Origin of the sequence: Microcoleus sp. AT9b-C3 (assembly GCF_036705485.1) — a bacterium.
Taxonomy (GTDB): Bacteria; Cyanobacteriota; Cyanobacteriia; order Cyanobacteriales; family Microcoleaceae; genus Microcoleus.
Window position 1 is genome coordinate 1 of record NZ_JAUBUR010000025.1, and the last position, 107807, is coordinate 107807.

At 45.9% G+C, this 107807-nt stretch carries 87 protein-coding genes, 1 pseudogene and 1 CRISPR repeat array; of the genes and pseudogenes, 52 read left to right on the top strand and 36 right to left on the bottom strand.

The features are described from left to right. Positions 1-310 precede the first annotated feature (310 nt). Complete coding sequence (locus tag QUB77_RS20910; protein ID WP_333177253.1) at positions 311-718, top strand: hypothetical protein; 408 nt, start codon at positions 311-313, stop codon at positions 716-718. Further along, entirely contained in the window at positions 712-3255 is a 2544-nt protein-coding gene (locus tag QUB77_RS20915; RefSeq protein WP_333177250.1) for a protein kinase domain-containing protein, read from the top strand. Before QUB77_RS20910 ends, QUB77_RS20915 begins: the two co-directional genes overlap by 7 nt. Before the next feature lie 334 nt (positions 3256-3589). Here QUB77_RS20915 and QUB77_RS20920 read toward each other — a convergent pair whose 3' ends face one another. Further along, on the bottom strand, positions 3590-5002 hold the full coding sequence (locus tag QUB77_RS20920; protein WP_333177248.1) for a hypothetical protein: 1413 nt from the start codon (positions 5000-5002) through the stop codon (positions 3590-3592). A 77-nt stretch (positions 5003-5079) separates the two neighbouring features. Here QUB77_RS20920 and QUB77_RS20925 point away from each other — a divergent pair, with 77 nt between their 5' ends. Next, positions 5080-6105: a hypothetical protein gene (locus QUB77_RS20925; protein ID WP_333177247.1), complete on the top strand. Its 1026-nt coding sequence runs from the start codon at positions 5080-5082 to the stop codon at positions 6103-6105. Positions 6106-6230: 125 nt separating this feature from the next. On the opposite strand, the gene QUB77_RS20930 is transcribed toward QUB77_RS20925, so the two are convergent. Next, positions 6231-6554, bottom strand: coding sequence for a TMEM14 family protein (locus QUB77_RS20930; protein WP_333068784.1), 324 nt, complete (start codon positions 6552-6554; stop codon positions 6231-6233). 126 nt (positions 6555-6680) lie between these two features. Between QUB77_RS20930 and QUB77_RS20935 the strand changes: the two genes are divergently transcribed. The 4 genes from QUB77_RS20935 (at position 6681) to QUB77_RS20950 (ending at position 10434) form a co-directional block, all read left to right on the top strand. After that, positions 6681-7985 (top strand): ATP-binding protein, encoded by a 1305-nt coding sequence (locus QUB77_RS20935; protein WP_333177246.1) that lies wholly within the window; start codon positions 6681-6683, stop codon positions 7983-7985. A 237-nt stretch (positions 7986-8222) separates the two neighbouring features. Next, a complete protein-coding gene (locus QUB77_RS20940; RefSeq protein WP_190739853.1) occupies positions 8223-8669 on the top strand; it encodes a tellurite resistance TerB family protein in 447 nt (148 codons plus the stop codon). 153 nt (positions 8670-8822) lie between these two features. Continuing rightward, positions 8823-9248: a thioesterase family protein gene (locus QUB77_RS20945; RefSeq protein WP_333177243.1), complete on the top strand. Its 426-nt coding sequence runs from the start codon at positions 8823-8825 to the stop codon at positions 9246-9248. A 214-nt stretch (positions 9249-9462) separates the two neighbouring features. Further along, entirely contained in the window at positions 9463-10434 is a 972-nt protein-coding gene (locus QUB77_RS20950; protein WP_333177241.1) for a putative 2-dehydropantoate 2-reductase, read from the top strand. A gap of 216 nt (positions 10435-10650) precedes the next feature. Here the strand turns inward: QUB77_RS20950 and QUB77_RS20955 are convergent, their stop codons facing one another. The 4 genes from QUB77_RS20955 to menA all read right to left on the bottom strand — a co-directional run bounded on the left by QUB77_RS20955 (position 10651) and on the right by menA (position 15265). Continuing rightward, positions 10651-12075, bottom strand: a complete 1425-nt coding sequence (locus QUB77_RS20955; protein WP_333177238.1) for a 2-succinylbenzoate--CoA ligase — start codon at positions 12073-12075, stop codon at positions 10651-10653. 76 nt (positions 12076-12151) lie between these two features. Beyond that, positions 12152-13267: an o-succinylbenzoate synthase gene (locus tag QUB77_RS20960; RefSeq protein WP_333177237.1), complete on the bottom strand. Its 1116-nt coding sequence runs from the start codon at positions 13265-13267 to the stop codon at positions 12152-12154. 155 nt (positions 13268-13422) lie between these two features. After that, a complete protein-coding gene (gene menH, locus QUB77_RS20965) occupies positions 13423-14226 on the bottom strand; it encodes a 2-succinyl-6-hydroxy-2,4-cyclohexadiene-1-carboxylate synthase (protein WP_333177234.1) in 804 nt (267 codons plus the stop codon). A 142-nt stretch (positions 14227-14368) separates the two neighbouring features. After that, positions 14369-15265 carry a 2-carboxy-1,4-naphthoquinone phytyltransferase gene (gene menA / locus QUB77_RS20970; protein WP_333177231.1) on the bottom strand — a complete coding sequence of 299 codons (897 nt, stop codon included), beginning with the start codon at positions 15263-15265 and terminating at the stop codon, positions 14369-14371. A gap of 382 nt (positions 15266-15647) precedes the next feature. On the opposite strand from menA, the gene QUB77_RS20975 reads away from it, so the two are divergent. Then, positions 15648-17081 (top strand): isochorismate synthase, encoded by a 1434-nt coding sequence (locus QUB77_RS20975; protein WP_333177228.1) that lies wholly within the window; start codon positions 15648-15650, stop codon positions 17079-17081. A gap of 111 nt (positions 17082-17192) precedes the next feature. On the opposite strand, the gene QUB77_RS20980 is transcribed toward QUB77_RS20975, so the two are convergent. Continuing rightward, a complete protein-coding gene (locus tag QUB77_RS20980) occupies positions 17193-17489 on the bottom strand; it encodes an antibiotic biosynthesis monooxygenase (RefSeq protein ID WP_333177225.1) in 297 nt (98 codons plus the stop codon). Positions 17490-17562: 73 nt separating this feature from the next. Between QUB77_RS20980 and menD the strand changes: the two genes are divergently transcribed. Beyond that, the gene (gene menD, locus QUB77_RS20985) at positions 17563-19479 is read left to right on the top strand and encodes a 2-succinyl-5-enolpyruvyl-6-hydroxy-3-cyclohexene-1-carboxylic-acid synthase (RefSeq protein ID WP_333177223.1); all 1917 of its coding nucleotides are present in this window, start codon (positions 17563-17565) and stop codon (positions 19477-19479) included. Between the two features lie 44 nt (positions 19480-19523). Here the strand turns inward: menD and grxC are convergent, their stop codons facing one another. After that, positions 19524-19838 carry a glutaredoxin 3 gene (gene grxC, locus QUB77_RS20990; protein WP_333075604.1) on the bottom strand — a complete coding sequence of 105 codons (315 nt, stop codon included), beginning with the start codon at positions 19836-19838 and terminating at the stop codon, positions 19524-19526. 264 nt (positions 19839-20102) lie between these two features. On the opposite strand from grxC, the gene QUB77_RS20995 reads away from it, so the two are divergent. Next, on the top strand, positions 20103-20318 hold the full coding sequence (locus tag QUB77_RS20995) for a hypothetical protein (protein ID WP_333177220.1): 216 nt from the start codon (positions 20103-20105) through the stop codon (positions 20316-20318). Positions 20319-20493: 175 nt separating this feature from the next. On the opposite strand, the gene QUB77_RS21000 is transcribed toward QUB77_RS20995, so the two are convergent. Further along, positions 20494-21369: a WYL domain-containing protein gene (locus QUB77_RS21000; RefSeq protein ID WP_333177217.1), complete on the bottom strand. Its 876-nt coding sequence runs from the start codon at positions 21367-21369 to the stop codon at positions 20494-20496. 753 nt (positions 21370-22122) lie between these two features. Here QUB77_RS21000 and mntA point away from each other — a divergent pair. The 12 genes from mntA (at position 22123) to QUB77_RS21060 (ending at position 39743) form a co-directional block, all read left to right on the top strand. Then, positions 22123-22578, top strand: coding sequence for a type VII toxin-antitoxin system MntA family adenylyltransferase antitoxin (gene mntA / locus QUB77_RS21005; RefSeq protein ID WP_333177211.1), 456 nt, complete (start codon positions 22123-22125; stop codon positions 22576-22578). Then, positions 22575-23003, top strand: a complete 429-nt coding sequence (hepT, locus tag QUB77_RS21010) for a type VII toxin-antitoxin system HepT family RNase toxin (protein WP_333177209.1) — start codon at positions 22575-22577, stop codon at positions 23001-23003. The genes mntA and hepT overlap by 4 nt, the downstream gene beginning before the upstream one ends. Positions 23004-23063: 60 nt before the next feature. Next, the gene (locus tag QUB77_RS21015) at positions 23064-25799 is read left to right on the top strand and encodes a CRISPR-associated protein Csc3 (protein ID WP_333177204.1); all 2736 of its coding nucleotides are present in this window, start codon (positions 23064-23066) and stop codon (positions 25797-25799) included. An 11-nt stretch (positions 25800-25810) separates the two neighbouring features. Then, the gene (gene cas7d / locus QUB77_RS21020; RefSeq protein WP_333177201.1) at positions 25811-26815 is read left to right on the top strand and encodes a type I-D CRISPR-associated protein Cas7/Csc2; all 1005 of its coding nucleotides are present in this window, start codon (positions 25811-25813) and stop codon (positions 26813-26815) included. A gap of 246 nt (positions 26816-27061) precedes the next feature. After that, a complete protein-coding gene (cas5d, locus tag QUB77_RS21025; protein ID WP_333177197.1) occupies positions 27062-27853 on the top strand; it encodes a type I-D CRISPR-associated protein Cas5/Csc1 in 792 nt (263 codons plus the stop codon). Further along, positions 27846-30119 (top strand): type I-D CRISPR-associated helicase Cas3', encoded by a 2274-nt coding sequence (gene cas3 / locus QUB77_RS21030; protein WP_333177194.1) that lies wholly within the window; start codon positions 27846-27848, stop codon positions 30117-30119. Before cas5d ends, cas3 begins: the two co-directional genes overlap by 8 nt. 3 nt (positions 30120-30122) lie before the next feature. Next, a complete protein-coding gene (gene cas6 / locus QUB77_RS21035; RefSeq protein WP_333177191.1) occupies positions 30123-30959 on the top strand; it encodes a CRISPR-associated endoribonuclease Cas6 in 837 nt (278 codons plus the stop codon). A gap of 379 nt (positions 30960-31338) precedes the next feature. Further along, positions 31339-31932 (top strand): CRISPR-associated protein Cas4, encoded by a 594-nt coding sequence (gene cas4, locus QUB77_RS21040; protein WP_333177189.1) that lies wholly within the window; start codon positions 31339-31341, stop codon positions 31930-31932. A gap of 22 nt (positions 31933-31954) precedes the next feature. Beyond that, positions 31955-32959, top strand: a complete 1005-nt coding sequence (cas1d, locus tag QUB77_RS21045) for a type I-D CRISPR-associated endonuclease Cas1d (RefSeq protein ID WP_333177188.1) — start codon at positions 31955-31957, stop codon at positions 32957-32959. A 16-nt stretch (positions 32960-32975) separates the two neighbouring features. Beyond that, complete coding sequence (gene cas2 / locus QUB77_RS21050; protein WP_333177185.1) at positions 32976-33248, top strand: CRISPR-associated endonuclease Cas2; 273 nt, start codon at positions 32976-32978, stop codon at positions 33246-33248. A gap of 254 nt (positions 33249-33502) precedes the next feature. Next, positions 33503-38222: direct repeats of the CRISPR family, unit length 37 nt; unit sequence GCCGGAAACAACCTAAAACCCTATCAGGGATTGAAAC. 128 nt (positions 38223-38350) lie between these two features. Next, a complete protein-coding gene (locus QUB77_RS21055) occupies positions 38351-38500 on the top strand; it encodes a transposase (RefSeq protein WP_445251726.1) in 150 nt (49 codons plus the stop codon). Positions 38501-38624: 124 nt separating this feature from the next. Beyond that, complete coding sequence (locus tag QUB77_RS21060) at positions 38625-39743, top strand: alkene reductase (RefSeq protein WP_333177182.1); 1119 nt, start codon at positions 38625-38627, stop codon at positions 39741-39743. A 23-nt stretch (positions 39744-39766) separates the two neighbouring features. Here QUB77_RS21060 and QUB77_RS21065 read toward each other — a convergent pair whose 3' ends face one another. After that, positions 39767-40039: a hypothetical protein gene (locus tag QUB77_RS21065; RefSeq protein WP_333177179.1), complete on the bottom strand. Its 273-nt coding sequence runs from the start codon at positions 40037-40039 to the stop codon at positions 39767-39769. A gap of 95 nt (positions 40040-40134) precedes the next feature. Between QUB77_RS21065 and QUB77_RS21070 the strand changes: the two genes are divergently transcribed. After that, entirely contained in the window at positions 40135-41142 is a 1008-nt protein-coding gene (locus QUB77_RS21070) for a protochlorophyllide reductase (protein WP_333177176.1), read from the top strand. A 425-nt stretch (positions 41143-41567) separates the two neighbouring features. Here the strand turns inward: QUB77_RS21070 and QUB77_RS21075 are convergent, their stop codons facing one another. Next, positions 41568-41747 carry a hypothetical protein gene (locus QUB77_RS21075; protein WP_333177174.1) on the bottom strand — a complete coding sequence of 60 codons (180 nt, stop codon included), beginning with the start codon at positions 41745-41747 and terminating at the stop codon, positions 41568-41570. 26 nt (positions 41748-41773) lie between these two features. On the opposite strand from QUB77_RS21075, the gene QUB77_RS21080 reads away from it, so the two are divergent. Further along, a complete protein-coding gene (locus QUB77_RS21080; RefSeq protein WP_333177172.1) occupies positions 41774-43936 on the top strand; it encodes a ShlB/FhaC/HecB family hemolysin secretion/activation protein in 2163 nt (720 codons plus the stop codon). 58 nt (positions 43937-43994) lie between these two features. On the opposite strand, the gene QUB77_RS21085 is transcribed toward QUB77_RS21080, so the two are convergent. Both QUB77_RS21085 and QUB77_RS21090 read right to left on the bottom strand, forming a co-directional pair. After that, positions 43995-44987 carry an alpha/beta hydrolase gene (locus QUB77_RS21085; RefSeq protein ID WP_333177169.1) on the bottom strand — a complete coding sequence of 331 codons (993 nt, stop codon included), beginning with the start codon at positions 44985-44987 and terminating at the stop codon, positions 43995-43997. 139 nt (positions 44988-45126) lie between these two features. Next, positions 45127-45342, bottom strand: coding sequence for a hypothetical protein (locus QUB77_RS21090; protein ID WP_333177166.1), 216 nt, complete (start codon positions 45340-45342; stop codon positions 45127-45129). Between the two features lie 319 nt (positions 45343-45661). On the opposite strand from QUB77_RS21090, the gene QUB77_RS21095 reads away from it, so the two are divergent. From QUB77_RS21095 to cruG, 7 genes are all read left to right on the top strand, one after another. After that, positions 45662-46279 carry a Uma2 family endonuclease gene (locus QUB77_RS21095; RefSeq protein WP_333177163.1) on the top strand — a complete coding sequence of 206 codons (618 nt, stop codon included), beginning with the start codon at positions 45662-45664 and terminating at the stop codon, positions 46277-46279. 52 nt (positions 46280-46331) lie between these two features. Continuing rightward, a complete protein-coding gene (locus tag QUB77_RS21100) occupies positions 46332-49331 on the top strand; it encodes an S-layer family protein (RefSeq protein WP_333177160.1) in 3000 nt (999 codons plus the stop codon). 65 nt (positions 49332-49396) lie between these two features. Continuing rightward, positions 49397-52288, top strand: coding sequence for a two-partner secretion domain-containing protein (locus QUB77_RS21105; RefSeq protein WP_333177157.1), 2892 nt, complete (start codon positions 49397-49399; stop codon positions 52286-52288). 65 nt (positions 52289-52353) lie between these two features. Next, complete coding sequence (locus tag QUB77_RS21110; protein ID WP_333177155.1) at positions 52354-55272, top strand: S-layer family protein; 2919 nt, start codon at positions 52354-52356, stop codon at positions 55270-55272. 119 nt (positions 55273-55391) lie between these two features. Next, positions 55392-58013 (top strand): CHAT domain-containing protein, encoded by a 2622-nt coding sequence (locus QUB77_RS21115; RefSeq protein ID WP_333177152.1) that lies wholly within the window; start codon positions 55392-55394, stop codon positions 58011-58013. Between the two features lie 221 nt (positions 58014-58234). Further along, complete coding sequence (cruF, locus tag QUB77_RS21120) at positions 58235-59176, top strand: gamma-carotene 1'-hydroxylase CruF (RefSeq protein WP_333177149.1); 942 nt, start codon at positions 58235-58237, stop codon at positions 59174-59176. A gap of 233 nt (positions 59177-59409) precedes the next feature. After that, a complete protein-coding gene (gene cruG / locus QUB77_RS21125) occupies positions 59410-60612 on the top strand; it encodes a 2'-O-glycosyltransferase CruG (RefSeq protein ID WP_333177146.1) in 1203 nt (400 codons plus the stop codon). A gap of 568 nt (positions 60613-61180) precedes the next feature. On the opposite strand, the gene QUB77_RS21130 is transcribed toward cruG, so the two are convergent. Then, entirely contained in the window at positions 61181-66280 is a 5100-nt protein-coding gene (locus QUB77_RS21130; RefSeq protein WP_333323346.1) for an FG-GAP-like repeat-containing protein, read from the bottom strand. A 3-nt stretch (positions 66281-66283) separates the two neighbouring features. Next, on the bottom strand, positions 66284-66457 hold the full coding sequence (locus QUB77_RS21135) for a hypothetical protein (RefSeq protein WP_333177143.1): 174 nt from the start codon (positions 66455-66457) through the stop codon (positions 66284-66286). 591 nt (positions 66458-67048) lie between these two features. Between QUB77_RS21135 and QUB77_RS21140 the strand changes: the two genes are divergently transcribed. Next, positions 67049-68113, top strand: coding sequence for a TIGR03032 family protein (locus QUB77_RS21140; protein ID WP_333177140.1), 1065 nt, complete (start codon positions 67049-67051; stop codon positions 68111-68113). Between the two features lie 97 nt (positions 68114-68210). On the opposite strand, the gene QUB77_RS21145 is transcribed toward QUB77_RS21140, so the two are convergent. Further along, positions 68211-68849, bottom strand: a complete 639-nt coding sequence (locus tag QUB77_RS21145) for a pentapeptide repeat-containing protein (RefSeq protein WP_333177136.1) — start codon at positions 68847-68849, stop codon at positions 68211-68213. A gap of 57 nt (positions 68850-68906) precedes the next feature. Between QUB77_RS21145 and QUB77_RS21150 the strand changes: the two genes are divergently transcribed. Beyond that, the gene (locus tag QUB77_RS21150) at positions 68907-69452 is read left to right on the top strand and encodes a dual specificity protein phosphatase family protein (RefSeq protein ID WP_333177134.1); all 546 of its coding nucleotides are present in this window, start codon (positions 68907-68909) and stop codon (positions 69450-69452) included. 164 nt (positions 69453-69616) lie between these two features. On the opposite strand, the pseudogene QUB77_RS21155 reads toward QUB77_RS21150, so the two are convergent. The 9 genes and pseudogenes from QUB77_RS21155 to QUB77_RS21195 all read right to left on the bottom strand — a co-directional run. After that, positions 69617-69895: pseudogene (locus QUB77_RS21155) on the bottom strand (penicillin-binding transpeptidase domain-containing protein); the annotation flags it as partial. Positions 69896-69962: 67 nt separating this feature from the next. After that, on the bottom strand, positions 69963-70091 hold the full coding sequence (locus tag QUB77_RS21160; protein WP_333177132.1) for a hypothetical protein: 129 nt from the start codon (positions 70089-70091) through the stop codon (positions 69963-69965). Between the two features lie 308 nt (positions 70092-70399). After that, positions 70400-72652: a PBP1A family penicillin-binding protein gene (locus QUB77_RS21165; protein WP_333177128.1), complete on the bottom strand. Its 2253-nt coding sequence runs from the start codon at positions 72650-72652 to the stop codon at positions 70400-70402. A 338-nt stretch (positions 72653-72990) separates the two neighbouring features. Beyond that, positions 72991-73113 (bottom strand): photosystem II reaction center protein J, encoded by a 123-nt coding sequence (locus tag QUB77_RS21170; protein ID WP_333109398.1) that lies wholly within the window; start codon positions 73111-73113, stop codon positions 72991-72993. A gap of 69 nt (positions 73114-73182) precedes the next feature. Then, positions 73183-73305, bottom strand: coding sequence for a photosystem II reaction center protein L (locus QUB77_RS21175; RefSeq protein WP_172190234.1), 123 nt, complete (start codon positions 73303-73305; stop codon positions 73183-73185). Positions 73306-73314: 9 nt separating this feature from the next. Continuing rightward, positions 73315-73452, bottom strand: coding sequence for a cytochrome b559 subunit beta (psbF, locus tag QUB77_RS21180; protein WP_006635504.1), 138 nt, complete (start codon positions 73450-73452; stop codon positions 73315-73317). Positions 73453-73472: 20 nt separating this feature from the next. Then, positions 73473-73721: a cytochrome b559 subunit alpha gene (gene psbE, locus QUB77_RS21185; RefSeq protein ID WP_006635503.1), complete on the bottom strand. Its 249-nt coding sequence runs from the start codon at positions 73719-73721 to the stop codon at positions 73473-73475. A gap of 56 nt (positions 73722-73777) precedes the next feature. Further along, complete coding sequence (locus QUB77_RS21190; RefSeq protein ID WP_333177125.1) at positions 73778-74791, bottom strand: photosynthesis system II assembly factor Ycf48; 1014 nt, start codon at positions 74789-74791, stop codon at positions 73778-73780. Further along, on the bottom strand, positions 74778-75113 hold the full coding sequence (locus QUB77_RS21195) for a rubredoxin (RefSeq protein WP_333177122.1): 336 nt from the start codon (positions 75111-75113) through the stop codon (positions 74778-74780). The genes QUB77_RS21190 and QUB77_RS21195 overlap by 14 nt, the downstream gene beginning before the upstream one ends. 366 nt (positions 75114-75479) lie before the next feature. Here QUB77_RS21195 and ndhC point away from each other — a divergent pair, with 366 nt between their 5' ends. The 6 genes from ndhC (at position 75480) to QUB77_RS21225 (ending at position 81407) form a co-directional block, all read left to right on the top strand. Further along, positions 75480-75842: a photosynthetic/respiratory NAD(P)H-quinone oxidoreductase subunit C gene (gene ndhC, locus QUB77_RS21200; RefSeq protein ID WP_006635500.1), complete on the top strand. Its 363-nt coding sequence runs from the start codon at positions 75480-75482 to the stop codon at positions 75840-75842. Beyond that, positions 75833-76558 carry a photosynthetic/respiratory NAD(P)H-quinone oxidoreductase subunit K gene (ndhK, locus tag QUB77_RS21205; RefSeq protein ID WP_333177119.1) on the top strand — a complete coding sequence of 242 codons (726 nt, stop codon included), beginning with the start codon at positions 75833-75835 and terminating at the stop codon, positions 76556-76558. Before ndhC ends, ndhK begins: the two co-directional genes overlap by 10 nt. Then, positions 76551-77054, top strand: a complete 504-nt coding sequence (locus QUB77_RS21210) for an NAD(P)H-quinone oxidoreductase subunit J (protein ID WP_333177116.1) — start codon at positions 76551-76553, stop codon at positions 77052-77054. Before ndhK ends, QUB77_RS21210 begins: the two co-directional genes overlap by 8 nt. 472 nt (positions 77055-77526) lie before the next feature. Then, positions 77527-78171, top strand: a complete 645-nt coding sequence (locus tag QUB77_RS21215) for a DUF4760 domain-containing protein (protein ID WP_333177113.1) — start codon at positions 77527-77529, stop codon at positions 78169-78171. A gap of 1518 nt (positions 78172-79689) precedes the next feature. Next, positions 79690-81153 (top strand): class I SAM-dependent methyltransferase, encoded by a 1464-nt coding sequence (locus QUB77_RS21220; protein ID WP_333177111.1) that lies wholly within the window; start codon positions 79690-79692, stop codon positions 81151-81153. A 50-nt stretch (positions 81154-81203) separates the two neighbouring features. Next, positions 81204-81407 (top strand): Uma2 family endonuclease, encoded by a 204-nt coding sequence (locus tag QUB77_RS21225; RefSeq protein ID WP_333177108.1) that lies wholly within the window; start codon positions 81204-81206, stop codon positions 81405-81407. A gap of 34 nt (positions 81408-81441) precedes the next feature. Here the strand turns inward: QUB77_RS21225 and QUB77_RS21230 are convergent, their stop codons facing one another. From QUB77_RS21230 to folD, 4 genes are all read right to left on the bottom strand, one after another. Next, complete coding sequence (locus QUB77_RS21230; RefSeq protein WP_333177103.1) at positions 81442-82242, bottom strand: calcium-binding protein; 801 nt, start codon at positions 82240-82242, stop codon at positions 81442-81444. Positions 82243-82315: 73 nt separating this feature from the next. Further along, on the bottom strand, positions 82316-82528 hold the full coding sequence (locus QUB77_RS21235) for a hypothetical protein (protein ID WP_445251727.1): 213 nt from the start codon (positions 82526-82528) through the stop codon (positions 82316-82318). Positions 82529-82652: 124 nt separating this feature from the next. Further along, positions 82653-83414 (bottom strand): calcium-binding protein, encoded by a 762-nt coding sequence (locus QUB77_RS21240; RefSeq protein WP_333177099.1) that lies wholly within the window; start codon positions 83412-83414, stop codon positions 82653-82655. A 73-nt stretch (positions 83415-83487) separates the two neighbouring features. Then, on the bottom strand, positions 83488-84366 hold the full coding sequence (folD, locus tag QUB77_RS21245; protein ID WP_333177096.1) for a bifunctional methylenetetrahydrofolate dehydrogenase/methenyltetrahydrofolate cyclohydrolase FolD: 879 nt from the start codon (positions 84364-84366) through the stop codon (positions 83488-83490). 144 nt (positions 84367-84510) lie between these two features. Between folD and QUB77_RS21250 the strand changes: the two genes are divergently transcribed. Next, the gene (locus QUB77_RS21250; RefSeq protein WP_333177094.1) at positions 84511-84936 is read left to right on the top strand and encodes a DNA-binding protein; all 426 of its coding nucleotides are present in this window, start codon (positions 84511-84513) and stop codon (positions 84934-84936) included. Positions 84937-85245: 309 nt separating this feature from the next. Continuing rightward, positions 85246-85668, top strand: a complete 423-nt coding sequence (locus tag QUB77_RS21255) for an NUDIX hydrolase (RefSeq protein WP_333177091.1) — start codon at positions 85246-85248, stop codon at positions 85666-85668. A gap of 230 nt (positions 85669-85898) precedes the next feature. Here QUB77_RS21255 and QUB77_RS21260 read toward each other — a convergent pair whose 3' ends face one another. Continuing rightward, a complete protein-coding gene (locus tag QUB77_RS21260; RefSeq protein ID WP_333177088.1) occupies positions 85899-86519 on the bottom strand; it encodes a LeuD/DmdB family oxidoreductase small subunit in 621 nt (206 codons plus the stop codon). Positions 86520-86625: 106 nt separating this feature from the next. Here QUB77_RS21260 and QUB77_RS21265 point away from each other — a divergent pair, with 106 nt between their 5' ends. The 5 genes from QUB77_RS21265 (at position 86626) to QUB77_RS21285 (ending at position 94655) form a co-directional block, all read left to right on the top strand. Next, positions 86626-87501 carry a hypothetical protein gene (locus QUB77_RS21265; protein WP_333177085.1) on the top strand — a complete coding sequence of 292 codons (876 nt, stop codon included), beginning with the start codon at positions 86626-86628 and terminating at the stop codon, positions 87499-87501. Positions 87502-88030: 529 nt separating this feature from the next. Beyond that, positions 88031-90256, top strand: a complete 2226-nt coding sequence (locus tag QUB77_RS21270; RefSeq protein WP_333177082.1) for an ATP-binding protein — start codon at positions 88031-88033, stop codon at positions 90254-90256. Positions 90257-90417: 161 nt separating this feature from the next. Next, positions 90418-92097 carry an AarF/ABC1/UbiB kinase family protein gene (locus QUB77_RS21275; protein ID WP_333177079.1) on the top strand — a complete coding sequence of 560 codons (1680 nt, stop codon included), beginning with the start codon at positions 90418-90420 and terminating at the stop codon, positions 92095-92097. A gap of 224 nt (positions 92098-92321) precedes the next feature. Next, positions 92322-93407 (top strand): galactose-1-phosphate uridylyltransferase, encoded by a 1086-nt coding sequence (galT, locus tag QUB77_RS21280; protein ID WP_333177076.1) that lies wholly within the window; start codon positions 92322-92324, stop codon positions 93405-93407. A 135-nt stretch (positions 93408-93542) separates the two neighbouring features. Then, positions 93543-94655: a M24 family metallopeptidase gene (locus QUB77_RS21285; protein ID WP_333177073.1), complete on the top strand. Its 1113-nt coding sequence runs from the start codon at positions 93543-93545 to the stop codon at positions 94653-94655. A gap of 475 nt (positions 94656-95130) precedes the next feature. Here QUB77_RS21285 and QUB77_RS21290 read toward each other — a convergent pair whose 3' ends face one another. The 4 genes from QUB77_RS21290 to QUB77_RS21305 all read right to left on the bottom strand — a co-directional run bounded on the left by QUB77_RS21290 (position 95131) and on the right by QUB77_RS21305 (position 99698). Continuing rightward, complete coding sequence (locus QUB77_RS21290; protein WP_333177071.1) at positions 95131-95382, bottom strand: TIGR02450 family Trp-rich protein; 252 nt, start codon at positions 95380-95382, stop codon at positions 95131-95133. A gap of 764 nt (positions 95383-96146) precedes the next feature. Next, complete coding sequence (locus tag QUB77_RS21295; RefSeq protein ID WP_006635912.1) at positions 96147-96371, bottom strand: hypothetical protein; 225 nt, start codon at positions 96369-96371, stop codon at positions 96147-96149. Positions 96372-96936: 565 nt separating this feature from the next. Then, positions 96937-97092 (bottom strand): hypothetical protein, encoded by a 156-nt coding sequence (locus QUB77_RS21300; RefSeq protein WP_333177068.1) that lies wholly within the window; start codon positions 97090-97092, stop codon positions 96937-96939. Positions 97093-97862: 770 nt separating this feature from the next. Continuing rightward, complete coding sequence (locus tag QUB77_RS21305; protein ID WP_333177066.1) at positions 97863-99698, bottom strand: caspase family protein; 1836 nt, start codon at positions 99696-99698, stop codon at positions 97863-97865. A 282-nt stretch (positions 99699-99980) separates the two neighbouring features. Between QUB77_RS21305 and QUB77_RS21310 the strand changes: the two genes are divergently transcribed. The 5 genes from QUB77_RS21310 to QUB77_RS21330 all read left to right on the top strand — a co-directional run bounded on the left by QUB77_RS21310 (position 99981) and on the right by QUB77_RS21330 (position 103820). After that, entirely contained in the window at positions 99981-100682 is a 702-nt protein-coding gene (locus tag QUB77_RS21310; RefSeq protein ID WP_333177063.1) for a V4R domain-containing protein, read from the top strand. Positions 100683-100777: 95 nt separating this feature from the next. Beyond that, entirely contained in the window at positions 100778-101044 is a 267-nt protein-coding gene (locus QUB77_RS21315) for a hypothetical protein (RefSeq protein WP_333042386.1), read from the top strand. A gap of 169 nt (positions 101045-101213) precedes the next feature. Then, positions 101214-101684, top strand: coding sequence for a phycobilisome protein (locus QUB77_RS21320; protein WP_333177060.1), 471 nt, complete (start codon positions 101214-101216; stop codon positions 101682-101684). 64 nt (positions 101685-101748) lie between these two features. Then, positions 101749-102411, top strand: a complete 663-nt coding sequence (locus tag QUB77_RS21325) for a V4R domain-containing protein (RefSeq protein WP_333177057.1) — start codon at positions 101749-101751, stop codon at positions 102409-102411. 242 nt (positions 102412-102653) lie between these two features. Then, positions 102654-103820: a pentapeptide repeat-containing protein gene (locus QUB77_RS21330; RefSeq protein WP_333177054.1), complete on the top strand. Its 1167-nt coding sequence runs from the start codon at positions 102654-102656 to the stop codon at positions 103818-103820. Positions 103821-103837: 17 nt separating this feature from the next. Here the strand turns inward: QUB77_RS21330 and QUB77_RS21335 are convergent, their stop codons facing one another. Together QUB77_RS21335 and QUB77_RS21340 are read right to left on the bottom strand one after the other, a co-directional pair. After that, the gene (locus QUB77_RS21335; protein ID WP_333177051.1) at positions 103838-104308 is read right to left on the bottom strand and encodes a phycobilisome protein; all 471 of its coding nucleotides are present in this window, start codon (positions 104306-104308) and stop codon (positions 103838-103840) included. 38 nt (positions 104309-104346) lie between these two features. Further along, positions 104347-104829, bottom strand: coding sequence for a 2Fe-2S iron-sulfur cluster-binding protein (locus QUB77_RS21340; RefSeq protein WP_006635922.1), 483 nt, complete (start codon positions 104827-104829; stop codon positions 104347-104349). Positions 104830-105331: 502 nt separating this feature from the next. Here QUB77_RS21340 and QUB77_RS21345 point away from each other — a divergent pair. Then, complete coding sequence (locus QUB77_RS21345; RefSeq protein ID WP_333177048.1) at positions 105332-107269, top strand: serine/threonine-protein kinase; 1938 nt, start codon at positions 105332-105334, stop codon at positions 107267-107269. The last annotated feature ends 538 nt before the right edge of the window (positions 107270-107807 follow it).

Below are 107807 nucleotides of genomic sequence, written 5' to 3' on the forward strand. Positions count from 1 at the left end.
GGATACAAGCCCCCGGATTCATCCGTGGGGTCAATGCTTCAATCTAAAATCTAAAATCTAAAATCTAAAATCGATTGTCCGCCTCTTTTGCTATAATTTGTGAGCATCTTTCGGCTCGCCCGCACCGAGGGGCAAAACCCCTCACCCTGACCGCGACCGAAAAGCCGAGGATAGATATCAGTTGTCAGAGGAGATTGCAATGGGCGAATTTTTTACAGTCGATGTGTTTGCGAACACGATAGCGGTACTCGGCGCTTTGGGTTTTTTCTTTTTGGGATATCAAGCTTTGCAGATGTTGAAAAAATAAAGTATGTCAGAACTGAGATGTTGCACCATTGTCAAGAACGGGCAAGATGCCCGTTCCACAAAGAATGATTTTTCTTGTGGAATAGGCATCTTGCCTGTTCCTAAACAAGTAATTGAGAATGGTGCAATATCTCAGTCAGAAGTCAGAAGTCAGAAGTCAGAAGGAAAGAAATCAGAAGTAAAGAAGGAAGAGGGAATAAGTCCGATGGAAGTCGGAAGAAGGAAAGAAAGAAGAAGGGAAGAAACAACTATTCCGAATACCCAATGCCCTGTTTTGCCAATGCCCCATGCCCTGTTTTGCCAAGGCTTGGGAACACCTAATTTACCTGAAAAAGGCTATACAACTGACTCAACAGTGCAACTGTTTCTTGCGAAAATCAACCAAAAAAAGGCTGCGTTATTATCATGGTGAGCCAACTTTTAGATGGACGCTATCAAATCATTGAAGTCATAGAAACAGGAGAATTTGGACAAACCTATCTTGCCAAAGATATTCGCCGTCCGGGAGAACCGCAGTGCTTTGTCAAGCACCTGCGTCCCGGTACCACCGAACCGAAATTAATTAATACTACGCGCCGTCTTTTTCAAAAAGAAGCCGAAGTTCTAGAAAAGCTCGGTCAACACGACCAAATTCCTCAGCTATTCGCTTATTTTGAAGAAAATGAAGAATTTTTCTTAGTTGAATCCTTTGTTGCCGGTCACTCGCTATCAACTGAGATTGTACCGGGCAAACCTCTAAGCGAAGAAAAAATGATTGCTTTGCTGAAGGAACTGTTAGAAATTTTAGTGTTTGTACACGGACAGGGAGTAATCCACCGAGATATTAAACCTGCAAATTTAATCCGCCGCTATTCAGACAATAAGTTAGTTTTAATTGACTTTGGCTCGGTGAAAGAAATTCACATCGCTCAAAGACAAGCGCCGGTAACTGTGCGGATTGGCACTCTGGAATATATGCCGATCGAACAATTTCAATATAACCCGCAACTCAACAGCGATATCTACGCTTTGGGAATGATTGGCATCCAAGCAATGACGGGTTTGCCGGCTTACGATTTGCCGAAACTGCGGGATTTGAAAAATTCCAATAAAGGTGAAATTGTTTGGCGGCATTTAGCCACGTGTTCCCAAGCGCTGGCGGATGTTTTGGATAATATGGTGCGCTACGATTTTCGGGAGAGATACCAGTCGGCGGCGGAAGCTTTAGCCGATTTGAGGAAAATTGGCGATCGCTCGCGGGCGCGGATTCCTAAGCTAACAATATATCGCGAAGAAGTCGATCGGCGCAGCAGCAGTCGGGGTGATATTACAGTCGTCGGTCGTAGAATATTAGATGAACTGCGCGTCAGTTTGGAATTGCTGCCAGAAGAAGCAGAGGCGATCGAAGATGAGGTATTGAACCCTTACCGCAAATACAGGCAAAAAGGCGAACGCTACGAACAATCACTGCAAGAAGCAATGCAGCAAGAATATCCCTTTTCTGTGGAAACTCGCGACGAGTTAAAACGCTTGCAGCAAGTTTTAGGGCTTACCGACGAAGATGCCGCGAAAATCGAAGAATTAGTCGTTCCTAAATCTTTATTCGCTAAATTGTACAAGGCGATCTCCACAGTTTTGGAGGGACACCGCAACCCCAGTGGGCCACCAGCCAGCAGCGCCCCTCAACTCGAATTGCAGGCAAGTCCGGCGGTATCCTCCCAGGTAAATCTGAACGGAAAAACCGATTTCTCGTTAGCGCAGCCCGCCCCTACGGGGGCTACGCCAACGGAGAGGATCGCCAGCCCAGCAGCACTTGTCCCCAAAGAAACTCGCAAATTCAATCCTTATCTTGCCGGGGCAACAATTGCGGCTATCTTAGCTGCGATCGGCGGAATTTATGGATATCTCAAGTGGCAAGAATGGGAGCAGCGAGCCCAGAAAGAATCCCAACAGCTCAATCAAATTGCCGCTCTCTATAAAGCCAGCAATTATGAAGACTGCATCAGCCAAATACCAACAATTGCCAACACTTCCAGCACCTATGCGTCCGCTCAGGAGTTACAGGAACAGTGCCAAGCAGGTCTGCAGTGGAAGAACGCCAAAGTCAAAAATTTCGCTCAGCATTCAGATGCAGTTGGGTCGGTTGCTTTCAGTCCAGACGGCTTAATGTTAGCCAGCGGTTCTAAAGACAAAACCATCCAAATTTGGGATTTAGCTACAGGCAAGTCGATCCGCACTTTTCCAGGAGATTCCTCGACTATTTGGTCGGTTGCTTTTGACTCAAACGGTACGAAACTGGCGACTGGAACCGGTTTTTGGCGAGTCATGCTGTGGGATTTGAAAACAGGGCAAGTGATTCGCAGTCTCGACCACACTGCTTCTGTATGGTCTGTCGCTCTCAGCCCCGACGGACAGCTTGTTGCTAGCGGTAGCGGAGACAAAACCACAAAGATTTCAGATGCAGAAACTGGTCGTTTGATTCAGAGTTTTCCAGACCATACAGATTTTGTTTATTCTGTTGCTTTTACTCCAGATGGAAAAAGTTTGGTTAGCGCTTCTAAGGATACAAAAATTACAATTGTGGATGTGGCAACAGGGGCGTTGGTCAAAACTATTGAGGGACACGGCGACGCGGTGAGGTCGGTTGCTGTTAGCCCCGACGGCAAGACAATTGTTAGCGGTTCCTACGATGAAAGTATTAAAATCTGGAATATCGAAACAGGAGATTTAATTCGCTCTATAAAGGGACATTCTGACGATATTGTCTCGGTTGCGATTAGCCCGGACGGGAAGTTTATTGCGAGCGGGAGCAAGGATAAAACTATTAAAGTTTGGGATTTTGCTACGGGAGAGTTGCTGAATACTTTGGCGGGACATACGGATGAGGTTTATGTGGTGACTTTTAGTCCTGATGGGAAAACTATTGCTAGCGGTTCTAAAGACAATACTATTAAGTTGTGGTTGAGGTAATCTGAAGGAAGAAGGAAGAAGGAAGAACGAAGAAGGAAAAAGGAAGAAGGAAGAAGGAAGAAGGAAGAACGAAGAAGGAAAAATAGTCCTTGACGCACAGACTATACTTGTAGGGTGCGCAGTGCGCACCTTACTACAGATAGTGTAACAATTGAAAAGTCGTGTTCAGGACTGAAGAAGTCAATACTTGTAGGGTGCGCAGTGCGCACCTTACTACAGATAGTGTAACAATTGAAAAGTTGTGTCCAGGACTGAAGAAGTCAGTCAACAGTCAACAGTCAACAGTCAACAGTCAACAGTCAACAGTCAACAGTATCCATTAGTCATTGGTCATTTAATTGCTATAATTCAGCTCATTTTTTAAGGTTTTGGGAAAGTGCCAATAAGGCGTTTCTAATTCGTCCTCAGTTGGATACTTTTCAGTTGATTTTTCTCGGATTTGAAAAAAGTGGTAGAGGTTAGCCACAGTTAAATCGGATATTTCTTGCCAATTCGATGCAGCTAAAGCTTGATAGCCAGTAGCGATCGCCTGTTGGCTGACATAAACTTCGTATCTCCGGCGGATTTCCGGCGACACAGCGAAGGTTAGCTGGTCGCGCAAGGATAGAAAGTGAGACTTTTGCTTTAAAGTTTCATAAAGTGAAGGTTCCGCAGCTAATACCGCGAATGTAGTGTACACGCTGCTTTTTAAACTCTCGCCGGTGAGTTTATCTAAACTAGCTAACTGGTGCTGCTCTTTTGGAGACAAAGTTTCCATCCAATCAACCTCATTTTGCCAAAATTCTATTACACTTAAATCATGACCGAGAATCCTAGTAACTTCGGGAAATAAAAAATCTAGTTCGGGTTCCGATTGACATCCTTTAACAACAGTTAGAATATTTTGACGAATTTTTGATTGGAGTTCCAGCAGGCGATCGCTCACCATATCGTAAGCCCGCTGCAAGTGAAACGTGACCCCGATCGCCTGCTCGATCGCCCAAACACATTCCATTTGCCTGAGCTGTCCGGCCGAACACACCCCCTCCAACAAACTAGGATTATCATAAATTTTTAAAGCCTCAAATAGCATATCCCGCCCGCTATTAATTTCGGAATTCCGAAGTTTAAGATCGGGCACGGTTAGGGCTGACTGACAGCGTTTGATAGCTTTAGAAAAAATCTCATAACCGTTAACCAGTTTCTGGCGGTGCATTTCAAAACTAGAGTCGTGAGCCACCTTAAAAATCTGCTGGATTACCTCTACTCCCCTATCTTTGAGGATGTGTCTGAGATCGATAAACCCGTCTTTAATTTTTAGCTTCTGGTGCTTGGCCTCTTCTCGGATTTTTAATACTTGGTTGAGGTTTATTGCTGACAAAACTGTGCTCGATACAGTGCCAATACCAATGACAGCAGCAGTCGCTTGCATAACTGCCAAATTAATTTTCAGACAGTTAAGCATTCTGTATGTTTTTTGAAACCCCTGATGAGTTTGAGCCACCTGCAGCGGCGCCAGTGTCACGTAGACGGGAGCTACCAGTGGCTGTATGGGGCCACCTCCGGCTAACTGTGCGAGCAATCCTATAACTCCGCGCGAGGATAGAGTTTCACTTCTTGATTGATAAAAGATTTTTGCGAGCTCCACAAACTCCCCTGTCACCGGATCTCTAGCAGCCGGGAGCAATTTTCCTGTTTTGGCAGCAGGCTGTACAAGGTTGCCACTATTGAGTCGCGCCTGAGTTGCAGGGGTGAATATATAATCCATGTGGTGACTCAGTTTCCATTCAAAAAGGCAGATGTTTTGTATTGTATGCTGTTTATGGAAACGAGGCATCAAAGGAAATGAATGAGTATCTCAAGGCATTCCAGGCTATTACCCTGTTTAGCGATCGATTGTTGGCAGACGAATATCAATCCGTGGAGATTAAACAGTCAGCTACCCAACTCAGTTTAGATGTGGAACCTTGTATTGACGAAATTAAGCAATCTGCCATCAGACTCAAGGGGTTACTTCAGGTATGTTTCAAAGATGTATCTCAGGCTGAGGATGTTTGGAATAGCAAGCCGAGAATTGCTGGATCTTCTCCTGTTGATGTCTGGGAGCAAATTGGCGAACTAAGCGGCTGCGATGTGAGAATTCGCAGTTTAGGAAAACGGGGCAAATATGATGCTGTTGTTAAAGTTCGCCAATCTTGGAGCGACAAGGCGACCAAGTTAAAAAATCAGTGGTTTTTGTGGGATAAAAACCCTCAAGTCTTTCAAAGAGATACTATTGGTTTTTTTGAAAAAGATAATTTGCACAAAGAGTTGCGGAATGAAGTTGATGCCCAAGCCGAGCGAGTGATTTTAATTATGGAGAATGAACTGAGTTTAATTTTTAAAGAATTACAATCTATTGATATAGAAAAAATTGAACTTTGTATTGAATGCTTCGACCTAAACAGTCAGTCGAAATTTAGAGAGCGACTACAATCAATAGGCGGGGAGATTGTATCGAAGTTTACGGAGCCACTGAAATATTTGCCTGATTCTTATATGAAAACTTTTAAAGAAACGCTGAAAGAACCTGTAGAAACTCTGGTTCATAAAAGCAAGATGGGAATCAGTTTGATCGATTTTGAAGAGTCCTGTAAAGTGATTGGGTTAATCCTGGATAATGTGATTATAGCAGTCTTTGAGGAGCGCATGAAACTAGCCATTCAAACAGTTGAAAAAGCGATTAAATTCTACAATAATTTTTTAGAGAAGCAGGCGCGGTATCAGAAAGAGACGCCGGAACAGCGATCGGCGGAAAAAGATTGGATCGAATGCCAGCGGCAGCAACTCAGGGAAGTTCAGCAGTATATTGATGCAGTCATTAGTCATTAGTTATTGGTCACTGGTCACTGGTTATTGGTTAGTAGTTATTGGTTATTGGTTATTAGAACGAACAACTAACAATTAACAAATAACCACTGACCACTAAAAACAGTTAATAGTCAACAGTCAACTGATTATTGATATTGACCGCTGAGTTCGTAAACGATCGCGCCCAAAGACGCTAAGCTAGCTAAAATTAGCATTCCTGCAGGCATGAATTTTTGAGTTTTAACCAGGCGCACAATAAAGACTATTACTAAAACAGCGGAGATGGCTGCTGCTAATGTTAAACCCCAACTTTGTCCCATAAGCTGGGCGGTGCCGGCAAAAATTAGCAGCGAACCGCTAATCAAGCCGGAAATGAGCGAGGCTTGGCTTTTGGCCTTGATATAACCCATGATGCCGCCAACCAGTGTTAAAATGCCGTAGCCGATCGCGGCTGCTGTACCTAAATTCATTTTTAATCCTCCAGATTTGACTGTTTGCATCTAAATTTATACAGCGCGGCCTGCAATTAGTGTCACGAATTGTTAGAAAATTTATTAAAGCCAGTCAGGATATGTAACTGTTATACAATTGCCATTATGTCAGCCCTAACTTCTGCTGCGATCGCCCAAATCCGTTACCTCCAGCGCCAAGCAGCATCCCTGCTGCTGTATCAATCAGTTCTCAAAAGCCCCGCAGGTCAAGCTTTTCTCGATTTGCTGCAAGCCCTCCACCACAGCGAAGTCAGCGGTTTGGAATGTCAGGTAGCTTACGGGAACTGGTTCAAACTTCAGGCTGCTAAAAATTTAAGCTGGAAAGATTCTCTGATTTGGGAAATTCTCAAAGACGAAAACCCCTTTTCTTGCCGAGCACAGCAAACAGATTTTGCAAGTTTGCCCCCCGCTTTGGTGGAGGCCGCCCGACATGATTTACAAGTGCTGCAAAATATTTACGAATGCAGCAGCGAACAATTGAGCAAGTGGGTGCGGGTAGCGGGTCAACTTGACGCAGTACCTCCGATTTGGCATTCAGAAACTGTAGCAGAACAGGGAGATTTGCCGCTGCACGGGAAACTAGAAAAATGGTCGAGCGCGGCGGAATCTTTGGCAGTTTATTACCGACAGTTTGGCACGGGTTTGTTTGCAGAATATCGCGCTTTTGCGTGGCGGAGAGGGCAGTTTGCGAGTATTTCACATCCCGATGGCATAACTTTAAAAGAGTTGGTTTGCTGCGATTGGCAGCGGGATGCTCTGGTGAAAAATACGGAGTTTTTGTTGGCAGGTTATCCGGCTTTGCACGTCTTGCTGTACGGGAGCCGCGGTTCGGGTAAGTCTTCTTTGGTGAAGTCGCTATTAAATGAGTTTGGATCTCGCAATCTGCGCTTGATTGAAGTATCTAAATCTGATTTGCAAGATTTGCCACTAATTGTCGAGCAGTTGCGGGGAGTTCCTCAAAAGTTTATTGTTTTTGTGGATGACCTTTCCTTTGAGGAAGATGACGATGCTTTTAAAGCTCTGAAAGTTGTTTTGGAAGGAAATGTCACTGCTCGCTCTCAAAATGTGGTAGTTTACGCAACATCTAACCGCAGGCATTTAATTCGAGAGTTTTTTGACGACAGGCCTCGCCCTCGCGATGGAGAGGAAGTTCACGCTTGGGATACTGTGCAGGAAAAACTTTCATTTAGCGATCGATTTGGCTTGACTTTAACTTTTGAACCGGCCGATCAAAACACTTATTTAACAATTGTCCGACATCTGGCAGAACTTGCTGGAATCAAACTCGCTGCTGAGGATTTGGAACACCGCGCTAAAGAATGGGCAACTCGTCGCAATGGGCGATCGGGGAGGACTGCGCGGCAGTTTGTTGATTTCCTGAAAGCAGATTTAGCCCTTTTTGACAAATAGATAGTCGGCGCTGGGAAGGCGGGTTTTAGTCGATATATGGCCAGGCAATTCAGGATAGGAATTAACCCGCCCTTACAGCACACAAGGGCGAAATAAAAATCTTAATTTTTTCATAACTTTATTGATAACAACTAACTAACAAGATTTGATATAATTGTCGAAATCTCCCAAGAAACTTCTCGAGCCAGAGCACATCCTGACTCCATGAATCGACTACTAAATAATGAGGAAAATATCATGGGTTTATTTGATAAAGTATCGCAGACTCGTCAAGAAACAGACGTAACGTTAGGGCCTGCAGAAGCATTTGCGGCGATCGCACTAATTGCCGTAGCAGCCGACGGTTACATCAATGACAGCGAAAGTAAAGCGATTAGCATGACGCTATCTCGGATGCAACTGTTCCGCAGCTATCCCGATGATGTGATGAGAAAAATGCTCGATCGCCTGCTGATGATTCTGCAACGGCAAGGAGTTGAGGTACTGTTTAATGCGGCTTTAGCAACGCTTCCCGACGAACTTAAAGAAACTGTTTTTGCGGTCACAACTGATATCGCGTTAGCAGATGGCGAGGTTTCAGAAGAAGAAGAACAACTTTTGAACGATCTTTACAGTGCCTTGGGGCTTTCCGAAGATATTGCCCTCAAGATTATAGACGTGATGTTGATTAAGAACAAAGGTTAAGAAATCAGGGGAAGCAGTGAGGATGGCGAGTTTTACCAGATAAAAAATTAGCGCCTACTTACTTAGCTGATAACTTCTCCCAAAGTGCGGGTTTACCGATATGATGGTTGGTAAAATTGCGATCGAATTTGCGATCGCCCCTTACTACCTCAAATGCCTTTCACTTACACCCGCACTGTTCGCTTTCAAGATACCGATGCTGCTGGAGTCGTTTACTTTGCTAACGTTTTGGCGATGTGCCACGAAGCTTACGAGGCATCTCTAGCAGCATCGGGAATCAATCTCAAAGCATTTTTTAGCAATCCCGAAGTTGCCTTTCCCATAATTCATGCTAGTGTAGATTTTTATCGCCCAATGTTTGCGGGCGATCTGCTGACGATTCAATTGACGCCCAAACAAGTTGCTGGCGATGAATTGGAAATTGTCTATCAAGTATTTTCTGGGGAAGTTGCAGGAAGAAGCGCAGCAAAAGCTCTTACTAAGCACGTCTGCATCAATGCAGTTAGCCGAACTAGAAAACATCTATCTGAAGACTTGATGCAGTGGATGAGGAAATTAGAGATTGAGATTTCCGATTAGTTCTATCTTTAAATAATAGCAGGGTATGACAGTCAGTCGATTTTAGATTTTAGATTTTAGATTTTAGATTTACTTGCAGCGCAGTGAATCTGGGAGTTTCAACAAAAGTCTAAAATTTTGGACTGATCGCGACAGGAGTACGTGGCACTGTATCCGTTTTAGAGCGGGGTCTAATTTCTTTTTGGTTGAGAATTTTTTCGGAGTTTTTGATATTATGTCAAATCGCAATTATGCCATTGTGGGCACGGGAGCTTTAGGCGGATTCTACGGTGCTAGACTGCAACAAGCAGGTTTAGAAGTCAATTTTTTGCTACGCAGCGATTACGAACAGGTCAGAAAACACGGTTTGATTGTGGAGTCTCCCGAAGGTGACTTCACCCTCCCCCACGTCCGCGCCTACCACGACGCGCACAAAATGCCTCAGTGCGACGTAGTAATTGTAGGGCTGAAAACCACTCAAAATCACTTGTTGCCCAAAATATTGCCTCCTTTATTAAAGGATAACGGCGCGGTTTTAGTATTGCAAAACGGATTGAATGTCGAACCGGAAGTAGCTAAAATTGTCGGTGCAGAACGAGTGCTAGGCGGGCTGTGTTTTCTCTGTTCTTATAAAGTTGGGCCCGGTCATATCTGCCACCTCGATTACGGCACTATCACGCTGGGAGAATATGCCCAAGACTACAAAGCAATCGGTATTACTGATAGATTGCACAAAATTGCTGCGGACTTTAAACGTGCTCATATTCCTATTAAAATGAGCGAAGATTTGCTATTATCAAGGTGGAAAAAGCTAGTTTGGAATATTCCTTATAACGGGCTGTCTGTAGTGTTGGATGCCAGAACAGATGAACTGATGGCTAATCCCGATACTCTGATTTTAGTCAAGGAAATCATGGGGGAAGTGATAGCAGCCGCCAAAAGTTGCGATCGCATTATTCCCGATGACTTTATCCCACATATGCTCGAATACACTGAGAAAATGAAGCCTTACCGCACCAGCATGAAAATCGATTATGATGAATCGCGGCCCCTGGAAGTTGAGGCGATTTTTGGTAATCCGATACGGGTGGCGCAGCAAGCAGGTATTAAGTTGCGCCAAATAGAGGTACTTTACCGAATGTTGAAGTTTGTGGATTTTCAAAGACAAGAAGCAGAGAGGACGAGAAGGCTGTTAGGTTTGTCGTAATTTAGGTCAAATAGCGGTAAGGTGCGCATTGCGCACCCTACATAAATTGATATTCGATGGCACTCAAATAGCGGTAAGGTGCGCATTGCGCACCCTACATAAGCCGTAAGGTGCGCATTGCGCACCCTACATAAATTGATATTTGAGCGCAAGCGGTAAGGTGCGCAATGCGCACCCTACATAAGTAAAATAGCGGTAAGGTGCGCAATGCGCACCCTACATAAATTGATATTCTATCGCAATTTCTTGCAATTGTTCTCGATTAACTTTGCCTTGAGAATTGCGCGGCAATTGTTCGACAATTACCCAATATTTCGGCCGCTTAAACTTGCTCAACTTATCTTCTATCGCTGCTTGCAGATTTTTCACAGTAACTTCGGAATTAGCGGGAACGTAGATAGCCGTAACGACTTGACCCCAATCTTGGTCTGGCAAGCCAATTACAGCAATATCCGCAACTAAATTAGTCGATCGCACAACGGCTTCAACTTCCGCCGGAAATACATTTTCTCCGCCTGTGATAATTTTGTCGCTGCTGCGTCCGACGATATTTAAGTAGTTATTTTTATCAAAAAATCCCAAATCATCTAATTGGAAATATTCACTGTCGCCAAATTTTTTAGGATAATAACCCAAGGCTAAAGATTTAGCATTGACCACAATATTTCCAATTTGATTTTCGCACAAAATATCGCCATTGGCACTGCGAATAGTTATTTTAGCGTGCGGTAAAGTTTGACCGGAACTGCTATTGCCCGCGAGAAAATCTTCGGGTTTTAGTGTAGCAATTTGCGATGCAGTTTCGGTCATGCCATAACTTGGCGCTAATTTGATTTGATAGTTCCTAGCTGTTTCTAAAAGTTCCGGCCAAGCGGGAGCACCGCCCAAAAGTACAGCACGAAACCGTCTCAGCCAATTAGCTGTGTCTGCGTTTTGCAGCAGCCGTTGCAGTTGAGTTGGAACTAAAGAAATGAAAAATTCTCCTGGTTCGATGTCGCTTTTTTTAACACTTTCTAATTCTTTAAATGGCTGAATTGCCAGTTTCCCTCCGGTAGTAAAGGAACGCATAAACTGCATTAAACCGCTGACGTGGTATAATGGCAAAACGCAGAACGAGTTGATTTTGTCTACTTGAAAATATTGTTGAAAACCTTGTACTGATGCCGTTAGCGTTTCCCAAGTGTGGATGGCAAAACGGATTTTTCCTGAAGAACCGCCTGTGGGAATCATGATCGTACCAAAACCGCTTTTACCGGGCGAATGGAATTCGCGGCTAGACAAACGAAGTTCGCCTTCGCTGACTGGGATATGGGGATTTTTGGGAAGCGGGTATTGTCCTAAAAATATGTCTGGTTGGACTAAATCAAAGACTTGTTCCCATTCGGGTTTTACCCAATTGGGATTGCAGAGAAAAATCGGGCATTTGGCGGCGCGGGCGGCGGTGAAACTGGCAAGAAATTGCACTGGTTCTGGTTCGGCGAGGCAAATTTTTGGGGGTGTTTTTTGTGCGGGATTTTGGGTGATTTCTTGAAATAGCCGATCGACAATTCGGGCAAATTCGCGACTGTCACAACCAATCAGCCAATTATCTGGCAAGCTAGGCGCGAGATCCCGAATATTTACTGTGAGATTTGTTGCCATAGATGCTTTCACCAAGTTTCTCGATTAAAAACAATTACTTAACCCGCCTGATTTAGTCGTGAGACTAATCTAAAATCTAAAATCTAAAATCTAAAATCGAATGATTGTCATCGAACCAGCAATCGGTGCCGAAGCCGAGTGCTCTTTTATTTAAAGATAATTCTGTTGCTAAATTTAATGCTGCTTGTCTGCCGATTTGGGTTTCAAATACTGATGAGAAAACAGCGTCTATATTGTGAGTTTGACAAAATTTTCCCAGTTGAGATGGGGAACCAGCAATCGCAGGTTTAATGACGAAAATGCCCCGCCAGCCTTGGGTGTAGCACTCTTGAATGCGATCGAGGTTGGCTGCAGATTCATCAAGGGCGATCGCAGTTGCATAAATAGCATTCAATTCTACCATTTCCTGAAACTGTGTTACGGGCAGCGGCTGTTCCAAAAATTCAATGTCTGCAGAAAAATCGGGAGTTGCTTTTACCTCGTCGCAAGCTTCCAGCCATGTTTTAGCCTGCGAGTAACTGAGTCCCCCGTTGGCATCTAACCGCAAAAATGCTTTTTCGCGATCGCACAAATTGTGCATTGTTTGGATTAGCTGCTGAAAAATCTTTAATTCTTGTTCAATTGCAGCAACACCAATCTTCCATTTAAACGTGCGATATCCCTCTAACCAAAGCACTTGCAAAGCCTGCAAAGCTGTTTCACCTGCTGGCAATAAACCGCTGAACCGATTTTTTTCTTCTTCATCCCCAACCTCTCTCCATTGGTGACTGCTTAAGACTGAACCCGCAATCAATGTCGATTTTAGGCGAAGTCTAGATCCCCCTAAATCCCCCTTCATAAGGGGGACTTTGAGAATATTTCTTGTCCCCCCCTTATTAAGGGGGGTTAGGGGGGATCTAGAGTTTGATAGTGCTGACTCAAAGCCAAATTGACAAGCAGGCAATTCAGCAGAAATAGAGAAAATCGCCTCTTCTGAAATATTACCTAGCAACGATTTACAAAAATCTAAAGCTTGCTCAAAACTTTCGGAACCAAACCAACTCAAAGGGGCAATTTCTCCCCAACCAATTTGACCATTCTCGTCAGTAATTCGCAGGATAATTCCTTCGCGAATATCCCAAATTCCGTGACTTGTTTGCAGTGGACGCTTAAATTTTCGCTGATAAGTGCGAAACTCCAATTGATAAAGCATTGGTTTTTTGGTTAATCATAAAAGTCTCTCATTTTATCAATTGTAAGGTGCGCACTGCGCACCCGATCATTACAGAATGTGCGCGTTGTTGTTACATAGGATTAAAGAATGTGCGCAGTGCGCACCCTACAACATTGATATTTGTGTCGCAAGTCTTATTGATCATAAAATTGTCTCACAACTGCTCCAAACTTATCAATATTTTCAAAATGAATATTGTGACCCGCTTTTGGTACAATTTCCAGACGGGCGGCTGGACACAAGCTGGCAATTTCGGTATTTATAGTTGTAAATTTATCATCATATTCTCCCGCTAGCAAGAGGATGGGGATGTGATTTTGTGGCAGTTTTTCCCAGAGAGAGGGCTGGTTGCCTGTTCCCATGTGGCGGAGTGATTTGGCTAATTCTAAGGGATTGTTTGCTAAGCGGGTTTCTATGAGTTTGTCGAAGTGGGGAGAGTTTTTTAAAGATTTGAATAAAGGGATCTCGTACCAGTTGAATAAAAAATCTTTAATGTTGCTATTTTCCAGCTTTTGTGCTAGCTGTAAATCGGCTTGCAGGCGGTGCGATCGCTCTTTTTCTGTTTTCAATCCTGGCGAAGCTGACTCTAATACTACTTTCTCGAATCTTTCTGGGAAATGTAATGTCATGTAAAGTGCCAATCGCCCGCCCATAGAATAGCCCAATAACAAACATTTGTCTATTTGTAAATCATTTAATAACTCGATCAATGCTTGGGCTGTATTTGGCATATTGTAGCAACTTTCGTCGCCGTTGACTTGGGTTTTTCCGTGGCCGGGAAGGTCAACTACTAAGCAGCAATAACTGTTAGAAAGTAAGGGAATGACCCTGCTAAAGTCTTGACTGCTGCCCGTGAATCCATGCAAAAATAAAAGTGTCGGCTGATTATTGTTGCCAGTTAAGGAATAGTGAAAGTTATAATTATTAAATTTGTCCATATACAATTATACGATTCAATGTGAGGTACGGATTGCTGAATTAAAGAAGATTTTGAGAAGTCGCCAAACTCTGGCAACTCCACGAACTCCCTCAACTTAGCAAACCATACCTCCAATTTACCGGGATTCTCGATCGCCCGATCTACAAAGCAAACCCCAACGCCAGCAGCAATCCGCTCGAAAAATGCAGGGTAACTGCGATAAACTTAGAGTTGCTGACCTTTACCGGTTGGTCGTGATAGTCTGTGACATGGCGGCAAAGGTCGATCGCAAATGGCAAACTACCAAAAATCAACAGCGTCCAAATTGAGAACATTCCCAAAGCCACAAATAGCACAGTCAAAGCATAAATGCTGCCGCACAACCACTGCAACAACTGGGCACCTTTTTTCGTACCGAGTCGAACAATTGGCGATTTTTTACCCGCCGCCAAATCGTCCTCAACTTGGTGAAAGTGGGAACAAAATAAGATGATACTCGTTGTAATTCCCACGATTGCTGAAGCCGCAAAATTAGTTGCAGACCAAGTTTGAGTTTGACTGTAATAAGCTGCGGCTAAGGCTAGCGGCCCGAAGGTGAAAAAGCAAATAATTTCTCCCAAACCTTGATAGCCAAGACGAAACGGAGGCCCTTGATAAGTGTAGCCGAGAGCACAGCACAAAACTACTAGCAAAATTACTGTTGCGTCTTTTTGCCACCAGCTTATGGCGCAGATTCCCGACACTCCAACTGCTAAAAACAGATTGGCTAGCCCGAAAATTAAAGTTTTATTGCCGGTTAAGTTAACTAGAGAATGCGCTTTGTTTTTATCGATGCCTGTTTCTGAGTCAAATACATCATTGCTGAGATTCAGCCATGCTATAATCAAAATGGCTGACATTAAAAATGTCGAAAAAATTGACGAATTAATCGTTTGAGTTTCGGCAAAAGCAATTGCAGTTCCTACTGAAATAGGAATCACCGCAACGCTGTACATGGGCGGCTTGATTGCCGCCAGCCACAATTTACTATTTGAACGTTCAATTAACTTTGTTGTCATTACACAAACTTGATGCAATTGATAGCAGCGTAGTAATTTTACAATTTTATTGGTGAACAAAGTCTACTCTCGATCGGGTTGAGTGTACGGGGGGCATCCACACAGAGGCTGTGGCGGTACTCAAACAGCGCAAGTAGCCCGTCTGTAAACCTCTGCAGGGGTCGATCGACTTTTGCGAAATTTAGCCGATCGATCTTAAAGTTTTGTGTCTAAATGTTTCGATCGATCGCCCGACGGGGGTTTTTTTCCCCAACAGAGCCCAAACTTTCCGGGAAACTCGAAAGGTCATGTTTTGCGATCGCCCTCCCGTGCTTAGATCGAAATAGGGGTTTTAGCCGGACAAACCCACACTCTATCTGACAAATCTGCTATTCTCGCTTTCATGACAGTAATACCGCACCGCGCTAATCTCTTGCAAAACCGCAATCAACTGCATCAGTTTCTGTTAAATTGCCAGCAGTCTTTAACCGAAAAAGATCGCACAAAAATAGTTAGTATTTCTCAGGAAATTTACCCCGTCGATCCGCTAGCTGTACTGCAAGAGATTTCCGAACCTTGTCAGCGGCACTTTTACTTTGAAAAAAGAAACCCAATTGTCGGCAAAAGTTTTGCGATCGCAGCCCTCGATTCGGCAATCCATCTCACAGTAGCAGGAACCGATCGATTTGCCTTAGCTCAAAATTTTATTCGTTCAACACTTGCCAATACAATTACCATTGGTGCGGAACGCTTGCCATTTAGCGGGCCTCACTTTTTTTGCAGTTTTACTTTTTTTGATGAGAACATTGCGGCTAATTCTTACTTTCCGCCCGCTACCATATTTTTACCAAAATGGCAAATTGCCCGACAGAAAGATAGCTGCATTATCGTCGCCAATGCCGTCATAGAAAAAGATATAAACATTAAAAGCATCGCCGAAAATATCTGGCAAACATTTGATAAAATTGCCTCTCGAAAATACCCTAAATTAACTACAGCGCTCGACAGTTCGATATCTTTGAAACAAATTCCCGTGAATGATGCCAGTCAATTTAAAACATCAGTCAAGTCGGCTTTAGAATTGATAAAATCTCAATATTTTAGTAAAATTGTTTTATACCAAGCCATAAATGTAATTTCTAAAACCCCTGTCAGTTTAATAGATTCCTTAAATAACTTGCGCCTCAGTTATCCAGATTGCTATGTATTTTCAACCAGTAACGGCAAAGGTCAAAATTTCATCGGTGCCAGTCCAGAACGCTTAATTAGCATTCACAACAATCAGTTATCAACAGATGCTTTAGCCGGTTCAGCACCGAGGGGAAAAACTGAAGCAGAAGATGCGAAACTAGCCCAGGGATTGCTAGAGAGTGAGAAGGATATTCGAGAACATCAAGTTGTGATTGATTTTATAGTCCATCACCTTTCTAAACTAGGCATAACCCCCAATTGTCCCCCAACTCCCAGACTGCTGCAACTATCAAACATTCAGCATTTGTGGACACCAATCACAGCTCAAATTCCCGCCGATATTCATTTATTAAAGATTTTAGCTCAACTGCATCCAACCCCAGCGGTAGCGGGCGTTCCGAGAGACATCGCCCTCGAACAAATTCGTCGCTGCGAAACCTGCGATCGCTCCCTCTACGCAGCACCCATCGGCTGGATCGATGCCCGTGGCAATGGGGAATTTGCGGTCGGCATTCGATCGGCATTAATCGACGGCGATCGGGCTATACTCTATGCTGGTAATGGTATTGTGGCAGGTTCCGAACCGGAAAAAGAACTAGCCGAAATTCAGCTCAAATTACAACCACTTTTAAATGCTTTGGTCTAATTCAACTAATTTTAATCCGATCCCAGGAACCGGGTTTTTTACGAAAAGACGCGTTCGAGCCAGTAGATTCCGTAAAAACCCGGTTTCTTTGGTTGGAGTGCGTAAGTCATGTTAATTAATTTTCACCTCCTCAAAATGTTCTACTATGGGAAAAGGATCGTAAAAATGGTGAAGCATTCTTTTCCACTCTTGATATTCAGCGGAATTCCTAAATCTAATTGTATGAGCTTCTAAATTTTCCCATCTCACCAATAATAGATATTTTCCTTGAACTTCTGTGCAGCGATGAAGTTCGTGAAATAAATATCCATCTATAGACGCTATCAAACTGGAGGCTTCTCTAAAAGCTATCTCAAAATCACCCTCACAGCCAGATTTGACATTAAGCACAACCGCCTCAAGAATCATAAAAATGTATCCTGACAATTATTTGAGTATAATATCCTAGCACAATACAGAGTTGAGCTACTCAGGTTTAGCAATGCCAATAGATTTTCGCAACACAAATACCGTCTGGGCTTCCGTATTAGCAGAAACTTTGCAGCGGTTGGGATTAACTACCGCCGTCATTTGTCCCGGTTCGCGATCGGCACCGCTAACAATAGCCTTTGCTCAAAACAAAAAACTAGAAACTATTCCCATACTCGACGAACGTTCAGCGAGTTTTTTTGCATTAGGAATTGCCAAAAAATCCTATTTGCCAACCGCACTAATTTGCACATCGGGAACCGCCGCAGCAAACTTTTATCCGGCGATAATTGAAGCCAGAGAAAGTCGAATTCCGCTGCTAATATTCACCGCCGATCGACCTCCAGAACTGCGGGACTGTCACGCCGGACAAGCGATCGACCAAGTGAAACTATACGGCAATTATCCGAACTGGCAAGCCGAATTAGCGATACCTTCTGCGTCCACAGGAATGCTAGACTATCTGCGGCAGACGATCGTGTATGCTTGGGAGCGATCGCAATTCCCAACACCAGGCCCCGTCCACCTCAACATCCCCTTTCGCGACCCGCTTGTACCCGTTCCAGACATAGCCGTAGAAGCTTTAGAAACAGAATTTAATCCCGAAGATTTCTTTGCAGGATTAGAACCAATTTTCACGGGAGAAAGCTCTACCCCCCCCAGCTCCCCCTTGTTAAGGGGGGGAGAAGAAAGTACCATGCAACAGTGGCAAAAGTGCAGCAAAGGGATTATTATTGCAGGCGTTGCACAGCCTGAATTTGCCGAAAAATACTGTAGTGCGATCGCCCAAATTTCCAAATCCTTAAACTGGCCAGTTTTAGCAGAAGGACTATCCCCAGTCAGAAACTACGCCCAACTCAATCATTATCTAATTTCCACCTACGATTTAATCCTGCGAAACCGCGAACTAGCAGATAAATTAACCCCAGAAATCGCCATTCAAATCGGAGACTTACCCACAAGCAAAGAACTGCGAAACTGGCTAGACAAAACCCAACCAAAACGCTACATAATCGACCCCAGCCACCACAACTTCGATCCCCTACACGGCCAAACAATTCACCTGCGAACCTCGGTAGAAAATCTCGCAACTAATCTCGCAACTATATTAACTCTTGTCCCCCCCCTTATTAAGGGGGGGTTAGGGGGGGATCGAGCCCCTGCTACCACTAAGATCTCCCATCAAATCCCCCCCCTGACCAATGGGGAATCAAGTCTTGTCCCCCCCCTTATTAAGGGGGGGTTAGGGGGGGTTCTAACCTCTCCCTCATACGAATACCTCCAACTTTGGCGCAACACCGAAATCCAAGTCAGACAAACAATAGACCAAAAAATATCAACAATTAACCACATAATCGAGCCCAAAGTTTCCTGGCTGCTTTCCCAAATTTTGCCGCCTGGAACACCGATATTTATTGCCAACAGTATGCCCGTCAGAGATCTCGAGTTTTTCTGGAAGCCAAACCACTTAGAAATAAAACCTTTTGTCAATCGCGGCGCTAACGGCATAGACGGCACATTATCAACAGCTTTGGGAGTTGCTCACCGCAATCAAAGCAGCATCATGCTAACAGGCGATTTAACACTTTTGCACGATACGAACGGTTTTTTAATTAAAAATAAATTTGTCGGTCATCTGACAATCATATTAATTAATAATAACGGTGGCGGAATTTTTGAAATGTTGCCAGTTGCGAAATTTGACCCGCCCTTTGAAGAGTTTTTTGCCACGCCGCAGCAGATTAACTTTGCTCAGTTGTGTGCAACTTATGGCGTGGAACACGAGATAATAGACGATTGGGAACAGTTCAAACAAAAATTAAGTTTTTTGCCAAGTAGCGGGATTCGTGTCTTAGAATTGCAAACAGACAGGCGCGCCGATGCTAAATGGCGGCAAGATAATCTAAGTAAATTTGCCAAAGATTTGTAAATTTGTAGGTTGAGCAGGTGGAACGAAACCCAACCTACACTAATTTAAACTGCTGGTTGAGCTAGCAGCGCATCTAACTCTCCATCTGCATCGAGTTTGTGAATGTCATCGCAGCCGCCTACGTGTTGCTTATTAATGAAAATTTGGGGCACGCTGCGGCGTCCGTTAGCGCGATCGGCCATTGCTTTTCTAGCCGCTTCGTCGCCATCAATTTTGTATTCCGTGAAATTTACGCCTTTCCACCACAGCAAAGTTTTGGCGCGGATGCAGTAGGGACAGGTTTGCCAAGTATAGATTTCCACATTGGCTTTGATGCGATCGGGCTTGCGGCCCAAGATGGGATTGAGAAAATCAAGCATTTTCGGTACAGGGGTAAAAATTAAACTGGTTGGGGGATTAACGATCATTTTAGCGAAATGCCGTCAGCCCCACGTCCTACCCAAAAATCGGCGCGGGATGGAATTGCCTGCAGCAACCTGTGACCCTGTGACCCAAGTCACAACTTTACTCTACTCGGATCACTTGCTTTCACCCTAGAGAATCACATTTGCGACCTTATTAATATCACCGATATTTAGAGGAAACCAGAAGATGATAGATATATCGAATTCAACCGCACTGCCATGCACCCCGTACAACTCCTCCCCGGCGCTATCTCTGAAATCCTCGCTTCTGTAACCGATACAGGCGTTTTGACTCTGGCGGATCGCTACGGTTTGATGGCCGCCACCTTCGACGACTCTCTGAATGACGAAGACAGAGGCTGTGTCAACCGCTTGCTGCGGGCGGTGCTCAGAGGCCGAGTGAAAATGGTTAACGAACTTTCAGCAGCATTCTAATCGGGATTTGAAGTTTTGTTCTGAAGGCAAGGTGAGTCAGCGGTAGATGGAAATAGTGGAAACTCAGGCAGGAGTGGAAACAGCGGTAATTTGAATTCGATTTAAAAGTTTTCTCCTCTAACTCAACAACGGTTTTTTTGTCAAAGCAGCCTTTACCGGCTGCTTTTTTTTTGATTTAATCGCGGATTTCCAGGTTGTACTGGCGGCAGAGGTCGATCAGTTCTTGTTGGAAGCGATCGCGCACATTCTGGGGCGAGACTATTACGCAGTCTTTGCCGTACCGAAACACCTCTCGAATCAACCAAAACGGATTAGAGACGCGCCGCACAACTTGTCGCACCTTGGTTTTTCCCTCTCCTAAGACTTCATCCTGAATATCCTTGTCCACTCTGCGTTCATAGGCTTTGATCAGTCCGCCCCGAAAGTGTAAGTACACTGCTAGATAGTCTAAGCCTTCGCACCGCCAGTGTCCACTTATAGGGACGATCGCTTTGATGTTGTCGAAGCGCAGACAGCGGTTGTGGATGAGTTCGGCAAAGTCGGGATTTTTGATGTCATCAGTCTCTTCGCACCAGATGTTGAGGTAAAAGCGTTTTTCTTCAAAAGACACCTCGGCGTATCGCACTGTGTACTCTAAGTCCTCTCCTTGGTTATTACGGTAGAGGAGGTGAAATGGCTGTTGAGCCTTCCTGAGCTGATCCACGCGGGGACGCCATCCCTCGCTGGGTTGACTAACCAGTTGCAGAATTGATTGACGCAGGGGAGCATCAAGGTTGCCCCGATCTAACATTAATGCTGCCAGAACTTCCGCGTCTCGAAGATGGCCTGAATCAACAAGGAGTTTAGCAGCTTGTTGTAAGGCTGCGACTTCGGTGGAGCTGAGGGTAAAGGGCTCACCAACTTCTAACTTGTGCTGGGCGATCGCGACCAATAACCCAGATACACTGGGACTTTTGCCCCATTTGATACCGAGGCGAAGGGCGATCGCCTCTAGCTGTTCCTTGGTTCCGGTCGGAATTGAAAGTGTAATTGTCTCTTTTTTGCGGGGCATTCACTAAAAGTGTAAATACATACTTGACAGATTTGGTTTTCAATGCAAATATAATTTTAGTGCAAGTACAAATCTCATGGGTCACAAATGTTGCTGTGCAAATTCTAGAGTCAACAAAAAAAGCCAGAGGCTAGCTCCGGCTTTCAAGCCCTAATAGGTATTTGTGTGAAAGACAAGGTTATTGTCTCGATCGCGGTACTCTTTCAATTCCTGAAAGGCATTTGTGTATCTATCTTAGCGTGAAAGCGCTCAATCGGTTCAAAAATTTTACTTTATCGCTGTACTAACCTAAAATATATGGTAGAGTAAAAAGCAAGCCAGACATAAAGCCAGCTCGCCCGTGTTTAAATTACTTAACTCTTAGAATAGAGCATGGCTGGTCTGGTTGTAAACCTACGCAAATACAACCATGACAGATAATCTTCCGAATCAAATGCTTCGGCTGATGTCCGATGGGCAATGGCATAGCGCCAATGAGCTAATCGAGAGTGTTAGCCATCGGTTTTCAGCAACCATGCACATTCTGCGAAAGCAAGGCTATGAGTTTGAGAAACGTCGCCTAAGCGGACAACAGCACGAATACCGACTGTTGCTGAACGTCAATAATAGGATGTAATGCTATTTTGTCAGGGGGTTTGAAGGAATTTTTCTCTTTCTACCCCTCTAAAGATAGAGTGCTAGAGACAAACTATTCTGACAACAGAAAATTTGCTGTCCTCGCCCTCGAATTTGTTTACCCTACAAAAGTTAACCATGCTCCAAATTTCCCCAACACTCACTGAACTTCACGAAAGTGCTTTACAACTTCCCGAACAAATTCCTTACCTCAAAATGCTAATTCTCTTTGGTTCTCGTGCCAGAGGCGATACTCATGCCAAAAGTGACTGGGATTTTGCCGCACTTTACGATGAAAAGCTTAGGGAAGAATCTTGCAATAATCGAGGCTTTGCATGGTTTGAAGTTCCTGGAATTTTGGGTGAAGCTTTTAGCATTAACAGCGATGAAATTGATGTGGTTGAATTGAATCGCTGTTCCCCTCTGATTGCCAATTTTATTGCTCATGATGGCAAACTTCTTTATGAACAAGAATCCGGTCAGTTCGAGCAATTTGTCAAAACTCATCTGATGAACGAGCTGGAATTGCAAGAACTGGAATGTCAACTTTATCAGAGTATTGATGATTTTCTCAAAAATTGGAGGTCGGTATGAGTATTCAGAAAACAGTAGTTTTAACGCGACTCAAATTTATTGGAGAGTATCTGCTCGAATTGAGACGTTTTGAATCGATGAGCCTGGAAAATTATCTAGCTAGCTTCGATTCAAAAATAATCTCAGAAAGAATAATGGAGTTGATCGTTCAGGCAGCAGTTGATATTAACGAGCATATTCTGACCCGTGAAATGAAGGTTAACTCGGATAGTAATCGAGAATCTTTTGTTAAGCTTGGAAGCTATGGAATTATTACACCTGAAGTTAGTGAAGAATTAGTAAAATCAGCAGGTCTGCGTAACATTTTGGCTCATCGGTACTTAGAGATAGATTATGTAATGTTATTTAATTCGGTTCAAGTTGCTTTAATTTATTATCCGATTTACATCGAGCAAGTTGCTGAATACATTTCTAGAAAGGACTGAAAAATAGCCAGTAAAACTCAAGCAAATAAATCCTAAAAATCAACAGATTAGGGCCAAAATATGTCAAATAAAAGCCTGCTTGTTGATGATGAATCAACAACTTTAGACCACCGCTACTTTAGGGAAGTCCGTCCTCAACTTTACCAACTGCATACCAATCACGGACAGTATGGCACTCGCCAAGGACGCACCCTTGCCGAACACCTCGATTCGGCTTGTCAGTTCGTTTTAACGGTTAGCAAAATTGCCGGAGTTCCCGATGACAAACGCGCTTGCATTCTGGCCGCAACCGCCGTTCACGATTTGAATAAGTTGGCAGACGACGGACGCAATGTTAAGACGTTGGCACGCGATCGCCCTTTTTTGCTACAACAACTCGATCGCGCCTGCGTTGCCCAATTCGCCCAAACCGAGTCCGAACTCGAACTCGTCCGCCGCCTGATAGAACGCCATTCCGGCCACAGCGCCAGCGATGGAATGCGTTTTTTGCCTGAAGACCCCAATATCAAACGTTGGGCCGCGATGTTGATTGGGGGTGACTTATTCGACTTGGGAATTGAGGAAGAAACACGCATTCGCAAAGTTGAAACCGAGTTAACCGTGGCATTGCAGCGTGACAGTAAGTTGTTTCATGTCAGTCTTTCCGAAGACCGAGGTTATCTGACTTCGCTGTTGCTGTCAGCTTGCGAAGAGGTTTTGCACGATCGCAATTTGCATACTCTCGCCATTGACCCCAACGGTCAAATTTTTGTCGGCTCAGCCTTTCCCGACGGCGATTTAAGCCTAATCATTGCTCAAAAATGGCAGCAAAAGATCGATCGCGTCTTTAGCAGCAACGTCGAACAACTCGTGAACGCCACCAAAGACGGCATCAAAATCGATCCGCAAGCCATCCAACAAAATCCCGAAGCAACTTTAGACGAAGTAGATAAGTTACTGGTAAAAAAAGCCAGCGGTTACAAAGTCGAAAAAGTCGGCAAGGATATTGACAAATATGGCGGAGATGCTGGAGAAAATGCCGTTACCGCAGCCGCTGCTGTCGGCTTGCATCCAGTTTCCAATGCCGATGAATTTGCCATTTCTGAAGGACTAAAAACCGCTTACCTCAGCTATCGGGCCGCCGAACTCAGCCCCAAGGAGGTTTGGGATCGAATTGCCACGCAAGTCGGATTATCCCCAGAACAGCGATCGGCATTAGAACCGTTTAACGCGCAGTACGGACGCTGTTTGTTTGCGGCTAAATCCATCGAGGGCGATCGCGAACAGAAGTTAAAAAAGGTATTTGCCGCCTTAGAAGACTCATTTCAACTGCGCGCTAAAGCCGAAGAGATAGACGTATCTGAAGAATTAGTAAATGCCGTTCGGCAACTGCTCAACTTTTCTACACCTGCGAACTGGCAAGGCTTTAACGAACTCACAGCCTACATTGAAGCCAACCCGCGCCAGCGCTGTTCCTTGGGGACGACATCGCTACAAATCGGCGAATTGAGTTCCCCAAAAATGCCACCGGGAACCAAAGTCCAAGCTTTTTCCAATCGTCTTCCCGGCGGCATGATTGCTGAACCCAAACGGCGGGCAGATAACTTATCGGCATTGGGTTATCAGTTGATGGCGGTTGGTGCAAATTTCCCTAATTCTGTCAAACAAGACCCGCTATATCTTCACTTTGCGCTGCCAAAAGGATCGAGTGTTGAACTCAGAACAATTTGGCAAAATTTTCTGAAAAATACCGCCGCCCAGAATGAAGATGGGACAGTAACAGTTGACGAAATTAAACTTTACCGCGAAAACGAGATAGTTTTTCAATCCAACAAAATGGTTGGGTTTGCACTGCCAAAACGTCCTGAATTTATCAACTCAACGGTGACAATTCCCGTGCTGTGGGGAGAAGTTAATAACTCCGTGGCGTTGCTGAAATCGCTCAGGTTGGCTTTGGAAATGAGTTTGGCATTTGATTTTGGTTTTCCCTTTGTTTTGGGTGCCAATTTGGAAGTCGAACCAACTTGGGTTTTTTTCGGAAAGGTTGAGGGAATCCCCTCATCTTTGCAGCCACTATTAGGCAGCGGCCAGTATAGGCGAAACGGTCATTTATCCAAGGAAGAACGGCGCACGGCAGTCACAGCAGAGCAAGTTTTAGAACGGCTGCGCTGTATTGGAAAGCTAGCTATTTCGGTAGCAAGTATTCAGAAAAAAGATGACTGTTTGTATGACTTGGCGCGGGCGGCAACTCGTCCGTTAAGTTTCTATTACGTCCTGCTGCGCTGGCTGCTGCGGGAACAAGATGACCCCAATTTGGAGGCAATTTGGTCGCGCATAAAAGAACCTTTGAATACTTTACTGAGGAGTCTAATGTCAGAAGAACACGATCGCGTTTCTAGCTATCTCAAGCAAGCCGCACACATTGCCGAATTTGCCAAGTTGCGGGGCAGTTCCTTCCGGCGCACTGCCCAAACTGAGCCGTTTTCGGAATTTATCAAAGCTGTGCGATCTCGCAAATCTCACATGGATTGGGAGACGGTATTTGCCGCCCTAGTGCAGCAATATCACAACCGCCTCGATCGCATTCGAGAACATCACGTGGGTGGGACAAAATACGAACAAATTAAGCAGTTTTATCAAATTCTGAAACAACTGTTTGAGGAGGTTTATCACTCGCGTCCAGAAAGGTTATTGACTGATAGCAAAACTCTTGAAGCTGCCTACTTTTTCTTTTTACAAGAAGCCCGTCAAGAATTGAAAGCTGAAACCGACAAAAAGTCTGAAACCACATCTACAACCACATCTGAAAACAACTAGGAGAATACAAAATGTCGATCGCAAAATTGCAACCATTCCTCGCCCCCAGCTACGAAAACTTCCCCAAAGGCCGCACCATTGGTATGGTTGTCCTCCGCACCACGCAATCGGAAACCATTTTCCGCACGGAAGGAACGGGCGAACCGATGTGTAGTGAATACGTGCAAGCTGGCATTGAAGATACCGAATCAATTCCTCGGTTGGTGATGACAAAACGCAAACAAGTTGCACCAGAACGACGGAAAGGACGAGAGTTTTTGCGATCGCACAATCTTCTCTACACTGCACCAAAAACTGATGCAATTTGTGCTCTCAATACCAATGCGCCTTGTGAAATGTGCGTTGATTGCTTCCTCTACGGCTTCGCAGCGGGGGGAGAAGGGGCGCAAAAAAGTCGGGTGTGGACAGAGGATGCGTTTAGCGTGTTGCACTCGACGGAACTAATTGCCGATCGCACCATCAATGCTATCTTTGAAACCGGAACGATGCGCGATGAAAAGGGTAACGCTTCGACGGCCCTCAACACCAGCGAATACATCAAGCCTGGGGTTCATTTCCTCGATATTGTCACCCTCAAAGATGTCACCGCCGACGAACTGCGCTACACCCTCGGCAACATTTTATTAACCACTCGTTACGGTGCAGTTTCCAGCCGCGTCGGACGCATGGACAATCAAATTCTCGGTGTATTTGGCGGTATTGCTGAACTGCCGAGTTCCCTAGAATTGGTACAAGGAGTTTACGAGAAGCTGAAAGCTGAAAATACCGCCATCGAACATCCTTTAAAAACTCAATCTTTAGTGGATGCAACTCAGGAAATTATCAGCACTTGGACAAACAAACGAGGTATTTCTATGCAGTTGTCCGCCGCCGAACGTGACGCACTGATTGCGGATGTCGATCGCCATTGGTCACTACCGGAACAAGAAACCTTCCTTAAACGCCTCGATGAATCCTATGCCCCGTGGCGCAAGGTGAAGAGTGAAAACAAGAAAAAGGGAAAAAATAAGGATTAAAGAAGAGTAATTCCTATAGTCCTGGACGCAAGGGTGGCCAGAAACCGGGTTTTTTCACGAAAATTATTCGCTGTAGCTACAAGATTAGGTAAAAAACCCGGTTTCTTTGGTATTTACGCATCTAGGAATGTTGAAATCATCTGCGTTCATCTGTGTTCATCTGCGGTTTCCCTTTTCTATCAAAGATTTATGCAATTCAAGTCTACTCTTCAATCCGCAAGCTACGTTCCTCAATGAATCTCAACCATGACGCAATTAGAACTTGCTTTAAATTTTTCCACTGACAAGATTTCCTATTCCACTGCACGCTTAATCGAACTTTGGTGCGCCGAACCCGTGTTTTTTGCATCGCGGGAATTGTCCGATACTTACTATACCGAAGGGGCGATCGGCAATTATGCACTAGCCTATGCTTTAGGTTGGGCGCGCTCGCCCTATCGCCTCACCGGAGAAGATACCAGCAGACCTCGGTATATAGAAGATTTAACGCCCCTTTCCGGTAATAGCTACATCCTCCCCGCATGGCCGCATGACCGCACTTTATCCTTCCGATTTGAGAGGTTTAACGCCCTTTCTGACTCCTATTGGTATGCCATGACCAACAACCGAGTGGCAACAGCGCGGGAAGATTTACCCCTCAGTAGAACCGGGAAAAAACCCAATAGTTATCGCCCTAGCAACTTCCCCCAAACCGGGCGATTGCGAGTAATTGAACGGGGAAATCGGTTTCAGACATTGGTATTTGGCGATCGCGAATTGCCCGAATACATTCGCGTCGGCAAATTTACCAGCAAAGTCCGCGTTGAAATCGTGAAAAAACTCGATGTTGTGCAACTTCCGAGGGGCGATTATCGCTGCAATACTTATCTCAGCGCCGCCGACTTACCTGCAAATATTGAACTCCTCGCTTTCGACTTAATTTCGATGCCGCCCGCATCGTTATTGAAAAATCTTTCGTTTCGCGGTGAGGCGCTGCAAGCCGGCAATTTCATTCTCCCAGCTAACATTGAATTTTGTGGTGGAAATAACAATGGATAATCTGAAAATTAAACTCGAACCAGCAAGCATTTCTGCCTGTCCCCAATTGCCTCAACCATTGCAATTTATGGGACAAGCGTTGCAGCATCAAGTCGATGTTTGGGAAGCTGCAAAAAATAATGATATTATTCTCGACTTAGCACCGACGGGAACGGGAAAAACGAAAGCTGGATTGAGTGTTTTGCTGCACAACTCTCAGCGCAATGCTATCTATATTGCGCCAACAAATGCCTTAATTGACCAACAAACTGAAGCCGCCGAAAAATTTGTTCGAGAGGCGAGTTTACCTCATATCGTAAAAGCTGCTTCTGCTAGACAAGTCCATTCCTGGTCAGACGATCGCGTTGGAAAACGTTCAGGCGAGAAAATCTATAATGTTTTGCGAGAACCTGCCACAATTTTTCCGGAATGCGGGGGCGGGAGACCAATTTTGCTGGTGACAAACCCGGATATTTTCTACTATGCCACGTTCTTTGCTTACAACAAGCTCGATCGCGGAAATATTGCCAGTGAATTTTACAGCAGTTTCTCTACTGTAATTTTCGATGAATTTCACCTATATGATGCCAAACAATTAGTTAGCTTGTTTTTCTATCTCGCTTTATCTAAAGAGTTTGGCTACTTTCAGTACAAGCGAAAAATTGTTCTCTTGACGGCAACGCCAGAACCTGCTTGTGAAGAAGCCTTAAATGTCCTGGGAAAAAATGGTGTCAGAATTTATCGAAGTGACAGCAAAAATCAAATAGATCGTCTGCTTCCTTCTCAAACTGAAGTCAATCTAGAAATTCGCAAGCAGCCAGAAAAAGACAATCTGATTGCAGAAATTGTTGAAGAAGTTGTGCGGCGGCTTCGCGAATTTCCTGACGAAAACGGGGCGATGATTCTGGATGCCAAGGATACATTAGGGCGCATTTCCGATCGATTGCGCGATCGCGGATTTGCCGATTTCTGCGGGCGGATTACGGGGGATACACCGAAGGAAGAACGCCCCCTGGCTGCCCAAAAACAAGTGATTCTAGCTACCAGTACCGTCGATGTGGGCTTCAACTTTGAACGGGAGAAAGAAACACCCCGGCAAAATCTCGATTGGTTGATTTTTTCCACGCGCGATCGCTTTTCATTTTGGCAGCGCATCGGGCGTGTGGGACGGGTGTTAGGGAAAACGCAAACCGAAATTCCTTCAGAGGCGATCGCCTATTTACCCGATCGCGCGTGGGAACAAGGTATCGAACAACTTGACTGTAGCGGTGGACGCAAAACCCTGACGGAAATGTTAGAAAGTCTAGACTGCATGAAGCGTCCCTTTCTCGACATTTACTGGCGTTCCGAAGCCTTTCTAGAAATTGCCAAACCCTTACTAGAACTAGAAACATTGCTGGAAAAATTGCCCGAAGCAAGTTTAATTACACAGCTTTATCAAACCCTGCAAATCGTGTTGGGAGGCAAGCGAGATTGGAGTTCTTACCGCCAGCGGATGAAGGTATTGCAAGGTGCAGAAAATGTAGCCAAGTCTACTATCAAACAAATTCAAAAGGAGTGGCAGTACATTAAAGGCGGTCAAAACTGCGTCAAGAGTTTTATGCAAGCAAACTATCCCGAAGATTGGGAAGAAATTCGTGCGGGGAGGAGTGCGATCGAACTAATTGAGGAAAAAATCCGCAAAAACCAAAAAGTCGCCGAAGAGTTGAAAGAATACGCGACAATTCTCAAAGCCAGTTATGCGCCACTTTTCAAATTTCGAGAAAGCTTGTTTGAAAATGTCAAAATTTATGACCCCCACAATTTCTTACTCGATGAAGTCGGCGAAACCAATCTCGATCCGATTCATTTGCTGAGATTTTTTGAATTCGCCTCCGATGAAAATGGGATTGTGCTTACCCATCGCGCGACCCAAACCTACGGACTCAAATTCGCCTTGCAAGTTGCAGATTTAGAAGATTTTGCGAACAACTATCTCTGCAAACTGTATGCCTTCAAAAATTGTACGATCGAACGCACCATCGGCGACATCGTTCGTCCCACAGCGCTAATTTCCCAGCTTTCACCGCCGTTAATGCCCGGTGTTATTGTCCAAGAACACCGCAAAAATCGCTGGGCGATTATCAAACTAAAAAAACAAGGAATTGAATGCTATTCGATTACGGTCAAAGATAGCTTTGCTGCCAAGGAGTATACATTCTTTCCGAGTTTATCGGGAATTTTGGCGATCGCCTCCGCTGGCATTACCTTAAGATGTCCTGACAATCAAGAATTCTGGGTAGTTTAAATTATGCCGCACAGCCTAGTCCTCAACATCCTTCCCCTGGCCCCAATTCCCCCCGGATACCTCACCGGAAGACACCTGCACGCCCTCTTCCTCACCCTCGTGAGCTCCGTTGACAAAAAACTCGGCGATCGCCTCCACGATGCCACGGCCCAAAAATCCTTCACCCTCAGCCCTTTGCAAACTAAAAAATGTCCTTTCAAAAAACACCATTTCCTGCAATGGGAACACACAGAAGCGATTCCAGAACATACCCTCTGTTGGTGGCGGATTACTCTGCTTGATGACACTTTATTCGGCAAATTAACTAATCTTTGGCTGAATCTCAATCCCTCGAAGCCGTGGCATCTGGGGCCCGCCGATTTGATGATTACTAAGATTCTCGGAACGCCCCAAGTAGATCAGCCTTGGGCTAATGCTTGCGATTACTCTCAATTGTACGATCGCGCTTCGGAAACTAATCGCTTAATTGCCTTCAGTTTTGCGACTCCTACTACCTTTCGACAGGGAAAATTTGATTCGGTGATTCCTACTAGAGACTGCGTTTTTAACAGTCTCCTCAGTCGGTGGAATAAGTACAGCCCGATCGCACTTCCCGATCAGTCATTCGATGCACTATTTTCGACTTTTGTCAATATCAAAAGTGAAAGACTGACCAACTATCAAAGCGATTTTGTCGGCATGGTTGGGGAGGTCAGTTATCGGATTTTGGGAGATGTGGAGCCTTTAGTGATTAAGCAAATTAATGCTTTGGCTGATTTTGCTGTTTACTGCGGGGTGGGGAGGAAAACTCCGATGGGGATGGGAATGACTCGGCGGATTGTTGTTAATAAGAGTTCTTGATAACTGAACGTAACACCCATAGTCCGGCAAGGGTTGAAACCCCTGCCTCAAAGCTAAAGTCCTCTTAAGAGGACTGCAAGAATGAAGGATTAAATTACTTCTTCAGTCGGTTTCAACCTTTGCGCTTACTGTTACCGAGAAGCTCCAAATATCATCAATGATTAAATTACTTCTTCAGTCGGTTTCAACCGACTTTAGCTATGAGACAGGGGTTTCAACCCCTGGCGGACTGGCGGACTGGCGGATAACTGGCGGATAACTGGCAGATCGCTAATTCGTCAAATTCTTTCGCCCCACGGCAAAATTAAATGTTTCAGCCCCTAGCGGACTGCCGGCTAACTAATCCCCAATTACTAATCTCCTACAAACCCTCAAAATTATGAACGATTTTGATTACATTTCGATCGCAACTCTCAACCAGTATTCTTACTGTCCTCACCGCTGTTGGCGGATGTCTTGCGCGGGAGAATTCACCGATAATCAGTATACCATTGAAGGAACAAGTTTGCACGATCGCGTTCACACGATGGGCGAGATTAATCGCGATGAAACTTGGCAGGTTCGGGCGATTTGGCTGAAATCTGAGCGCTACAAACTGATTGGAAAATCGGATTTGATTGAGTCGGCGGAGGGTGAGATTTATCCGGTGGAATACAAGCGCGGCCGGAAGGGGGAATGGGATAATGATGAGTTGCAAGTTTGCGCCCAAGCGCTTTGTTTAGAGGAGATGACGGGGAAAACTATTGCGACTGGATATGTGTATTACGCGCAGTCGCATCAGCGGCAATTAGTCGAGATTTCAGAGGGTTTGAGACAGGATGCGATCGCAACTATTGAAAAAGTCGGTGCTCTTTGGCGATCGGGAAATATCCCTTTACCAGTTTACACCGCTCGGTGTAAGGGATGCAGTCTTTTTTCCCAATGTCTGCCCCAAGCTGCCGCCAAAGTCAACCGCTATCAAGAAGCAAGTTAATCTGCAAATAGGAGAATTCACAATGGGAACAGTTTACATTACTCAAGAAGATGCTTTTATTGGCAAAGTGGATGAACGTCTGACGGTTAAAGCTGATAAAAAAAATCTCTTGGACGTGCCATTAATTAAGATTGATGGGGTTGTTGCATTGGGACGGGCTACAGTTTCGCCGGCTGTAGTTGTGGAACTGTTGGAACGTCACATTCCTTTGAGTTTTTTGACGGTAAACGGACGTTATTTGGGGAGGTTGGAACCGGAAATGACGAAAAATATCTTTGTGCGAAAAGCTCAGTGGCAAGCCGCTGGGGAATCGGAACAGGCGGTGCATTTAGTTAGAGGGTTTGTACGGGGAAAGCTCAAGAATTACCGCAATACTTTGTTAGAGTGTCAGCGCAAATATTCTCCCCAAGATTTTGAAAAGCCCATCGCCCAATTGAAACAAGTCATCGCCTCTATTGAGAAAACTTCCAGTATTAATTCTCTGCGAGGATTAGAGGGGGCGGGTAGTGCGACTTATTTTGGCTGCTTCAATCGGCTGATTCGCGTGCCGGAATTTAGCTTTGAAGTTCGCCGCCGCCGTCCGCCTACTGATCCGGTAAACTCTCTGTTAAGTTTGGGATATTCTCTGCTGCGGCACGATGTTCAAAGTGCAGTGAATATTGTGGGATTCGATCCGTATTTGGGATATTTGCATTTTGAGCGTTATGGGCGTCCTTCCTTAGCGCTGGATTTGATGGAAGAATTTCGGCCTTTGGTAGTTGATGCTGTAGTGTTGACGGCGATCAATTTGCAGAAAGTTTCCCCTAGCGATTTTACGGCAGAACCGTTGAGTGGCGCGGTTTCTTTGACAAAAGAAGCGCTGCACAATTTTTTGCGACTTTACGAACAAAAGAAACAGTCAAAGTTCAAGCATCCAGTGATGGAAAAGTTGTGTACTTATCAAGAAGCTTTTGAAATTCAAGGGCGGTTGATGGCTAAGTATTTGATGGGTGAAGTTGATAAGTATCCGCCTTTGGTTCTGAAATAGGGAGGGCAATAAAGTTATGTTTGTTTTGGTTTGCTACGATATATCAGAGGACAAGCGCCGCACTAAGATTCACCAGATTCTCAAGTCTTATGGGGAATGGAAGCAGTATTCGGTGTTTCATTGCGAGGTGACGGATACTCAGTATGCCCGGATGCGCCAACGTCTGAATAGGGTGATTAAGTCAGAAGAAGATAGTATTCTGTTTCATTTTTTGTGTGCTTGCTGTCAGGGCAAGATCGAGCGGATTGGCGGCCGGGCACCGATCGATACTACGATTTTTATGGTGTGATTTTGCGTCTGGCTGTAGGTGTTGAACGGAAGGGGTAAATTTTAATGGCTAAGAGCTTTACCAGGACTGGGTTTGCGGTGGTTTGTACCTCATGCGGGTCAGACGCAAATGCTGAAAGCTTTACTGGGAGAGAGTTTGAGGTCGATTTGAATTTTACCCTCTTGACAGGGCGATCGCTGAAACGGTATATTGATTGCAATCAGACGCAACTGAACCTTGAAAACCTTATATTTCAAGCCTCCCAGACCCCGGCGGCCGGAAACAACCTAAAACCCTATCAGGGATTGAAACCTCTGGGCTTGAGTTTGTGGCGATATCTTCTATCGCGAGCCGGAAACAACCTAAAACCCTATCAGGGATTGAAACGATCGCCCAACAAATACAAACTAGGATCGATTCGCCGGAAACAACCTAAAACCCTATCAGGGATTGAAACATCGCGTCAAGAATTAATCGATCGGCTGCATTTACGCCGGAAACAACCTAAAACCCTATCAGGGATTGAAACTGATGTTTTTGAGATATCCGCAGCAGTCGGAACGTTAGAGCCGGAAACAACCTAAAACCCTATCAGGGATTGAAACTCAGGGTGAGGCTTTAAACCGCAAGAATAAAGCGCGCCGGAAACAACCTAAAACCCTATCAGGGATTGAAACTCGACTATTTCTTAGTAAAGCATAGCACGGGGAAATAGCCGGAAACAACCTAAAACCCTATCAGGGATTGAAACTCAAATCCCGGTTGAAACTCTCACCTTTCCTCATTTCGCCGGAAACAACCTAAAACCCTATCAGGGATTGAAACTGGACCTTGCCCCTCTGGCTTGGCTCCTTCGGCCTCGGCCGGAAACAACCTAAAACCCTATCAGGGATTGAAACAAGGCGGCTGCATAATAATGCCACCAATCCAACTGCCGGAAACAACCTAAAACCCTATCAGGGATTGAAACTTTAGTGCTGGTCTGGCACCCTGGGCTGCGCGGACAACGCCGGAAACAACCTAAAACCCTATCAGGGATTGAAACGCATAGTAATTTCAAGAGAGCGTAAATAGCCAAGAATGCCGGAAACAACCTAAAACCCTATCAGGGATTGAAACGCTACTTTATCAGTCCGAAATGCTGCGAGAATTTTTGCCGGAAACAACCTAAAACCCTATCAGGGATTGAAACTAATACATTTTGCTCCTCAAAGAATAATCCTTAGCCGGAAACAACCTAAAACCCTATCAGGGATTGAAACCGCGAGTAGTTATCCGGCCACCCCGTTCCCGGGCCGGAAACAACCTAAAACCCTATCAGGGATTGAAACTAGAGAAAATAATGGAAACTAACAAACATTGGGATTGCCGGAAACAACCTAAAACCCTATCAGGGATTGAAACGCAGCAATTACAAAAGAGACTATTTCTGGTGAGTGCCGGAAACAACCTAAAACCCTATCAGGGATTGAAACGTTGCTGTTGGTTCTGTATTTATTCCGCCCCCATGCCGGAAACAACCTAAAACCCTATCAGGGATTGAAACACGTACTTTGACGACAGCTTGGGTGCTGTTTCCGAGCCGGAAACAACCTAAAACCCTATCAGGGATTGAAACGCAGAATTATTATTGACATTGGCACACAGCCACACAAGCCGGAAACAACCTAAAACCCTATCAGGGATTGAAACCGGTGGCGGTCAGACCGCTGCGGGTAAGCTTGCGCCGGAAACAACCTAAAACCCTATCAGGGATTGAAACGCTGCTGAAGTGCTATCAACTGAGCATCCGCAGCGCCGGAAACAACCTAAAACCCTATCAGGGATTGAAACAAATTGTAATAACTCTTCTGGTAGCACATCAGTGCGCCGGAAACAACCTAAAACCCTATCAGGGATTGAAACGTGCAAATAAGCCCCGCTAACGCTGTTGTCATACCGCCGGAAACAACCTAAAACCCTATCAGGGATTGAAACTGCTTTAACCACATCCAGCATCCTTTCTAGCTTGGGCCGGAAACAACCTAAAACCCTATCAGGGATTGAAACTAGGTAGTACCATTCAAAACATCTTTACCATAGGCCGGAAACAACCTAAAACCCTATCAGGGATTGAAACCTTCCACCAGTAAAACGAATTGACGACTATATAATGCCGGAAACAACCTAAAACCCTATCAGGGATTGAAACGTATCCATACGGAACATCAGCCCAAACCATCCCTAGCCGGAAACAACCTAAAACCCTATCAGGGATTGAAACCTTCGCAAAGTTCTGCCAGGAGCAGCCCGCGAATGCCGGAAACAACCTAAAACCCTATCAGGGATTGAAACCGTAAAACAAAGTACAGAAGGCAAGCAGTTTCTGCACGCCGGAAACAACCTAAAACCCTATCAGGGATTGAAACACATACTGATAGCATCCGCCCCGCCCTTGTTCATCCTGCCGGAAACAACCTAAAACCCTATCAGGGATTGAAACGTATTGAATCGGACGACATTTATGTCGCTATGAAGCCGGAAACAACCTAAAACCCTATCAGGGATTGAAACAAGATGCTAAGCCTTTATCTCAGACGGGTAGATACAGCCGGAAACAACCTAAAACCCTATCAGGGATTGAAACAACCAATGTAACAGCACTTAATAATGTAATGCTACGCGCCGGAAACAACCTAAAACCCTATCAGGGATTGAAACTTGTATTAGTATTCAACCTGACGAAGACGATAGAGCCGGAAACAACCTAAAACCCTATCAGGGATTGAAACAACTTGATTTAGGCATCACAAAAACTGCTGATGGGCCGGAAACAACCTAAAACCCTATCAGGGATTGAAACTAACCCGTGGTCAATCATATATTGGTAAATTTCGCCGGAAACAACCTAAAACCCTATCAGGGATTGAAACGCTGTAAGGTTGATAGCTGCATCTAGCATTTGCTCGGGCCGGAAACAACCTAAAACCCTATCAGGGATTGAAACAAAGGCAGCGAGATGTTTTGGCTTAAATACCCCGCGCGCCGGAAACAACCTAAAACCCTATCAGGGATTGAAACAACCAGATTTCGCCGATCGCCATCATCGCCATTATTGCCGGAAACAACCTAAAACCCTATCAGGGATTGAAACGTCGTCGCTTCATTTTCGATCGCTACGAGTTTGCCGGAAACAACCTAAAACCCTATCAGGGATTGAAACCTATTTTGGCAGCAGATGCAAATAATATTGTTGGCCGGAAACAACCTAAAACCCTATCAGGGATTGAAACGACGTGTACACATTGCTGTGTCACTATTTGATTAGCCGGAAACAACCTAAAACCCTATCAGGGATTGAAACCAGTTCTTCGGCGACGTGACCGCGCAAGAGGTTTGCCGGAAACAACCTAAAACCCTATCAGGGATTGAAACGCGCTCTAGCCAGTCCGTGCGATCGAGACCTCGATCCGGCCGGAAACAACCTAAAACCCTATCAGGGATTGAAACAGGGCCTTACCGCCGTATCTATTGGATCGAAAGCCGGAAACAACCTAAAACCCTATCAGGGATTGAAACGCTGATTGGTGCCGCCGACGTGCCGATCGCTGCTGGGCGCCGGAAACAACCTAAAACCCTATCAGGGATTGAAACCGCTTGCCATATACTCGAACACGAAGTCTTGCAGCGCCGGAAACAACCTAAAACCCTATCAGGGATTGAAACATTACTGCAAGGGCTTGAAGTCTGAGGTTTTTCCAGCCGGAAACAACCTAAAACCCTATCAGGGATTGAAACAAAAGGGATAAGCGCAGAATTGACAAAACCCAAGCCGGAAACAACCTAAAACCCTATCAGGGATTGAAACACTTGTCGGCGTAGTTTTGCCGTAAATCAAAAGCGCCGGAAACAACCTAAAACCCTATCAGGGATTGAAACTAGATCGGCTATCAGGAAATACTTAAATACTACTGCCGGAAACAACCTAAAACCCTATCAGGGATTGAAACACTTCGATCGCAATGTGTGTAGCAGCGCTAGGAATGCCGGAAACAACCTAAAACCCTATCAGGGATTGAAACTGATACGGCGCCCAAACTATCATCGAAATAAGTGCCGCCGGAAACAACCTAAAACCCTATCAGGGATTGAAACTTTCCATATTTTGCTTATCATTGGTGGTGGCTAGCCGGAAACAACCTAAAACCCTATCAGGGATTGAAACATCCAAGAAATTTTAGATCAGGTTGCTATTGACGCCGGAAACAACCTAAAACCCTATCAGGGATTGAAACAAGCCTATAGAGCATTTTGTCGATTTAAATGGTAAGCCGGAAACAACCTAAAACCCTATCAGGGATTGAAACAATCAGCAGAAAGCGATTCAAACAGTCGAAGCTATGGCCGGAAACAACCTAAAACCCTATCAGGGATTGAAACTAGCTTTTTACGCAAGACCGACATTAGTACCAGCGCCGGAAACAACCTAAAACCCTATCAGGGATTGAAACAGGTGTGTAACGCTTAGTACATAGTGTTACAGTCTGTGCCGGAAACAACCTAAAACCCTATCAGGGATTGAAACGGGAAGTGCGATCGCACAAACAGCCCCGCACCGCCCCGCCGGAAACAACCTAAAACCCTATCAGGGATTGAAACGAATGAAAGCGATGCCTACCTCGAAAACCAGCTCGCCGGAAACAACCTAAAACCCTATCAGGGATTGAAACTATTGCCAGCAGTTCTTCTTCTATTGCGGTGTAGGATGCCGGAAACAACCTAAAACCCTATCAGGGATTGAAACACAACCAGTAATAAAGGAGATATAAATGGAAAGCCGGAAACAACCTAAAACCCTATCAGGGATTGAAACGGGCAACAGTTAATTACCAATATGATGCCTGCGATCGCCGGAAACAACCTAAAACCCTATCAGGGATTGAAACTCGATAATTTTTGGCTCATAAGACACCAATTGTGCCGGAAACAACCTAAAACCCTATCAGGGATTGAAACTTTCGGAAGTATTCAGCAGAGGAGGAGACAGGAGGAAAGAGGGTATTCTTATCCTGACTCCTGACTCCTGACTCCTTTGCTCGCCGGAAACAAGTTTACTTCCAACACTTGTCACAGCACAGGTAGTGGTGATAGATAATCTCACATTTGATAAAAGTGGTCGGATTCAGGAATGGATTCAAACAGCAGGGTGTACACTATTATATTTACCCCCATACTCTCCAGAGTTTAACAAAATTGAACAAAGAAGAGTCTTGGCTAAAAAGTCAAATTCGTAAACAGTTTGATGAGTTTGATTGCTTACGTTTTGGCGATTCTTGGATGTCTTGCGCCTTGCATCCTAACACGGGCAGTTGCTATATGTGATTTCCCAGATCATTCAGTTGAAAAAATACCAAAATTATGACCAATCAAACAACTTCTCCACTCCTACTCAGTCCCTTCAAAATCGGAGATTTACCCTTAAAAAATCGGGTAGTCATGGCACCCCTAACGAGAGCTAGAGCCGGTGAAACGCGGATGCCCAACGCCTTGATGGCCGAGTATTACACTCAGCGAGCCTCCGCTGGTTTAATCATTACAGAAGCCACAGTTGTTTCTACTCAAGCTAATGGTTGGCTCAATACGCCCGGTATTTATTCAGACGAGCAAGGTGAAGCTTGGAAACAAATTGTGACTGCGGTTCATGCCCGCGAAACACCGATTTTTATGCAGCTTTGGCACTGCGGACGAGCTTCCCACAGCAGTTTTCATGACAACAATCAATTGCCAGTTGCAGCCTCTGCCATCAAAATAAACGGAGAAGGCATTCATACCCCTGTGGGCAAACAACCCTACGAAACCCCCCGCGCTCTAGAAACCGATGAAATCTCCCTGGTTGTAGAAGATTATCGCAAGGCGGCCGAACGAGCCAAAATGGCAGGTTTTGACGGTGTAGAAATTCACGCGGCCAACGGCTATCTCATTGACACATTCCTGCAAACCAAAACCAATCACCGCACAGATTCCTATGGCGGCACAGTTGAAAACCGCTACCGTTTTCTTAAGGAAATTGTAGAGGCGATTATCACAGTATTCCCGGCAAACAGAGTGGGAGTTAGACTTTCTCCCAACGGTGTTTACAATGATATGGGTTCTCCCAGTTATCGCGAAGATTTTCTGTATTTCGCGGGCCAGTTAAATGCCTATGATTTAGCTTACCTTCACTTGGTGGACGGTTTAGCATTTGGCTTTCATGAATTGGGAACGCCGATGATGATAGCAGAGTTTCGCGATGTGTTTGCAGGGCCGCTCGTCGGCAACTGCGGATATACTCAAGAACAGGCTGAAACGGCCCTGAGTAGCAAAGTTGCTGATTTAATAGCTTTTGGTCGGGATTTTATCAGCAATCCCGATTTGGTAGAGCGTTTTACTAATGGTTGGCCGCTCAATCCGCCTGCTGAAGTCGGCGTCTGGTATTCTTTTGGACCTGAAGGTTATATCGATTTCCCTAGATATCAGGAATCGGCCGCTATTTCTTAGTTGAGTTGGTTGGGGCGGGTTTATCAATAAATACCGAGTATGTGCATCATAGATAATGGTGAACCCGCCCCTAAAAGATTTATGGTTAATTTCTCAAAATAGGAGTCGGAGTTGGAGCTATATTTAATTTTCATCGCCCGTTGAGAACGAGCATCTCCTATTTGTAAAAACACTTCTTCTGCCTCGTGCCTCCTGGCTTCTGCCTCGTGCCTCCTGGCTTCTGTCTCCTGCCTCCAATTTCTAGCTTGGCTGCAAAAGTCAGAGGCTCCCAGTTGAGATCGAGAACGTTTCCCCATATCCTAATAACCATAGGGTACTTCAAAACATCCAAGCTGCTAGCTCAGCGTTTGAGTGCCTGAAAAAAATCAATAGCGGAAGCGCTTTTAACAAGATGGCACAAAATCACAAATCAACGGTTATCATTACCGGCGCTTCCTCCGGCGTCGGTTTGTACGGCGCGAAAGCTCTCGCAGACAAAGGATGGCACGTAGTCATGGCCTGTCGGGACGTGCGGAAAGCCGGAGACGCCGCCCGAGAGTTGGGCATACCTGAAGGCAGTTTCTCCATCATGGAGATTGACTTGGGCGATTTGGAGAGCGTGCGCCGGTTTGCTCGCGCATTTAAGGCCAGCGGCAGGCCTCTGGACGCTTTGGTGTGCAACGCCGCCATTTATATGCCTTTGATTAAAGAACCGCTGCGGAGCCCGGAGGGTTACGAGTTGACGATGACTACCAATCACCTGGGTCATTTCCTGCTGTGCAACCTGATGATGGAAAATATGAAGCCTTCCTATTATTCCGATGCGAGAATCGTGATTTTGGGAACCGTGACTCACAATCCAGACGAGTTGGGCGGGAAGATTCCGCCGCGCCCCGATTTAGGCAAGTTTGAGGGTTTTGAAGCGGGTTTCAAAGACCCGATTTCGATGGCTGACGGCAAGAAGTTTGAACCGGTCAAGGCTTACAAAGATAGCAAAGTTTGCAACGTGCTGACGATGCGGGAATTGCATCGCCGCTTTCACGAATCCACGGGGATTACTTTCACTTCGCTGTATCCGGGATGCGTCGCGGATACGCCGCTGTTCCGCAACCACTATCCTTTGTTTCAGAAGCTGTTCCCGCTGTTTCAGAAGAATATCACGGGCGGTTACGTGTCGCAGGAGTTGGCGGGGGAAAGGCTGGCGATGGTGGTTGCCGATCCCGAATACAAGCAATCTGGGGCTTATTGGAGTTGGGGGAACCGCCAGAAAAAAGATGGTAAGTCTTTTGTGCAAAAGGTTTCTCCCCAAGCCCGCGATGATGAAAAAGGCGAGCGGATGTGGGAGTTGAGCGCTAAGTTGGTGGGATTGAGTGACGGGGCTCAAATGGGTGCTGCGGCTAGTGCGGGCCGCTCTGCATAATTCAAAGTTACAAATCCCCTTTATCAGGCTTGGCGGTTAGAAACGGCGTCTACGCACAGGATGTGGGTAGACGCGGACTCAATAATAAAGGGGGTTTTAAAGTCGGATTTGATATGATGCACCAAAATCAAAGAAACTGGGTTTTTTAGTGGCTCTGCGGGTTGTAACTCACATCTTGCACTATTATTAAGAACAGGCAAGATGCCTGTTCCACAAGAAAATTTATCTCTTGTGGAACAGGCATCTTGCCTGTTGATAAAAAGATTATTGAGAAGGGTGCCATATCTCAGTTGTAGCGTGTCTTTTGGGACACAACCCGGTTTCTGGTTTACCCTGGCGTGCAAGACTGTTCTGGTTGCGGCACGAGCATGAAAGCGTAGGTTTTACAACCCAAAATATCGGCTTTTTTACCGTTTACGATCGACTTACACGATATTTTTTCGGATAATAACCCGGTTGGTGCGTAAGTCTTGGGAAATGAACAGCCGTCGATCGACCTTTTGGTTTGTAGCGTCGCCGAAACTGTTGGCTGCGTCGGCTGTTTCCTTTTTGCTGTTAAGATTGATTTTTACTTGAGGGTGCTCTATTGCGGAAAATATTTTCACCCAATTATTCGAGATAATTAGATTCTATGGCTTGTCGATCGCAAAAACTATTTTTATTCGCTGGCATTTTTGGGTTAGTTTTGTTGGCCAAACCAGCGAAAACATCCGCTAGCACCGTTGAAATTTTGACCTCAAATGTTGAGGATTTGGCAGCAGTTAGCAGCGGAGGCGATCGAGCTTTAGCCCCTAACGAAACCACTTTTGACAAACGCCAAGACTTGCCGGTAAAAGACGAGGAAACGCAGTTACCCACAGAGTCAGAACACTCAGTGGCGGCGGAAACTCCCGACTTACCGCCGTCTCCGGCAAATTCAGTCGATGTGATATCTTACAGCATTCTCAAGAACAGGCAAGATGCCTGTTCCACAACGAGTGACTTTTCTTGTGGGGTGGGCATCCTGCCCGCCCGTAAAACGCTTATTGACAATGATGCAACATCTCAGCCCGATCGCACTTTCAGCACAAAAACTCAAGAAACCGAGCTTTTTAACTCAGATCAAAAAGAAGAAAATGTTGACCCACAAAAAATTGATTTGGGTATCGATCGAGCCTCGCATCTGGCCCAACTGCCCAACCCAATTTTGCCGCGAGAACCCGAATTACCAGCTCCTGAACCGCCGCAACCGCCTGCGCCGTCTCCCCTCCAACCCACCCAGCCAACACCCGTTGAAAGCGAAATTAGACCGGGGATTCCGGGTACAATTAAGGTCGCTGGTTTTGAATTTGAGGGCAACACAGCTTTTAGCGATCGCGAACTCGCAGAAGTTACGCAACAGTTTGCGGGGCGCGAAATCACCTTTGCTGAACTGATCGCAGCCGAAGCAGCCGTCACTCAAAAATACGTGGCGGCAGGATACATCAATTCCGGCGCTGTAATTCCCGCCAACCAAACCTTTCCCAGAGAGGGAGGTGTGGTGAAAATTCGGATTGTAGAAGGCGGATTAGATGAAATTGTGATTACAGGAAACAGGCGCTTAAATTCAAATTACGTGCGATCGCGCCTTGAGCGCGCTACCAGACGCCCTCTGAATCGCGATCGTCTGCTAGAAGCATTGCAATTGCTGCAACTCGACCCCTTAATTGGCAATATTTCCGCCGAACTCCAAGCCGGAAGCCGCCCGGAAAACAGCCGTTTAGAAGTGCGGGTAAAAGAAGCAGACAGCTTTAACGGTGAAGTGTTCGCAGACAACAACCGATCGCCCAGTGTGGGCAGTTTTCGGCGCGGTGTTCGCATCAATCAAGCAAATTTGCTCGGTTTGGGCGACGGATTAGAGGTATCTTATGCTAACACCGACGGCAGCAATGAATTCAACGGCAGCTACACAGTCCCCGTCAACGCGCGCAACGGCACGATTGGGTTTGCTGCGAGTGCTGCTAGCACCAACATCATCGAGGAACCGTTTGATGCTGCCAACATCGAAGGGAAATCGCGGACTTATGAATTAACTTACCGCCAGCCGATTGTCGAAAAGCCCGATCGCACTTTGGCTTTGGGACTGAGTTTTTCGCGGCAAGAAAGCGATACATTCCTGTCTGGAGAACGATTTGCGCTTTCGGCGGGAGCAAACGATCGTGGCGAAACACGGGTTTCGGCTGTGCGCTTTTTTCAAGAATACGTGCAGCGGAGTTCCAACCAAGTGTTCGCGGCGCGATCGCAGTTTTCCCTCGGTACTAATCTGTTCGGCGCTACTGCGAACGATAGCGGGCCTGACAGCAGTTTTCTGGCGTGGCGCGGACAAGCCCAATATGTGCGGCTGCTCGCGCCAGAAACCTTGCTGATTGTGCGTTCCGATATTCAATTAGCCGATCGCCCCCTGCTTTCCCTAGAACAAATTGGGATCGGTGGCGTTCAAAGCGTGCGCGGATACCGCCAAGATTTGCTGTTAACTGATAGCGGTGCGATCGCGTCTGCAGAAGTGCGAATCCCGGTTTGGCGTGTCCCGGAAGTCCAAGGATTGTTGCAAGTCGCTCCGTTTATCGATTTTGGGCTAGGGTGGAACCAGTCGGAGGAAAAGGCGAATCCTGAGTCGGATAAACTGCTGGGTGCAGGTTTGGGGCTGGTTTGGCAGATGGGCGATCGGTTGAATGTGCGTCTAGACTACAGTATTCCTTTGATAAATGCTCGATCGGGCGATCGAACTTTGCAGGAAAAAGGCTTATACTTTCGGATTAATTATTTTGCTTTCTAAATTTTAAGTTGGGTTGAGTGCGATCGAACTCCAACACTTCTCTTCGCCCAACACTACTTTAAGTCCTCTCAATCAGTTGATGAACCGCACTAACCACCAATTCAGGCCGATCTAGCGGTACAAGATGCCCACTATTTTCTGCAATGATATGTTGGCTATTGGAGGATAGTTGGGTCAAGTCTAGCTGAAGTAATGCCCATTGCTGGAATCTTTCATCACTCATCTCTGGATTTTTAGAGCCTTGACTTAATACAATCAAAGGCAGGTTCCCCAGTAGTGTACTCGCTTGCAGTTGCTTAAAGCTGCTTTTCATGTTGGCAAGCTCACTTGATATAGTTGCCCAATAACAGGGGCGGTAACAGGAAGATTTGTAGGTATCAAATAGAGCTTGCACTGCCAACGGATATTTTTGAATTTCTTGTTTGATCTTCTTAAACATTGGCAACAGATTCATATCTCCGATTAATCGTAACACTCCAACCCGACTGGCAATTGCCAGAAGCTGATAAAGCAAAATTGCCATTTTCATACGCTTCCATATTGCGGGTGTTATTTGATCTTCATGGACAGAATCAACCAGCACCAGTCCGACCACTTCTTCTGGATATTGACTGGCATACAGTCGCATATTGCCTCCACCCAACGAGTGTCCAACTAAAATGTAGGGAGGTTCGATCTCAGCTTTGGCCAACAGGGCGTGTAATTCATCAACATTCTGCTGACTTGTGCGAGGTATCCTGGGATTGGGATCGCTCCAACCCAACCCTGCTCGATCGTAGGTACAGACACGAGTAAACTTAGCAATTTCAGATGGAACCAAGCCCCACGTAATTGAGGAAGCACCACCGCCAGCATCCATGATGACTGTTGGTGTCCCTTGTCCCACACAGTTGAGATGTAGACGAAATCCCCCCATATCAAACAGTTCACCCTGGGGAGGATACTTACGTCGATCAATTACTTGACTGACTGCTTGATAGAGAATCCCAGCAAATAAGCTGATTGCACTAATACCTAGAGCAAGCACGATCAATCTTTCTGTGGTTGTCATAGCAAAATTTATAGAACTGATACCATCGATACTGCAAAATCTGATAGCGGGTACTGAGCCATGCGCGTCGAAAGGGTGCTAAAATCTATTCCTGCTTGACGTTGAAGAATACTCAGATGATCTGTATCCAGTAGATATTTCATAGCTCATCTTGAGCTTCGAGGAGAAAGTCATCCACTTGGCAAATCGCTCGTCCATAGGCAAGTAGCTCCTCAAAGGCAGGTTCATCTTTGAAAGACCCTATAATTTGTTGCAACCAATTCGTCGGTTGAGAGGCCACAATTTGCTTCTGCAACTGGGTGATCGCTGCTTCCACTGCTGCAAGCCGTTCCTCTAAAGAAGTGTTAATTTCCATTTGAGTTTCCCTAATTAATCCTTCGTATCTAAAACCTATCTAAAGAATAGCGAGTATCGTGATGTGGTTTCGGTAGTTCATAAAAAAGCTTGGTAAGATTGTGTTCTCGACCTTTGCAAAATCTTAGCCTATGGCTGTGGATCTGGCAAGGTTGTCAGTTATTTTTAGCGCTGACGGTCAAATTTTATTAAGTGGCGGTCTCGATCGCTACTTGGGTCGCGAGCGGGGACGCTCGCACTGATACGATCCAAATATATAATTATGATGGAACCGGAAACGATATAAATCCTAACCTAGTTAACACAAGAGGGCTTGTCTTATGGTTCAGACAAAAACTAAACTAACATTTGCAGATTTTCTCGAAAAGTACCCCGACGGATCGGGCATCTACGAACTTGTAAATGGAGAGATTGTCAAAGTGGAAGCAACCAGAGCTCATAAAAATGTGGCAAGATTTTTAGTATTTGGCTTTAACGATGAAATCAGGCGCTTGGGGCTTGACTATATCGTTGACAAAGATATAGTTATCAGAACTGTAAAAGCTTCAGGGCAAGAGCAAGGCAGAAATCCTGATGTAGGCGTGGTTAAGGCATCAGTATGGAACAGCAATGCACTCGGCTATGGAGCCATTACCGAACCTATCCAATTAGCAGTGGAAGTTACCTCAACTAACTGGGAAGACGACTATGTGGATAAACTAGATGAGTATCAACGCCTCGGCATTTGTGAGTATTGGATTGTGGACTATTTAGCGATCGCTTCTAGGGCTTATCTAGGGAATCCCAAAATTCCCACAGTTTTCGTTTACTATTTGGAAAATGGCAGTTATGTAGTTCAAAATTTTACAGGTAATGAGCGCATTATCTCTAAAACTTTTCCCGAACTCGAAATCACAGTAGAGCAACTTGTACTCAGCAGCCAAATTCAAAACATTTAGAGAAACGAGATGAGATTACACAGATAAATTTTCTCCTGGAAAGAGTGTTTTTATGCCTCCATTCCATTACTGTTTACTATTTTCACCATTCTCAAAAACAGGCAAGATTCCTGTTCCACAAATACTAGATTTTACTACTGTGGTGTGGCCATCTTGTCCGCCCGTAAGTTACTGCCTACTGTTTGCTTTCCTGTTGCTATTTCCATCGAAAACCTTCGCCCAAATCATCCCCGATAATTCCCTGGGCGCGGAAAGTTCGCGCACAGTTCCCGATACTATCAACAACTTACCCTCAGATAGAATCACTGGGGGCGCAACTCGTGGCGTCAACCTATTTCACAGCTTGCGCGAATTTAACATCCGTGAAGGGCGGGGAGCTTATTTTGAAAATCCTAGCGGAATTACCAACATATTCACCCGCGTTACTGGCGGCAACCCTTCTAATATTTTAGGAACTTTGGGAGTTTTAGGCAACAGTAACTTATTTTTAATTAATCCGAAAGGAATTCTCTTCGGGCCGAATGCTCGGTTAGATTTGCGCGGTTCGTTTATCGGTTCGAGTGCTGACAGTATTGTGTTTAATAACGGCTTTGAATTCAGCAGTACCAATCCACAAACATCCCCGCTGTTAACAGTTAATATTCCCGTTGGTTTAAGATTTAGAGACAATCCCGGTGCAATTGTCAATCAATCGACGGCTGTAGGAAAGGTAAACCTGCCAGCCTCTGCTGTGCCGATTCCGATTAGCGATCGAGTTGGTTTAGCAGTAGAACCAGGTCAAACTTTAGCACTGATTGGCGGCGACATCCAACTGCAAGGCGGCAATTTAACCGCCAGCGGCGGACAAATTTTACTCGGTAGCGCAGCGAGTCCCGGTTTAGTTAATTTTGCAATGACAGCGGGGGAAAGAGGAAATTTAACTTTAAATTATGACAATATTCAAAACTTCGGCAATATTCAAATATCCGATGGAACGCTTATCAACACTAGCGGAATCGGTGGCGGCCGAATAGAGTTAAAAGGTGGAAATGTCGCCCTCAGCAATGCGCGAATTTATGCGCTGACACTGGGAAATATTGATGGTAGAGGTATCGATATCAGCGCTCAAAAGTTGCGGGTGGAAAACGGCACGCAATTTTCTACCCTGACTCTAGGAGATGGTGCAGGAGGTAATATCAACTTCCGCGCTGCTGATTCAGTAGAAATGAGCGGGCTGGGAGTTGAGGGATATCAACAGCTTGCAATTAAATATTTGGTATCGGGAACCACAGACCCGTTTGACCCGCTGTTCGTGCTGTTTAATGCTAGTGCTGGTGCTGGTTCGGGGGGGAATATTACGATCGACACCGGCCGCCTGCTCTTCAACAATGGGGTAGTAGGTAGCGGTATTACTTTCGGCGGTGGAAGGGGCGGAAATTTAATCATTCGTGCCAATACTTTTGAGATGGTGGGTTCTGGAATTAACAACGGGACAGCTAAAGAAAGTAGCGGTGCGGGAGGAAGCATTAGTGTTGATGTCGCGAGATTAATTATGCGCGATGGTTCTATTCTCGGTACGACGAGCTACAGCAGCGGCCCGTCGGGGAATATCAACATTAAAGCTGCTGAATCAGTAGAATTGTCTAACAGCGGCCCGACAACAGTTGTGTCAAGCGGAATTAGCACGCTGAGTATCGGATCTAACGGCAGGGCGGGGAATATTAATGTCGATACCAAGCGGTTGACTCTCTCTGGAGGTTCGGCGTTTACATTAGGAACGGGTGTTTTAGTTGGCAGGTTTTTGTTTTCTCAGGAGGGTGGACCTGCTGGAAACTTAACAGTTAGGGCTACTGAATCAGTAGAAATTTCAGGTATTTCTCAACTTTTGAGCAGCGGAATTCAGAATGCGAGTGCGCTAACTTCGGGAACTTTGAGTTCTAGTCGGGGTGGGGATATTCGCATTGATACGCCAAGCTTAACCGTGCGGGATGGGGGGATAGTTTCTACGAGTTCTTTGGGGGTGGGAGATGTGGGGAATATTACTGTTAATGCCGATCGCATCGAGGTCAGCGGCAGCGGAAATAACGGTCTGTTTGTCAGTACAATTGATGCTTCGGTGGGCAAGATATTTGGTACTAATTCCCAGGCGACGGCAAATGCCGGTTCGTTGAATCTAAATGCCGATCAACTAATTATCAGAGATGGAGCTACAGTGACAGTGCAGGCTACCGGAACCGGACGCGCTGGTAATATCAATATTGTCGCAAATTCGATCGCCCTTGACAACAAAGCCAGGATTGACGGTACGACTGTATCCGGTACAGGAGCAAATATTAACCTGCAAGCGCGAGACATCCAATTGCGCCGCAACAGCCAAATTACCACCGATGCAGGCAGTTCAGACGGCGGCAATATCAACATCAACAGCAACATTCTTGTCGCCCTCCCGCAAGAAAACAGCGACATCACAGCCAACGCCCGTACAGCAGGCGGCGGCCGCGTCAATATCGATGTCCCTAATGTTTTTGGTTTTACAGCAGCGAGTCGCGAACAAGTCAGAAACAGGTTGGGGCTCAGTGACGCCGAATTTGCAGCGTTGCAAGTAAGTCCTACATCTCTGCTTCCGAGCAGCGACATCGCCGCGATTTCCCAAAGCGGCGGCCCGGCTTTGCAAGGGGCGGTAACATTTAGTTCTGTTGGAGTCAATCCCGTTCAAGGTTTAATGGAACTGCCGCAAAATGTGGTGAATCCGGCTGCGTTAATTGCTGCAAATCCCTGCATCCAAGGGGCCGAGAACGAGTTTACTGTGACGGGGCGGGGGGGATTGCCACCGAGTCCTAATGAAGTTCTCAGCAGCGCAGAAGAACCGTTGCCGTGGGTGGAACCAGCGGTAGGTGAAAGTCAGCAAGTAGAAGGCCCCCTAGCCTCCCCAGAAAGTCGGCCAACAGAAATTATTCCCGCTCAAAGTTGGGTAATAGATGAGCAAGGAAAAGTGACGCTGGTAGCCTATAATTCAGGTGGTGGTACATCTCTTCGCAGTCCGAAATCGACGGGTGTTTGCGTACCTCGATAGGTATTCTTCAGGTTGTAGCTAATCCATCGCTATTTTTATAATATTAAATTAACCCGATTTAAAAGATGCAGTGCCAATCTTCTGCCCTATTTTTTGCATTCTTACTGCTGTTTCCTGTCCGTGCGATCGCCCAAATCATCCCCGATAATAGCTTGGGTGCAGAAAGTTCGCGGACAGTGCCCGATACTATCAACAACTTACCCTCAGATAGAATCACGGGCGGCGCCACTCGCGGCGTTAACCTCTTTCACAGCTTGCGCGAATTTAACATCCGTGAAGGACGGGGAGCCTATTTTGAAAATCCCAGCGGAATCACCAACATATTCACCCGTGTTACGGGCCCTAACTCCTCAAATATTTTAGGAACTCTGGGAGTTTTGGGAAACAGTAACTTGTTTTTAATTAACCCAAAAGGGATTGTCTTTGGCCCCAATGCTCGGTTAGATTTGCGCGGTTCATTTTTAGCAAGTTCTGCAGATAGCGTAGTTTTCGATAATGGCTATCTATTCAGCAGCAGCAATCCGCAATCTGTACCGCTGTTAAATGTCAATATACCGCTCGGTTTAAATTTTCGAGAAAATCCGGGTAAAATCATTAACTCTTCAGCAGCGCCAGCCTTTAATTTACCACAATTACCTCCGGGAATCCCGCCGATTTTCAATAACATGGGATTAGCAGTTGCTGCCGGACAAACTATCGCCCTAGTGGGGGGAGATCTTGAATTAAATCAGGGAACACTCACCGCATCGACCGGGCAAATCTTGCTGGGTAGCGTCGCTAGTCCGGGGATGGTTGGATTGGGAGCAACGCCATTTGGATTAAGTTTAAACTATGACAAGATTTCCAACTTTGGTAATATTGAAATGACCAACGGCTCACTGATCAACACCAGTGGAATCGGTGGCGGCAAAGTTGATATTCGAGGTGGAAATGTCAGCCTCAACAATGGCCGAATTTATGCACTGACTTTGGGAAATATCGATGGTGCGGGCATCGATATTAACGCTCAACAGTTTCGGGCCCAAGGTGGGGCGCAAATCTCTACGCTGACAGCCGGAAGTGGCGCGGGAGGCGCGATCGACATCCGCGCTACCGATGCAGTAGAACTGATCGGGATGGGATTTGAGAGCTTTCAAAACTTTGTCAAAAATTATACAATTTCTGGAAGAATCAACCCTTTTGACCCACAGATTTTGCTGGAAACTAGCAGTGCCGGCATGGGAGATGCGGGAAACATCTTAATCGATACGGGACAACTGCTGATCGACAATGGAACCGTATCGGGTAGCGCTACATTAGGTGCTGGCAACGCCGGAAATATGACCCTCCGTGCCAGGGTTTTCGATCTGGTCGGTTCAGGGATCAACACCGGCACACTCGCGGGAAGTACGGGAAGGGGAGGAAATATCAGCTTTGAGGGAGAACGTTTTATTGTACGCGATGGCAGTGCGATCGTCAGCACCACTCGCAGTGAAGCACCATCGGGGAATATCAACATTAAAGCGAATGAATCAGTAGAAGTGCTGCGGACTCCGGCTCGAAGTCCCGTAGCAACCTTGATTGGTGCAACCGCAATCAGCATTAATGGGAAAGCCGGAGACATTAATATCGACACGAAGCGGTTGAGGATCTCTGAAGGAGGCGGAATTAGTTTATCTAGCGGATCGGTTGTGGGCAACCAACCCTTGAATACAACTGGGGGGCCAGGAGGTAATTTAACAATTAAAGCTACTGAGTCAGTCACGCTAGAGGGTATTTCTGGAGTTTTGGCCAATGGCAGTCGGAATCCTAGTTTCATCTCCGCTGATACCAACTCTGCTGCTCGGGGAGGGAGTATGAACATTTCTACACCTTTAGTAATTCTCCGGGATGGAGGACTTATTTCTACTGCATCTTTAGGGAAAGGAGATGCCGGAAGCATCACAATAAATGCGGGGCGTGTAGAGGTGATTGGTAATGGGGGTCAAGGTGAATTTAACAGTCAAATTCAAACTTCCGTTGGGATTGCATCTCGCGTTAGAAATCCCAATGCTACGGCTAACGGAGGTTCGTTGAATCTGAATGTCGGGCAATTGATTATTCGCAATGGGGGAACTCTCAATCTGCAAGCCTTGGGTTCGGCTCGGGCTGGTAACATTAACGTGAAAGCAGATTCCATTTCCCTTGACAATCAAAGCAGCATTGACGGTAGAACTGAATCCGGTGCCGGAGCCAATATTAACCTCGAAGCACGGGATGTCCAGTTGCGCCGAGGCAGCAGAATTACCACTGATGCCAGTATTTCTGAGGGTGGCAATATCAACATCAACAGCGATATTCTGGTCGCCCTCCCGCAAGAAAACAGCGACATCACAGCCAATGCGCGATCGGCCGCCGGTGGTCGCGTTAATATTAATGTCCCCAATGTTTTCGGGTTTACAGCAGCCACTCGCGAACAGGTGCTCGCGACTTTGGGATTAACAGATGCTCAATTTGCAGCGTTGCAAGTAAGTCCTACCTCTTTAATTCCTACCAGCGATATTGCGGCGATTTCCCAAAGTAGCGGCCCGGATTTGCAAGGTACTGTCACATTTAGTTCTTCTGGGGTGAATCCTGCTCAAGGTTTAGTGGAACTGCCACAAAATGTGGTCGATCCGGCTGCGTTAATTGCTGCAAATCCCTGCACGCAAGAGGCAGAGAGCGCATTTACCGCTACTGGGAAAGGAGGAGTGCCATCGAGTCCTAATGATGTTCTCAGCAGCAATTCTAGCCACTTTAATTGGGTGGAACCAGCGGTAGGTGGAAGTCAGCATATAGAAGGTCAAAGAACATCCATAGAAGTTCGGCCAACAGAAATTATTCCTGCTCAAGGTTGGGTAATGGATGAGCAAGGAAAAGTAACGCTGGTAGCGTATAATTCAGGTGGTGGTGCATCTCTTCTCCGTCCGAAATCGACGGGTGTTTGCGTACCTCGATAGGTACTCTTCAGCTTTTAGCTAATTCCTCGCTATTTTTCTAACATTAAATTAACCAGACTTAAAAGATGCGCCGCCAATATTCCGCCCTATTTTTTGCCTTCTTACTGCTGTGTCCTTTCCCGGCGATCGCCCAAATCATCCCCGATAATAGCTTGGGTGCAGAAAGTTCGCGCACAGTGCCCGATACTATCAACAACTTACCCTCAGATAGAATCACGGGCGGCGCCACTCGCGGCGTTAACCTCTTTCACAGCTTGCGCGAATTTAACATCCGTGAAGGACGGGGAGCCTATTTTGACAATCCTAGCGGGATTGCGAATATTTTTACCCGCGTTACTGGTGGCAACCCTTCTAATATTTTAGGAACTCTGGGAGTCCAAGGAAATGCCAACTTATTTTTACTTAATCCCAAAGGAATTGTATTTGGTCGCAACGCTCGGTTAGATTTGCGCGGCTCATTTGTCGGTTCAACTGGTAGCGGAATTCTCTTTGATAATGGGTTTGAATTTAGTGCGGCTAATTCTAATGCAGTGCCATTGTTAGCGATTAATATTCCTGTGGGTTTAAGATTTAGAGAAAATCCCGGCACAATTGTCAACTCTTCCCAAACAAAGGCTCCTACATCCGCCTTACCACCACTACCCATAGAAATTCCTGCTTTTGAAAAACTCGGTTTAGCAGTAGACCCCGGTCAAACTTTAGCATTAATTGGCGGTGACATTCAACTACAAGGAGGAAATCTCACTGCTTATACCGGACAAATTCTTCTAGGTAGCGTCAAGAGTCCTGGTTTAGTGCAATTTGAACCAACAGCTTTAGGTCTGAATTTAAACTATGGCCATATTCAGAACTTCGGCAATATTGAAATGAACGGTGCATTTATAAATACCAGCGGATTAGGAGGTGGGAAAGTCGATATTCGAGGTGGAAATATTAATCTTAATGGTTCAGGAATTTATGGACTGACACTCGGAAATATCGATGGTAGAGGCATTGACATCAATTCCCAAAACTTGCGAGTAGAGGGGGGGTCGCAAATTTTCGCCTCCACACTGGGAGAGGGGAGGGGAAGCGATATCAACATCCGCGCTACTGACTCAGTAGAAATGATCGGGTTGGGAATTGAGGGCTATCAGCAGCTTACAGAAAATTTTCAGACATCTGGAACAGGCAACCCCTTTATTTCGCAAATTGTTCTGTTTACTAGCGCTATTGGCAGTGGAGCAGCCGGAGATATTAACATTGAAGCCGGACGGCTGTTGATGAGCAATGGGGTAGTGGGCGGTGCCCCCACCTTTGGCGCTGGGAATGGCGGAAATTTGAGTATCCGCGCCAACACCGTCGAACTCGTCAGTTCAACGCTCTATAACGGAACAACGAACGAAAGCACTGGTCAAGGCGGAAACATCACTGTTGAAGCCCAACGGTTAATTCTGCGCGAGGGCGGTGCGTTTGCCAGCTTCAGCCTTAGTGATGGAGCATCGGGGAATATCGCGATTAAAGCGAGTGAATCTGTGGAATTATCGGGTAGTCTTCCTGTAGGTCTAGGGCAAACTCGGCTCGGCACGAATACTTTTGATGGGAATGGAAAAGGTGGGGATATTACGATCGACACTAAGCGGTTGAGTGTTTCTAATGGAGCCACAATTAGTTTAACGACGGGTGCAATTTTTGGCGAAGCCGTGTTTTCTACAACTGGGGGGACGGGAGGAAATTTAACTGTGAGAGCCTCCGAGTCTATAGAAGTGAGTGGTGAGTCAAGATTTTTGGAGAATGCGGGCTATGTAGCAAGTTCTTTTGTTACTCAAACTGCAAGTTCTGGTAGAGGTGGAGATATCCGCCTGTCAACACCTAAACTAACTGTGCAGAATGGCGGCGTTATTTCTGCGGCTTCTTTGGGTGTAGCAGATGCAGGAGATATTACAATTAATGCCGATCGCTTACAAGTGCAAGGTATTGGGAGCAACAGTGGGTTGAGGAGTGGAATTGAAGCCTCGGCTGGTAGGGCCTTTAATGCTGTCAATTCCAATGCTAGCGGAAATGCAGGCTCGTTGAATTTGAATGCTAATCAATTGATTCTTCGGGATAGTGCAGTGGTTAATGTTCAATCTTCAGGAACAGGTAGGGCTGGCAATATTAATGTTGTAGCTAACTCCATTGCCCTGGACAATAAAAGCATAATTGATGGCACAACGGTCACTGGTTCCGGTGCTAATATTAACCTGCAAGCGCAAGATATTCAGTTACGGCGCGGTAGCCGAATTACCACCGATGCAGGTGTTTCGGAGGGTGGTAATATCAGAATTAATAGCGATATTTTGGTAGCTTTACCGCGAGAAAATAGTGATATTACAGCTAATGCTCGCACAGCTAGGGGCGGACAAGTTACGGTCAATGTACCAAATATATTTGGCTTTACAAGCCTTAACCGCGAACAAGCCAGGAGTAGTTTAGGATTAACAGATGCTGAATTTGCCGCGTTGCAAGTAAGTCCGACTTCTCTAATTCCTACCAGCGATATTGCGGCGATTTCCCAAAGTAGCGGCCCGGATTTGCAAGGTACTGTCACATTTAGTGATTCTGGGGTGAATCCTGCTCAAGGTTTAGTGGAACTGCCGCAAAATGTGGTCGATTCGGCTGCGTTAATTGCTGCAAATCCCTGCATCAGAGGGCAAGCAAGCGAGTTTACCGCTACTGGGAAAGGAGGAGTGCCACCGAGTCCTAATGATGCCCTCAGCAGTGCTGCAGCGCCGTTCCCGTGGGTGGAAGAGGCAGGAAGTTCGGCAAGGAGCAATGTAGAGGATTTAACCCATGTAGCCGATCGAGGGAAGAAGGAAGAGGGGGAAAACCCCGATCGGGAAGTTGTTCCGGCGCAAGGTTGGGTGGTGAATGCCAAAGGAGAAGTTATGCTTGTTGGATATAATCCGGGTAATGCTGCTGACTCTCGCAATCCTCGGCAGAATTCTGGTTGTGTGCCGCGTTGAAATTGGTTTTTTTTTAAACCGCAGATGTAGGCGGATTAACGCGGATTAACGCAGATAAAGAATAAGATTGATTTGGGTTAATTAGTGTGTGTCTGCGGCTGTAATTTTATTTTTTAAATATGAAGTTGAAGTTTACTCGATCGCTCCGACAAGTAATTCTGTTATTTGTGATTTCCTGGCTGCTATCCGTTGCGATTCCTCCGGGAGTTGCTCAGGTTAATCCACCACCAGCGGTGCAGCTTGTCCGACAAGCTCGAACTCTTTACCAAGAGGAACGTTTTTCGGAAGCTGTACCGCTGTTGCAGCAAGCGGCGGCGCAGTTTGAGGCAAAAGGGGAAAATCTCGATCGCGCCACAGCTTTGAGCAATTTAGCTGCAACCTACGGGCAGTTGGCGCTTTGGGAAGAAGCAGAAAAAGCTGTAAATTCGAGTTTGTCGGTTGTGCGAACACAGGCAAAAACTCCCGAACAGCAGCGGATTTTGGCTGAAACTCTCAATATTCAAGGACAGTTGCAACTGGAACGGGGGCAGACTCAAGATGCGATCGAGATTTGGACGCAAGCTGCTAAAATTTTTGAGCAAATTGATAGAAAACCCCAACTTTTTCAAGTTCAAATTAATCAAAGTCGGGCTTGGGAAACTCTCGGACTTTATCCCAGGGCTTGCAAAATGCTGTTAGCTTCTTTCAAGCTGGAAAACCAAACTTGCGAAGTTTCGGCAGCGGGTTTGGAAAGTTTGAAAAATGGGTCGGTTTCTCTCGAACAAGTCCGGGCAGTTCATGCTTTAGGGCGGGTACTGCGGGTTTTGGGACAACTGGAACGATCGCAGGATGTGCTGTCGGTTGGACTCGAAGCAGCCCAAAAATTAGGTTCCCGCCCAGAGGAGGCTGCAATTTATCTCAATCTGGGCAATACGGTACGGGCTAAAAGCAATAAACCAGGTTTGACACCAGAACAGCGCGGTGATTGGGAACGCTTTGCCCTAGAGTATTATGCTCGATCTGCCCAGGCGATGCCGGAGCGATCGCTCCTACAAATTCAGGCAAAGTTAAACCAATTGAGTTTGTTAGTCGATCGTACAAATTGGGCGGAGGCAGAAGATTTGTGGCGTTCCATCGAACCTCAAGTCGCTCAACTTGGGTCGAATCGCGCTGGACTTTACGCTCAAATTAATCTAGCTCAAAGCTTGATGAAATTAGCTCAATCGCCTGCGGAAACTTTGAGTTTAAGCGATATTGACAAAATGCTCGATCGCTCTGTCGAAAAAGCAAACAGTTTGGGCGACAAACGAATACAAGCTTATATTCTGGCAGCGAAAGGCAAAGTATCGGAAATCCAACAGCAGTATCAGAAAGCGGAAAATCTCACAACTGAGGCTTTGAGTTTAGCACCGGCGTTTCAATCTCCCGATATTGCTTACCAATTGTTTTGGCAACTTGGACGGATTCGGAAAGCTCAGGGAAATACAGAAGGGGCGATCGTTCAATATACTCAAGCTGTCAATATATTGTCTTCTCTGCGGGGCGATTTGGTGACAGTCAATCCCGAAGTGCAGTTTTCGTTTCGGGAAAGTGCCGAACCGGTTTACCGGGAATTAGTCGGGATGCTTTTGCAAGAGGAATCTCCCAGTCAAGCTAAATTGAAACTGGCGCGCCAAACGGTGGAATCTTTGCAGTTGGCGGAATTGGACAACTTTTTTCGGGATGCTTGCGCTGATGCTAAACCAAAGTCGATCGAGGAAATCGATCCTACGGCGGCGGTGATTTATCCGATTATTTTGAGCGATCGTTTGGAGGTAATTTTGTCAATTCCCGGCAAACCTCTGCGCCGCTACGCTACTAAGAAGTCTCAAGCCGAGTTGGAAACTGCCTTCAGACAAGCCAAAAATGCCATCAGGCCTGCTGCTTTCCCCCGCGACAGGAGGCGACCCGTTGAACAGGTTTACGACTGGTTAATCCGCCCTGCGGAAGCGGATTTGACTGCTAGCGGGATTAAAACCCTGGTATTTGTGCTCGACGGTTACTTGCGGAATCTGCCGATGGCTGTGCTGCACGACGGTGAAAAGTTTTTGGTAGAAAAATACAGTATTGCTTTGGCGCCGGGATTGCAACTGCTGGCACCGAAACCGCTGAACAAAGTCAAGTTAAAAGTGCTCACCGCTGCCCTCTCGGAAGCGCGTCAAGGCTTCTCGGCTTTGCCGGGGGTGAAGGAGGAAATTCAACAAATTGCAGCCGAGATGCCGGCGAGTTCGCTGCTGAATGAAGATTTTCTCAGCGGGCGGTTGCACGATCGAATTAAAGCTTTGTCTTACCCGATCGTCCATTTGGCAACTCACGGTCAGTTTAGCTCGAATGCGGCGGATACTTTTATTGTGACGTGGGATCAGAAAGTGAATGTTAAGGAGTTCGATCAACTGCTGCGAGCCCGCACTGGGGAGAAACAACAGCCGATCGAACTTTTGGTTTTGAGTGCTTGCGAAACTGCTTCGGGCGATAACCGCGCGGCTTTGGGTTTGGCCGGGGCAGCAATTCGATCGGGTGCCCGCAGCACCGCCGCCACCCTTTGGCAAGTCAACGACGAATCTACAGCTATCTTTATGGCTGAGTTTTACAAGCAACTGGCTTCTTCTAAAACCAGCAAAGCCGAAGCCCTCCGCAATGCTCAATTAACTCTGTTGCAAAACCAACAGTATCAGAATCCGTATTTCTGGGCACCTTTCGTGCTAGTGGGCAATTGGCAGTAATCTTCGATCGGGAATTGGGCATCTGACAATTTTAGATTTTAGATTTTAGATTTTAGATTGCTCAGGGCATTGGGCATCGGCGGGCGGCGGACAACCGTCAACCGTCAACCGTCAACTGTCAACTGACAATTGACAACTGACTCAAATGCAGTTGGTTTTTTGTTAAAGTTTGTAAACTGTTAAGAGTGCTTTCTGCATCTAATATTTTTTCGAGGAGTCCCATGAAGCAACTTTTGATTGCTGAGCGCTTTTGCCTGATTGCCCACGTCTTGTCAATGGCTTTTGGATTGGCAGGGTTGCTGCTGATTTTACCCCGTCCCGAATTGGTGATGAGTTTGCCACCAGCAGGGCAAACGCTATTCCAGTGGGGGATGGCTGGGGGTGGAGTAGTTTATATCATTTTTGGTGCAGCAGCCGTTGCTCTTTATGCCTTTCGGACTTTGGGTTTGGGTGCAACTCTGGCTTTTTTACTGCCTTCTGTGTTTTTGTCCTTGAGTAGCGAGTTGTTGGGAACAAGTACGGGTTTTCCCTTCGGCCACTACCACTATTTGAGCGGTTTGGGTTACAAAATTGCAGGGCTGGTTCCGTTTACAATTCCCCTCTCGTGGTTTTATCTGGGACTGGTTTCATACATAATTGCTCGCGCTGGAGTAGCTGGCGGTAAAGGTGAACTCAACTGGGTGCGCCAAATAGGGGCGATCGCCCTTGGTGCTTTGCTGCTAACAGCTTGGGATTTTGTACTAGATCCGGCGATGAGTCAAACTTCTGTGCCTTTTTGGGAGTTTGAGGAACTTGGGGCTTTCTTTGGGATGCCTTACCGCAATTTAGCTGGCTGGATGGGTACGGGGGCGCTATTTATGTCTGTAGCAGCTTTCTTGTGGAGAAAAACACCGATTAAATTAGAGCGATCGGAATTGGGTTTGCCCTTAATTGTTTATTTGGTAAACTTTGCTTTCGGAGCAATTATCACTGTAACTTCGTTGGATTCTCGGTTCTGGTTCCCGACATCGCTAGCGGTGCTTCTGGGCGTAGTTCCGGCGATCGCGTTAAGCTGGATCGCTAAACCCGCAGCAGGTGACGTAACCGAAACAATGCCGTCTTTGGATACACCTGTTATCACGGCTGAAATTCCACCTCAGCCCGTGGGCGTTTTGCGTAAGTGAGTTGCTAGCAAGCAACTGCGGCTGATTTAGCAAAAATTTACACTAAATTTTGAGCTAGTTTAAAAACCCGGTTTCTACAAAAAACCGGGTTTTTCAGCGGCGATTTTTTCATTCCCAATTCCTGTAATATGTTTGAGGCAAAAATTTGATTGAATTTTTTAAATTGACACCAACCGTAATTCCCAATTCTTCAATTGAAAATCTAAAATCTAAAATCTAAAATCTAAAATCCCATGATCGCCCCTCACCTGTTCTCTCAACCGCTGACAAGTATCATCGCTGTCGCATTCCTGCTGCTGCAATTGCCCGCCGCAGCCATTCTGATGTCGCGCTTAATTAAAGGCCCATCGCGCATCCCGCCCCTGGAACCGGATTCGCCGACGTTGGATTTGTTGGGTGCTTGTACTGCGGTAGTACCGACTTTGAACGAAGCCGATCGAATTTCGCCTTGTTTGGAAGGATTAAGCCGCCAAAGTTACGAACTCCGAGAAGCGATCGTGGTTGACAGCTATTCGGTAGACGGAACCGGAGATTTAGTCAAAGCAGCAGCACAAAAAGACCCCCGGTTTCGCTTGATTAACGACGATCCGCTGCCGGCGGGTTGGGTAGGGCGTCCCTGGGCGCTGAATGCAGGTTTTTTGGCAAGTTCCGAGAAGTGCGAGTGGATTTTGGGGATAGATGCCGATACTGTGCCGCATCCGGGTTTGATTGCGAGTTTACTCAAAACGGCGAAAGCTGGAAATTACGATTTGATTTCGCTGTCGCCGCAGTTTATCCTCAAGTATCCGGGGGAGTTGTGGCTGCAACCTGCTTTGTTAATGACTTTGGTTTATCGGTTCGGGCCGACGGGGACTGGCGGGGATGTGCCGGAACGGGTGATGGCGAACGGTCAGTGTTTCTTGTGTAAGCGCGAGGTTTTGGCGGCATTAGGGGGCTATGAGGTCGCGAGGGGTTCTTTTTGCGATGATGTGACTCTGGCTCGCTATGCGGCTGCTAAGGGCTTTAAGGTGGGCTTTTTGGACGGGGCTAAAGTGTTGAAGGTGCGGATGTATGAAGGGGCGATCGAGACTTGGAATGAATGGGGTCGATCGCTCGATTTGAAAGATGCTGCTTCAAGCGGTCAAATTTGGGGCGATTTGTGGCTGTTGCTGGCGGTTCAAGGTTTGCCGGTGCCGATCGTATTGTGCTATTTGCTGTTTGGTTCGCTGCCGCCGGTGGGTGTATTTCCCCACTTTTGGCTGTTGGGATTGAATGTATTTTTGGTTGCAGTGCGATCGGCTTTGTGTTTGGCGATCGCACCTTCCTACGATACAACTGGGGCATCGGGTAAATGGCTGTTTTGGCTTTCACCTTTAGCCGATCCGCTGGCATTTTTGCGAATTCTAATTTCGGCTTTAAATCAGCCTACTCAGTGGCGCGGCCGTAAGTATGAATAATCATTAAATTTTTGGTACTTCTTTTAAAATTGGTAGAAGTGCGAACTCACTTTTCTTTCTTTCTTAAATCAGCCGGCAATTAGCAGATATTATCAAATTCGTACTCACTCCAACGCTAACACCTAACTGCTCCCGGATATCAGCTTGTTCATTACCACTGATTAACTTTTGTCTTGGACGCACGCGGGGCCAAAAACCCTGGTGGTTGAGCAAAGCGGCGCACTCAGCGAAGTCGAAGTGTCCAAACCCTGCATCAATATTTCTCAAAGAGATCCACGATTTTTTGGCTCAACCAGGTTTTTTTGACTTGATATCGTTTCCGGTTGCACCAGCGACACGATCTAGATGACACCGCAGTGCCGTTTCCCTACCCGGATTAATTTTCGGGAAACGGCACTGCGCCGTCTCGAAAGCTGTGGGTAATATTAACTCCGATACTACCGGATTTGACTTGAGTCCTAAAGCCATTACCTACACCGCCACAGATAGTATCAGGAACTAAGTGTCCAAACAGGGAGGCAAACGCCTCCCTGTGATGGCTTAGCGTATAGTATCTTCCCCAGCAATCTTACAAGAAAGAGCTACTATTAAGAGCCGTTGGATTGAGATTATAAACTACTCCCAAGTAGTCATTCCCTGATTTGATGGCCGTTGATACTACAGCAGTTGCACCATCTAATATGACATTAACAGACTCAAAAGTTAGTTGACTGAAAGTGACACCAATCAACTGCATTTGATCGTCCGCACTGAAGTCAGTAATTACATCAGCTTGAGATGGGTCAGTAGCCGTATCTTGTAATACAAAGATATCATTTCCTGCGCCTCCTGTGAGAATATCCAAACCGGAATCGCCATTCAGGATATCATTACCCGCGCCGCCTGATAAGATATCATCTTGCTTACCACCGCGCAGGGTATCATTGCCATCACCACCTAGCAGCATATCGTTGTCATTATTCCCACTAACAAAATCGTTGTCAATACCGCCATCGATCCAGTCGGAACCTTTACCGCCAAATAGTTGATCGTCACCACCTGCACCCACCAGATTATCTTCTCCTTGATTAGCAAAATAGGTATCTGGTGATTCTAAACCTGTTAATGAGTCGTTACCAGAGAGAGCAAATGTGGTTAAACCTAATGCTTGTGGGGGGATGCTGCTATCATTGCCATCTGTTAGTAGGTAAACATCACCTAATAGGGTGTTTTCTGGTAAACCCGATCGCACATTACTTGATACCGATGGTTTTGGCATTGCGATCGCAATTTGCACTTCCCCTGTTGTTGAAAGTGTCGGTAGTGCGATCGGTGTTGGAGTTGGTGTTGTTGGAGTTGGTGTTATTGGAGTTGGTGTTGTTGGAGTTGGTGTTGGAGTTGGCGTATCAGTTGGAGTTGGAGTTGGCGTATCAGTTGGCGTATTAGCGGGAGTTGGTGTGGTTGTTGGAGTTGGAGTTGGAGTTGGCGTATTAGTTGGAGTTGGCGTATCAGTTGGAGTTGGTGTTGGAGTTGGCGTATCAGTTGGCGTATTAGTTGGAGTTGGCGTATCAGTTGGAGTTGGTGTTGGAGTTGGCGTATCAGTTGGCGTATTAGTTGGAGTTGGCGTATCAGTTGGAGTTGGAGTTGGAGTTGGCGTATCAGTTGGAATTGGTGTTGGAGTTGGAGTTGGAGTTGGCGTATCAGTTGGAATTGGTGTTGGAGTTGGAGTTGCGATCGGAGTTGGAGTTGGTGTTGGAGTTACAGGGGTATTACCACCAGTTGAAATTTGTTCATCTAACGCTGTACCCGTGTTTTCTGCAACTAGAGAATCAAGGGTTTTTTGACCGGCACCAAATGCTTTAAAGTCTTGAGTTGTTTCACCTAAAGCAATTTTTTGGATTACTGCTACTTGTTTTTGCAGTTGTGTGAGATCGGTATTAGTGGCGATCGCCTCTACAATACGTTGATTAGATGCTGCTATTACCTGCGCTAATGCTGGTGCCGCCACTAATATCTCTTGGGCGTTAAAATTAGGATCGATCGCTTTCACCCGATCGCCCACTTGGACGATTAAATCCGCCACTTGTTCGGGCTTGGTGAAATCTAATGGTACTCCGGTTTGGATGCGATCGGCGATCGTACTAACTATGTGCTTAACAGCATCACCCAAAGTCAGATTACTTGCACCTTCAATTAATCCCGCTGTTTGAGTGATCGAGTTTTGGGCTGCAAGCATCGCCGTTAATGCTGCTTTAGCACCGGGTTGTTCGCCTTTAGTAGCTGCGATCGGATCGATATAATTCAGCGGTATGTCGCTGGCTATACCCAAAGCGCTAGTGACTTTGGCATTCGCATCATTAACGCTTAAACCGATCTCGACTAATTCAGCTAAAATGCTAGTCAGTAAAGTAATTACAGTTGCATCGGGTGTCGCTTTGAGCGGAGTTTCTAGGGGTAAACCCGTACCGATGTCGGTGCCGCCAAAAGCAACTAAATTACCTTCACTCGGATCGAGTTTACCGTTATTATTAGTATCAAAAGTGCTCAAAGGAATATCAAAACCAAATGCACCTTGACTGTCTGTTGTTCCTTTGGGTTCGTTCGGATCGATGATGCCATTTTTGTTAGGATCAAAGAAGACATTCGCACCGGCAATATAGTCGTCAATAACAAAACCCGTGGAGTTCCAGCCTTGAAGATGCAATAACTCACTGACACTCTTACCATCATTGTCAGTAGCTTTAACTTCTACCCATTGTGGTAAAGATAAATTAGTTCCTGGTACTTGACGGAGAGTGCGAGTAGTGGGGTCAAAGTTTAGCGAAGCATTCGGCCCGTCAAATATTGTCGGAATAGTAGTTACCGAAGCATTTTCTGTTTTGCGCTTGTAGTAACCCCCATTTAGGGCCTGCGTCCAAATATAATCTTGTCCCTCGGCGACAGAATTATTATCTAGGGCGGTGACAGTATAGGTGACAGTATCGCCCGGATTTGGATCGATAAATGTGTCAGGAGCAAAGACAAAAGCGGTATTGCTAGAAAATCCAGTAGCACGACTTTGATCCCATATTGGTTTATTGACGATGGGCGGTTGATTGTCAAGAGGTGGCGTAACTGGTGTTGGTGTTGGTGTTGGCGTAACTGGTGTTGGCGTTGGCGTAACTGGTGTTGGCGTTGGCGTAACTGGTGTTGGCGTTGGCGTAACTGGTGTTGGCGTTGGCGTAACTGGTGTTGGCGTTGGGGTTGGTGTTACGGGTGTTGGCGTTGGTGTTACGGGCGTTGGGGTTGGTGTTGCTGGCGTTGGCGTTGTTGTTGGTGTTGGCGTTGGTGTTGGCGTTGGGGTTGGTGTTACGGGTGTTGGGGTTGGTGTTACGGGCGTTGGGGTTGGTGTTGCTGGCGTTGGCGTTGTTGTTGGTGTTGGTGTTGGCGTTGGGGTTGGTGTTACGGGTGTTGGCGTTGGGGTTGGTGTTACGGGTGTTGGAGTTGGGGTTGGTGTTGGCGTTACTGGCGTCAGATCGGCAGTACGAATTAGTTGAATTGCAGCGGTATTATTATTACCCGCATTATCCGTAGCTTTAGCTGCAAGTACATCAACTGTGATATTACCACTAGCACTGGGAGTGACATCAAAGGTGTAAGTTTTCGCATCAACAGTGACAAAATTACCGACAGTCGCATTGGCTACGGTGATATCAGTATTATCAAACCCAGTGACATTTTCACTAAAGGTAGCGGTGACGCTAAATAAACCGTTGACTGTGGTTGCTGAAGTTGATGTTAAGGCAACTGTGGGTGCAATGTTATCAATAACTATGGCTTTGCTACCGCTGAGGGAGTTAGCTGAGGCTAAAGCCGGAAGAGTTAAGACGGCATCAAAGGCTGTATCAGCAGTCTCTTTAATTGTGCCGCCGTTGAGGGTGAGAGAATTGGTGGCGAGATATTCTAAGTCAGGGGAAGTGTCTCCTGCTTGCACTACATAGTTGAAGGTGAGGGCTGTAGTGCCACTACCAGAGGCGTAATTGGCAAATTGGTCAGTTGTACCTGTTTCTAGTTGGAGTTGGGGTGTGCCGGTGACGGTGACAGCGGCATCGAAGGTGACGGTGATGGGGATGGTGGCACCGACGCCGTAGCTGCCGTCAGGGGTGGTGGCGGTGACAGCAGTAACTTTGGGGGTGGTGTTTAGCAGGATGGAGACGTTGTCGATGAAGTTCGCCGTTACTAAGTCAGGTTTCCCATCGCCGTTGAAGTCACCGATGCTGACGGATCTGGAACCACCGCCAGTTGGGAAAGTGACTTGGGTAGCGAATGTGGGGGTGCCCGCTCCAGCGGGGGTGGTGTTGAGTAGGATGGAGGCATTACTGTCGTTGCTGTTTAAGTTCGCCACAGCTAAGTCAGGTTTCCCGTCGCCATTGAAGTTGCCGATGCTGACGGAGCTGGGGGCACCACCAGTTGGGAAGGTGAAACCTGCGGCGAAAGTGGGAGCGGTGGCTGAGGTGGTGGTAGTGTTGAGCAGGATGGATGCGTTGTTGCTGCCTTGGTTCGCCACGGCTAAGTCGGGTTTGCCGTCGCCGTTGAAGTCGCCGATGCTGACGGAGCTGGGGTTAATGCCAGTAGCGAAGGTGACTTGCGGGGCAAAGGTGGGGGTGGTGGCTCCGGTGGGGGTGGTATTGAGCAGGATACTGGCGGTGTTGCTGCTAAAGTTCGCCACAGCTAAGTCGGGTTTGCCGTCGCTGTTGATGTCGCCAATGCTGACGGAGACGGGATTGCTTGTTGCGAAGGTGACTTGTGTGGCGAAAGTGGGAGTGGTGGCTCCTGTCGGCGTGGTGTTAAGCAGGATGGATGCGTTGTTGCTGCCTTGGTTCGCCACGGCTAAGTCGGGTTTGCCGTCGCCGTTGAAGTCGCCGATGCTGACGGAGCTGGGGTTAATGCCAGTAGCGAAGGTGACTTGCGGGGCAAAGGTGGGGGTGGTGGCTCCGGTGGGGGTGGTATTGAGCAGGATACTGGCGGTGTTGCTGCTAAAGTTCGCCACAGCTAAGTCGGGTTTGCCGTCGCTGTTGATGTCGCCAATGCTGACGGACCTGGGGCTATTGTCAGTAGCGAAGGTGACCTGGGTGGCGAAGGCGGGGGTGATGGTGTTGGTAGCAGTGGTATTGAGCAGTATGGAGGCTGTGCCACTGCTGTTCGCCGCACCGTCGTGCGCCACAGCTAAGTCAGGCTTCCCGTCGCCGTTGATGTCGCCGATGCTGACGGAGTTCGGCCGATCGCCGGTTATTAAGAAGTCTACTTTGGGGCCGAAGCCTAGTACGCCGCTGTAGGTTTTGAGGGTGGTTTCTACGATCGCCAGTTTGGACACTTCGCCGGATGGGGGAATGAGTTGGGGGATGTCCCAGGTGCCACCTAGTTCTGAGTTACCTGTAGGTTGGGAGTTAGCGGCGATGTTTGCTCCTGTGAGTTGGTGGAGTTGAGTCAGGAATTGGTGCCCGGATTTCCCGGCTGCTACGTTACATCCATACAATATGATGCTGGCGTTGGCAGTGAGGGCGTTTCGCCACTGTTGCAACTGTTGGCTGTAGTTTTCGATATTGCTGCTGTTGAGTTCTGTCGTGCCTAAGTAAATCTTGCCGGGGCTACCGTGGGTGATGATGTGTAGGGCATCGATGCCTTTATGCTGAGCTAAGAGTGTGGTGATTTGCTATATGGCATCAGGCTGGCTTTCGAGGATGTAGGTTGCTGTGTCCGGTTTGATGCCTTGGGCTATGTAGTTGCTGTCGGGTACTGTGGGGTCAAGAATGACGATCGAGCTTGGCTGGTTGCTCATGCAAGCAACAAAGAGATTTTTTTTGTTAAGTTGAGTTAAGGTTTTCATCTGTTTTTGCTTTAGGTAGAATTACTGATTTTTGAGCTGCTAAAAGCGATCGCCTGATTCGATTTGCGATGGCGGTATTTCTATCTGGTAACGACGGATGACACCCTAAAATTTTAATTACTAGGAGCTTAACAGGGTGCGATCGTACTGTCAGGGTTTGAGCTTCTCATTTACTAAATCTTTATATTTCTCTGGCTATTTTATGCAAATTATAAAAACTCGAAGTCGGAGCGAGTTTACAGAAGTTCTCGCCCAAGAGTGCAGAAAAAGGGTGAACCATTGGTGTTAACTTAAGGTGAAAAGTAGTATCGGTCTTCTGTCTGAGTCACAATCCTCTCGATCCCCCCTAGCCCCCCTTAATAAGGGGGGGACAAGATCGTCGTCCAAGTCCCCCTTAGTAAGGGGAATTTAGGGGGATCGAGACTTCAATACAAACGAGAGAGACAGAGGGTTTTAGTTTCAGTCTTAAGTGGCGCGGGGGCGGGTTTATGAGATGATTGATTTTAGGCAATTATGGTTGCTAAAATCCGCCCCTACAAGAATTACGCTCTCCCTACATTTGGGATATATAAAGATATGCCTCTAGATTCTATGAATAACAAACAAGCTACTTTCAATACAGTCTCCGAACACGAGATTTTTGGCGATCGCGAGTTCCCAATTTGGCTAACTCAACAACAAATCAGCCTCGCTTGCACTACCTATCAAACAAGCAGGTTAATGTTAATCGGTGCTGTGCCAGAAACGAACAGAATCTCGGCTTTTTGGCGAATATTCGATCGCGCAATGGGGCTTTTCTGCACGCCGGAACGCCTTTATTTAAGTTCAAAATATCAACTTTGGCAATTAGATAATGTCTTAGAAGCCGGTCAATTATACCAAGGATACGATAAATTATATATACCAAGAATCGGTTATACTACAGGTGATATCGACATTCACGATATCGCTGTCGATAAAAATAATCAAATCATTTTTATTAGCACATTATTTAATTGTATCGCTACTTTGAGCGATCGCCACAGTTGCAAACCTCTCTGGAAACCAGGTTTTATATCACAATATATCAACGAAGACCGCTGTCACCTTAACGGTTTGGCAATGGTAGCTGGAGAGGCGAAATATGTCACAGCGTCGAGTCAGTCGGATGTGGTGGATGGCTGGCGCGATCGCCGAAAAAACGGCGGTATAGTTATTGATATTGAATCTAATGATATTATCGTCACAGGATTGTCAATGCCACACTCACCCCGCTGGTATCTAGACAAGTTGTGGTTGCTGAATTCGGGGCGGGGAGAATTTGGTTATGTGGATTTAGATACAGGGAAATTTGAGGCGATTACGTTTTGTCCGGGATATGTCCGAGGACTGGCTTTTTGGCAAAATTGGGCAATTGTGGGACTCTCGAAACCTCGGGGTGGTGACAATACTTTTAGCGGTTTAGAATTGGATGAGTTGTTAGCAGCCAAGGATGCTGAGGCTCGGTGTGGTATGATGGTGATTGATTTGACTACTGGGGCGATCGTTCACTGGTTGCGGTTTGAAGGAATTGTTACAGAACTCTATGATGTGCAGGTGATTCCGGCAGTGCAAAAGCCGATGGCCTTGGGTTTTCAAACGGAGGAAATTGCTCAGTTAATTACTTTGGAACTTTAACCGCAGATGGTGGCGGATGTACGCTGATGGACGCAGATAAATGTTGACAGGATTTACCCACGGGGTGTGGGAGAAAGTATTGAAGCGGGATTTGGTATTACTCAAAAATCGCCCCATTTAACGAAGTTTTTCTTAAGTCTACTCTAGCTAAATTTACACCTCTTAAATCAGTACCTGTTAAACAAGTATTGCTTAAATCTGCATAACTCAAATCAGCACCTTTGAGATTAGCATCAGATAAATTTGCTCCTGATAAGTTCGCCCTCACAAGTTGCGCTCCACTCAAATTGCTGCCACTCAAATTTGCCGATTGCATCTGTGCTGCCATTAAGTTGGCTTTGCTTAAATTAGTGCCGCTGAGGTTAGCCAAATTCAATTTAGCATAACTCAAATCAATGTTTTCCAAGCAACGTTCGCTCAATTGCGCGCATCGCAAGTTAGCATTAATAAAAAACCTGTCTCCAACCGCATAACGGCGCACCAATTCGTCAACTTCCAGCCGAATTAAAACTGGTTCGCAGGTATTTTGGTAGCACCACGATGTCTCCAATAAACTAGCGGCTGCTTCAATTGCTACCTTGTCGCTTTTAGGGAGCACCAAACTATTGCACCCATCCCACTCACCGTTGAGCATAAATGCCATGTCAGAAGCTGCTGCAATTGAGTCGCATAGCAAAACGGTTTCTGGTTTGGGTTGCAGCCAGTTCATTAAACCGATCGAGCTCTTGTTTTTCACTGTTGATTCATGATTTGTGCGTCTTTCTTAATTATAGGTAAAAATATTGAAAACAGTATGCACCAATTCGCTGCGGCTTTAGAGAAGGAATTAATTGTGTTTGGTGCAGCCAGACCAGGATACCGCGATGCAGAAGTTGCTCGCTGGATTGAATTTATGCAGGGGCATAATATCAAGCAAGTTTGCTGCTTGCTCGCTCAGACCCAACTCATCCGCTACAGTGACTTACTAGGAACATATCGGAAAATATTTGGGTGCGATCGAGTTTGCTGGGCGCCGATTGCAGACTTTGAATTGGTCGATCGCGATATTTTAATCGATCGAATATTGCCGTTTTTGGAATCTGCAAATAGCAAAGGCGAACGGGTGGTAGTTCACTGTTCCGGGGGGATCGGACGTACAGGACAGGTTTTGGCTGCTTGGTTGGTCAGCCGGCGGGGATTGTCTAACAAACAGGCGATCGCAGCAGTAAAAAAAACTGGCAGAAATCCCTATGAAGCAGCAATCGTAGCTTGTTTAAAAGGTCGAAACCCCTGGCTAGTCGTTGAAGAACTTAATGCTCTCTTAGATGATTGTCGCCTTGTTGCGAGAAATGATATATAGCGCTATAGCAACTATATATATGTGCCAATTCCGTAAGCCCTAAAAGATTTAAAAGACTCGGCTTCCTACGGTGGAACTCAGGTATCGAATAAATTTGTATTCTGGCTGTCACCGTTAGCGGATCGGCTGGCATTTTTGCGAATATTACAGAACAAATAACGCGCTTACAACAGCGCAATATCCTTGAAGCAAGGGCGCGTTAACTCGATTCTTGCAGATGCGTCATCTTTGTTGCGGATGTCCATGTTGGTAGCAAAAAAGTAAACATTTTTATACTTTTCTAAATAACTTACATACCAGCCAATTTGAGGCTTTGTTTGTTATCCAAAATTTGCCCAGCCTGTTTTGGCTCTAATTGTGTAATCGGGAGTTTGTTCAACAATTATGATGTCTTTCACTAGAGACAGCGATCGCTCAAAAAAGGGTAAGTCATTTGATCGGAGGGGAGACACAGCTATAAAGCTGATAGGTCAACCGTTTTAGCTTTGTTGTCGCCCCCTGAAGGCATTGTCATCCCGTCAAGCGATCGCGTGGTGGTGGACTCAGCATAAAAAATAGTGAAAAGGGCGATCGCACTCGGAACTTCCTTGCTTGCGGGCGATCGGCTTTTCCCGAAAAATCATTGATATCGAGCGGCAATGGACAATAAGTATTTAGTTCAAATTTTCAACTCTGCCAGTTAATGCTCGAAATCTAACACCTATCTCAGAAGGAAAACTATCCGGCTTTAAGAAGTTTAGAAAATCTTAATGTTCTGATTTAATCTGCTTAATTGGGGTTAAAGTTAATGATTTTAAGAAGGTTTTTTTAGTTATTTAGTAATGCACAAATTCATGGTTTTGTCAAATGAATTTTGAGGCGTTTACCCTGTGGAGTTGACAAGCTGTACCGCATTTAAATTGCATATTTCAATGCCTTATCAAAATTCGTCCAATCCCCGCCTCCACTCAACGCGCCACCTGCCGCATATACTCCCCCCACAACTGAGCAGCATTTGCACTACCTCCCCCAGTCGGAGAATTATCATCATTTCCCAACCAAACTCCTGTCACCAGTTGCTGACTCGGAATATAACCGACAAACCACAAATCTCTATTATCATTAGTCGTGCCTGTTTTTCCAGCTTCTCCTAACCCCAAAGCAGCACTGCTACCCGTACCTCCGCGCACCACACCTTGCAGCATATCTGTCATCGTATCCGCTACGCCTTCAGAAACTAACTGCCGATTGGCAACGCCATCTTTTTGATAGTCATAAATCACCCGGCAACTGTTAAAATCATTTCGATCTTTGCAATCGCTGCTGTCAATAATTCGCTTAATTACGTGGGGACGATTTCCCAAACCCCGATTGGCCAAAACCCCGAAAGCACCCGTTAATTGCAACACATTAACTTCACTTTCACCTAATACTAAACCCGGATTAGAACGCAGTTCAGATGTAATCCCTAAACGTCTGGCCATTTGCACCACATTGTCTAAACCGACATCCTGTGCTATTCTCAAAGCAACTGCATTTTCCGACTGTGCTAAACCCCGATACATATCAGCACTGCCGCTGGTTCTTTCGCAACCACTGTAACTTTGTCCGCCCCAGGAAAGGGGGGCGCAAGAATAAGTTTTATCGGGTGAGATTCCCCGTTCCAGGGCGGCTGCATAGGTGAAAATCTTAAATGTAGAACCGGGCTGTCTCAAAGCTTGAGTAGCCCGATTAAACTGACTTTTCAAATAATCTACGCCCCCAACTAAAGCTAAGACTTCTCCGGTTGTACTGTTGAGAGTTACCACTGCTCCTTGAGAAAAACCTGCACTAGATCCCGCATTTTCAACCGCATTTCTGAGGGAAGTTTCCGCCAACTTTTGCAGGCCGGGATTCAAACCTGTTTCTACAATAAAATTGCCTTCTCGGGCTAACTGCTCCCCCAGCAAAAACTCCAATTCGTCAAATACATAACTGTAGAAATAAGGGGCGATCGTACTTTGCAGATATTGGCGGGCTTTAGGATTAATCTCAATTCGCGATCGCCTCGCGCGATCGGCTTCTTCCTGAGAAATCGTCCCCAGAGCGCGCATTCGTTCGATTACTCGATCGCGATACTGCACCGCCAACTGATAATTTTGAATCGGATTAAAACTGTTTGGCGCCGGCAAAATGCCCGCCAAAGTTGCCGCCTCTGACAAAGTTAAATCCTTCGCCGACTTGCCAAAATAAAACCGAGCCGCATCCTCAAAACCGTAAAGGTCAATTCCCAGAAACACCCGATTTAAATAAGTCAGCAACAGCTCGTCTTTGCTGTAATAATTCTCCAGTTTCAACGCAACTACAGCTTCCCGCAACTTGCGTCCTGCCGAATCTTGAGTTCCCACATAATCTCGAAACAAACTCCTCGCTAACTGCTGTGTCACAGTGCTGCCGCCTTCGCGTATTCCTCCCCCGCGAACATTGGTCAAAAGCGCGCGCAAAACTCCGATCGGATCTACCCCCAAATGCCAATTGTAGCGGCTGTCTTCCGAAGCAAGTACCGCCTTGGATAAATAAGGCGAAAAATCCTGCAATTGCTTTAATTCTAAGTGAGCGTTATTCTGAGGAGGACGCAGGGGAGTTTGCCCGTCGCGGGCGTAAACAATCACGGGGCCATTGATACTTCTCGGCAGAGGCCGCACTTGAAACTTTGTCGATTCCATGCCTACCAACACGGCAATCACAGCGGTGATTCCGCTGACGCTGTAAAAGCTGTAACGCACAAGTTGCACATACCAAGGCGGCGGATATACGTACTGAATTCTGACAGCGGCGGCTAGTTCCGGCGGCCCTAAAGTGAACACGTCTCCGTGACGCAGGGACATACTTTTAACTCGCCTTTTGCCATTGTAAATGCCGTTTGTGGAGTCTTCATCTTTGATGACAAAAGGAGTCCGCCGCCGACTATCGCGCGACAGGGATAAGTGCACGTGACTGACAACGGGATTGCGAACTACAATATCTGAAGATTTTGACGATCGACCTAACAAATATCGATCGCCCAACAGCGGATAAACCTCAGCTTTAGCTGCACCCGCATCCTGTACCCACAGTTCGGGTACTTTGGCGTTTGGTTTCAGCGCTAGCTGGTTAAAATTAACCTTGGCAATAGTCTGGACTGCTTGGGTAATCGCACCCAAGACGGTTTGAGGTTTGCGGGGCGGCGGCGGTGGGGTCATATTTCGCTGTGCACTACGATCGAGCGATCGGCTCTTGCACCATTCTACTCGCAACTTTTGGCTAATTTCAGGATCTGCCCCATAGAAGGAGGCGATCGTCGGCTAGTGGCGATCAATTTTGGGGTTATGGGTGAACCCGCAGGGCGAGCAGTTTCTTGAGCCAATCTCCACCCAACCACAAAAAATCTCGCTCTCACGAGAGAATTATAATATCATAAAACTTGCTCATCAATCAACACTTTATAGCAAATTTATCCCTAATTTACCAACACAATTCGCATAATTAAAACCCCCCTTTTTCAAGGGGGGTTAAAAGCCGAAAATCAGTTTGATTCTCCTTACATCGAAGAACCCAAACCGGCATAAGCACCGTAGAAGAAAAGGCTCACAATGGTTAGAACACCGAGACCTGCGACAGTAGCTACCAGCCACAAAGGAATTCTGCCACTTTCACTAAACATAGCTATCACCTCACTAATTCACAGCTAAACACATTCGATCGAACTATCGAAAGCAAACTCAGACACCAGTTAATTAAAGAAATAACTGGAAAACAAAATACCCAGAGTAAAAATCAGCAACAAACCCAGATACAAAGAAGTCCGGTTTAACTCAACAGGCTGCTCGTTGGGATTAGGAACGCGCTCAGGCATTGTAAACTCCTATCGTTGAATAAATTGCATTGCTGCGATCGCGCCCAAAAAGAAAATTGTTGGGACACCTAAAGTATGAACTGCCAACCAGCGTACCGTAAAAATCGGATACGAAATTGGCTCATTATTTGGGGTTCTGCTCGTCATTTTTCCAAATCCTTATTAAATTACTTGGCAATGAACTGATCTACTTGTTTCTTAGCTTCAAAGCGATCCGAGATAATCGGCACTTCTTCCCGCTGCGGTGTGAAATACTGGTTAGGGCGAGGAGTTCCGAAAGCATCGTAAGCCAAACCCGTTTGCACAAACAGCCATCCAGCAATAAACAAAGCTGGAATGGTGATGCTGTGAATTACCCAATAACGGATACTTGTAATAATGTCCCCAAACGGACGTTCTCCAGTTGTACCAGCCATTTAGAATCCTCCTTTCAACAACAAATTGACAGACAATCTCTATTACTATTCTACTATCAAGCCGCTTGCGCTGAACCTTGATATTTAAGTAAAGTACCGCTCGCGCCGATCACAAATCCGCGATCGGGACCCATAAAGACAATCCTGTAAAAATTAGCGGGAACATCTTCTACTTCGCGGTCTTTTAGCCAAGTTTTCCCGCCGTCCAAACTGCACAGCAAATTGCCGCCGCCGCCAGCTACCCACACTTCATTATCAGTCCGGTAAGCCATATCCAGCAAACCCCAACTCGCCTTGCGATCGGGAAAAAACGGTTTTCCCCAACCTTCAGGATTGGACGGGTCGCTAAACTGAATCTGACCACCACGGGCGAGCATCCACAAACGCCCATCCTTGGTAAAGCCCATATTTTGCAGGCGGCGAGAACTATTGCGGTTGTGAGGTTCCCAAGCTTGTTGTCCGGGTTTCCACACCGAGTAGAAATTGCCCTTCGAGGAAACTGCAACATACTGCCCGTCTTCAGAACGGTTGATATTGCGAACTACCCCAAAAGAATCCTGCACGACAGCTTTCCAATTTTTGCCGCCGTCCGAAGTCCGGTAAATCGCCCCGACATCAGTCGTCATCTCGGCGGAATTCGGGCCCAAAGCGGCGATCGTACTCGGAGAACCGGGCAACTGAGAGCTCAAAGCAATCCGCGTCCAAGACTTGCCCTCATCTTCTGTATGGAGCAAGACTGAAGGCTGACCGACAATCCAGCCTTCGGAACCCGAAAAACTCACCGATGCAAAACGCGACCTCGGATCGTCGATATCCAGTGCTACAGACTTCCAGCTAGTGCCACCGTCAAGGGTTTCGAGCAAAGTCGCCTCAGAACCCACAACCCAGCCGTGCTGAGGATTGCCTGTAAAGGCAATATCCTGCAAATTAGCTTCCGTTGGCAAGGAAATCACTTGCCACGGGTTGTAACTCACAGAACCGATGGTGCTGCAACTCGTACAGATGAGCGCAGCGGCCAATAACATTACAATTCGTTGCCAAAATCTCACAATCGTTTTACTGCAAACCATACATACTAAGTAACAACAAGAAACCAACGACCAAGCCGCCAAAAATCAGCAAACTTTTCTGACCTTCGGTCATGCCGTTGACACCGACACCGTAGCGCTGATTTGCCTTAAACCCGGATACCCCTTCCATCTGACCGAGATTTTGAAACATCGACTTGCGCGCCCCGCAAACGGGACAGACCCAAGTCGGGGTCACATCTGTAAAAGCAGTGCCAGGGGCAATTGCATTTTTAGGATCGCCCTTTGTAGGATTGTAGACGTAGCCGCAGGCTCGGCACTCGTGCCGATCGAGGGTATTAGTCTCCGTGGCTCGATCGCTCATAAATCCAAAAGAGTAGGTCAGCTAATCGTGAAGTACCTCAACTAAACTTCGTTCGAGTTGGGGCTTCCAACTAAAACTCCTATTAGGACGGTCTTATTCGTCTTCGAGGTTTCCCGTCTCAAGCGCCGAGGCCACGTTAGGGACACCACAAGGGTGTTCGACACAAAGCGTCGATGGTGGTCTTACTTAGCGTCCACAGGCAGCCGCCCGTCTTCCACAGGCAGTTACAATATTAGAATATACATTAAAAATTATTGCAGAAGATGGATGATTAATCTCAACCAACTCGTAATTTTAGCTACCCAAAATCTATATAATGTAAAGATCGAGTTACAAACCCTTTCACCTAGGCAGTAATTATTCACCGTGTTTGCACTCAGCGGCTACGAGTATTTCTTAGGCTTCCTGTTAATTTCCAGCCTAGTCCCTATCCTCGCCCTCACGGCGTCTAAGGTACTGCGGCCCAAAAGTCGTCCCTACGACCGACGCACTACCTACGAATCCGGCGTCGAGCCGATCGGCGGAGCCTGGATTCAGTTCAACATCCGATATTATATGTTCGCCCTGGTCTTCGTCATCTTTGACGTAGAAACAGTCTTCCTCTATCCTTGGGCGGTTGCTTTCAACCAGCTAGGACTGTTGGCTTTCATCGAAGCCTTGTTTTTTATCACGATCCTCGTTATTGCTCTTGTCTATGCATGGCGCAAAGGAGCCTTGGAATGGTCTTAAGTTCTGACAAATCACAAAAACCTCTAATTGTCAACCCCGCTATTCGCCCTGAAGTCACATCCGAATTATCAGAGAATGTCATCCTAACTACGGTTGATGACCTCTACAATTGGGCGAGACTTTCGAGCCTGTGGCCGCTGCTGTACGGTACCGCTTGCTGCTTCATCGAATTTGCAGCTTTGATCGGATCGCGCTTTGACTTCGACAGATTCGGCTTAGTACCGCGATCGAGTCCGCGACAAGCCGACTTGATCATCACCGCCGGCACAATAACCATGAAGTACGCCCCCATCTTGGTGCGGCTGTACGAACAAATGCCGGAACCAAAATACGTGATCGCGATGGGTGCTTGCACCATCACCGGGGGAATGTTCAGCGTAGACTCCACCACAGCAGTCAGAGGCGTTGACAAACTGATTCCCGTAGACGTGTACATCCCCGGCTGTCCCCCCCGCCCAGAAGCGATTATTGACGCAATTATCAAACTGCGGAAAAAAATCGCCAACGATTCCATGCAAGAACGGGCCAATTTGCTGCCAACCCACCGCTACTACACCAGACCCCACAAGATGAAAGTAGTAGACGACATTTTGGACGGCAAATACTTGTCAGTTCCCGGCCGGATAGCGCCACCGAAAGAATTGACCGAAGCAATGGGAATGCCAGTACCGCCGGCCCTGCAAGCAGGACAAAAACAGGAGGTAAACCGTGGCTGAGACAGAATCTGCAATTGTTGAAGCCGGGAAGGTTTCCCAGTGGTTGACTCAGAATGGGTTTGAACACGAATCTTTAGCGGCCGATAATTTGGGCGTGGAGATATTAAAGGTCGATCGAGACTTCTTAATTCCCATGTCAACAGCACTGTATGCCTACGGGTTTAATTATATGCAGTGCCAGTGCGCCTACGACCAAGGGCCGGGACAAGATTTAGTCAGCGTCTACCACTTGGCTAAGCTGACAGATAATGCTTCCAAGCCTGAAGAAGTCCGCGTCAAAGTATTCGTTCCCCGCGAAGATCCCAGAGTGCCATCAGTCTACTGGATTTGGAAAGCAGCCGACTTTCAAGAGCGGGAATCCTACGATATGTACGGCATAGTCTACGAAGGACATCCGAATCTGAAACGGATTTTGATGAACGAAGATTGGGTAGGCTGGCCGCTGCGGAAAGATTACATTTCCCCTGATTTCTACGAATTGCAAGACGCTTATTAAGGGAGTTTTGAGTTTTTAGCTCAAAATTTATTTGGTCGTTTTGCATCCACTTCCTTGGGGAGTGGGTGCATTTTTTTGTGCGTTTTTTGGGAAAGAGCGATAACTGGTTCCCAGGCTGTGCCTGTGAACCAATATCGCTGTTGCTCTACCTCGCTTGCTTGGGATGGAGGCAGAGCCGCCGGATCTTCATTCCTAGGCTCTTTAGCCCGCTGGGTTGAAACGAAATTGTTTGCTATATAACCATACCGACTGGAAAGCCCTCGATCCCACTGTATTTCTGGAAAGGTAATCGCCCAAAGCAAAGCTACTTGAGAGTTATTCCGGGAAAACCATGAGTGGTTTGTAAAAGTGACTAAGTAGATGAGGTTAATTAAACGAACAATCCCACACGATCAAAGTCCTTTGTAGCCGGAAAATCAGCCTTTCGGTTTTTACGTTTATTTATACCCACCTACTTAATATTCGAGATTTAGTGAACACTAAGGAATTAAAAATGTTAACCAAACCGACAACTCCACTCAACAAAAGAGAACCCGATGGATTCCTCAAAATCAGTCTAAATCTCACAATGGGAATTGGAATTACTACCTTTATTGCAGCCATAACTTTAATCGCTGTTCATTTTTATAAATTAAAATACCGAGACACTTTAAATTTTGCGGTAACTACATTAGCTACTGCCGCAGGAATATCTAGTGCCGTATATGCTTTGCGGGGAATCGAAATCAATTTAGAGGACAAAAAAATCGATCGAACCTTGCGTTACATACAAATATGGAACGACCCTAGCTATTTTAGTGTGCGAAAAATTGCAGCAGAAATTTACAACGATCTCAAACATCTAGATGCGCAGAAAAGCAATGATTACATCAATAAGCTATATGGAGATGCAGACAAAAAGCAGGAAATAGTTAATGTTCTTAATTTTTTAGAAGAAATGTCTATGTGTGTCCATTTAGGTCTAGTTGATGAAACAATTTTGAAGGAATTTTATCGATATATAGTTGGTACTTATTGCGCTACATTTAAACTTTTTATTGACATATCTCGATCAGACAAAAAGAACGAGAGCCTTTATATCAATTTAACAAATTTATGTGCGAGATGGAACAACTAATTACCAAAATTTATATTTTTTGTAAAGGGTTTTTTGGCGCGGACTCAGGATATAACTGAGTCAAATGAATAAACAATCTGGAAATATTTCCGGATTGTTTTCCAAATCACTGTATTAACTTTTAACTAGGCAATAAAAAGGTGCATCCAGTCTCAGTGAAGGTTTTTACGACTCTGAAAACAAGGACGCACCTGGGCTTTTTTACGTAATGAAAGGAGAAATGATGAAACTATTTACTTGTTACTCAATCGACTTACTTTTTGAAGGAGATACAGGCTTCTAAAACCTGTTTGCTTTTGTCTGTCATTAATGATTATTAGTGTAGCAGATGCGACCAAAAGTCACCTATCTTTAAAATCGCATCCAACCGTGACAATTGTCACGAAAGCTAACATTTTCATACTTGACAGAACCACTAATTTTTGCAGAGAGTGAGAGGCAACTCACTTTCTGCAATTGCCTGATTAACCTAATTCTCTAGAACTCATAAACCTAATTTCAATCTAGAGAATTAGGTTGGTGAGTATCTCCATATTTCTCAACCCTCACACATCCAACTTTAGAGATCCCCCTCAAAATATGAAGGCGAGCTAATTTGTTGATTATCAGCATTACTGAATAGGGAAATCAAGGAAACCGATGCCACTCGATCGTTATCTTTCTTGTTAAAGTTCTTCATTTTCTGCTTTCTCCAGAGTGTAGATGAGAAAATCTAGCTTGAGAATGGGGGAAACACTTTTATTCCCATACCTTTGGGTTGGGAAATCATCTAAGCCTTTGAATACTCTGAGAGTTAGCCACACCAGAATAATTCCAGGTAAACTCAATCTGCAAAACACCAAACATAGATTGGTGCAACACCCTAAGACTTATTATTTTTTCCTAATTCAGCTAAGTTATAATGCCTGATAAACTAACTCAAACATGGAGAAGTCCCGATTTACTTTGCGACAAATCATAGACTGAACTCTGTTTTTAAGAGTTTAGGCAATCATACTGGCTTAAAAAAATAATACACCAAAGAGCTTCTCTCTGTCAACTTTTTCGTTAACGAGTTCTAGAGAGGTCTTCGGATTATACAAGACTGAGCGCATTGAGCTATCAGCCTATGAGTTGTCGCACCTACAAATATAAACAATTTGCAATAAAAGTCAAGCTTGTCGGTGATATATGACATGAATTTTAATGATCTTTATCTCCAATCCTTAGTGATATCAATCACTGGAAGAGCCGATTAAAATCCTTTCCGGTATCTACAATAAACCCTGTACCGATAATTAACATCAGTTATCTTACTGAAAAAAACCAACTCGATATTTCAGAACCGGATTAACTCTACTATTTAACTGGTTCCCACGCACAGCCGGGGAACCGATGTCTAGAGGCTTTGCCTCACTTGCTTGGGAACATTGGAGGTAGAGTCTCCGGATCTGCGTTACCAGGCTTAAGCCTGGTAACAAGTAGAATTGAGCGTGCCGGACAACAAGACGGCGCGATCGCAGTTTATAAATCTAACCGATGAGTTCCAACGATCGCAAAACCAAACTAGAATACGGGGATTTTCAGACACCGCTGGAATTAGCCGATATGGTGTGTCGGAAATTGATAGAACTTGATGTTAACCCCAAAGTCATCATTGAGCCAACTTGCGGGATAGGTAATTTCATTGAAGCTGCTGCAAATTCGTTTCCATCAGCCAGCAAGATTATCGGGGTTGAAATCAATCAAAGTTATTTAAGAGAATTAAGAGCTAAGCATGAATTGTTACAGGATGAAAGATATGAGGTTAAGCACGGAAATTTTTTTGATTTTGACTGGACATCATTAATCAACCACTTTAATCATAGGGTGCTGGTACTTGGCAACTTTCCTTGGGTAACTAACTCACAACAAGGAACTATTGGCAGTGAAAACTTGCCGAAAAAAAGTAATTTTCAAAAGCACACTGGCTTAGATGCACTAACAGGTAAAAGTAACTTCGATATCTCAGAATGGATGCTGATCCATGCGATACAATGGTTGCAAAATCGTGACGCCACTCTGGCAATGCTTTGCAAGACTTCCGTTGCTAGAAAGTTATTGAGTTACATTCATTCAAAAAAACTTAATCTCGCTAGCTGTGCAACTTACACAATAGATGCTAAAAAGTATTTTGGTGCAAATGTGGATGCCTGTTTGTTATACTGCAAGTTTGACTCAAGCTCACAAAACTACTTCTGCGATGTATTTAGCAGTTTAGAAAGTTCTGACGGCCATCGAATTGGATATCACAACAATCTCCTGGTTAAAGATATAGATTCTTTCAATAAATTGAGTAATTTATATGCTGTAAATTCAGGAACGAAATGGCGATCGGGCGTCAAACATGACTGCTCGAATGTGATGGAGTTTCGTAAAATAGATAATTTGTTTATCAATGGATTTGGGGAAACAGTCGATCTTGAGGAAACTTATCTATTTCCGCTACTTAAAGGATCGGATGTTGCTCAAAATCGCATTAATGCTACCGATCGATATATCCTAGTTACTCAAAAATTCATCGGTGAATCAACCGAAAATATCAAAACTATAGCTCCTAAAACCGGACGTTATCTAGAGAAATGCGGGCAATATCTAGATAATCGCAAAAGCAAAATTTATCAAAATAACCCTCGCTTTTCGATTTTTGGAGTAGGCGATTATAGCTTCCAACCTTGGAAAATTGCGATTTGCGGGCTTTATAAAAAATTGGATTTTAGGTTAATCGGTGAAATAGCTAATAAACCTGCAATCTTCGATGATACTGTTTACTTTCTCAGTTTTGATAGCGAGAGATTTGCACGTCAAACTTTTGAGCTTTTGAATTCACCGGCGGCAATTAACTTTTATTCAGCGATCGTATTTTGGGATGAAAAGCGCCCGATTAAATCCAGCATTTTAAATTGTCTGAATCTAGCAATGCTGGCAGATTCGGAATTTGTAACCGCAGATGCACGCAGATAAAGGCAGATACATAGAGATATAATTTATATTATCGGTAATTCTGAAAACCTATGACTCAAACTTTACCCAAACTCGTAAACTTCGACGAATTTGTGGAGTGGCTGCCAGAAAATCCGGCGGTACGCTACGAACTGCACAATCGAAAGATTATTCAAATAATACACCCTGTAGGCGAACATCAAGAAGTTACAGGCTTTCTTACGATCGCAATTGCTGTTCAAATTAATCATCTATACATGGAATCTGCTGTATGATAAGTTTGTCAGTCCAGGAATGATTGTCCTGAATTTAGAAACCCTGAACGGAAACAATCCTGCTTTCTAGTTCATTAGGCGTTACAACATCTACAAAACCTAAAATCGCCTTAGAATTCCTGACTCTGATGAGAGTTCCTGAATAAACTCCGCTAATTCCGCCTCTGAGTTGAGTTCCTGAAGCAGATCCGCTAGATGTGTCGGCCGGACCTGGAGGCAGTAATGGTTGTAAAGCTTGCGGCAGATCGAAAGTATATGTTAATGCCACATTCTGTACGGGCTCCAACACTATATCATTGACCGTTAAGTCACTCGCTAATCCAATGCGATCGAAATCAGGATTAAAACTTTCGATTATATCACTAGAATTGATATCTGTAGTGGCAGGATCTATTCCCAGAACGCATAAATTATTGCCCAACCCACACTCTAAGAAATCTCTGCCCAAGCCGCCAACTAGAGTATTATTTCCATCTCCGCCGGATAACAAATCATTGCCTCTCCCCCCAAATAAAATATCATCGCCAGCCTCTCCAAGAAGAAAATCAGCATCTAAACCACCACTGAGGGAGTTATTCCCCTCCTGTCCAAACAAGGCATCTCTTCCTTTTCCTCCAAATAAAGAATCGTTGCCTGCAAAACCTGTGAGAAAATCTTCCCCTTCATTTCCCAAGATTAACTCGCTAGCCTCTGAGCCATTTACTGTATCGTCGCCATCGAGAGCCCAAGCTCCTAAAGGAAAATTTGTTAGATCCGCAGGAAAAAGTTGAATGAATTCCGAGGTGTTGTCGCCAATTAAGCGCAATGTCCCTGACGCATCCGGTTTTAAAGCCATAGTTAAAATCTTTGTCTGTTGGTAGATTACTAACCCTACTTGAGCCAATACTGGCTCACAAGTGGGTCATAATTCAATTAGAACCGTATTCAATATAACTCGAAACGGTATTTTCCAAAACCATAGCAACAGTCATCGGCCGGATTCCTCCCGGCATTGGTGTGATAAATTCGGCTACTGTTTTAACAGCATCAAAGTCCACATCGGGGACCAAACGACTCGTACCGTCTGGATTGACGACGCGGTTAATACCGACATCAATATAGTCAATTTTTACACAATCCATAGTAGTAAGGTGCGAAATACTCACCCTACTACTAGCGTTTCTGGGTAAGTTCTGTAAATACCAGGAGTTAATTTGTGCCTAACCAAATGATAAGTTTTTCAGGCAACCACTGATTGTCCTGAACTTAGAAACCCTGAACCGAAACAAAGCTGCTTTGTAGTTCATTAGGGGTTACATTCTCTACATAACCTAAAATCGTGTTAGAATTCCTGACTCTGATTAGAGTGCCGGAAGAAAGTCCGCTAATTCCGCTGACTAAAGCTGGAGGAGTTAATGGTTGTAAAGCTTGCGACACATCGAACCTAAATGTTAATGTCACATTCTCTACCGGCTCCAACACTATATCATTGACCGTTAAGCCACTGGCTAATCCAATGCGATCAAAATCAGGAACAAAACCTGCGATCCCATCACTAGAATTGATATCTGTACTGGCAGGATCTATTCCCAGAACGCATAAATTAATGCCAGACTCACAATTTAAGAAGTCTCTGCCCAAGCCGCCCACCAGAGTGTTATCCCCCTCTGCGCCCTCTAAATAATCATTGCCTCTCCCCCCAAATAAAATATCATCGCCAGCTTCTCCAATAAGCCAATCAGCATCTAGACCACCACTGAGGCAGTCATTTCCCTCAGCTCCAGACAGGAAATCTCTTCCTTTTCCCCCAAATAAAGAATCGTTGCCTGCAAAACCTGTGAGAAAGTCTTCCCCTTCATTTCCCAGGATTAACTCGCTAGCCCCTGAGCCACTTACTGTATCGTCCCCATCGAGGGCCCAAGCTCCTAAAGGAAAGTTGTTTAGCTCTCCCGGAGAAAGTTGAATAAATTCCGAGGTGTTGTCGCCAATTAAGCGCACTATCCCTGACGTATCGGGTTTTAAAGCCATAGCTAAAATCTCTGTGTGTTGGTAGATTACTAACCCTAATTGAGCCAATAGGGGATCACAAGTTGGCACCCATTCAATTAGAATCGTATTCAATATAACTCGAAACGGTATTTTCCAAAAGCATAGCAACAGTCATCGGCCCGATGCCTCCCGGCACCGGCGTGATAAATTCGGCTACTGTTTGAACAGCATTAAAATCCACATCTCCGGCCAAACGACTCGTACCGTCTGGATTGACGACGCGGTTGATACCGACATCAATTACTACTGATCCGGGTTTGACCATATTAGCTGTAATCATTTCTGTGCGGCCGACTGCGGCTATTAAAATATCGGCTTGATTGGTAATAGATTCTAAGTTTTGCGATCGCGAATGAGCTACCGTAACAGTGCAGTCGGCTTCTAATAGCATCAGCGCCATCGGTTTACCCACCAAAATACTCCGTCCCAAAACAACGGCATTTTTTCCTTTCCAATCAATCTGGTATTCTTGTAATAACCGCATCACTCCGGCGGGAGTACAACTCCGCAAACCTTGCTCCCCGCGCACGAGACGGCCTAAATTTACAGGGTGAAGTCCGTCAGCATCTTTGTCGGGGGCAATTTGGTACAGCAGCGAAATTGCGTCTAAGTGCTCTGGTAGCGGTAATTGAACTAAAATGCCATCTACTCGATCGTCCTCGTTGAGTGCACGAATTGCAAGTTCTAGTTCGGCTTGAGTAGCGTTTGCGGGGTAATGCTTGCCGAAGGAAGCTATGCCAACTTTAGCGCAGGCTCGCTCTTTATTGCGAACATAGGCTGCGCTAGCTGGATTGTCGCCCACCATCAGCACCGCAAGTCCCGGAGGACGACCTTTTTGGGGTTGTAGGGCGCGGACTCGATCGCTCAGCTCGCTTTGAATCTTTGTCGCTAAAGCTTTACCATCTAGTATTTGAGCAGTTTTGGCATCCATTGTAGACTCTGGGTTAGGGGCTGACGATTTTAGATTTTAGCTTAATCCCCGCCAAGGACTACACTAGAGAAATTTCTTACTTGCGATCGATTCTGGGGATTCTGTTAAAGTAAGTCGTATCTCACATCTCAAATCAGTTGACCAATGACTACTGCAATTAAGCAAGTTTGGGTTCAAAGATTCTGCACCAGCTCTTTGTCGCTAATCCTCGCCAGCGGTTTTTTCAGTTGCGGCAATTTACCCATGTCTCAACTTAATCTTGGTTTTAATGTTGCTAGCATTGGCGACGTTCAACAAAAGCGACAAGTGGATGCTGAAGTTTATCTTCGCGGAAAGGTGGAAAATCGCGCTCCGTTTGTAGGGAATGCGGCTTATCAACTTGAGGATGGTACTGGCAGTATTTGGATTTTAACCAAGCAAGATTTGCCCCAGCTTGGCGATGAAGTGTTACTCAAGGGAGAAGTCCGTTACAAGAGTATTACTCTGAAGGAATTGGCTGGAAAAGATTTAGGTGAAGTTTATGTTGAGGAAATGGAACAATTAAAGCGGACTCCAGCGGCAAATAAATAAAAATATGAAGATACTAATTTCGTTCAATAATTAAGTACCTCACTTTCATAAAAATCAAAGGTTTGTAGTGGCGGCCCAACGCTGTGGTTACGTTTATTTATGCTGAAAGTTGCTCGACTATAATAGCTTCGTCGGAGCGGGTTGATCGGCTCTTTTGTTTATATTACAGATTACGGTAAACCTGCCCCTAAACCAACTTCTCCCCTATCTCCTAAATAACTTCTTCCCTCTTCCTTCTCTCCTCAATATCCCTCCGTTAAATTCGTTAAATCCGTTAATCCCGTACATGGCTCGTTTTAGAACTTTCTTATGACTAAAATTCACGTTGCGATCGCGATTTTGTACCGAGAGGGCAAGTTTCTCTGTCAGTTGCGGGACGATATTCCTCATATCAGGTATCCCGGACATTGGGCTTTGTTTGGCGGACACTTGGAACCCGGGGAAACGCCGGAAGTTGCTGTAGTGCGGGAATTATCAGAGGAAATTGGCTATGCTCCTGCAAGTGTTTCTTTTTTCTGTTGTGATGTCGAAAAAGATGTCGTTCGCCACGTTTTTCATGCACAACTTAGTGCGGATGTCAAGGATTTAGTTTTGCTTGAGGGGTGGGATATGAAGTTGTTGACACCGGAGCAGATTCGGGCGGGAAAATGCTTTTCTGAGCAGTCAGGAGATGTGCGACCTTTTGGCATTGCTCACCAGCGCATTTTATTGAATTTTATTGAGTTGATTTGAGAAAATTTCTCCGCACCCTAGATGGGAGCGGTTTGAGCTGGGAGATATTCTTCAGTTGACAGTTGACAGTTGACAGTTGACAGTTGACAGCGACCTCTACTTAGAAGGAAGAGGATGGGAGTAATGAATAGTCTGATTTTAATTTCTCCCTAAAGGGGAGAGGCTTTAAACCAATTCTTTCTGGTAAGGTGCGCCCGGTGGTACACCCTACATTGCAGGGGTTGTAAAAGTTAAGAGCGAGCCGCAATCATTCCTGTTTGGCGCGCGTACTCAAACAGCCCTCCGGCATCTATTACAGGCCCTACTTCTCCTAAAGGTTTGAGCGAGAAAGTTCGATCTAGAGTGTGGTTGATAATTACCTCTGCTGTAAAGTCGATCGTCACTTCTTGACCCGTTACAAACAAGTCGCAGAGCCGCTCGACTGATTCGACCGGGTACAATTCGCCCGTAGCCGAGCAATTGCGAAAGAAAATGCGGGCGTAAGACAAAGCCACCACTGCTGTGACGCCGGCGGCCCCCAGAGCGATGGGAGCGTGCTCCCGCGAAGAACCGCAGCCAAAATTTTCGCCCGCTATGATAATCGGATACTGGGTTTTGAGTTCACCGGATTCGATAAACTTACCGTAGCGATCGGGCAAGCCAATCATAGCGTAACTGCCTAGTTTCTCGTACTCATCCGGCTTCGAGGGAACCAGGGTCAGGTATTCGGCCGGGATAATTTGATCTGTATCAATGTTGTCGTCTACAACAAAAATTTGACCGCTAATTACTTTACCCATAGTTTCTTTCCTGTTAGCCTCGCTCGATGCTGTGGTGATAATTTTAAGTGGATCGGTATGCAAGATTTGCATCTGTTTATTTTAACCTGGCAGTGTCAGTGATAACCTGTATGAGTAAAAATTAGATCCGAGACTTTGGGTTAACAATTAACAGATTGCTAAGCATCAAGATAGTTTTATGGCAAATCCAATAGATGACATTGCTCGACAAGCTCGCGAGGGCTCGGTTGCATCGATTATTCAAATCCTTAATGACGAACTGGCACAGGTAGGGGTCAGGGCCCGAGCCGTGTTTGCAGACGGGGTGCTGCAACTGCTGTGCGAAGCTGCAACGCCCCAACTCCTCGAAGAGTCTAGTTTGGTCGATCGAGTCCGAGAAATTTTGGAACGCATTTCGCCCCGCAATATTCGCCGAGTCAACATCAACAGCCGCCTTGTCCGAGAACACCAATTGCTGTGGCTGGAAGAAATTAGTCGCGATCCCGATAATCAACTGTTGTGGTCTCAAGAAATTAAACTCCGAAAGCCGAATTTGTTCAAGCGTTTAGCCACCGCCCATCACGAACGCCAAGCTCTCTCCGGCAAGCGGGCTTTGCCGAGAATGGCTATACCTCGATCGATGCAGCAACCGCGGCAATTTCAGCGCGGTATCGTCGGCGGCATCAGCTTGACCGTGGTGTTGCTTGCAGCAGCGGCCGCCATCCACAAAGGACTTAATTCCCAAGTGCCAAACAGCACACAAGCCACCACCCAAGCAGTAGCAACTGCCCCTTCCTCGGAGGCAAAACCTGCTTTGAAAATTTCTAAGGAGACTGTTAATTCTGCTGTTGACTCTTTTGCCCAAGCAGTGCGAGTAGCCGAACAAGCAGCCACCCAGGGCAAAACCGCTCAATCTCGCCAGGATTGGTTAGTCGTAGCTGCTAAGTGGCAGCAAGCTTCTGATTTGATGGCCGCCGTGTCCTCCAAGCATCCCCGCTACACAACGGCTCAGAACCGGACGGCACTTTACCGCCAAAATAGCGATAAAGCCCAACAGGAAGCACAAAATAAGTAAGCAGGTAAGTCGCATAAATTTAACCCTAGAGTTCGCCGCGCTGCTCTAGGTGTTGTGAAAAATGAGTTTTTGAGCAAAAACTCGAAAACTCTTAGCTATGTTATGAGTGATAATTTGGGGATTTTGAATTTTTGCGAGGGGCGTCACTCGATCGGCAGATTTGTATCAAAATAAAAATTTGTTAAGATCACAAACTTAAATAGGAAATATCACACAGTAAGAAGAGGGGTGTCACTAAGCGGTCTCTAAAAAACCTTCATACTACTAATAACCGTCAAAATTAGCGGGAATGGGATTGATAATCATCCGGTAAAGGATGGTAAAGTTCATCCCGTACAGATCGAAGGGTAGAAAACAGGAAAATAGAACTCGGTCAGATCTGGGTATATTTTTACATATCGAGCGACCCGCCGACCGGCTGCACAAACACAGAAAGCAGGCTCATAACGGTCAAGCCGACAGTTATGGAAAGGTTCTAGATTGGCAGCAGGAGCCGGCTCAAACATCTTAGAATAAAGGCTTGGTTGCCATGATCGATCGCCAGGGAAATCAAGACTTTACTTCGATCGACCGATCGCCGTCAGAGTCTTGCACTTTGTATTTTCCGCAAATCGCAGAACCAGTATCAGTCCAAAAATTTCTGGATCGTCTTATGCAGTTCCAGGTCGATCCTGCCCTTCTTGGGCGACAAATTTGCCAAATTCTCGCCACCAGCTTTGATCGAGAACTCCTGCTGCTGCAAATAGCCAATACTTTGGGGGTTGCATGGGGGGCAGATTTCTGTTTAGTGACTGCTGTGGTTGACCAAAAAGTAGTACATCCGAATGCTTACTGGCAAAATAGCAGCGATTTCCCCTATGTTGCCGGTGTTGCCGATTCCACCGAAACACCGGAATACCCCCAAACCCCAAAATTAAAACCGCCTAGCATATCACTCGAACATCCCGTTTGGGCAAACGTCCTAGCAGACGGCGAGATAGTGGCGATATCCGACTATCTTGATATTCCGGCAGCTTCATCGCCCAATTCCCCTGTGACTGCGCTGCCTTTTCGGGCAATTTTGGCAGGGCCTGCGCGATTTGGAGGGGCTGTAAATGGCATGATGATTGTGGGTAAGTCGGAACCTCACGAGTGGTCGGTAGCCGATGGGCAGCGCCTTGAAGCAGCATCAGACGCGATCGGCACCGCGATTTCTCACATTCAAAAAACTCAAGAAATTGCCAGCTTAAACGAACAGTTACAGCGACAAGCTAAATACAAAAATCTACTCATGTCAGTTGCTGCATCGATTGACACAAATTCAGAAGTCGATCGAATATTGCAGCAAGTTGTTGAAAATACCGTCGATACCCTGGAAGTAGATAGAGGTCAAATCCTGCTCTTGAAATATACAGATCCTCTATTTACAACTGGCTCCCCCAATCAAACTCCCAAAGCGAAAATCGAATTAGTTTGCGAATCCGTTGCCAAAAAAGATCCAAACAAACAGCCAATAGCACAAAGCACTACCGGAAAAAAAAGCTCAACATCCAAAACAAAAAACAAAGATAAAACTGCTAATTCCCCATCCAAAATCCCCAACTCAAAACCAAATAACTATCCCGCTTTTTGGCTGTCAGAATCTAATTTGTGCCACCAAGCATTCCACAGCGCACCCAAACCCCTCGCCCTCGCTGACGCAGGCGCATTAATCGGCAAAGAACAAGAAGCAGCCACAGAAATTTTGAAACTCCAAGACATTCGCGGCTTGCTGCTGGTTCCCCTCACGGGCCGTAGCTGCCAGGAAACAGTTTTGGGTTTCTTGGTTTTGCAGCACTCGAAGCCCCGCACTTGGAGCCCGGAAGAATTAGAAGTTCTCGAATCAGTCAGCGCTCAAGTGAGCAAGATGATTATCCAAACTCAAACGCTTAAGGAACTGCAAACCGCAGTCTTAGACAGAACTGCTCAGTTGCAGCAAAGCCTCGACGTGCAGGGGAAACTGTACGAACAATCTGCCAATCAGCTAGAGCAAATGCGGAAATTGAAGGTGGTTAAAGATGAGTTTCTCAGCACTCTGAGTCACGAGTTGCGTACCCCTTTAACAATCATGAAGCTGGCGATTCTGATGCTCAAACAAGCTGAACAGCCCTCAGCGAATCGGACTAAGTATCTCGACATTCTAGAACAGCAGTGTTCTAAGGAAACTGATCTGGTTAACGATTTGCTGGCCCTCAAGCAGTTTGAGCCTCAGCAAGTCCCGATTTCTCTAATCAAAATCGATCTCAACCGTTTATTTCAAGATTTAGTTAGGGATTTTGAAAAACAGTGGGCGGATAAGCAATTGACTTTGAAGGTGGATTTGCCCAAGTTGACCCCTTGCTGGGAAACCGACCCGGACATTCTCAATCGGGTACTGCTGGAACTGCTGACGAATGCTGGAAAATACTCTGCTTCTGCAACCGCGGTAGTTTTGGAGGCGTCTGAGGCAGCAGGCTATATTGTCCTGAGCATTTCTAATTTCGGGCGCGGCATTTCTGCGGCTGATTTGCCCCACATCTTTGACAAGTTCCGGCGTGGCACTGGCATTACTGACCAAGCTATCGCCGGTACGGGTTTGGGTCTGGCGCTGGTAAAGTCTTTAGTGCAGCACTTGAATGGTACTATTGATGTGTCTAGCTGTCCGGCCGAAAGTTCAGAACCTGACGAGTTGTGGCGCACATCTTTTACTCTGACTCTGCCGCAATTTCCAGCGGAACTCTGTAATTTAGAAGAATAGTTCGGTTGAGAAGCTGCTGGGAATTGGCAGCGAACAGGCCAAACTAGAAGACTTGCCAGAAGAGGGAGATGGGGAAATGTCGTAAATTTTACCAACTCCTCTGTTTTGAATGGTTTGTCTGGTTGCCCGTCTAAATTGCCGGTTCTCCATTCGCCAATATTATGCTCACAAAAGCTGCACCTAAAACCCTGCGTTGGCAACGTTCTAAATATTCGCCACTGGCACGGCAAATAGACATTTTTGCAGCGGCCGGAAAGTTTATGTTTTTTTTGTGGTGGGACGCACTGCTGCAAAATAATTCGCCTCAAACTAGAAGAATTCGCGCTCATTGGTTGGTCAATACTTTGCTAAATTTAGGCCCGACTTTTATTAAAATCGGGCAGTCTCTCTCGACTCGCGCGGATTTGCTGCCGCTTGAGTATGTGAAGGAACTAGAACAGTTGCAGGATCGGGTTCCTCCGTTTAGTTCCGAACAGGCGATCGCTCTTGTAGAATCAGAGTTAGGCAAGGATATTTATGCTTTGTACCGCGATTTTGACCAGTCGCCAATTGCTGCTGCGAGTCTGGGACAGGTACACAAAGCAAGGCTGCACACCGGGGAAGATGTGATTGTAAAGGTGCAGCGTCCGGGTTTGGAAAGTTTATTTGATTTGGATGTGAAGGCGGTGCGCCAAGTGATGCGTTTTTGCGATCGCTATTTGCCTGGGACGCGCAAATATGACCTGGAATCTATTTATCACGAGTTTTTTAAGATTTTATATCAAGAAATTGATTACGTGCAAGAAGGTAAAAATTCCGATCGCTTTAGCCATAATTTTCGAGAATATCCTCAAGTTATTGTCCCGAAAGTCTACTGGCAATACACGACTAAAAAAGTCCTGACTTTAGAATACGTACCCGGTATTAAGGTGGACAACCGCATTAGTTTAGAGGCGATTGGAGTCGATATTGTGAAGCTCAATCAACTCGGAATTTGCTGTTATTTAAAACAGTTATTAATAGACGGTTTTTTTCAAGCTGACCCGCATCCGGGAAATTTGGCGGTGACAGAAGATGGTAGCTTGATTTTTTACGATTTTGGGATGATGGCTGAGATAAAGTCTCTGGCTAAAGACCAAATGGTCAAGACTTTTTTTGCTGTGATGAGAAAGGATACTGACGAGGTACTCAATACTTTAATTTCGATCGGCTTGGTTGAGCCGATGCCGGATATGATGCCGGTACGTCGGCTGATTGCTTTTCTGTTGGATAAGTTTATTGATAAGCCGATCGACCTTCAAGCTTTTAATGAAATTAAGAACGAACTTTACATCATGTTCGAGCAGCAACCGTTTCGCTTGCCTGCAGAAATGATGTTTATTGTCAAGTCGGTAACGACTCTCGACGGCATAGCTAGAACTCTCGACCCTCACTACAATTTCATAGCCTCCGCTCAGCCTTTTGTCAAGAGTATTGCGGTGAGCAAGGGGCGGGGAAATGCGATCGGAGAATTGGCAAGGCAAGCGCGAAGTTTTATTACATATAAGTTACGGCAGCCGAGCAAATCGCAAGTTTTTCTCAAGCGTTTGGAGCAGCGAATTGAAGAGGGCGAACTGCAAATTAGAGTGCGAAATATCGAGAGCGAAAGAGCCTTGAAACGCATTAATTTAGCCCTGAAAACTCTAATTTTCGCTTGTTTGACTGGTTTTGTGTTTTTGTCGGGTGCAGTGCTGCTAGTGGGCGGATATCAAACAGGGGCGATCGCAGCTTTTGCGGTTTCGGGATTCGGCGGCTTGTTTGTGTTGCGATCGTTGTTAGATTTGTTGGTTAAGGAAAAGCTCGATCGAATGGTCGATAGATAAATATACTGGGTAGTTGGGAATTGCGATCGTAAGCTGCTACGCATTTAAATTGAATCCAGATCCTGGCTCTGGGGCCCGTTCCACAATAGCAGACGGTAGGCTGACATTGGTACTGCAAACTACACTTGTCAACATAATTTGCGACTTTAGATAGGGGCGGATTCTCCAAGCACGAAGTTATACTCCTAACATATATTAAACGCGATCGCCCGCCCCTACAAAAAATGTACGCCCAAAAATTGCTAAAACCAGACGGCCGCCCACTCACACTGTACAGCCGCTATCCAATCCCAGAAGGTATCGCGGCCGTAAGTCCCAGCAATGAACCCGTAGAGGCAAACCCCCACTTTCGCTGGCATCCTTTGCGGGGGGAATGGGTAGCATACGCCAGCCACCGTCAGGGAAGAACTTTCATGCCACCGCCGGAATACAACCCGCTGGCAGCTACAATTAACCCTAAGTTTCCGACAGAATTGCCGCCGGGAGATTACGATGTAGCAGTGTTTGACAACCGCTTTCCCTCGATGACTTTGCAAGCAAAAAACGCACCTGCAAATATTGTCGAAACTTTGCCCGCCAAGGGCATTTGCGAAGTCGTTGTTTTCACTCAAGATCCGCTGGCTTCCTTGGGCGCTTTGGAGTTATCTCACTTGGAATTGCTCTTAGAAGTATGGGCCGATCGCACTTCAGTTATTGGCAGCAATCCCGAAATTGAATACGTCTTGCCCTTTGAAAATCGTGGCGTCGAAGTCGGAGTAACTTTGCACCATCCCCACGGTCAAATTTACGCTTATCCGTTCGTGCCACCGGTGCCGGCACGGATGTTAGAATGTCAATCGGTTTACTATCAAAAAAACAGTAGCGGTTTGCTGCAAGATTTGATTCAAAAAGAGATTTCCGACAAACAGCGAATTATTTATTTAGACGAAGAGGCGATCGCCTTTGTCCCCGCTTGTGCCCGCTACCCTTACGAAGTGTGGATTGCCCCGATCGCCCCCGCTGCTACATTTATCGATTTGACCCAAAAACAGCGTCAATCACTCGCTAAAGCCTTAAAAACAGTCACCCTCAAATATGACGGTTTGTGGCATCGCCCGTTCCCTTATTTGATGGCTTGGTTTCAAGGGCCCACAGACGGGAAACCCCATCCAGAAGCGCATTTGCACGCCCAATTTTATCCGCCCTATCGATCGAGCGATCGGCTAAAATACCTCGCAGGAACCGAACTCGCCGCCGGAATGTTTGCCAATGACGCTTTACCCGAAGAAAAAGCTAAAGAACTGCAAGCAGTATCGGTCAATCTATTTTAGATTTTAGATTTTAGATTTTAGATTTTAGAGATTGCAGATTTTAGATTTAGGAAATGTTAACTAAAATCAGTGACTTTCTTCCTTCTTCCTTCTTCCTTCTTCCTTCTTCCTTCTTCCTTCTTCCTTGTTTCATATATGATAAACTCATTAAACCCAGAAGTTGACAGCAAACTCGAATTCATCCGCAAAGCCTTAACCGAAACAAAAGCGATCGCCCTTCGCTTGCGAGGCACTGATTGGTTTGCCTGGGCCACAGCCGGCGGTTCCCATACAGTATTACTAACCGCAGAAACCGGAGTGGCAGAACTTTTAATCACCGCTGAAACAGCTTGGGTTCTCACCGATGAAATCGAAGCTCAACGGTTGCAGGACGAGGAATTGCCAGCCAACTTTCAAATGCACATCTATCCTTGGGCTGATGTTGCACAGCGCGAAGCTTTTGTTAAAGAAATTACTGGTGGCGGTAACGTCATGAGCGATCGGCCAAAGGCCGAAGAAATACCAATAATCGCATCTTTACAGTCTCGCAAACAGACAATGATGTCAAGCGAATTAGAGCGATACCGGCGAGTCGGGCGTTTAGCCAGCGAAGCGATGACAGAGGTACTTTCCGCGGCCAAACCAACATGGACAGAATATCAGCTAGCGGGAGCCGGTGCAGAGGCTTTGTGGGCGAGAGGTTTGCATCCAGCCCTGACATTAGTTGCTGGAGAAAGGCGTTTGCCACTGTACCGCCACGCCACAGCAACCGCCGAACAAATTGGACGACAAGCAATGTTAGTATTTTGCGCGAGGGGATGGGGTTTGTATGCAAATTTAACCAGATTTGTCTGTTTCGATTTTCTTGGGGAAAAGCATTCCGAGTTGCACCGACAAGTCAGGGAAATTGAAGCAGCCGCGCTAAATTTGTGTCGGCCGCGAGTAACGCTGAATGCGGTTTATGATACGCTTAAAACTGCTTACGAAGAGCACGGATATCCTCACGCAATTGCGGAACACCATCAAGGCGGAACTACCGGATATTTGGCGCGGGAAATTGTGGCGAATCCGGCTACTTCAGATATTTTGGCAGAAAATATGGCTGTGGCTTGGAATCCGAGTTTGTCGGGAGCAAAAATTGAGGATACGTTTTTAATTCACAGCGATGGAACGTTGGAAAATTTGACTTTTGATCCGAATTGGCCCAGTGTAGAAGTAGCGGGAAGGTTGCGGCCAGTACCGCTGGAAATATGGCACGATCGACCTTAGTCAATTTAACTTATCGCTCTAAGCTGTTGCGCCACTTAAATGGCCTGTCAAAACAAATAAAAGTCTTGTGAGGTGTCCCGCCCGCCCTGAATATACAATTTAAGTGCGCGACAGCTTAGAGAAAAAAAGTACAGTAAGCTAATCCGCATTTAAATTGCATAGTAAAATAAATTTCTCCTCTTGTGGGGTGGGCATCCTGCCCACCCTCAACATAGAAATTAAATGCACAACCGCTTACCCTACAAAACGCATTAAATTGAGTTCGGAGCGCCTTACTTAATATTTTGTTACATACAGATGATTTTTCCCACCAACTTACTTAAGCAAAAACGCGGCTAAATAAAGGTTTCCAGGAGTGGTAGTTATGTAAAAGATTTTTCAAAACCGGGAAAGTCTCACTCCGTATTGGTTTGCATCGGAACGATGGGGAGCGGGCAACGGAATTTCCGCTCACTCTACCCCACAGCCCTGTCTTTTAGTCTGCTGTTTCTAATCCCTCTAATTCTTGCGTAGACTGCCATCCAGCTTGCCAGAGCGATCGATCCTTAAGCTGTGCGGCGTTCAGCCAAAAACGCACATTTGGATCGCAAGCCGCCACCATTTCTGCAAATACCCATTTACCTTCGTTTTTTCGGTTGACCACTTGAAAGTGTCGCCACCCCCAAGTTTTTTGGTGTGAAGTCCACCGGGAACCAACTAAATAAGGAAATTTTTGTTTTTTGCTCACAGTATTTTTGTAGAAAAATATATTAGAAAGCAAGTGAATTGTAATAACTCGTTCTGCTGGACGATATTAATTCCCTATCAAAGCTCGTCCAATTCCTCTCCCCATCTCCCCTTCTCTCGAACATAACAGATAATATAGAGCCGCTGCAGCTTACAGGAGAGTTCACCTAAACTCTATCTGAAAGTAGATGCGTTTATTGTAACTTGCAGCAATTTCGCATCGGGACTCAAAAGTAGGGAGCATCTCAATGAAAGCAGCCAAGCCCAAAATTAAAGTTAGGAGCCAGGAGCCAGGAGGAAAGAGTCAGAAGGAAGAAGGAAAGAGTCAGAAGAAGTGTTTTTACAAATATGAGATGCTCCCCAAAAGTAAGGGCAGTTCAATGACTGCCCCTGTAATTAGTTATACCTATTGAATAGGATAATTTTTCAGGCGATCCACCAATAGCCTATTTATCCAATACAAGCTAAATCGTGAATCTCACATCTAAAAGCAAATAACCCAGGTTATAGTTGTGCACAATAATCCGTTCTGTGAAACTTAGTCAAATCTACTTTTAGAGCAGGTTTGACGTTCACTTCCTGCTTCTACCAAGGCGGTCGGCCGCTTCTTGTCCACAGGCGTGTTTTTGAGCCCAACTTTCCCTACAAACATTTTTTCAATCTCGATCGTGTTTCATTGATCCTGTACAGCTCAATAAAAACGCACTTTTAGGTAAGATTGACTAATTTCTTTGATTCTGTCGCTACCTCTTGATTACTTCCCTGTTAAGGCTTTTGGCCGGATAAGTCCAGAGGAAGTTGAGGAAGCCGGAGGCGAACCGCATTTGTTTGCAGCCAAAGAGTGATAGCGTGCTTCCGTTGCGGAGTCACGTACTCTCCGGGTCGGATCACGCCAGCACAGACGCCGATGTTTTTAATAAGGGTTTCTCGCTCCGATGAACTTGCACCCTGTAGCAACCTGACTTGGGCTTTGATAAAATCCACGTTCATAGCTGAAAGTAAAAGTAAGTAAAGAACTCAGTTAAATAGCGATGCTTTGGTTCCGATTGTAACTCTAAAACCACTTGGTATGAATCAAATTGATTCAACATCCCCAGGATGGGGATCGGGGCGTCTAGAGTTAGCCAACTTTATTTACTTTATCTGTTTTTGCTAGCAAAAGTGTCACTATGCTAGCAGTTTTGGCAGAATTGTTTATAGTTAAGAACTGTTACAAATTTGGCTCAATTTCCACAATACGGCAGAGTTTAGTGCTAACGCTACTTTCCTGAACTCAAAAAGTTCAGCATTGTCTCTAACTCCTTCCCTTACTAGGTTTTATGCTCTCCGATCTCTGAGCGATCGCTCAAGGAACATTCCTCTTCGATCGCCCCTCTTAACAGCCGGACACTGGCACATCACCCTATTGATTTAGATCGTCCCGTAGACTTGGCTGTGAACTATAACTTCAGACATACGTGTTGTTACCGGGGCTACAATAAGCGAGCTAGTTTTTATTCTTGTTTCTCAAGGGAATATTTTTTGGATTTTCTTGCAAAGCCCTTATTTGTGTTAATTAAGGCCGCTTTGTGATCTCCGAGCCAACGAAGACTCGCAGCTTGCGAATCCAGATATTTTGTGCTGTGTGGCGGTGACTCTGTTTCCTGAATTCATTGGGGGCGATCGCTCCTCCGCGAGAATTGCCAGTAACCGTTAATTTTGTATAATTCATAACATATCTGTCACTACTAATAATTTAAAAACAGCACAACTTTAAACTCTTTTCCATCCGTCGATCGCTCCTAATCGCCCACAAAGATGGATAAAAAAATTAACTCTGCCTACCCATTTTTTTAAGGCCATTTCGCCTTAGCTATTGCCTTATATTTTGATATATCTCTATTTAGTGGATACTCATTTTTTTGAAACAAATAGAGATTAATCAGCCAATTATACCTGATAAAATATAAGACTTAATGGTTTTAAATAGCACTTTTGATTAAACAATTAATATAAAATTAATCATAAATAAATATATATTTACAGCAATCGTTATTGTTAAAAAAAATCGTTATTGAAGGTGGAGGCGTCGGTGTAGGTAACTCTGAACGTTAATTAAAGATATTAATCAATCAGCGTTGCACAATAATGAGGATTATTGTAGTGAGTAGGGTTAGGCGTCCCGCAGGCTTTGAAAATACACGCCTTCGGTTCAGGGGCCCATCCCCAAAAACAATCAAAATTATCAGACTATTATCCAGTCCCTATTAACCAGCTCTTACGATATATTTCACTCTACAAAAACAAACCGACCAGGGAGCATATAAAATCCCCTCGCGCCGAAGCTGGGGAGGGGAAATGGTGAATAAAATTATTGGTTTTAAATTATCGATGTCTAGAGCTGTTTTTGCAGTATCAAGAGGTATCGAGCGACCTATCCACCTCTTTCGGCCAGTCGCTAAGATAATTTCCCGGTGGGAAACCGAGAAATTATCAACTACATCAACCTTTTTTCTGCTGGCGTTGGAGCTTAGTTTTCCAATTAGCGATATCCTTCTGAGCCTGCTGATAACTCTTAGTACCCGATGGCACCAGCGAAGCAGCTTCAACTGCCTCTTTCAGCTTTCCTTGAGAGCCGCGCAACTGAGCAATTTTGAGAATACTTTCGCTCCACTCTCCAATTAACTGTTGAGCTTCTGCATACTTCGGCTGACCGGCTTCAATTTTATTAGCTTGCTGGATGCCTTTACTGTAAGAAGAGGCAACCCCCCGCTTAATTTGACGCTTAGCAGCCGATAGCAAAGCAATATTTACATCCTGGTCTTTGGATAGCTCCTCCCACTGAGCGATCGCCTGTTTCGACTGATTGTAAACAGGCCCATTGACATCCGGCATCAATTTAGCCGCGCCGATCGCCCCCTGGAAATCGCCCCGAGCAGCCCGCCCGTTAGCTATATCCAAAATTGTCAAACTCCAGCGCTCAATATCCTGCTGAGCCTGCGGGTAGAGCGGATCGCTAGGCGGAATAGTTCGAGCCTTAACCACTGCTTTATTAAAACTAGAAGCCGAACCATCCTTGAGGAAAGTTTTCGCCTCAGCCCACACCTGCTGGCTCGATGGTGGCTGCTTGGTTCCAGTCCCCGCTTGCACCGCCCGCGGTTGGTTCTGCGACCCCCCAGTACCAGTAAATTTTTGAGATCCAGAGTTTTGGACATTTTCAGCAGGCGATCCAGGATCTCCTTCTGGCTGGCCAATAAAAATTGATTTGTTCGTCACAAAAACACCCAACAGCAAAACCAAAGCCGTAGCTGAACTCCACAAAATTAGCTGCTGCAAAAATGACTTATCCGACCCCCCGTTATGCTCATCCTCCGGCTTTTGCAAGTTCGGTCGATCGCCCCCCCGATCGGCAGGGGCCACAGCATTTGGCTGCGACACAGGCGGCATCTCAACCGGGGAATCCTGAGCGTTGCGAACTGCCGGAGGCAGATCCATTCGAGCCGTAGCCGTCGCCATTTGCGGGCGATCGAACCCATCACCCGTACCAACCGTCATATTGCCGTTGCGTCCGGCCAACGCAGCCGTTGGTACCCCTGAAGCATCCGGCAAAATCACTAAATTAGCCTTTCCCGGAGGATTCACCACCATCAAAGGTTCTTGTTTCGGACGCAAATGGTGGTCACACAGCTCCGGCAGTCGATCGCTCAAAAAACGATCTAAACCCTTAATGGTCATGCACTGTCCCGATCGTAGCCCCTCCAAAAGCGCCGTACTAAAAAACCCCTGACGCAAAGCCGAAGTTTCCCGCGAAACTTGATTCGGGCGGCAAGAAAGCACGGTTGGGATTTCCAGTTGCCGCGCCAGCTCGACAGTTTGAGAGCCAATCGTTTCCCCCGCTTTCACAATCTGGCTGCGGTTCATATCAACCAGCACCAAAACCGTTTCGGTAGGAGCGTTTTTCAGAGTATTCAACAGCAACTCTACCGGAATCCCCGTACCCTGAATGTCAGCCGGATTGCCGTCAACCGGCATCAAATAATCCTTACCTTCATAGCTGACACCGTAGCCGCTAAAAAAACACCAGAGTAAATCTCCCTGTTGCACGTGTTCCGCGCAGAGGCTTTGGGTCAATCTCAGAATATTTTCCCGATTTGGATATGTAGATTGACCCCACAGCGACGGCGAGCTATCGGTCATCAGCAGACATCCATCCGGCGCAAAACCCGCCTCCTCAGTCAAAAAACCGTACAGCGCCTCTGCATCCTCTTGGGCATAACTCAAAGGCTGGAGTAACTGATATTGATTGATGCCTATTGCAATACAAGCGTGATTTTTCATCCCCATATGCCCTATATATATAGTGGACAGCTTGCACAAAACGATAACACATAGCCGTTTAAGGTTATACCCACTTTCGCCAGTACTCAGAGAGCAGTTGTCCGAAAGCAGAACTCCCAACAAGCCCCCAAATTTAGCATCCTAGAATTTTTAATTTTTATATTTCAGTGAAAAATTATACCCTGTGCCTGCCTTTAGAAAAATAAAGTTAAATTGGATACATAGGCCAGTCTATTTGACTCTAATTTTCACCAAACTACACCAAAAAGGAATAACCCGCCAATGGTCTCTACCGCTAAAAAAGAAATCTCCACCCACAACGAATCGCTACTGAAGCAAAAGCATCCTAAAACTCACAGCCACTATAGGTTTCAGGATTTTTTTGCCTTCGATCGCCAGATGGGTACAATTGACGACTGGAATCAGTCGCGCAACATTTTTACCAGCGAAGACTTCATTATCGGTTTGGTGGAGGGGCTCGAAGAAGAAGTCGGCCCCGCGTCCTCTGTCATCATGTATACTATTGGTTGCCAGTGGGGACTCCAAGATTCCGAATTTTTTCAAAAATGGTTTAGTGCCGAATACAGCCAGAACATTCGCCAGTCAAATCTCATGTTTCTGCTAGAAACTTGGTGGTGGCCTTTCACGGCTCAAGGTTGGGGTCGCTGGGAAGTGGACATGAGCGATCGCAAACACGGCTGCATCTTCATCAACCTCTTTGACTCAGCAGTTGCTCGCACATTGGGAGACGTAGGCAAACCAGTTTGTCACCTATACGCCGGTTTGTTCGCCGGTTTCTTTGGCTCTTTAGTCAAAAAGCCTCTGAGCTGCATAGAACTCCAATGTTACTCAATGGGAGAAACCTATTGCAAGTTCCTGCTTGGCAACCCAGATAAAATTGATGCAGCAGCATTCTGGCTCAACGAAGGTGCCAACGCCCGCGATATTCAAAATCGACTGCAACACGGTGAAATATTGCGGTAAACAACCTGGAAAGGCACATCCCCTGCCCTGCCTTTCCTCCCACCAATTTCGCGATCGAAAGTGCGATGGTGGATTTCTCCAGGCAGGAAGTCAAGATGAAAAGTCAAACTTCATGGTTGGACCAATCTGTCCAAGAATTCTTTGGTCACTATAATTGGCTGGGAAAATCTTTAGAAACCCCAAATGGCTCGACCCCCGGTCAACTTCTGAGTTTAACCCAGCCAGTAGCAGACTTTTTTCAAGCTATTTCTTGGGAAGGAATTCCGGAAGTAGGTGCCCTACCACTACCGCCACCCTTGCCAGTAATTTCTATTTCTGAACAAGCAGAAGTCACCATTGATGACCTATTCGATCTGTTTTAATCTGTGTAGGGAATAGAAAATGAAAAATAGGGCAATCCCTCATCCATCTTCCCTCACCCCTGTTTCCTCATCCTCAAAATCCATTAGTTAAATCCGTTAAATCCCGTACATTGCTCGTTGCCGAACTTCCTTCCTTTTATCAATTACCGATTACCACTTAATTAAAATCATGCACCCTGAGATTGAGGCGCTGCTGGATCAGGCAGAAAACCGCTTTTTAAAAGGCGAAGAACTCATAGCTTTTAAGCGTCAAGCTGTAACCCTTGTCCAGCGCTTAAAAATTTACGAATTTTTGCGAGAGAAGGAAGCAAGCATTTTCCAACCAGTAGCCAACAAACTACAAGAAACGTTCCCCGACGAAAAACAAGAAACCTTAGAACGATCGCTCAAACACTGGGTGTTAGTCTTGCGCTACTGCGCTATGGCTATGCTGCTGAACGATCGAAATTTTCTCGAACAGCGCCTTGTAGACTGGCTTTCCGGCATAGTCGAAGCCCACCAAACTCACAATATCGAAGCCACTGTTTGCAATCTGCTGCAAACTCGTTTAAAAGAATTGCTTTCTGAGCAAGCCCGGGCTATATTGCAACCATTTTTCGACCAAGCCCAGACAATTATTATTGACCAACATAATAAATAATCTGCTTTCTTTTCAATTTCCAATTTCCAATTTCCAATTCCCGATTCCCAATTCCCAATTTCCGATGATTAATATTGCCGACTTACTCAAACAGCCCCGACTCCCTGGAAACTACTTTGCCAGCGATGCCTACGTCCGAGGCGACCTCGAACTCGGCCTGCTGGAAAACCGCCGGGGCGATCGGCTTTTAGCACTCCCAGAAACACTGATTCAAGCCATTTATATTGGCTTAGAACAAGAAACAGGTCAAGCCTCCCGCCTTGTGCTTTTCAACTGCGGTCGCTGGTGGGGTAAAAACTTCTACGTGCGTTTTTGCGAAGAAGTCAGCGAATACTACGGTCAGCCAGTTTCTGAAATGGAAATGGTAGAATTTCTTCAGTCCTTGCAGCAGTGTTGGAAAACTCATGGATGGGGAACATTTGAGCTTGACCCCAGCTATTCCGAACAGGGATTTTTAATAGTAAAAATTGCTAACTCTCTTTTTGCTAAAACAGCCCCCAAGTCTAAGCGACCAGCCTGTTTTCTAGAAGCAGGTATTTTAAGTTCGTTCTTTAGTCAGCTCACAGGTCGAGAACTCCACTGCCTGCAAACCTCCTGCGAATCATTGGGTTCGGACTGCAACCGCTTTATTTTAGGGCTGCGCGATCGCCTCCAACCAGCAGATTCTATGGTCGAAGAAGGAAAAGACCATGAAGCTATTCTCAGTCAACTTTTTCAAAAAAACTGACTTATTTGACAGCTATTAGTTTGTTGCTAATAGCTGTCAAATCGATTTTTGGGCAGCCATATTATCGACCGTATCATCAAAACTGTGAGTTAAATTATAAAAAAGCTCGTGAGTTAAAAAATAAGGTTTTAGCAATTCAAATAAAACCTGATGAGAACTAGCAGCTAGAAACTTCATAACTTACTCGAGAAACTCATAAAATTTAAAAGCCATCAAAACCTCAAACATTTTGCTAGAACTTAATGGACGCCAATGAACTTCTAACTCGATATGCAGCCGGCGAAAGAGATTTTAGACTGGCAAATCTGCGCGGCATTGTGTTGAGTCCGATCGATTTATACCGTTCCAGCGATGCCCCAACTCTAATTTTGGCAAACCTCAACCAACACCAGCAACGACCCTACTTAATCGGTGCTAACCTCAGCGGGGCAGACCTCACCAAAGCCCATCTGAGCCGAGCCAATCTCAGCAAAGCTGACCTCAGCGGAGCCAATCTCACCGGCGCCAACCTCATGGCAGCCAGTCTCAGCGGCGCCAATCTCATCGGTGCCAATCTCACCGGCGCCAACCTAGCCGGCTCTCATCTGAATTGGGCAAACCTGACCGGAGCAAATCTTCCCAATGCTAATCTCATAGGTGCAGATATGAGCGCCGCTAACATCACCAAAGCCGTTCTCACCGAGGCCAATCTCAGTAAAGCCTATTTGATTAAAGCCAATCTCAACGGGGCAAACTTCAAAGATGCTTACTTAAGTCTAGCGAGTCTGAAAGAGGCAGACTTGACCGAAGCACAGCTCACTGGAGCAGAATTATCCAAAGCCAACCTAGCCGGAGCCAACTTAACCCGTGCTAACCTCAGCAAAGCCAACCTTTTGAAAGTTAATCTCAGGCGAGCTAACCTCACTCAAGCCTATTTAAACGGCGCGTGCTTGATTGGATCAGACCTTAGCGAAGCTTGCTTGGATAGAGCCAATTTGTGCAAAGCAGACCTCAGCAAAACCTACCTCAGAAACATTACTTTGAATGGCAGCCACTTAAGCGGTATTAACCTCAGCGGGGCCGATCTGGGCGGTGTAGACTTGAGCCGCAAACTTTTAACTGGAATTAATATGGCAGAGGCATTGTTGAACGAAGCCAACTTAAGCGGTGCTTATCTGATGGAAGCTAACTTGAGCGGGGCAAACCTCAGCAAAGCCAACTTGAGTCTAGCCTACCTGATCAATGCCGACCTGTCTAATTCTTGTCTGCATGAAATTAACTTGAGCAAAGCTAACCTGAGTAAAGCCAACTTGCAGAAAGCTGACTTGACAGGAGCCAACCTCCGAGGAGCCATTCTCACTGAGGCGGATTTGACGGGAGCGAAGTTGATTGGAGCCACTCTTCCTAACGGCACAGTTTATCGGCGTTAACTTGTCAACCCCCTTGATTATTTGCCTAGTAAAGTGCGGTTGATGTCCAGAATCGGAAAAAATAGGTTCCTTTCTTCCACCGTGAGATATTGTTTAAGGACCTTTTTCATCACATCGTAGGTCACGGTTGCACTATTTCTAACTTGAACAGCGCCTAAAATAGTTTGCAACCAAAGTAGTAGCCGATCGCGCAACCGTTCAGTATCATTAATCAACAGTGCTGCCGCTGAATGCCTCAACACCCGCACAATATCTCCACGGCACTTTTCAGTCATATCGTTAGCCCCGCGCCGAAATAAACTAGGGTCTATAGACAGCATTTGTGCTTCCACCTGCCGCATAATTTCTGTTTCAGAGGCTTGAAGTTTTTTATAAGCACTCATCCGGTGATTCAAAGACTGAAAGTAGTCTTTCAAAAATTGGAGTTCTTCTGCACTGGCGTAGCGTCCGTCTGCTTCCATGCTCAAACGCGCAAGTTGGCTCAACATAGATTTTTCTCTACTACTAAAATACAAACATATCAGTTTTAAGCTTCTTTAGTCCGAACTAAATACTGTCCTACTTGAAAGCGGGTTTCATTAAGCTGTGTAACGATAGAACGAGTAATTAACTTTCCCGATTCTACAACTACTTGACCCGTAATTGGGTGTAATAAATCTTGCTGGGCCCGGCGGCCGATCAGAGCTTCGACATTTTCAATAGCATTAATATACATCCCCGCAGGCAACTGTACAACCACACCCTCGCCCATAATTTGAGCCTGACAAGCAAGTCGCGAATTGGCTTTAGCCGTAGTAATGACTTCCAACGTTCTTCTCTCGCGGCGGTTCATGTCCGACAAGCCTTCCATGCCTTCTTTAATGTAAACATGGCAGGTAGCGCACATTCCCCGCCCCCCGCATTCCTTAAGAACGTCTAAGTCTTTAGAAAGTAAGGCAGACAGGATATTTGAGCGGGTTTCGACTGCTATTTCCTCCGCAATTGGATCTAGTTTAATAATTTTAACCATATTGATGTTTGCTCCTGTCAAGTTCAGTATTTAGCAAGTTACGATCAACTTATTCAAAGCGCATAAAAAATTGGCGATCACTTAAAAAGGTTAAGATGCCTTGACGACAGCATCGGCTTCTGCCTCTCTAACCCCTATGGCATAACCGCACTTCTGTTTTGGACATCTCGCTGTTCCCTCGCCCCGATTCCCCAGCTTAGCCTTGAAAAGCTAAAACCTTAGATACTTTCTAGATGGCATTGAAAAAACTGTAATAGTCGCGATCGACTAAAATAGCAGCCACAGGTAGTTCCAGATCGGGTACCGGCATTCGGCAAGATTGATAGTGATTCCGAAGCTCAAGGATTTTAGTAGGTGCGAGTGTGCGATCGCTCTCAAGGAGGCTGAGAATGAACCTGAGATAACATAGGCTGTACCTGGCGAGCGATTCAAAAATTTGAATTTTTGTCAGAATTATTTACATATTTTAATACTAGCTCAAGCTTTTTCTATAATTAGACCGATGCAACATTCTAAGTACCGCATTTTAGGGCTAGTCGGACAAGGACAATTTGGTCGAGTCTTTTGTGCCAGCGTTCGAGAAGCTCCCGCCCAGGACTCCCGCCTCACCAGCCAACTGGTTGCTCTCAAAGAACTTAGTCATCAAAAAGCCCCAACTAGCGAATTCTTGCGAGAGCTGTGGTTTCTGATCACCTTGCAGCACCCGAACATTGTTACCTGCCGAGCTCTAGAACACACAGCTACAGGCAGGTACTTGGTTATGGACTACTGCGAGGGAGGAACCCTCCGCAACCTGCTCAAACAAGACCGCCCCTTGCGTCTGCTCGAAGGTTTACAGCTAGTGATGGAAGTTTTAGCTGGCTTAGACTACGCCCACCGCCGAGGCGTAGTTCACTGCGACATCAAACCCGAAAATATCCTCCTAACTTTAGGAGCAAAAGGTTGGTCGCCCCGGCTTTCTGACTTTGGCATCGCGCGTCGGCTGCCAGAAATAGGTACCACTCGCCTCCACCAAGAACTTTCTCCCGACGCTACCGTAGGTTCCCCCGCTTACATGGCCCCTGAGCGGTTTTACGGTCTTTTTTCCCCGATGTCAGATATATATGCAGTAGGAATTCTGCTGTTTGAATTGCTAATGGGCTACCGCCCTTTCGGGGGAACCCCCGGAGACTTGAGGTGGGCGCACCTGAATCAACGCTTGCAATTTCCCGACGCCATCCCCGAACCTTTGCAAGCAATAGTCAAAAAATCTTTAGAAAAGCTGCCAGCCCGCCGTTTTGCCAGTGCTTCCCAAATGGCTCAAGCTCTGCGGCTGATCATGTACGACCCCGCTGTCAGGCAATTGGGCGACTGCATTATTCCTTGGGAAAGCCCCACAACCAGTAGTGATAAAAGTCTGAAGTCGGAAACTGACTCTCTGCTGGAAGTTGAAGAGGAAAAAGCATCACAGTCGGCTATTAATTTACTTGGGACTGTCCGCTATGCGCTTTCGCAGCCCAAGCCAGTGATACTTCCAGCACCGTTGACCGCTTTAATTGCCACTGAAACGTATCTCTATGCTGCTGTAGGTACAGAGGTGAAGGTTTGGTCTCAGCCGGGAAAACAGCTAGTTACAGGAGAAATGTCTACTTCTATTTCATTAATGCCGGAAATCGTGCGGGGCATTTTACCTGTTTCCCACGGCTGCTGCGTTCTCACTCCGCAAAAACTTTACTGGCTCAATGAGCGCTCTTGGGAGCCTCAATGTTTGCTGGATATGGGTTTGAGGCAAGGTCCAGATGCTTTTAAAGCTGCTGTAGACTCTCACGGCAACTGGTTGACAGTAGCGGTTCCCGGCGAACTGCGTTTTTATTCTTTAGCTGGAAACAGCACTCCTGGCGATCAGAAAAAAGCCTTGAAGCTGATCGCTACTGTGCCGTTACCAGAACACTATTTACCAGAATTAATGTTTTTGGATCGGCGACACGTCTTAGCAGTTTGGCCGGACAACGAACCAAAAAATCCCCAAACTATTTTTAGAGTTTACACTCGCCGTGGCACGCCTGTGGGTTCTGTGCGGTTGTCTGCCAGCGTCGGACAGATGCTGTTGACACCTGAGCCTTATACTTTGCTGGGAATTCCTCAAGGTGGTAAAGCGGCGGTGCTGTTGATGAAATTGTGGCCACTCAAGGTAGCACGAATTCCTCTTGAAACTTTGCCCGTGTCTGCTTGTGTGGCTAATTGGGGATGGGTGTTGGCAGATGTTGGAGGGCAGATAGAAGTCTTAAACAGTCAAGGGATTCAAGTAGGGAGTTTTAGCAGCCCCGCCTCACCCCGGGCGATCGCTCCCTGGGGGAATAGAGGTTTGGTGATTGCTGTCAATACTGAGGAAGAGAGTCACTTGCACTTTTTAGATGTAGATGTTGAGGATACCAACTCGCCCTCGATCATCAAAGGCTGATAACTGGGGTAACTGAAGGAGTTTCGGGGTGTAATTCAGAAGAGTGTATTTGCCGGCGATCGATTCCTGGGAGTTTGATCTGGGTTAGAGTACCGTGTCGTGTCAGCTTCTGGATTTTGAATCAGAGGAATTGTTAAGGGCGATCGGCTCAATCTGAGATCCAAACATCCCTCAGTAAAGTCCAAGAAATGCAGACACCACTTACATATATATGACTCATGCACCAGCCTGCTTCTGTCATCCTAACTCCATGATGCAGCCTCACACCTTACACTCTAACTTTGCCTTAGCTCTACTCTAAGTAAGCCCCATCATCATGTTGAACCACTGAGTCCTTCTAGCCATGCGCGGGAGATAGTCCGCCCCAAAGCGGTATTTTTGCCCAAAAAAAGACCCCATAGTTAAAAGAGGAGTCAGCTAGGGGATAGCGGAGGAGGTCATAAGTGTCGAAACCCTTGGTATGTATAGGTTCCCCAAGAATTCAAAAATATTTTCGCAAAACGCTTGACAACTCTGGGGAGAGTTGATACATTAATAA

Bases quoted from the DNA above. Each gene is read 5' to 3' on its own strand.
- galT (WP_333177076.1), top strand. From the start codon at position 92,322: ATGTACGCCCAAAAATTGCTAAAACCAGACGGCCGCCCACTCACACTG.
- QUB77_RS21170 (WP_333109398.1), bottom strand. From the start codon at position 73,113: ATGTTTAGTGAAAGTGGCAGAATTCCTTTGTGGCTGGTAGCTACTGTC.
- QUB77_RS21135 (WP_333177143.1), bottom strand. From the start codon at position 66,457: ATGAAAACCTTAACTCAACTTAACAAAAAAAATCTCTTTGTTGCTTGC.
- QUB77_RS21305 (WP_333177066.1), bottom strand. From the start codon at position 99,698: ATGAAAAATCACGCTTGTATTGCAATAGGCATCAATCAATATCAGTTA.
- QUB77_RS21095 (WP_333177163.1), top strand. From the start codon at position 45,662: ATGGTTCAGACAAAAACTAAACTAACATTTGCAGATTTTCTCGAAAAG.
- QUB77_RS20950 (WP_333177241.1), top strand. From the start codon at position 9,463: ATGTCAAATCGCAATTATGCCATTGTGGGCACGGGAGCTTTAGGCGGA.
- QUB77_RS21345 (WP_333177048.1), top strand. From the start codon at position 105,332: ATGCAACATTCTAAGTACCGCATTTTAGGGCTAGTCGGACAAGGACAA.
- QUB77_RS21110 (WP_333177155.1), top strand. From the start codon at position 52,354: ATGCGCCGCCAATATTCCGCCCTATTTTTTGCCTTCTTACTGCTGTGT.
- psbF (WP_006635504.1), bottom strand. From the start codon at position 73,452: ATGACGAGCAGAACCCCAAATAATGAGCCAATTTCGTATCCGATTTTT.
- QUB77_RS21090 (WP_333177166.1), bottom strand. From the start codon at position 45,342: ATGGAAATTAACACTTCTTTAGAGGAACGGCTTGCAGCAGTGGAAGCA.
- QUB77_RS21080 (WP_333177172.1), top strand. From the start codon at position 41,774: ATGGCTTGTCGATCGCAAAAACTATTTTTATTCGCTGGCATTTTTGGG.
- QUB77_RS21260 (WP_333177088.1), bottom strand. From the start codon at position 86,519: ATGCAAATCTTGCATACCGATCCACTTAAAATTATCACCACAGCATCG.
- menH (WP_333177234.1), bottom strand. From the start codon at position 14,226: ATGGACAAATTTAATAATTATAACTTTCACTATTCCTTAACTGGCAAC.
- QUB77_RS20975 (WP_333177228.1), top strand. From the start codon at position 15,648: ATGACAGTAATACCGCACCGCGCTAATCTCTTGCAAAACCGCAATCAA.
- QUB77_RS21105 (WP_333177157.1), top strand. From the start codon at position 49,397: ATGCAGTGCCAATCTTCTGCCCTATTTTTTGCATTCTTACTGCTGTTT.
- QUB77_RS21335 (WP_333177051.1), bottom strand. From the start codon at position 104,308: ATGTTGAGCCAACTTGCGCGTTTGAGCATGGAAGCAGACGGACGCTAC.
- QUB77_RS21000 (WP_333177217.1), bottom strand. From the start codon at position 21,369: ATGCCCCGCAAAAAAGAGACAATTACACTTTCAATTCCGACCGGAACC.
- QUB77_RS21085 (WP_333177169.1), bottom strand. From the start codon at position 44,987: ATGACAACCACAGAAAGATTGATCGTGCTTGCTCTAGGTATTAGTGCA.
- QUB77_RS21070 (WP_333177176.1), top strand. From the start codon at position 40,135: ATGGCACAAAATCACAAATCAACGGTTATCATTACCGGCGCTTCCTCC.
- mntA (WP_333177211.1), top strand. From the start codon at position 22,123: ATGCTCCAAATTTCCCCAACACTCACTGAACTTCACGAAAGTGCTTTA.
- grxC (WP_333075604.1), bottom strand. From the start codon at position 19,838: ATGCTTGATTTTCTCAATCCCATCTTGGGCCGCAAGCCCGATCGCATC.
- cas6 (WP_333177191.1), top strand. From the start codon at position 30,123: ATGCCGCACAGCCTAGTCCTCAACATCCTTCCCCTGGCCCCAATTCCC.
- QUB77_RS21235 (WP_445251727.1), bottom strand. From the start codon at position 82,528: ATGGATTGTGTAAAAATTGACTATATTGATGTCGGTATTAACCGCGTC.
- cas5d (WP_333177197.1), top strand. From the start codon at position 27,062: ATGACGCAATTAGAACTTGCTTTAAATTTTTCCACTGACAAGATTTCC.
- QUB77_RS21220 (WP_333177111.1), top strand. From the start codon at position 79,690: ATGAGTTCCAACGATCGCAAAACCAAACTAGAATACGGGGATTTTCAG.
- cas7d (WP_333177201.1), top strand. From the start codon at position 25,811: ATGTCGATCGCAAAATTGCAACCATTCCTCGCCCCCAGCTACGAAAAC.
- QUB77_RS21140 (WP_333177140.1), top strand. From the start codon at position 67,049: ATGAATAACAAACAAGCTACTTTCAATACAGTCTCCGAACACGAGATT.
- QUB77_RS21060 (WP_333177182.1), top strand. From the start codon at position 38,625: ATGACCAATCAAACAACTTCTCCACTCCTACTCAGTCCCTTCAAAATC.
- cas2 (WP_333177185.1), top strand. From the start codon at position 32,976: ATGTTTGTTTTGGTTTGCTACGATATATCAGAGGACAAGCGCCGCACT.
- hepT (WP_333177209.1), top strand. From the start codon at position 22,575: ATGAGTATTCAGAAAACAGTAGTTTTAACGCGACTCAAATTTATTGGA.
- QUB77_RS20910 (WP_333177253.1), top strand. From the start codon at position 311: ATGTCAGAACTGAGATGTTGCACCATTGTCAAGAACGGGCAAGATGCC.
- QUB77_RS20940 (WP_190739853.1), top strand. From the start codon at position 8,223: ATGGGTTTATTTGATAAAGTATCGCAGACTCGTCAAGAAACAGACGTA.
- QUB77_RS20960 (WP_333177237.1), bottom strand. From the start codon at position 13,267: ATGCTTTATCAATTGGAGTTTCGCACTTATCAGCGAAAATTTAAGCGT.
- QUB77_RS20925 (WP_333177247.1), top strand. From the start codon at position 5,080: ATGAATGAGTATCTCAAGGCATTCCAGGCTATTACCCTGTTTAGCGAT.
- QUB77_RS21270 (WP_333177082.1), top strand. From the start codon at position 88,031: ATGATCGATCGCCAGGGAAATCAAGACTTTACTTCGATCGACCGATCG.
- QUB77_RS20915 (WP_333177250.1), top strand. From the start codon at position 712: ATGGTGAGCCAACTTTTAGATGGACGCTATCAAATCATTGAAGTCATA.
- QUB77_RS20935 (WP_333177246.1), top strand. From the start codon at position 6,681: ATGTCAGCCCTAACTTCTGCTGCGATCGCCCAAATCCGTTACCTCCAG.
- QUB77_RS21310 (WP_333177063.1), top strand. From the start codon at position 99,981: ATGGTCTCTACCGCTAAAAAAGAAATCTCCACCCACAACGAATCGCTA.
- QUB77_RS21325 (WP_333177057.1), top strand. From the start codon at position 101,749: ATGATTAATATTGCCGACTTACTCAAACAGCCCCGACTCCCTGGAAAC.
- QUB77_RS21240 (WP_333177099.1), bottom strand. From the start codon at position 83,414: ATGGCTTTAAAACCCGATACGTCAGGGATAGTGCGCTTAATTGGCGAC.
- QUB77_RS20955 (WP_333177238.1), bottom strand. From the start codon at position 12,075: ATGGCAACAAATCTCACAGTAAATATTCGGGATCTCGCGCCTAGCTTG.
- QUB77_RS21165 (WP_333177128.1), bottom strand. From the start codon at position 72,652: ATGACCCCACCGCCGCCGCCCCGCAAACCTCAAACCGTCTTGGGTGCG.
- QUB77_RS21115 (WP_333177152.1), top strand. From the start codon at position 55,392: ATGAAGTTGAAGTTTACTCGATCGCTCCGACAAGTAATTCTGTTATTT.
- cruG (WP_333177146.1), top strand. From the start codon at position 59,410: ATGATCGCCCCTCACCTGTTCTCTCAACCGCTGACAAGTATCATCGCT.
- QUB77_RS20920 (WP_333177248.1), bottom strand. From the start codon at position 5,002: ATGGATTATATATTCACCCCTGCAACTCAGGCGCGACTCAATAGTGGC.
- QUB77_RS21065 (WP_333177179.1), bottom strand. From the start codon at position 40,039: ATGGGGAAACGTTCTCGATCTCAACTGGGAGCCTCTGACTTTTGCAGC.
- menA (WP_333177231.1), bottom strand. From the start codon at position 15,265: ATGACAACAAAGTTAATTGAACGTTCAAATAGTAAATTGTGGCTGGCG.
- folD (WP_333177096.1), bottom strand. From the start codon at position 84,366: ATGGATGCCAAAACTGCTCAAATACTAGATGGTAAAGCTTTAGCGACA.
- QUB77_RS20930 (WP_333068784.1), bottom strand. From the start codon at position 6,554: ATGAATTTAGGTACAGCAGCCGCGATCGGCTACGGCATTTTAACACTG.
- QUB77_RS21265 (WP_333177085.1), top strand. From the start codon at position 86,626: ATGGCAAATCCAATAGATGACATTGCTCGACAAGCTCGCGAGGGCTCG.
- QUB77_RS20945 (WP_333177243.1), top strand. From the start codon at position 8,823: ATGCCTTTCACTTACACCCGCACTGTTCGCTTTCAAGATACCGATGCT.
- cas3 (WP_333177194.1), top strand. From the start codon at position 27,846: ATGGATAATCTGAAAATTAAACTCGAACCAGCAAGCATTTCTGCCTGT.
- QUB77_RS21300 (WP_333177068.1), bottom strand. From the start codon at position 97,092: ATGAATTATACAAAATTAACGGTTACTGGCAATTCTCGCGGAGGAGCG.
- QUB77_RS21100 (WP_333177160.1), top strand. From the start codon at position 46,332: ATGCCTCCATTCCATTACTGTTTACTATTTTCACCATTCTCAAAAACA.
- QUB77_RS21320 (WP_333177060.1), top strand. From the start codon at position 101,214: ATGCACCCTGAGATTGAGGCGCTGCTGGATCAGGCAGAAAACCGCTTT.
- QUB77_RS20995 (WP_333177220.1), top strand. From the start codon at position 20,103: ATGCACCCCGTACAACTCCTCCCCGGCGCTATCTCTGAAATCCTCGCT.
- psbE (WP_006635503.1), bottom strand. From the start codon at position 73,721: ATGGCTGGTACAACTGGAGAACGTCCGTTTGGGGACATTATTACAAGT.
- QUB77_RS21330 (WP_333177054.1), top strand. From the start codon at position 102,654: ATGGACGCCAATGAACTTCTAACTCGATATGCAGCCGGCGAAAGAGAT.
- ndhK (WP_333177119.1), top strand. From the start codon at position 75,833: ATGGTCTTAAGTTCTGACAAATCACAAAAACCTCTAATTGTCAACCCC.
- QUB77_RS20980 (WP_333177225.1), bottom strand. From the start codon at position 17,489: ATGATTCTTGAGGCGGTTGTGCTTAATGTCAAATCTGGCTGTGAGGGT.
- QUB77_RS21225 (WP_333177108.1), top strand. From the start codon at position 81,204: ATGACTCAAACTTTACCCAAACTCGTAAACTTCGACGAATTTGTGGAG.
- QUB77_RS21250 (WP_333177094.1), top strand. From the start codon at position 84,511: ATGACTACTGCAATTAAGCAAGTTTGGGTTCAAAGATTCTGCACCAGC.
- QUB77_RS21195 (WP_333177122.1), bottom strand. From the start codon at position 75,113: ATGAGCGATCGAGCCACGGAGACTAATACCCTCGATCGGCACGAGTGC.
- QUB77_RS21150 (WP_333177134.1), top strand. From the start codon at position 68,907: ATGCACCAATTCGCTGCGGCTTTAGAGAAGGAATTAATTGTGTTTGGT.
- QUB77_RS21230 (WP_333177103.1), bottom strand. From the start codon at position 82,242: ATGGCTTTAAAACCGGATGCGTCAGGGACATTGCGCTTAATTGGCGAC.
- QUB77_RS21015 (WP_333177204.1), top strand. From the start codon at position 23,064: ATGTCAAATAAAAGCCTGCTTGTTGATGATGAATCAACAACTTTAGAC.
- QUB77_RS21295 (WP_006635912.1), bottom strand. From the start codon at position 96,371: ATGAACGTGGATTTTATCAAAGCCCAAGTCAGGTTGCTACAGGGTGCA.
- QUB77_RS21175 (WP_172190234.1), bottom strand. From the start codon at position 73,305: ATGCCTGAGCGCGTTCCTAATCCCAACGAGCAGCCTGTTGAGTTAAAC.
- menD (WP_333177223.1), top strand. From the start codon at position 17,563: ATGCCAATAGATTTTCGCAACACAAATACCGTCTGGGCTTCCGTATTA.
- QUB77_RS21340 (WP_006635922.1), bottom strand. From the start codon at position 104,829: ATGGTTAAAATTATTAAACTAGATCCAATTGCGGAGGAAATAGCAGTC.
- cruF (WP_333177149.1), top strand. From the start codon at position 58,235: ATGAAGCAACTTTTGATTGCTGAGCGCTTTTGCCTGATTGCCCACGTC.
- QUB77_RS21315 (WP_333042386.1), top strand. From the start codon at position 100,778: ATGAAAAGTCAAACTTCATGGTTGGACCAATCTGTCCAAGAATTCTTT.
- QUB77_RS21275 (WP_333177079.1), top strand. From the start codon at position 90,418: ATGCTCACAAAAGCTGCACCTAAAACCCTGCGTTGGCAACGTTCTAAA.
- QUB77_RS21285 (WP_333177073.1), top strand. From the start codon at position 93,543: ATGATAAACTCATTAAACCCAGAAGTTGACAGCAAACTCGAATTCATC.
- cas1d (WP_333177188.1), top strand. From the start codon at position 31,955: ATGGGAACAGTTTACATTACTCAAGAAGATGCTTTTATTGGCAAAGTG.
- cas4 (WP_333177189.1), top strand. From the start codon at position 31,339: ATGAACGATTTTGATTACATTTCGATCGCAACTCTCAACCAGTATTCT.
- QUB77_RS21255 (WP_333177091.1), top strand. From the start codon at position 85,246: ATGACTAAAATTCACGTTGCGATCGCGATTTTGTACCGAGAGGGCAAG.
- QUB77_RS21190 (WP_333177125.1), bottom strand. From the start codon at position 74,791: ATGGTTTGCAGTAAAACGATTGTGAGATTTTGGCAACGAATTGTAATG.